The sequence below is a fragment of the Streptomyces lothianensis genome, assembly GCF_047779955.1.
Lineage (GTDB): Bacteria > Actinomycetota > Actinomycetes > Streptomycetales > Streptomycetaceae > Streptomyces.
Window position 1 is genome coordinate 57672 of record NZ_JBLMKT010000049.1, and the last position, 115343, is coordinate 173014.

General features: G+C 70.8%; 98 protein-coding genes and 2 pseudogenes (2 of these 100 cut by a window edge). 21 read left to right on the plus strand and 79 right to left on the minus strand.

The genetic code is table 11. The features are described 5' to 3' along the window. Window positions 1-871: the 3' portion of an aminoglycoside phosphotransferase family protein gene (locus tag ACLF6P_RS17710; RefSeq protein ID WP_415951386.1), read on the plus strand. It extends 32 nt beyond the left edge of the window; the window shows 871 of its 903 coding nt (coding positions 33-903); its start codon lies off the left edge, out of view; its stop codon occupies window positions 869-871. 66 nt (window positions 872-937) lie between these two features. Here the strand turns inward: ACLF6P_RS17710 and ACLF6P_RS17715 are convergent, their stop codons facing one another. The 11 genes from ACLF6P_RS17715 to gabT all read right to left on the minus strand — a co-directional run bounded on the left by ACLF6P_RS17715 (window position 938) and on the right by gabT (window position 17511). Beyond that, the gene (locus tag ACLF6P_RS17715; RefSeq protein ID WP_415951387.1) at window positions 938-2632 is read right to left on the minus strand and encodes a proline--tRNA ligase; all 1695 of its coding nucleotides are present in this window, start codon (window positions 2630-2632) and stop codon (window positions 938-940) included. Between the two features lie 80 nt (window positions 2633-2712). Next, on the minus strand, window positions 2713-3258 hold the full coding sequence (locus ACLF6P_RS17720) for a GNAT family N-acetyltransferase (RefSeq protein ID WP_415951388.1): 546 nt from the start codon (window positions 3256-3258) through the stop codon (window positions 2713-2715). Window positions 3259-3303: 45 nt separating this feature from the next. Further along, window positions 3304-4146 (minus strand): GNAT family N-acetyltransferase, encoded by an 843-nt coding sequence (locus tag ACLF6P_RS17725; RefSeq protein WP_415951549.1) that lies wholly within the window; start codon window positions 4144-4146, stop codon window positions 3304-3306. A gap of 162 nt (window positions 4147-4308) precedes the next feature. Then, on the minus strand, window positions 4309-5466 hold the full coding sequence (ispG, locus tag ACLF6P_RS17730; protein ID WP_415951390.1) for a flavodoxin-dependent (E)-4-hydroxy-3-methylbut-2-enyl-diphosphate synthase: 1158 nt from the start codon (window positions 5464-5466) through the stop codon (window positions 4309-4311). A 222-nt stretch (window positions 5467-5688) separates the two neighbouring features. Continuing rightward, entirely contained in the window at window positions 5689-6990 is a 1302-nt protein-coding gene (locus ACLF6P_RS17735; RefSeq protein ID WP_415951391.1) for a M50 family metallopeptidase, read from the minus strand. After that, a complete protein-coding gene (dxr, locus tag ACLF6P_RS17740; RefSeq protein WP_415951393.1) occupies window positions 6987-8288 on the minus strand; it encodes a 1-deoxy-D-xylulose-5-phosphate reductoisomerase in 1302 nt (433 codons plus the stop codon). The genes ACLF6P_RS17735 and dxr overlap by 4 nt, the downstream gene beginning before the upstream one ends. Before the next feature lie 53 nt (window positions 8289-8341). Continuing rightward, window positions 8342-10279 carry an acyl-CoA dehydrogenase family protein gene (locus ACLF6P_RS17745; protein ID WP_415951394.1) on the minus strand — a complete coding sequence of 646 codons (1938 nt, stop codon included), beginning with the start codon at window positions 10277-10279 and terminating at the stop codon, window positions 8342-8344. A gap of 278 nt (window positions 10280-10557) precedes the next feature. Beyond that, window positions 10558-12003 carry an aldehyde dehydrogenase family protein gene (locus ACLF6P_RS17750; RefSeq protein WP_415951395.1) on the minus strand — a complete coding sequence of 482 codons (1446 nt, stop codon included), beginning with the start codon at window positions 12001-12003 and terminating at the stop codon, window positions 10558-10560. A gap of 176 nt (window positions 12004-12179) precedes the next feature. Then, window positions 12180-13916: a PucR family transcriptional regulator gene (locus ACLF6P_RS17755; RefSeq protein ID WP_415951396.1), complete on the minus strand. Its 1737-nt coding sequence runs from the start codon at window positions 13914-13916 to the stop codon at window positions 12180-12182. Between the two features lie 126 nt (window positions 13917-14042). Further along, window positions 14043-15335: a PucR family transcriptional regulator gene (locus tag ACLF6P_RS17760; RefSeq protein WP_415951397.1), complete on the minus strand. Its 1293-nt coding sequence runs from the start codon at window positions 15333-15335 to the stop codon at window positions 14043-14045. 841 nt (window positions 15336-16176) lie between these two features. Further along, a complete protein-coding gene (gene gabT / locus ACLF6P_RS17765) occupies window positions 16177-17511 on the minus strand; it encodes a 4-aminobutyrate--2-oxoglutarate transaminase (RefSeq protein ID WP_415951398.1) in 1335 nt (444 codons plus the stop codon). A gap of 405 nt (window positions 17512-17916) precedes the next feature. On the opposite strand from gabT, the gene ACLF6P_RS17770 reads away from it, so the two are divergent. After that, window positions 17917-20031, plus strand: coding sequence for a type IV secretory system conjugative DNA transfer family protein (locus ACLF6P_RS17770; RefSeq protein ID WP_415951399.1), 2115 nt, complete (start codon window positions 17917-17919; stop codon window positions 20029-20031). 121 nt (window positions 20032-20152) lie between these two features. Here ACLF6P_RS17770 and ACLF6P_RS17775 read toward each other — a convergent pair whose 3' ends face one another. From ACLF6P_RS17775 to ACLF6P_RS17840, 14 genes are all read right to left on the minus strand, one after another. Beyond that, window positions 20153-21541, minus strand: coding sequence for a lytic transglycosylase domain-containing protein (locus ACLF6P_RS17775; RefSeq protein WP_415951401.1), 1389 nt, complete (start codon window positions 21539-21541; stop codon window positions 20153-20155). Window positions 21542-21671: 130 nt separating this feature from the next. Further along, on the minus strand, window positions 21672-22490 hold the full coding sequence (locus tag ACLF6P_RS17780) for a hypothetical protein (RefSeq protein WP_415951402.1): 819 nt from the start codon (window positions 22488-22490) through the stop codon (window positions 21672-21674). A gap of 73 nt (window positions 22491-22563) precedes the next feature. After that, window positions 22564-23091, minus strand: coding sequence for a hypothetical protein (locus ACLF6P_RS17785; RefSeq protein WP_415951404.1), 528 nt, complete (start codon window positions 23089-23091; stop codon window positions 22564-22566). Between the two features lie 53 nt (window positions 23092-23144). After that, a complete protein-coding gene (locus ACLF6P_RS17790; protein WP_415951406.1) occupies window positions 23145-23894 on the minus strand; it encodes a hypothetical protein in 750 nt (249 codons plus the stop codon). Next, the gene (locus ACLF6P_RS17795; RefSeq protein WP_415951408.1) at window positions 23891-24391 is read right to left on the minus strand and encodes a hypothetical protein; all 501 of its coding nucleotides are present in this window, start codon (window positions 24389-24391) and stop codon (window positions 23891-23893) included. The genes ACLF6P_RS17790 and ACLF6P_RS17795 overlap by 4 nt, the downstream gene beginning before the upstream one ends. Next, window positions 24388-25623 (minus strand): MCE family protein, encoded by a 1236-nt coding sequence (locus ACLF6P_RS17800; RefSeq protein ID WP_415951409.1) that lies wholly within the window; start codon window positions 25621-25623, stop codon window positions 24388-24390. Before ACLF6P_RS17800 ends, ACLF6P_RS17795 begins: the two co-directional genes overlap by 4 nt. Then, entirely contained in the window at window positions 25620-26807 is a 1188-nt protein-coding gene (locus tag ACLF6P_RS17805; RefSeq protein WP_415951411.1) for an MCE family protein, read from the minus strand. The genes ACLF6P_RS17800 and ACLF6P_RS17805 overlap by 4 nt, the downstream gene beginning before the upstream one ends. Then, window positions 26804-27832, minus strand: coding sequence for an MCE family protein (locus ACLF6P_RS17810; RefSeq protein WP_415951550.1), 1029 nt, complete (start codon window positions 27830-27832; stop codon window positions 26804-26806). Before ACLF6P_RS17810 ends, ACLF6P_RS17805 begins: the two co-directional genes overlap by 4 nt. A 20-nt stretch (window positions 27833-27852) precedes the next feature. Beyond that, window positions 27853-28857: an MCE family protein gene (locus ACLF6P_RS17815; RefSeq protein WP_415951552.1), complete on the minus strand. Its 1005-nt coding sequence runs from the start codon at window positions 28855-28857 to the stop codon at window positions 27853-27855. Between the two features lie 122 nt (window positions 28858-28979). Continuing rightward, window positions 28980-30011, minus strand: a complete 1032-nt coding sequence (locus tag ACLF6P_RS17820; protein ID WP_415951554.1) for an MCE family protein — start codon at window positions 30009-30011, stop codon at window positions 28980-28982. Between the two features lie 26 nt (window positions 30012-30037). Continuing rightward, a complete protein-coding gene (locus ACLF6P_RS17825) occupies window positions 30038-31279 on the minus strand; it encodes an MCE family protein (protein WP_415951413.1) in 1242 nt (413 codons plus the stop codon). A 1-nt stretch (window position 31280) separates the two neighbouring features. Beyond that, on the minus strand, window positions 31281-32087 hold the full coding sequence (locus tag ACLF6P_RS17830) for an MlaE family ABC transporter permease (protein WP_415951415.1): 807 nt from the start codon (window positions 32085-32087) through the stop codon (window positions 31281-31283). Window positions 32088-32094: 7 nt separating this feature from the next. Further along, window positions 32095-32994 (minus strand): MlaE family ABC transporter permease, encoded by a 900-nt coding sequence (locus ACLF6P_RS17835; protein ID WP_415951416.1) that lies wholly within the window; start codon window positions 32992-32994, stop codon window positions 32095-32097. After that, window positions 32991-34016 carry an ABC transporter ATP-binding protein gene (locus ACLF6P_RS17840; protein WP_415951417.1) on the minus strand — a complete coding sequence of 342 codons (1026 nt, stop codon included), beginning with the start codon at window positions 34014-34016 and terminating at the stop codon, window positions 32991-32993. The genes ACLF6P_RS17835 and ACLF6P_RS17840 overlap by 4 nt, the downstream gene beginning before the upstream one ends. Before the next feature lie 735 nt (window positions 34017-34751). On the opposite strand from ACLF6P_RS17840, the gene ACLF6P_RS17845 reads away from it, so the two are divergent. The 4 genes from ACLF6P_RS17845 to ACLF6P_RS17860 all read left to right on the plus strand — a co-directional run bounded on the left by ACLF6P_RS17845 (window position 34752) and on the right by ACLF6P_RS17860 (window position 39045). After that, window positions 34752-35387, plus strand: a complete 636-nt coding sequence (locus ACLF6P_RS17845) for a hypothetical protein (protein WP_415951418.1) — start codon at window positions 34752-34754, stop codon at window positions 35385-35387. Window positions 35388-35485: 98 nt separating this feature from the next. Next, window positions 35486-37012, plus strand: a complete 1527-nt coding sequence (locus ACLF6P_RS17850) for a DUF6801 domain-containing protein (RefSeq protein WP_415951419.1) — start codon at window positions 35486-35488, stop codon at window positions 37010-37012. 104 nt (window positions 37013-37116) lie between these two features. Beyond that, window positions 37117-38061, plus strand: coding sequence for a hypothetical protein (locus ACLF6P_RS17855; RefSeq protein WP_415951420.1), 945 nt, complete (start codon window positions 37117-37119; stop codon window positions 38059-38061). A gap of 369 nt (window positions 38062-38430) precedes the next feature. Then, a complete protein-coding gene (locus ACLF6P_RS17860; protein WP_415951421.1) occupies window positions 38431-39045 on the plus strand; it encodes a phosphatase PAP2 family protein in 615 nt (204 codons plus the stop codon). On the opposite strand, the gene ACLF6P_RS17865 is transcribed toward ACLF6P_RS17860, so the two are convergent. The 7 genes from ACLF6P_RS17865 to ACLF6P_RS17895 form a co-directional block, all read right to left on the minus strand. Next, the gene (locus tag ACLF6P_RS17865; protein WP_415951423.1) at window positions 39046-39507 is read right to left on the minus strand and encodes a hypothetical protein; all 462 of its coding nucleotides are present in this window, start codon (window positions 39505-39507) and stop codon (window positions 39046-39048) included. A 144-nt stretch (window positions 39508-39651) separates the two neighbouring features. Further along, window positions 39652-41076 (minus strand): NAD(P)/FAD-dependent oxidoreductase, encoded by a 1425-nt coding sequence (locus tag ACLF6P_RS17870; RefSeq protein WP_415951424.1) that lies wholly within the window; start codon window positions 41074-41076, stop codon window positions 39652-39654. An 87-nt stretch (window positions 41077-41163) separates the two neighbouring features. Continuing rightward, window positions 41164-41964: an ABC transporter permease gene (locus ACLF6P_RS17875; protein WP_415951425.1), complete on the minus strand. Its 801-nt coding sequence runs from the start codon at window positions 41962-41964 to the stop codon at window positions 41164-41166. Then, complete coding sequence (locus ACLF6P_RS17880) at window positions 41964-42893, minus strand: ABC transporter permease (protein WP_415951426.1); 930 nt, start codon at window positions 42891-42893, stop codon at window positions 41964-41966. Before ACLF6P_RS17880 ends, ACLF6P_RS17875 begins: the two co-directional genes overlap by 1 nt. Then, window positions 42890-44053 carry an ABC transporter ATP-binding protein gene (locus ACLF6P_RS17885; RefSeq protein ID WP_415951428.1) on the minus strand — a complete coding sequence of 388 codons (1164 nt, stop codon included), beginning with the start codon at window positions 44051-44053 and terminating at the stop codon, window positions 42890-42892. Before ACLF6P_RS17885 ends, ACLF6P_RS17880 begins: the two co-directional genes overlap by 4 nt. Before the next feature lie 149 nt (window positions 44054-44202). Then, window positions 44203-45453: an ABC transporter substrate-binding protein gene (locus ACLF6P_RS17890; protein ID WP_415951429.1), complete on the minus strand. Its 1251-nt coding sequence runs from the start codon at window positions 45451-45453 to the stop codon at window positions 44203-44205. 66 nt (window positions 45454-45519) lie between these two features. Further along, complete coding sequence (locus ACLF6P_RS17895) at window positions 45520-47019, minus strand: gamma-aminobutyraldehyde dehydrogenase (RefSeq protein WP_415951430.1); 1500 nt, start codon at window positions 47017-47019, stop codon at window positions 45520-45522. 186 nt (window positions 47020-47205) lie between these two features. On the opposite strand from ACLF6P_RS17895, the gene ACLF6P_RS17900 reads away from it, so the two are divergent. Further along, on the plus strand, window positions 47206-47769 hold the full coding sequence (locus tag ACLF6P_RS17900) for an NADAR family protein (protein WP_415951432.1): 564 nt from the start codon (window positions 47206-47208) through the stop codon (window positions 47767-47769). A 3-nt stretch (window positions 47770-47772) separates the two neighbouring features. Here ACLF6P_RS17900 and ACLF6P_RS17905 read toward each other — a convergent pair whose 3' ends face one another. Further along, window positions 47773-48972: a DUF4190 domain-containing protein gene (locus ACLF6P_RS17905; protein ID WP_415951433.1), complete on the minus strand. Its 1200-nt coding sequence runs from the start codon at window positions 48970-48972 to the stop codon at window positions 47773-47775. Between the two features lie 55 nt (window positions 48973-49027). On the opposite strand from ACLF6P_RS17905, the gene ACLF6P_RS17910 reads away from it, so the two are divergent. Continuing rightward, on the plus strand, window positions 49028-50176 hold the full coding sequence (locus ACLF6P_RS17910; protein WP_415951434.1) for an adenosine deaminase: 1149 nt from the start codon (window positions 49028-49030) through the stop codon (window positions 50174-50176). A gap of 251 nt (window positions 50177-50427) precedes the next feature. Further along, window positions 50428-51612, plus strand: coding sequence for a serine hydrolase domain-containing protein (locus tag ACLF6P_RS17915; RefSeq protein WP_415951436.1), 1185 nt, complete (start codon window positions 50428-50430; stop codon window positions 51610-51612). Here ACLF6P_RS17915 and ACLF6P_RS17920 read toward each other — a convergent pair. Continuing rightward, the gene (locus ACLF6P_RS17920; RefSeq protein ID WP_415951438.1) at window positions 51602-52126 is read right to left on the minus strand and encodes a hypothetical protein; all 525 of its coding nucleotides are present in this window, start codon (window positions 52124-52126) and stop codon (window positions 51602-51604) included. The genes ACLF6P_RS17915 and ACLF6P_RS17920 overlap by 11 nt on opposite strands. A 136-nt stretch (window positions 52127-52262) precedes the next feature. Here ACLF6P_RS17920 and ACLF6P_RS17925 point away from each other — a divergent pair, with 136 nt between their 5' ends. After that, on the plus strand, window positions 52263-52949 hold the full coding sequence (locus ACLF6P_RS17925) for an ArsR/SmtB family transcription factor (RefSeq protein ID WP_415951440.1): 687 nt from the start codon (window positions 52263-52265) through the stop codon (window positions 52947-52949). Beyond that, the gene (locus ACLF6P_RS17930; protein ID WP_415951441.1) at window positions 52946-54451 is read left to right on the plus strand and encodes an MFS transporter; all 1506 of its coding nucleotides are present in this window, start codon (window positions 52946-52948) and stop codon (window positions 54449-54451) included. The genes ACLF6P_RS17925 and ACLF6P_RS17930 overlap by 4 nt, the downstream gene beginning before the upstream one ends. Here ACLF6P_RS17930 and ACLF6P_RS17935 read toward each other — a convergent pair. After that, the gene (locus ACLF6P_RS17935; RefSeq protein ID WP_415951443.1) at window positions 54423-55859 is read right to left on the minus strand and encodes a gamma-aminobutyraldehyde dehydrogenase; all 1437 of its coding nucleotides are present in this window, start codon (window positions 55857-55859) and stop codon (window positions 54423-54425) included. The two genes, ACLF6P_RS17930 and ACLF6P_RS17935, sit on opposite strands and share 29 nt — an antisense overlap. Before the next feature lie 241 nt (window positions 55860-56100). Here ACLF6P_RS17935 and ACLF6P_RS17940 point away from each other — a divergent pair, with 241 nt between their 5' ends. From ACLF6P_RS17940 to pucD, 6 genes and pseudogenes are all read left to right on the plus strand, one after another. Next, window positions 56101-56601: an Lrp/AsnC family transcriptional regulator gene (locus ACLF6P_RS17940; RefSeq protein WP_415951555.1), complete on the plus strand. Its 501-nt coding sequence runs from the start codon at window positions 56101-56103 to the stop codon at window positions 56599-56601. After that, complete coding sequence (locus ACLF6P_RS17945) at window positions 56586-57965, plus strand: aspartate aminotransferase family protein (protein WP_415951444.1); 1380 nt, start codon at window positions 56586-56588, stop codon at window positions 57963-57965. The genes ACLF6P_RS17940 and ACLF6P_RS17945 overlap by 16 nt, the downstream gene beginning before the upstream one ends. 217 nt (window positions 57966-58182) lie before the next feature. After that, window positions 58183-58881, plus strand: a pseudogene (locus ACLF6P_RS17950) (ABC transporter ATP-binding protein); the annotation flags it as partial. A 386-nt stretch (window positions 58882-59267) separates the two neighbouring features. Beyond that, complete coding sequence (locus tag ACLF6P_RS17955) at window positions 59268-60428, plus strand: hypothetical protein (RefSeq protein WP_415951446.1); 1161 nt, start codon at window positions 59268-59270, stop codon at window positions 60426-60428. An 89-nt stretch (window positions 60429-60517) separates the two neighbouring features. Beyond that, complete coding sequence (locus ACLF6P_RS17960; RefSeq protein WP_415951448.1) at window positions 60518-60937, plus strand: VOC family protein; 420 nt, start codon at window positions 60518-60520, stop codon at window positions 60935-60937. Between the two features lie 82 nt (window positions 60938-61019). Then, on the plus strand, window positions 61020-63446 hold the full coding sequence (gene pucD, locus ACLF6P_RS17965; protein WP_415951450.1) for a xanthine dehydrogenase subunit D: 2427 nt from the start codon (window positions 61020-61022) through the stop codon (window positions 63444-63446). A gap of 131 nt (window positions 63447-63577) precedes the next feature. Here pucD and ACLF6P_RS17970 read toward each other — a convergent pair whose 3' ends face one another. The 12 genes from ACLF6P_RS17970 to rpsB form a co-directional block, all read right to left on the minus strand. Then, window positions 63578-64528, minus strand: coding sequence for a sigma-70 family RNA polymerase sigma factor (locus ACLF6P_RS17970; protein ID WP_415951452.1), 951 nt, complete (start codon window positions 64526-64528; stop codon window positions 63578-63580). A gap of 51 nt (window positions 64529-64579) precedes the next feature. After that, window positions 64580-65794, minus strand: coding sequence for an NAD(P)/FAD-dependent oxidoreductase (locus ACLF6P_RS17975; RefSeq protein ID WP_415951453.1), 1215 nt, complete (start codon window positions 65792-65794; stop codon window positions 64580-64582). Between the two features lie 278 nt (window positions 65795-66072). Then, window positions 66073-67128 (minus strand): ABC transporter ATP-binding protein, encoded by a 1056-nt coding sequence (locus ACLF6P_RS17980; protein WP_415951454.1) that lies wholly within the window; start codon window positions 67126-67128, stop codon window positions 66073-66075. A 25-nt stretch (window positions 67129-67153) separates the two neighbouring features. Continuing rightward, window positions 67154-68779, minus strand: a complete 1626-nt coding sequence (locus ACLF6P_RS17985) for an ABC transporter permease (protein ID WP_415951556.1) — start codon at window positions 68777-68779, stop codon at window positions 67154-67156. Window positions 68780-68871: 92 nt separating this feature from the next. Continuing rightward, the gene (locus ACLF6P_RS17990; RefSeq protein WP_415951456.1) at window positions 68872-69969 is read right to left on the minus strand and encodes a thiamine ABC transporter substrate-binding protein; all 1098 of its coding nucleotides are present in this window, start codon (window positions 69967-69969) and stop codon (window positions 68872-68874) included. A 305-nt stretch (window positions 69970-70274) separates the two neighbouring features. After that, complete coding sequence (gene rlmN, locus ACLF6P_RS17995) at window positions 70275-71381, minus strand: dual-specificity RNA methyltransferase RlmN (RefSeq protein ID WP_415951457.1); 1107 nt, start codon at window positions 71379-71381, stop codon at window positions 70275-70277. Window positions 71382-71455: 74 nt separating this feature from the next. Then, on the minus strand, window positions 71456-71911 hold the full coding sequence (locus ACLF6P_RS18000) for a hypothetical protein (protein ID WP_415951459.1): 456 nt from the start codon (window positions 71909-71911) through the stop codon (window positions 71456-71458). A gap of 150 nt (window positions 71912-72061) precedes the next feature. After that, on the minus strand, window positions 72062-73360 hold the full coding sequence (locus tag ACLF6P_RS18005) for a phosphatidate cytidylyltransferase (protein WP_415951460.1): 1299 nt from the start codon (window positions 73358-73360) through the stop codon (window positions 72062-72064). Then, complete coding sequence (gene frr / locus ACLF6P_RS18010; RefSeq protein WP_415951461.1) at window positions 73360-73917, minus strand: ribosome recycling factor; 558 nt, start codon at window positions 73915-73917, stop codon at window positions 73360-73362. The genes ACLF6P_RS18005 and frr overlap by 1 nt, the downstream gene beginning before the upstream one ends. Before the next feature lie 249 nt (window positions 73918-74166). After that, complete coding sequence (gene pyrH / locus ACLF6P_RS18015; protein ID WP_415951462.1) at window positions 74167-74922, minus strand: UMP kinase; 756 nt, start codon at window positions 74920-74922, stop codon at window positions 74167-74169. Between the two features lie 202 nt (window positions 74923-75124). Next, window positions 75125-75961, minus strand: coding sequence for a translation elongation factor Ts (tsf, locus tag ACLF6P_RS18020; RefSeq protein ID WP_415951464.1), 837 nt, complete (start codon window positions 75959-75961; stop codon window positions 75125-75127). 99 nt (window positions 75962-76060) lie between these two features. Further along, the gene (rpsB, locus tag ACLF6P_RS18025; RefSeq protein ID WP_415951465.1) at window positions 76061-76924 is read right to left on the minus strand and encodes a 30S ribosomal protein S2; all 864 of its coding nucleotides are present in this window, start codon (window positions 76922-76924) and stop codon (window positions 76061-76063) included. 520 nt (window positions 76925-77444) lie between these two features. On the opposite strand from rpsB, the pseudogene ACLF6P_RS18030 reads away from it, so the two are divergent. Further along, a pseudogene (locus ACLF6P_RS18030) lies at window positions 77445-77843 on the plus strand (peptidoglycan DD-metalloendopeptidase family protein); the annotation flags it as partial. Between the two features lie 453 nt (window positions 77844-78296). Here ACLF6P_RS18030 and ACLF6P_RS18035 read toward each other — a convergent pair. From ACLF6P_RS18035 to nsdA, 23 genes are all read right to left on the minus strand, one after another. Then, window positions 78297-78854: a TetR/AcrR family transcriptional regulator gene (locus tag ACLF6P_RS18035; RefSeq protein WP_415951557.1), complete on the minus strand. Its 558-nt coding sequence runs from the start codon at window positions 78852-78854 to the stop codon at window positions 78297-78299. 93 nt (window positions 78855-78947) lie between these two features. Next, window positions 78948-79781, minus strand: a complete 834-nt coding sequence (gene whiG / locus ACLF6P_RS18040) for an RNA polymerase sigma factor WhiG (RefSeq protein ID WP_415951467.1) — start codon at window positions 79779-79781, stop codon at window positions 78948-78950. A gap of 248 nt (window positions 79782-80029) precedes the next feature. Continuing rightward, window positions 80030-81178, minus strand: coding sequence for a DNA-processing protein DprA (gene dprA / locus ACLF6P_RS18045; protein WP_415951468.1), 1149 nt, complete (start codon window positions 81176-81178; stop codon window positions 80030-80032). A 182-nt stretch (window positions 81179-81360) separates the two neighbouring features. After that, entirely contained in the window at window positions 81361-82980 is a 1620-nt protein-coding gene (locus ACLF6P_RS18050; protein ID WP_415951470.1) for a YifB family Mg chelatase-like AAA ATPase, read from the minus strand. Next, window positions 82980-83360 (minus strand): YraN family protein, encoded by a 381-nt coding sequence (locus ACLF6P_RS18055; protein WP_415951471.1) that lies wholly within the window; start codon window positions 83358-83360, stop codon window positions 82980-82982. Before ACLF6P_RS18055 ends, ACLF6P_RS18050 begins: the two co-directional genes overlap by 1 nt. A gap of 105 nt (window positions 83361-83465) precedes the next feature. Then, window positions 83466-83774: a DUF2469 domain-containing protein gene (locus ACLF6P_RS18060; RefSeq protein ID WP_003993268.1), complete on the minus strand. Its 309-nt coding sequence runs from the start codon at window positions 83772-83774 to the stop codon at window positions 83466-83468. A 56-nt stretch (window positions 83775-83830) separates the two neighbouring features. After that, entirely contained in the window at window positions 83831-84361 is a 531-nt protein-coding gene (locus ACLF6P_RS18065) for an NUDIX hydrolase (protein ID WP_415951473.1), read from the minus strand. Beyond that, the gene (lepB, locus tag ACLF6P_RS18070) at window positions 84351-85103 is read right to left on the minus strand and encodes a signal peptidase I (RefSeq protein ID WP_415951474.1); all 753 of its coding nucleotides are present in this window, start codon (window positions 85101-85103) and stop codon (window positions 84351-84353) included. The genes ACLF6P_RS18065 and lepB (ACLF6P_RS18070) overlap by 11 nt, the downstream gene beginning before the upstream one ends. Window positions 85104-85361: 258 nt before the next feature. After that, window positions 85362-86411 (minus strand): signal peptidase I, encoded by a 1050-nt coding sequence (gene lepB / locus ACLF6P_RS18075; RefSeq protein WP_415951475.1) that lies wholly within the window; start codon window positions 86409-86411, stop codon window positions 85362-85364. Continuing rightward, window positions 86359-87420: a signal peptidase I gene (gene lepB / locus ACLF6P_RS18080; protein ID WP_415951476.1), complete on the minus strand. Its 1062-nt coding sequence runs from the start codon at window positions 87418-87420 to the stop codon at window positions 86359-86361. Before lepB (ACLF6P_RS18080) ends, lepB (ACLF6P_RS18075) begins: the two co-directional genes overlap by 53 nt. Then, window positions 87413-88105: a signal peptidase I gene (lepB, locus tag ACLF6P_RS18085; RefSeq protein ID WP_415951477.1), complete on the minus strand. Its 693-nt coding sequence runs from the start codon at window positions 88103-88105 to the stop codon at window positions 87413-87415. Before lepB (ACLF6P_RS18085) ends, lepB (ACLF6P_RS18080) begins: the two co-directional genes overlap by 8 nt. Before the next feature lie 99 nt (window positions 88106-88204). Continuing rightward, window positions 88205-88555, minus strand: a complete 351-nt coding sequence (gene rplS / locus ACLF6P_RS18090) for a 50S ribosomal protein L19 (RefSeq protein ID WP_415951478.1) — start codon at window positions 88553-88555, stop codon at window positions 88205-88207. Window positions 88556-88684: 129 nt separating this feature from the next. Beyond that, a complete protein-coding gene (gene trmD / locus ACLF6P_RS18095; RefSeq protein WP_415951479.1) occupies window positions 88685-89506 on the minus strand; it encodes a tRNA (guanosine(37)-N1)-methyltransferase TrmD in 822 nt (273 codons plus the stop codon). Then, the gene (rimM, locus tag ACLF6P_RS18100) at window positions 89506-90114 is read right to left on the minus strand and encodes a ribosome maturation factor RimM (protein WP_415951480.1); all 609 of its coding nucleotides are present in this window, start codon (window positions 90112-90114) and stop codon (window positions 89506-89508) included. Before rimM ends, trmD begins: the two co-directional genes overlap by 1 nt. Before the next feature lie 103 nt (window positions 90115-90217). Beyond that, window positions 90218-90457 (minus strand): RNA-binding protein, encoded by a 240-nt coding sequence (locus tag ACLF6P_RS18105; protein WP_415951481.1) that lies wholly within the window; start codon window positions 90455-90457, stop codon window positions 90218-90220. A gap of 2 nt (window positions 90458-90459) precedes the next feature. Then, the gene (rpsP, locus tag ACLF6P_RS18110; protein WP_415951482.1) at window positions 90460-90897 is read right to left on the minus strand and encodes a 30S ribosomal protein S16; all 438 of its coding nucleotides are present in this window, start codon (window positions 90895-90897) and stop codon (window positions 90460-90462) included. A 322-nt stretch (window positions 90898-91219) separates the two neighbouring features. Then, window positions 91220-91813, minus strand: coding sequence for a hypothetical protein (locus ACLF6P_RS18115; RefSeq protein ID WP_415951483.1), 594 nt, complete (start codon window positions 91811-91813; stop codon window positions 91220-91222). A gap of 357 nt (window positions 91814-92170) precedes the next feature. After that, the gene (ftsH, locus tag ACLF6P_RS18120) at window positions 92171-94099 is read right to left on the minus strand and encodes an ATP-dependent zinc metalloprotease FtsH (protein WP_415951484.1); all 1929 of its coding nucleotides are present in this window, start codon (window positions 94097-94099) and stop codon (window positions 92171-92173) included. 187 nt (window positions 94100-94286) lie between these two features. After that, window positions 94287-95846: a signal recognition particle protein gene (gene ffh, locus ACLF6P_RS18125; protein ID WP_415951486.1), complete on the minus strand. Its 1560-nt coding sequence runs from the start codon at window positions 95844-95846 to the stop codon at window positions 94287-94289. Window positions 95847-96101: 255 nt separating this feature from the next. Next, the gene (locus tag ACLF6P_RS18130; protein WP_415951487.1) at window positions 96102-98726 is read right to left on the minus strand and encodes a [protein-PII] uridylyltransferase; all 2625 of its coding nucleotides are present in this window, start codon (window positions 98724-98726) and stop codon (window positions 96102-96104) included. Further along, window positions 98723-99061 (minus strand): P-II family nitrogen regulator, encoded by a 339-nt coding sequence (locus ACLF6P_RS18135; protein WP_037625082.1) that lies wholly within the window; start codon window positions 99059-99061, stop codon window positions 98723-98725. Before ACLF6P_RS18135 ends, ACLF6P_RS18130 begins: the two co-directional genes overlap by 4 nt. Continuing rightward, window positions 99058-100440, minus strand: a complete 1383-nt coding sequence (locus tag ACLF6P_RS18140; RefSeq protein WP_415951488.1) for an ammonium transporter — start codon at window positions 100438-100440, stop codon at window positions 99058-99060. The genes ACLF6P_RS18135 and ACLF6P_RS18140 overlap by 4 nt, the downstream gene beginning before the upstream one ends. A 413-nt stretch (window positions 100441-100853) precedes the next feature. Further along, a complete protein-coding gene (nsdA, locus tag ACLF6P_RS18145; protein ID WP_415951489.1) occupies window positions 100854-102326 on the minus strand; it encodes a transcriptional repressor NsdA in 1473 nt (490 codons plus the stop codon). Between the two features lie 481 nt (window positions 102327-102807). On the opposite strand from nsdA, the gene ACLF6P_RS18150 reads away from it, so the two are divergent. Continuing rightward, window positions 102808-103470: a bifunctional DNA primase/polymerase gene (locus ACLF6P_RS18150; protein ID WP_415951490.1), complete on the plus strand. Its 663-nt coding sequence runs from the start codon at window positions 102808-102810 to the stop codon at window positions 103468-103470. A gap of 86 nt (window positions 103471-103556) precedes the next feature. Here ACLF6P_RS18150 and ftsY read toward each other — a convergent pair whose 3' ends face one another. Further along, window positions 103557-104774, minus strand: a complete 1218-nt coding sequence (gene ftsY, locus ACLF6P_RS18155) for a signal recognition particle-docking protein FtsY (RefSeq protein WP_415951492.1) — start codon at window positions 104772-104774, stop codon at window positions 103557-103559. A gap of 276 nt (window positions 104775-105050) precedes the next feature. Here ftsY and ACLF6P_RS18160 point away from each other — a divergent pair, with 276 nt between their 5' ends. Continuing rightward, window positions 105051-106031 carry an LLM class flavin-dependent oxidoreductase gene (locus ACLF6P_RS18160; RefSeq protein ID WP_415951494.1) on the plus strand — a complete coding sequence of 327 codons (981 nt, stop codon included), beginning with the start codon at window positions 105051-105053 and terminating at the stop codon, window positions 106029-106031. Window positions 106032-106112: 81 nt separating this feature from the next. Here the strand turns inward: ACLF6P_RS18160 and ACLF6P_RS18165 are convergent, their stop codons facing one another. The 4 genes from ACLF6P_RS18165 to ACLF6P_RS18180 form a co-directional block, all read right to left on the minus strand. After that, window positions 106113-107537, minus strand: a complete 1425-nt coding sequence (locus ACLF6P_RS18165) for a sugar porter family MFS transporter (RefSeq protein WP_415951495.1) — start codon at window positions 107535-107537, stop codon at window positions 106113-106115. Between the two features lie 62 nt (window positions 107538-107599). Further along, complete coding sequence (gene smc, locus ACLF6P_RS18170; protein ID WP_415951497.1) at window positions 107600-111154, minus strand: chromosome segregation protein SMC; 3555 nt, start codon at window positions 111152-111154, stop codon at window positions 107600-107602. 261 nt (window positions 111155-111415) lie between these two features. Beyond that, window positions 111416-111616: a hypothetical protein gene (locus tag ACLF6P_RS18175; RefSeq protein ID WP_415951498.1), complete on the minus strand. Its 201-nt coding sequence runs from the start codon at window positions 111614-111616 to the stop codon at window positions 111416-111418. A 379-nt stretch (window positions 111617-111995) separates the two neighbouring features. Next, the gene (locus ACLF6P_RS18180) at window positions 111996-112277 is read right to left on the minus strand and encodes an acylphosphatase (RefSeq protein WP_415951500.1); all 282 of its coding nucleotides are present in this window, start codon (window positions 112275-112277) and stop codon (window positions 111996-111998) included. Between the two features lie 141 nt (window positions 112278-112418). Between ACLF6P_RS18180 and ACLF6P_RS18185 the strand changes: the two genes are divergently transcribed. Next, complete coding sequence (locus ACLF6P_RS18185) at window positions 112419-113231, plus strand: CAP domain-containing protein (protein WP_415951502.1); 813 nt, start codon at window positions 112419-112421, stop codon at window positions 113229-113231. A 93-nt stretch (window positions 113232-113324) separates the two neighbouring features. On the opposite strand, the gene mutM is transcribed toward ACLF6P_RS18185, so the two are convergent. From mutM to ACLF6P_RS18205, 4 genes are all read right to left on the minus strand, one after another. Then, the gene (gene mutM, locus ACLF6P_RS18190; RefSeq protein ID WP_415951503.1) at window positions 113325-114191 is read right to left on the minus strand and encodes a bifunctional DNA-formamidopyrimidine glycosylase/DNA-(apurinic or apyrimidinic site) lyase; all 867 of its coding nucleotides are present in this window, start codon (window positions 114189-114191) and stop codon (window positions 113325-113327) included. A gap of 100 nt (window positions 114192-114291) precedes the next feature. Then, a complete protein-coding gene (rnc, locus tag ACLF6P_RS18195; RefSeq protein ID WP_415951505.1) occupies window positions 114292-115068 on the minus strand; it encodes a ribonuclease III in 777 nt (258 codons plus the stop codon). 19 nt (window positions 115069-115087) lie between these two features. After that, window positions 115088-115261, minus strand: coding sequence for a 50S ribosomal protein L32 (rpmF, locus tag ACLF6P_RS18200; RefSeq protein ID WP_026165248.1), 174 nt, complete (start codon window positions 115259-115261; stop codon window positions 115088-115090). Between the two features lie 2 nt (window positions 115262-115263). Further along, window positions 115264-115343, minus strand: partial view of a YceD family protein gene (locus tag ACLF6P_RS18205; RefSeq protein ID WP_415951558.1) — the 3' end only. 574 nt of this gene lie beyond the right edge of the window; the window shows 80 of its 654 coding nt (coding positions 575-654); its start codon lies off the right edge, out of view — the gene reads right to left on this strand; its stop codon occupies window positions 115264-115266.

Sequence of the window (115343 nt, forward strand, 5' to 3'; positions counted from 1 at the left end):
CGCGCTCGGCGAAGTGCGCGACGACGGGGCCTCCGCCTGGCTCGCCGAGGTCGGCGTGCTGCTCGACGAGGCGGCCGCACGGCGCGGGGTCTCGGTCGAGCGGGTGCACCAGCCCGGTGGGCGCAGCAGCCTGGTCGCCCAGGTCCGTACGGCGGACGGGGTGCCCGCAGTCCTGAAGCTGGCCCCCGAGCGGTTCCGGCCCGAGGCGGAGCGGGCCGCGCTGACGCACTGGGACGGCTTCGGTGCCGTACGGCTCATGGACCCCGGGATCAACGACGGTGCGATGCTGCTCGAACGGCTCAACCCCGAGGTCTCGGTGCGGACGCTGCCCGAGTCCAAGGCGCTGCTCGAAGCGGCCGGGACGCTGCGGCGGCTGTGGGTGGACCCTCCCGTCGGGCGCAACTGCGAGACGGTGCCCGAGCGGACGGGACGGCAGGCGGAGGCGATGCGGGCCTCGGCCGCGGCCTTCCCCGAGATCGCGCCGCTGATCGACGCGGCGCTCTCGGCGCGGGAGGAGCTGGTGGCCGCGCCGCCCGAGCTGCGGCTGCTGCACGGCACGTTCCGGCAGAGCAAGGTACTTGCCGGGGAGCGTGCGCCGTGGCTCGCGGTCGGGCCCGATCCGGTGGTCGGTGAGTGCGCCTTCGATCTGGCGCGGCTGGTCCGCGACCGGGTGGAGGACCTGATCGGCGCGCCGACCGGTCCGGCCACGACCCGCCGCCGCGTGAAGCGCCTCGCCGAGTCGCTCGACGTCGACGCCGAGCGGCTGCGGGGGTGGACGCTGTTCCGGGCGGTGGAGTCGGGGGCGCGGGCCCTGCGGGTGGGGCGCGCCAACGATGCGGAGAATCTTCTGGAGTTCGCGGGCTGGCTGTAGAGGGTGTCCGGCGGCCGCGGCTGCGGGGGCCGGACACCCCGCAGCCGCGGCCGGTCATGACCGGAGTCAGGCCGTCAGGCGGGCCACCGCGTCCTCGACCGAGACTTCCTCGCGCTCGCCCGTGCGGCGGTCCTTCAGTTCCAGGATGCGGTCGGCCGAGCGGCGGCCCGCGACCAGGATCTTCGGGACGCCGATCAGCTCGGAGTCGGTGAACTTCACGCCGGGCGAGATGCCCGGGCGGTCGTCCACCAGGACGCGGACGCCGGCGGCCGCCAGCTGCTCCGAGACCTCCAGGGCCAGCTCGGTCTGCAGGGCCTTGCCCGCGGCGACCACGTGCACGTCGGCGGGGGCGATCTCCTCGGGCCAGACCAGGCCCTGCTCGTCGGCGTGCTGCTCGGCCAGCGCGGCGACGGCGCGCGAGACGCCGATGCCGTACGAGCCCATCGTGACGCGGACCGGCTTGCCGTTCTGACCGAGGACGTCCAGCTGGAAGGCGTCGGCGTACTTGCGGCCGAGCTGGAAGATGTGGCCGATCTCGATGGCGCGGTCCAGCTTGAGGCCGGTGCCGCAGTTGGGGCAGGGGTCGCCCTCGACGACGACCACGACGTCGACGTAGGTGTCGACCTCGAAGTCACGGCCCGCGACGACGTTCTTCGCGTGCTTGCCCTCCTTGTTGGCACCCGTGATCCAGCCGGTGCCGGGCGCGACCCGCGGGTCGGCGAGGTAGGTCACCTTCTCCAGGCCCTGCGGGCCGACGTACCCGCGTACGAGGTCCTCGCGTCCCGCGAAGTCCTCGGCGGTCACCAGCTCGACCTCGGACGGGGCGAAGTGCGCCTCGACCTTGTCCATGTCGACCTCGCGGTCCCCGGGGACGCCGATCGCGAAGATCTCGCCGTCGACCTTCACCAGCAGGTTCTTGAGGGTCTCGGCGGCGTCCACGCCGAGGTGGGCGGCGAGGGTCTCGATGGTGGGGGTGTCCGGGGTGTCGAGCTCCTCGACGGGCCCGATGGCACTGCCGTCGACCGGCTTCAGGGCGTATGTGATCGCCTCGGTGTTGGCCGCGTAGTCGCAGTTCGGGCAGTCGGCGAAGGTGTCCTCGCCGGCCGGGGCCGGGGCGAGGAACTCCTCCGACTTGGAGCCGCCCATGGCGCCGGCGGTCGCGGCGCAGATGCGGTAGTCGAGGCCGAGGCGCTCGAAGATGCGCTGGTAGGCGGCGCGGTGCAGGGCGTAGGACGCGTCGAGGCCCCCGTCGGCGGTGTCGAAGGAGTACGAGTCCTTCATCAGGAACTCGCGGCCGCGCAGGATGCCGGCGCGGGGGCGGGCCTCGTCGCGGTACTTCGACTGGATCTGGTAGAGGATGACGGGCAGGTCCTTGTAGGACGAGCACTGGTCCTTGACCAGGAGTGTGAAGATCTCCTCGTGGGTCGGGCCGAGGAGGTAGTCGCCGCCCTTGCGGTCGTTCAGGCGGAAGAGTTCGGCGCCGTACTCCTCCCAGCGGCCGGTCGCCTCGTAGGGCTCCTTCGGCAGCAGGGCAGGCAGCGTGACCTCCTGGGCGCCGATGGCGTCCATCTCCTCACGGACCACACGCTCCACGTTGGCGAGGACCTTCTTGCCGAGCGGCAGCCAGGACCAGATACCGGCGGCGGTGCGGCGGACGTAGCCGGCGCGCACGAGCAGCTTGTGGCTGAGGACCTCGGCGTCCGCCGGGTCGTCGCGCAGTGTCTTGACCATCAATTTCGACATGCGCTGGACCTGGGCCATGGTTCTGCTCTCCTGCTGGCTGCTGTACGTGGATTGTGCGTTGGAGGTTATCGGGGTGGGGGGCGTCGGCGGTAATCCGTTTACCGACCTCGGCGGCGCAGCGGCAGTGGGGCGCCCATCACCGCGTACGGCCTTGGGGCGCTCGGGAAGACGACCTGGCGGGCCAGGTCCGTATAGCCGAGGGACCGGTACAGGCCGCGGGCCGGGCTGTCGTGGTCGATCGCGGAGAGGATCGAGCGGGGCTCGCTCGCGGCATCGGTGATCATCGTGATCAGGGCGCGGCCGATGCCGAGGTTCTGGTGGCTCGGGTCGACGTGCAGTTCCGTGATGACGAAGGAGTCGTCGAGCCAGAAGCCGAGGTCCCGGCCGCGCAGATACGGCTCGACGACCGTGGACCACCAGTGGGCGCGGTCGTTGGGCATGCCGTAGACGAAACCCACGAGGCGGCCCGCACGGGTGGTGGCGCCCAGGGCGCGGGCGCCGGGCTGGACGAGGTGGCGCAGCACGATCTGGCGGCGGATCGCGATCTCCTCGTCGCTCAGGCCGAAGGCCCTGGCCTGCACGGCGAGCGCCTCGTCGACCCGCTGGGCGAGGTCGAGGCCCCCGATCACGACATCGTCAGTCATGCGCGAACACTAACGCTCGCCAGGGGGTGTCCGGCGGGGGTGCTGTCAGAACAGGACGCTCATGAACGCGCCGACTTCCTCGAAGCCCACCGTGCGGTACGCGGCGCGGGCCGGGGTGTTGTAGTCGTTGACGTAGAGACTGACCACCGGGGCGACATCGGCGAGGGCGTAGCGCAGGACGGCCGCCATGCCGGTGATGGACAGTCCCTGGCCTCGGTGTTCGGGGTCGACCCAGACGCCCTGGATCTGGCAGGCGGTGGGGGTCGCGGCGCCGATCTCGGCCTTGAAGAGGACCTTGCCGTCCTCGATCCGGGCGAAGGAACGGCCCGCGCCGACGAGTTCGGCGACGCGCGCCTGGTAGAGCAGGCCGCCGTCACCGGCCATCGGCGAGACGCCGACCTCCTCGGTGAACATGGCCACGCACGCCGGCATGATCACGTCCATCTCGTCCTTGCGGATCCGGCGGACGTACGGATCGGGGGTGATGCCCTCGGGCATCCGGTCGGTGACCATCAGCGGCTGGTGGGAGCGGACCTCGCGGGCCGGGCCCCAGCCGGGTTCGAGCAGCTTCCACAGCAGGGCGGTGGGCTCGGCGGGGCCGACGATCGAGGAGCAGCGGCGGCCGGAGCGGCGGGCGCGTTCGGCGAAGGCGCGGATGGCCTCGGGGCCCGCGCAGATGGGGACGAGGTTGGCGCCCGCGTAGCAGAGCGAGGCGAGACTGCCGTGCTCGTACCAGCCCCACATCTCGCCGCCCAGACGCCAGGGGTCCAGGCCCGCGGCCTGGACCCGGCTGCTCACGAACGCGTTGTGCACGGGTTCGCGCGCCAGGACCTCGAGGGCGGCGTCGAGATCGCCGGGTTGGAGCACCCTGGTGGTCGGCTGGGTCAACACGGGTGGGGCCTTTGTGCGGATGGGGTACGGGCTTGCGGTTCTCCGCACTGTACCTGGAGGTGTCATGCGGTGGGTTTCGCTGGTGGGGGGTTGTTTTCTCTCCCCCACCTCCGCCCCTTCCCGAAACCGGGGGCTTGCGGCCCCGCGGGCGGGCTGGTGTCAGCCCGCGACCGAGACCGACGGCTCGCCCGAGGCGATTCCGTCCTTCTCCATCTGCTCGGCGATCTTCATCGCCTCGTCGATCAGCGTCTCGACGATCTTCGACTCGGGAACCGTCTTGATGACCTCGCCCTTGACGAAGATCTGGCCCTTGCCGTTGCCGGAGGCGACACCGAGGTCGGCCTCGCGGGCCTCTCCCGGGCCGTTGACGACGCAGCCCATGACGGCGACGCGCAGGGGCACCTCCATGCCCTCGAGCCCGGCGGTCACCTCGTCGGCGAGCTTGTAGACGTCGACCTGGGCGCGGCCGCAGGAGGGGCAGGAGACGATCTCCAGGCGGCGCTGGCGCAGGTTCAGGGACTCCAGGATGGAGATGCCGACCTTGACCTCTTCGGCCGGCGGCGCCGACAGCGAGACGCGGATCGTGTCGCCGATGCCTTCCGAGAGCAGCGCGCCGAAGGCGACGGCCGACTTGATGGTGCCCTGGAAGGCGGGGCCGGCCTCGGTGACGCCGAGGTGCAGCGGATAGTCGCAGGCGGCGGCGAGCTGCCGGTAGGCGTTGACCATCACCACCGGGTCGTTGTGCTTGACCGAGATCTTGATGTCGCGGAAGCCGTGCTCCTCGAAGAGGGAGGCCTCCCACAGCGCCGACTCGACCAGCGCCTCGGGGGTCGCCTTGCCGTACTTCTCCAGGAGCCTGCGGTCCAGGGAGCCCGCGTTGACCCCGATCCGGATCGGGGTGCCCGCGGCCGAGGCGGCCTGCGCGATCTCCTTGACCTTGTCGTCGAACTGCTTGATGTTCCCCGGGTTCACCCGTACCGCCGCGCAGCCCGCGTCGATCGCCGCGAAGACGTACTTCGGCTGGAAGTGGATGTCCGCGATCACCGGGATCTGCGACTTCCTCGCGATGGTCGCGAGCGCGTCCGCATCGTCCTGGGTGGGGCAGGCGACCCGCACGATCTGACAGCCGGACGCGGTGAGCTCCGCGATCTGCTGGAGCGTGGCGCCGATGTCGGAGGTGCGCGTGGTGGTCATGGACTGCACCGAGACGGGTGCGTCACCGCCGACCGCGACGGATCCGACCTGGATCTGCCGGGCGCGGCGCCGCTCGGCGAGCTTGACCGGTACGGACGGCATTCCCAGAGAAATCGCAGTCATCTGCTATGCAACCCCAAGGTGTGGATCATGGTTTCGGAGGTCCGCGGGCGAGCGGGCTCCGACGTTCGAGATTACGCCACGGCCGCGGCCGTGGGCACATCGCCGTGCTTCACGCCACCCGAAGGTGGGCCGGGCACGGACGGCCGGGAGGCTACGTGCCCGGCCGAGGTGCCCGGCCGAGGTGCACGGCCGACGTGCACGGCCGCCGTGCACGGCGGGTGTTCAGCTGATCCTGACCGGGTTCACCACATCCGCGATCAGTACGAGCAGGGTGAAGCAGACGAAGATGCCCGCCACCACGTACGCGACCGGCATCAGCTTCGCCACGTCGAACGGGCCCGGGTCCGGGCGCCGGAGCACCCAGGCCACCTTGCGCCGCACCGACTCCCACGCCGCACCCGCGATGTGACCGCCGTCCAGCGGCAGCAGCGGGAGCATGTTGAAGAGGAAGAGCGAGAGGTTGAAGCCCGCGACCAGGAACAGCATCATCGCGATCTGGTTCTCCGGCGGGATGTCGAGGGTGAAGACCTCGCCGCCGACCCGGGCCGCGCCGACCACGCCCATCGGGGAGTCCTGCTTGCGCTCGCCGTCGCCGAAGGCCGCGTCCCACAGGTCGGGGATCTTGGAGGGCAGGGCGATCAGCGCCTCGACGCCGTTCTCCATCATGTCGCCCATGCGGTCCACGGAGTCCGTGAAGGACTGCTCGACGATTCCGGAGGCCGGGGTGAAACCGATGAAGCCGGCGTCCACGTACTGGCCCTCGACATAGCCGCCGTCGCCGTCGGTCTTGGTGACCTGGTTCTTGATCAGGTTGGCGTGCAGCACCTTCTCGGCGCCTTCGCGCTCGACGGTGATCGTGGCCGGGCCCATGGTGTCGCGGATGCGGGCCTGGAGCGTGGTCCAGTCCTCGATCCGCTCGCCGTTGAAGGCGACGATGGTGTCGCCGGGCTTGAGGCCCGCGGCCTTGGCGGGGGCGGCCGGGTCGCCGTCCTTGCAGGTGTCGCGGTTCTCCTCGGCCGAGATGACACAGTCGGAGACGCTGCGGACGGTGGTCGTCGTCTCGTTCCAGCCGAAGGTCATCAGGACGCCGAGGAAAATCGCCACGGCCAGGATCAGGTTCATGAACGGCCCGGCGAACATCACGATCACGCGCTTCCACGGCGCGCGCGTGTAGAAGAGCCGTGTCTCGTCCCCCGGCTTGAGCTCCTCGAAGGCCGCCGAGCGGGCGTCCTCGATCATGCCACGCCACGGCGAGGTGGAGCGCGCTTCGAGCTTGCCGTCCTCTCCCGGCGGGAACATGCCGATCATCCGGATGTAACCGCCGAGCGGGATGGCCTTGATGCCGTACTCGGTCTCGCCCTTCCTGCGCGACCAGAGGGTCGGCCCGAAGCCGACCATGTACTGGGGGACGCGGATCCCGAAGAGCTTGGCCGTGGACAGATGCCCCAGCTCGTGCCAGGCGATCGAGAACAGCAGCCCGACCACGAAGACGACTATGCCGAGGATCATCATCAAGGTCGTCATGCACGAGCCTCCGCGGTCGTCCGGTCGTTGTCCGTACGCGATGTACGGGGTGCGTCTGGTGTACGAGGGGTCAGTCCCGCAAGTTCACGGGCCCGGGCGCGTGCCCAGGTCTCCGCATCGAGGACGTCCGCGACCGTCAGGGAAGTTCCCGCCGCGGGCGTGCCGTGTTCGGCGACGACCTCGGTGACGGTCTCCATGATCCCGTTGAACGGCAGTGAGCCCGCCAGGAAGGCCTCCACGCACTCCTCGTTGGCGGCATTGAACACCGCCGGGGCCGTACCCGCGAGCTCCCCCACGTGCCGGGCGAGCCCCACCGAGGGGAAGGCCTCGGTGTCGAGCGGGAAGAACTCCCAGGTGGAGGCCTTCGTCCAGTCGAAGGCGGGGGCCGCGTCGGGAATGCGTTCGGGCCAGCCGAGGCCGATCGCGATGGGGCCGCGCATGTCCGGCGGGGTGGCCTGGGCCAGGGTGGAGCCGTCGGTGAACTCGACCATGGAGTGCACGTACGACTGCGGGTGGACGACGACCTCGATGCGCTCGAAGGGGATGTCGTAGAGGAGGTGCGCCTCGATGACCTCCAGGCCCTTGTTGACGAGGGTCGCGCTGTTGACGGTGATCACCGGGCCCATGGCCCAGGTGGGGTGCGCGAGGGCGTCCTCGCGGGTGACGTCCGCGAGCTCCGCCTTCGTACGGCCGCGGAAGGGGCCGCCGGAGGCCGTGACGACCAGCTTGCGGACATCGGCGCGGGTGCCGGCGGCGAGCGCCTGGAACAGGGCCGCGTGCTCGGAGTCCACCGGGATGATCTGCCCGGGCTTGGCGAGCGCCTTGACCAGCGGGCCGCCGACGATCAGCGACTCCTTGTTGGCGAGCGCGAGGGTGCGGCCCGCTTCGAGGGCGGCGAGGGTGGGGGCGAGGCCGATGGAGCCGGTGATGCCGTTGAGGACGGTGTGGCAGGCGGAGGCGGCCACTTCGGTGGCGGCCTCCGGGCCGGCGAGGATCTCGGGGAGCGGGTCACTCCCGTACTGCGCATCGAGCGCCTCGCGCAGCGCGGGGACGGCCGACTCCTGGGCCACGGCGACCGTGCGCACCCGCAGGCGCCGGGCCTGCTCGGCGAGGAGGCCGGCCCGTCCGCCGTTCGCGGACAGGGCCGTGACCTTGAACCGGTCGGGGTTGCGCAGGACGAGGTCGACGGCCTGCGTGCCGATCGAGCCGGTGGAGCCGAGGATCGCGATCTCCCGTGCGCCTTCGACGGGGTCGAAGACGAGATGCGGATCGGCGAGAGGGGCTGGACTGTCGCTCATCCCCCCATTGTTGCCTCTTCGCCTGTGCTCCCAGGACCGGGTACCGCGATTTATCAGCGGATCGGGCGGTGGACGTTGTCCCGCTTGGCGGGGCCCGGGGTGGCGTCGGCGATCCAGGGGCCCTCGCCACTGGGGTCGACGATGCCCTGCTCCAGCCATTCGTACGTGCCGGCCATGACGCCCTTGACGAGCTTGCGGTCCACGTCGTCGGTGTTGGCCCACAGGCGGTTGAAGAGCTCGTCGACGCGCAGGCGGGCCTGGCGGCAGAAGACGTCGGCGAGGCGGTAGGCCTCGTGGCCGTGCTCGCCGGAGGTGCGGAGCAGTTCGGCGCGTACGCATGCGGCGCTCATCGCGAAGAGTTCGGCGCCGATGTCGACGATGCGGCCGAGGAAACCCTGTTTGGTCTCCATCCGGCCCTGCCAGCGGGACATGGCGTAGAAGGTGGAGCGGGCGAGTTTGCGCGAGGTGCGTTCGACGAAGCGGAGGTGGGCGGACAGGTCGGCGTGGCCGGCCGGGTGGAACTCCCCGTACGTGCGCGGGAGCTGGCCGGGGCCCGCGACGAGTTTCGGAAGCCAGCGGGCGTAGAAGCCGCCTGCCCTCGCGCCCGCCTTCGCCTTGTCGGAGAGGGATTTCTCCGGGTCGATGAGGTCGCCGGCGACCTTGAGATGCGCGTCGACGGCCTCGCGGGCGATGAGCAGGTGCATGATCTCCGTCGAGCCCTCGAAGATCCGGTTGATGCGCAGGTCGCGCAGCAGCTGCTCGGCCGGGACCGCCCGCTCCCCGCGGGCCGCGAGCGAGTCCGCGGTCTCGAAGCCGCGTCCGCCGCGGATCTGGACCAGTTCATCGGCCATCAGCCAGGCCATCTCGGAGCCGTAGAGCTTGGCGAGGGCGGCCTCGATGCGGATGTCGTTGCGGTCCTCGTCGGCCATCTGCGAGGAGAGGTCGAGGACGGCTTCGAGGGCGAAGGTGGTCGCGGCGATGAAGGAGATCTTCGAGCCGACAGCCTCGTGGTACGCGACGGGCTTGCCCCACTGTTCGCGCTCCGCCGACCACTCGCGCGCGATCTTCAGACACCACTTGCCCGCGCCGACGCACATCGCGGGCAGCGAGAGGCGGCCGGTGTTGAGGGTGGTGAGGGCGATCTTCAGGCCCGCGCCCTCGGATCCGATGCGGCTGCTCGCGGGGATCCTGACCCGGTGGAAGCGGGTGACGCCGTTCTCCAGGCCGCGCAGGCCCATGAAGGCGTTGCGGTGCTCGACGGTGACGCCTTCGGCCGCGGCCTCGACGATGAAGGCGGTGATGCCGCCCTTGTGGCCCTCGGACCTCGGCACCCGCGCCATGACGACGAGCAGGTCGGCGACCACGCCGTTGGTGGTCCACAGTTTCACGCCGTCGAGGACGTAGTCCTCGCCGTCGGGCGTGGCGGTGGTGGCGAGGCGGGCCGGGTCGGAGCCGACATCGGGTTCGGTGAGCAGGAAGGCGGAGATGTCGGTGCGGGCCAGGCGGGGCAGGAAGGTGTCCTTCTGCTCCTGGGTGCCGAAGATCTTGAGCGGCTGCGGGACGCCGATCGACTGGTGGGCGGAGAGCAGGGCGCCGATCGACGGGTTGGCGGAGCCGACGAGGGCAAGAGCCTTGTTGTAGTAGACCTGGGTGAGGCCGAGCCCGCCGTACTTCCTGTCGATCTTCATGCCGAGCGCACCGAGCTCCTTGAGCCCGGTGACCACCTCGTCGGGGATCCGGGCCTCGCGCTCGATCTGTGCGCCGTCGATCTTCGTCTCGCAGAATTCCCGCAGCTTCTCCAGGAACTCCTCGCCGCGCCGGACGTCCTCGTCCGCGGGGACCGGGTGCGGATGGACCAGGTCGAGGCGGAAGCGGCCGAGGAACAGTTCCTTGGCGAAGCTCGGCTTGCGCCAGTCCTGCTCCCGGGCCGCCTCGGCCACCTGCCGGGCCTCGCGCTCGCTCACGGACGGTTTCGGCTGTGCTGCGCTCATGTCTGCGCTCATCCAGGCTCACCTCGCCGCGAAGAGGGCTTCCGGGCCGGTTGGCCCGATCTTGCCCCGGTCGGTTACTGGCTGGTGCTACTGGATCGTTGGTACCCGATTCGTCCCTCGGCCACCAGTCCTCGTGCAGCGTTCGGCGGTGACGGTGCGGTGCGGGTGCGCGGGCAGGAACGCGCGTGGGTACGCAGGTGCGTACGCGCGTGGGCCGGGGAGCTCCGCTGCGGAAGCTCCCCGGCCCACCCGGTCTGCCCTGGCTACAGCTGCCCTGGCTACAGCTGGATGCCGGTGAAGACCATCACGCGCTCGTACGTGTAGTCCTCCATCGCGAACTTGACGCCCTCGCGCCCGACGCCGGACTGCTTGGCGCCGCCGTACGGCATCTGGTCGGCGCGGTACGAGGGGACGTCGCCGACGATCACGCCGCCGACCTCGAGGGCGCGGTGGGCGCGGAAGGCGGCCTGCACGTCGTGCGTGAACACGCCCGCCTGGAGGCCGTACTTCGAGTCGTTGACGGCGTCGAAGGCAGCCTGCTCGCCGCTGACCTTCTGCACGGTGAGGACCGGTCCGAAGACCTCCTCGCAGGAGATCGTCACGTCGGCGGGTACGTCGGTGAGGACCGTCGGCGCGTACGAGGCGCCCTCGCGGCGGCCGCCCGCCAGGAGCTTGGCGCCCGCCTTGACGGCCTCGTCGACCCAGGACTCGACGCGCTTGGCGGCGTCCTCGCTGACCAGCGGGCCGACATCGGTGGCGTCCTCGGTCGGGTCACCGGTGACCTGGGCCTCGACGGCCTTGACGATGCGGGGCAGCAGCCGGTCGTGGACCGATTCGTCGGCGATGACGCGCTGCACCGAGATGCAGGACTGGCCGCCCTGGTAGTTGGAGAAGGTCGCGATACGGCCCGCGGCCCAGTCGAGGTCTTCGTCGCTCGCGAAGTCCGGCAGGACGACGGCCGCGCCGTTGCCGCCGAGCTCCAGGGTGAGGTGCTTGCGCGGCACCGAGTCCATGATCGAGTAGCCGACCTTGTCGGAGCCCGTGAAGGAGATGACGGGCAGCCGCTCGTCCTGCACCAGCTGCGGCATGTGGTCGTTGGCGACCGGCAGCACCGACCAGGAGCCGGCCGGCAGGTCGGTCTCGGCAAGCAGTTCACCGATCAGGAGTCCGCTCAGCGGAGTGGCCGGGGCGGGCTTGAGGATGATCGGCGCGCCGACCGCGATGGCCGGGGCGATCTTGTGGGCGCACAGGTTCAGCGGGAAGTTGAAGGGCGCGATGCCGAGGACGACGCCCTTGGGGAAGCGGCGGGTCAGCGCGAGGCGGCCCTGGCCGCCGGCGTCGGTGTCGAGGCGCTGGGCCTCGCCGCCGTTGAAGCGGCGGGCCTCCTCGGCGGCGAAGCGGAACACCGAGACGGCGCGGCCGACCTCGCCGCGCGCCCACTTGATCGGCTTGCCGTTCTCCGCCGAGATCAGTCGCGCGATGTCCTCGGTGCGCTCCTTGAGGCGGCGGCTGACGTGGTCGAGTGCCTCGGCCCGTACGTGCGCGGGGGTGGCGGCGAACTCGTCCCGTACCGCGTACGCGGCGGCGACCGCCTCCTCGACCTGCGCGTCGCTCGGGACGCTCACGGTGCCGACCGTGCTGCCGTCCCAGGGGGAGGTGACGTCGAGGCTGGTCTCGCCGGTGGCCTGGCGGCCGGCGAGCCAGAAGGCATGGGTTTCGGTCATGGCCGGGCCCTTCCGCGGGTGAAGCTATGTGTGTGGGGTCGGTTCCACGGTAGGGGTGCGGAGGGTGGTTGGCGTTTGTCCGGGGTGGAGCAGTCGGGTGGTGGTTTTGGACTGGGTGGTGGACGCCGCCTCACCTGCAGTGGTGGACGCCGCCTCACCTGCGGCCGGACCGAGGGTCACTCCGAGGCCGCGGCCGTCGCCTTGAGCGCGAGCCAGAGCTCCATCCGCACGTCGGCGTCGTCCAGGGAGCGGCCGAGGATCTCCTCGACCCGCCGCATCCGGTAGCGGAGTGTGTGGCGGTGGACGCCGAGGTCCGCCGCCGCCGCGTCCCACTGGCCGTGGCGGGAGAGCCAGGCCCGCAGCGACTCGACCAGGTTTCCGCGGCCCGTCGCATCGTGCTCGTACAGCGCCCGCAGCAGTCCGTCGGCGAAGGCGCGTACCGCATCGTCGGCGAGCAGCGGGAGGACCGAGCCCGCCGCGAGGGAATCGTGCTCCACGAGGAAGCGGCCGCGGCGGCGCGCCACCGACAGCGCCTGTTCGGCCTGCTTGTACGCGGCCGCCGCGGCGACCGGCCCGGCGGGCGCGGAGAGTCCGGCGACCAGATCCTCCGGTTCGGCGGCCGGCTTGTCGTGTCCGGCGGCCCGGGTCGCCTCCAGCTGCCGTGCGTGCTCGACGCAGGCCGTGGCGGCCGCTCCCCCGTCGGCCATCAGGACGACGAGCCGGGCGCCCCCGTCGGGCACGGCGAGCACGGCCTCCCCGGCGTGCGCGGCGGCCGCCTCGACCACCTCGGTCAGTGCGACGACGGGGTCGGCCGCGGGGGTGGCGGGGTCCGCCCCATGCGTGGGGAGCCGGGATCCGGCGGAGGAGTCGTCGGGCGCTCGCTCGGCACCCGCCTCGGGTGCGCCGCCCGCTTCGGCAGGCGCGCGGTCGGCCTCGCCGCGCCGGGCCCCCTCCGCGCCTCCGCGGCCCGTGGCGGACACCGTCTCGGCGACCAACAGCCGGAACGGCGCGTCGAGGAGGCCGCCGTACAGGTCGCCGGCGACCGTGCGGGCGTGGGTGGGTTCGCCGGCGAGCAGCATGCGCAGGACGGCCGCGCCCAGGCGCTGTTCCGCAAAGTGCAGCGAGCGGGAGCGTTCGGTGGTGAGGGTGAGCAGCGCGATTGCCGAGTGCAGGGCGTAGCGTTCGGCGGTCCCGAGGCTGCCCGCCGTGCCCACGGCGAGCGCGGTGCGGGGGCGGCGTCCGGCACCGATGGAGTGCAGTTCCACGCGGTCGTCCGCGCCGGAGACGACGAGGCTCGCGGGCGCGGGCCGCGAGCGCAGCCGCTCCACGTCGGCGGTGAGTGCGGCGGCGCGGCGCGCGGCCCAGTCGGGTGCGGTGGCGAGGACGGCGCCGGAGGCGTCGTAGAGCGCGGCCCAGCCGTCGACCTGTGCGGCGAGTACGGCCAGGAGCCCTTCGGGGCCGCCGGCGAGGGCCTGCTTGGTCAGTTCGCGCTGTGCGGCGAAGCCGGCCGTCACGGACTTGTACTGGTCGGCGGCGATGGCCGCGGAGACGGCTTTGCTGATCGCCAGGAACGGTGTGCGCCGCGGGACCTCGAGGAGCGGGAGGCCTTCGTCGGCGGCGGCGGACACCAGGGCTTGGGGGATGTCCTCGTAGTGGACCCCGACGGCGAAGCCGAGCCCGCTCACTCCGGCGGCGGCGAGTCGTTTCACATAGCGCCGCATCGACTCCGGATCCTCGGCGTCCAGCTTGAGCGCCGTGATCAGGAGGAGCTCGCCGCCTTCCATGTACGGCACGGGGTCGGCGAGCTCGCTGGCGTGGACCCAGCGCACCGGGGTGTCCAGGCGGTCCGCACCGGCGCGCACGCGGAGCTTGAGCGCGGAGTGGTGGACGAGCGAGGCGAGCGTGGGCGGCATGGCGAGAGCATTCGTTCGGTGTTGGACGCTCCGTATGAACGGCCGGGGAGGATTCTGCCTCAGTGTAAGGAAGCAGCGGGGCAAGCGTGGTGATCCGGCGGGGGTGCTGTGGCTGCTCCTTCGGTGCTACGCCCGTGCTCCGTCGGCCCCTGCGCTGACATCGTTGCCCTCCCCGCCCTCCGCCCGGCCTCCGGCCTCTCCTCCCCCGTCCGTCTCCTCGGCCGACCGCGCGCCGAGCAGGTGCTGCGCTCGTAGGGCCGTCTCCAGGGCGAAGCGGTGGTCCGGGTCGGTGAGCTGCTCGCCGAAGTAGGAGTCGAGGTTGCGCAGCCGGTAGCGGACCGTCTGGGCGTGGACGCCGAGCGCCTCGCCGACCTGTTCGGCGGGAGCGCGGGTGGTGATGTGGACGCGCAGGGTCTCGACGAGGCGCTCGCGGCGATGGCCGGACACACTGTCGAGCGGCGCGAGTTCGGCCGCCGCGATATGCGCGGTGAGTTGCGGATCGGAGAGCAGCCACAGGGTGGTGAGGTGGTCCGCGCAGTCGATGAGCGGGCGCTCGGGGATGATCCCCTCGTCCACGAGCCGGAGTGCGTGCCGGGCCCAGCGGATGGAATCGCTCCCATGAGCCGTGGGCACGGTGAGGCCGATCACCGCAGGTGTATCGGCCAGTGCCTCCTGCAGCATCCGGCGGCGGGCCGGGGTGAACGGGCCGGGGACGAGGATGTGCGGCTGCGGTATCCCCAGATCTGCGAGGCAGTCGGCGGCGAGGGCACGGCGGGTGGTGTCGGGGGCCGGTGCGCGGACCGCCACGAGGGTCACCTCGTCGGGCATGTCCCAAGCGGTCTGTTCGCACAGTTCACGGATGCCGGCCTCCGGCAGCGGCGGGCCGACGAGGAGCATGTGCAGGAGCTGTCTTCGCAGCGCCGAACTCTCCGCGCCCGCGCCCGCGCTGACCTCGTCATGCCCTTCCCTGGACAGCGACTCCAGCTCGCCCACGTAGGCGAAGAGGGCGTCGGCGAAGCTCAGGAGCACGTTCGGGGAGAGCTTGTAGCGGCGTCCGACCGCTTTGGCGCGGCGCAGCGCGACGCGGGCGCCGAGTTTGTACGCGCCCTGGAGCGAGGCGAGCCCCCGCCCTTCGTAGGCCTCGATGCGGCCGAACTTGCGGAGCAGCTCGTCGCGTTGGGCCGTCGCGCAGGCAGGATCGGCCACCCGGTCGACGAAGGCCTGGAGGCTGGCCTCGACGCCGCGCCGGATCATGTCGCCGTCCGGGCCGCTCAGCAGGGTGTTGTACTCGGGATAGGTGCGGGTCACCTCACTGCGGATCTCCTTGATCAGCCCGGGCAGTTCGGGCCGCATGATCGCGGCGAACTCCCTGGGCAGCGGTCCGTCCGGGTCAAAGGACGGTGGTGCGGCTGGCTGCATGCGAGTTCCTGTCCCTGGACCTTGGGCGCCCGGTGGGGGGAAGCATGCGGAGCCCTCGGGTTCAGGCGTCCCGCGTGCCGTCAGGTGCTAACCGTTGAGGAGTCATGACGGTAGGGGAAAGCGGTTGCGCTGTACACCGTTGGGTGTCGATTGGCCGAAAGGACACGGGAGTTGGATCCCGTGACGGCTGAGGGCAGCGTACCGACGCGGCGGGGCGCCCTGAAGGAGCTCTGCGACACCGGCCTCGAACGCCCGTGTTCCTGTCACCGGGCAGACAAATCCCCGGGCCAGGCCCTGGGGGCGGGTGACAATTCCTGGAGGCGGGTGACGAACGGGCGGGCCCGGGAACGGGCGGGCCCGGAAACGGGCGGGCCCGGAAACAGGCGGGCCCGGGAACAGGCGGGCCCGGCACGGAGGAGCCGGCACGAAGAAGCCGGCCGTCCCGTAACAGGGGGGGGGTGGTTACGGGACGGCCGGCTGGACCGGGGTGCCGCGCGCCCCGGGGGGTGTGGGGCGGGCGGCGTCCGATCAGGGAGGTTCGCCAAAGCCTGGGACTCCGGCGGGGTGCGTGAGGGCACCTCCGGGGCGGAGCTGGGGAGGCTCCGCTCCGATCCCGCCCGCAGTCCCCTGGGGCGGGAGTTCCCTCATCAGGAATGAACCTACGCCCGGGGATGCCGTCACGACAGCCGGATCGGCATCCCGCCATCGTGCCCGCACACGGTCTTCACAGGCTCCGACAGTCACCGCAGGTCGGCCACCCGCGTCCGGAAACATCCACACAACTCGGGATGCATCCGGAGCGGGCGGTATGCCGGACCGGAGCGGGCCGGCGAACCCGCTCTCAGATGCGGGCGAAGGACTGCTCCAGGATGTCCAGGCCCTCGTTCAGCAGGTCCTCGCCGATGACCAGCGGCGGCAGGAAGCGCAGCACGTTGCCGTAGGTGCCGCAGGTGAGGACGAGCAGGCCCTCCGCGTGGCAGGCCTTGGCGAGGGCCGCGGTGACCTCCGGGTTCGGCGTCTTCGACTCCGGGTCCTTGACCAGCTCGATGGCGATCATGGCGCCGCGGCCGCGGATGTCGCCGATGATCTCGTACTTCTCCTGCATCGCCGCGAGGCGGGACTTCATGGTCTGCTCGATCTTCTTCGCCTTGGCGTTGAGGTCGAGCTCCTTCATGGTCTCGATCGCGCCGAGCGCACCGGCGCAGGCGACCGGGTTGCCGCCGTAGGTGCCGCCGAGGCCGCCCGCGTGCGGGGCGTCCATGATCTCGGCGCGGCCGGTCACGGCGGCGAGCGGCAGGCCGCCCGCGATGCCCTTGGCGGTGGTGATCAGGTCGGGCACGACACCCTCGTCCTCGCAAGCGAACCACTCGCCCGTACGGCAGAAGCCGGACTGGATCTCGTCGGCGACGAAGACGATCCCGTTGTCCTTGGCGAACTGCGCGATGGCCGGCAGGAAGCCCTTGGCGGGCTCGATGAAGCCGCCCTCGCCGAGCACCGGCTCGATGATGATCGCGGCCACGTTCTCGGCCCCGACCTGCTTGCTGATCATGTCGATGGCCTGGGCGGAGGCCTCGGCACCGGCGTTCTCGGCGCCGGTCGGCCAGCGGTAGCCGTAGGCGACCGGGACACGGTAGATCTCGGGGGCGAACGGGCCGAAGCCGTTCTTGTACGGCATGTTCTTGGCGGTCAGCGCCATCGTGAGGTTGGTACGGCCGTGGTAGCCGTGGTCGAAGACGACGACGGCCTGGCGCTTGGTGTGGGCGCGGGCGATCTTCACCGCGTTCTCGACGGCCTCGGCGCCGGAGTTGAACAGCGCGGTCTTCTTGGCGTGGTCGCCGGGGGTCAGCTCGGCCAGCGCCTCGGCGACGGCCACGTAGCCCTCGTACGGCGTGACCATGAAGCAGGTGTGGGTGAAGTCCTGCAGCTGGGCGCTCGCCTTGCGGACGACGGCCTCGGCGGAGGCGCCGACGCTGGTCACGGCGATGCCCGAGCCGAAGTCGATGAGGCGGTTGCCGTCGACGTCCTCGATGATGCCGCCGCCCGCGCGCGCCGTGAACACGGGCAGCACGGAGCCCACGCCGCCCGCGACGGCTGCGGTGCGCCGGGCCTGCAGCTCCTGCGACTTCGGACCGGGAATGGCGGTGACGACGCGGCGCTCCTGCGGGATCGCGCTCATGAGGGGCTCCTTGGGACGATGTGGGGGTTTCCGGGTGGATTCCGGGGTGGATGTTCTGCTCTCCTCTGCAGGCTAGGGGCGGGGAGCGGGTGTGGGCATGCTCCGTGCTGGAGAAGTGGGCGGGTGTCGTTTGTCCGCGGCGGAGTGGGCCGCCGAGTGGGGGATACGGAAGCGGGCCGCCGCCGGGGGGTATCGGGGGCGGAGCCCCCCTCGCAGCGGTGCGGAAGGGCGCGTACGGCGGTCTCGCTCTCCTCCCGGGACCCCCGCACCCGGACCGTGCGTGCATCCGGTCGGACGCCGCAGACGCCGAAAAGGCTGGCGCGGAGCCGTGAACTCCCCTTGGGGGCCGACTAAATTGGGGCACTGCACACGACCGACGGACCGCCAGGTCAGGGGGCAGGGGCCATGCACACCGAGGGACCTCAGGAGCCGCGCGCGACGCGCAAGGCACCCCTGCCGCCACCGCGTCCCACGCATTCCCCCGGCGCCGCGCCGCCCGGCACTCCCCAGGCGGCCCAAACGCGTGCGGCGGAGTTCCTGGCGTGGCTGCGCGCGCCACGGCCCGCCACGCTGCCAGGCGTCTGGCGGCTGGGCCACCGCCCGCGCCCGCCTCAGGAGCCGGACCGGATCCCGGGCCGCCAGTTGCTGAGCGGTGCGCTCATCGCCTTCCTGTGCGGCTGGCTCGTCTGGTCGCTGCTCTGGAACGGCTATCTGGGCGGCTGGTGGGTCATCCCGCTGGAGCTCGTGACACCCGATTCCTGGCGCTCGGGCGACGACAGGTTCACGGTCACCGTCGTCTGGTACGCGTACTACACCCTCATCGCCGTGGGCATCATGACGGCCGTGGGCCGCCTGGGCCGCTGGTCCGAGGTCTGGCGCCGCTACGGCGCACCCCGCTTCAAGCGCCCCGAACCCCTCCGCCCCCACGCCGCCCCGCCCCAGGAGGACCCGGCCGACTGGCCCCACCTCCGCGCGGCCGGCGCCGGCCAGGCCGCCGACAAGCTGGCGGAGGAGGCCGGCGCGGGCCGGATGCTGGACGTGGACCTCGCGCGGATCGAGCGTGCCTGGCAGTCCGTACGCTCCGGCCGCCACCGGCTCGACACCTTCACCCGCGCGGTGCTCGGCGAAGGCGCCGCCGCCTGCCTGCACCCCTCCGGCGCCCGCGACCTCCCGGCCCGCACGGCCCGCCACGACCTGCGCACCGGCCAGGTCCGCCTCGGCCGGGCGGCCGACGACGAGCGCAACCCGTACGCCTACCGCGGCACCGGACTCGCCCTCGGCCCCGAACTGCTCGGGACCGGCCTCCTCACGGTCGGGCCCTCCGGATCCGGCAAGACGGGCAGCGTGATCCGGCCGCTCGCCGAGGCCCTGTGCCTGCAGGCGCTCGCGGGCCGCGCCGCCGTCATCGTGGTGGGCGCGGCCGCCGCCGGGCTCGGTCCGGCGGAGAACTACGACGTGGTGATCCGGATCGGCCACCCCGACTCCGAGTACGACTTCGACCTCTACGGAGGTACGCAGGACCCGGACGAGGCCGCCGCCGTACTCGCCGAGGCCCTCGTCGGCGACCTCGCCGAGCAGCAGCCGGGCGGCGACAGCCGCCGCTCGGCCACGGTCCTGGCCCAGCTCCTCGGCCCCTTCCGCGCGGTCCACGGCCGCTTTCCCGCCGTACCGGAGCTGCGGGAACTCCTCGACGGCGCGCCCGGCCCGCTGGACGCCCTGCGCAAGGCCCTCGACGAGGCCGGTGACGAGCCGATGCTGCGTGAACTCGACGCCCGCGAGCGGCAGTCGCACGCCCCCGGTGATCCCGGCACCCTGCTCGCCGACCGGGTCGCCCTCCTCGACCGGCCCGCGTTCGCCGGCTTCTTCGCCACGAAGGACCGGATCCGCCCCTTCTCGCTGCGGGCCCTCGACCATCCGGTACGGGTACGGATCGACCTGCCCGAACGCGGCCACGCGGACGCCTCCCGGATCCTGGCCCGCCTGGTCCTCGCCCAGTTCACCGCGAGCGCCGCACACCGCGAGGACCGCTCGCTCTTCGCCTGTCTGATCCTCGACGACGCGGCCCGGACCATCACCCCCGAGTCGGTCCGCGGCATCCAGCGGCTCCGCTCGGCGCACGCGGGCACGGTCCTCACCCTCCGTACGCTCGACGAGGTCGCCGCACCCCTGCGCACCGCACTGCTCGGCGCGGTCGGCTGCCGGATGGCGCTCTCCGGGGTGACGCCCTGGGACGGGCAGCAGTTCGCGGAGGTCTGGGGCAAGGAGTGGATCGAGGCGCGGGACGTGACGGATCGGCAGATCGTGGCGGACGAGCCGCTGACGAAGGTCTCGCATTTCGTGCGGAAGGTCATCACCGGCAAGGCGCCCACCGCGCAGTCGGTCACGGTCCGCCAGGTGGAGCGGGAGCGCTGGTCGGCCTCGGAGCTCGCCCACGCCGTGCCGCCCGGGCATGCGGTGCTCTCGCTGACGACCGTACGCGGGGAGCTTGCGCCGCCGTTGCTGGTGGATCTCAGGGGCTGAGAGGCAAGCGGGCAGCGCGGATGCGGAGGGGTTGAGGCGCGGGGAACGGCGGACGTGGAGGGCCTGGCGCGCAGGGGGAAGTGGAGGGCCTGGGCTCGGACAGACATGGAGGGCTTGACGCTCAGGGGGACGTGGAGTCGGAGGGGCTGGGGCTCGTCGACGGGGCAGGGGGCTCGGTGACGTCGTCGGTCGGGTCGGGGTCGGTGGTGGCCGTGGCGGTGGGCTCCGGGTCGGTCGTGGCCGGATCGGACGGGTCGGGTTCCGGGCTGCCCGAATCGGTCGGGGTGGGGTCCGGGTCGGTCGGTTCCGGGTCCGTCGGGTCCGGGTCCGTCGGGTCCGGGTCCGTCGGGTCCGGGTCGGGGCTGCCGGAATCAGTGGGGTCCGGGGCGGGGCTTGCGGAGTCCGTCGGATCCGGCTCCGTGGGCCCCGGGTCCGTCGGGTCCGGGTCGGTCGGGGCCGGGTCGGTCGGTGGTGTCTCGCCGTCCGTAGGACCCGGGCTCGGATCCGGGCTGCCCGTCGGGTCCCCGGACTCGGACGGACCGGGCCGCTCCGGCGGCTTGGTGGGATCGGGCCCGATGATGATGCCGCCGTCCCCCTTGTCCCCGCCGACCGGCTTCGTCGCCTGCGTCTTCGAACCGGCGCCGGGACTGACGGGTACGACGCCGGTGCCGTCGGGCACGGTGTGCACGCCGCCGCGGTAGAACTCCAGCCAGTGCAGGACGAGCCGGACGTAGTCCCGCGAGTAGTTGTAGCTCAGGATGGCGCTGTTCAGGTCGCGCGCCTTACCGAGATCACGGTCGCCGGCGCACAGGTATCGGCCCGCGGCAAGGGCCGCGTCGAAGATGTTGTTGGGATCGGCGCGGCCGTCGCCGTTGCCGTCCGCTCCCCAGCGGTGCCAGGTGCCGGGCAGGAACTGCATCGGCCCGACGGCCCGGTCGTAGGCGGTGTCGCCGTCCCACTCGCCGTCGTCCGTGTCGTGGATCAGCGCGAACCCGTCGCCGTTGAGCGGCGGTCCGGTGATCCGGCTCAGGGTGGTGCCCCGGGCGTCCACCGCACCGCCGCGGGCCTGCCCCGACTCCACCTTGCCGATCGCGGCGAGCAGCTGCCAGGGCAGTCGGCAGCCCGGGTCCGTACGGCCCACCGACTTCTCGGCGCGCCGGTAGGCGGCGAGGACGGTGGCCGGGATGCCGGATTCACCGCGGGCCTTCGGGGCAGGTGGGGGCGGGGTGGGCGCGCCCGGCGGGTCCGGGATCTCCGAGGCCTCAAGGGGCGGCAGTTCGGTGTGGTACGCGTCGTCGCCCTGCGATGCCACACGCGGGAGCGGCTCGTCGAGGATGGCGAACGGATCGCCCCGCTCGGCCGCGTCCTCGCCCGCGCCGCGGATGAGGAGCGTGGCCTGCGAACCGGTGAGCAGGGCGGTGGCGGCGACGGCCACGGCGGTGCCACGCAGTCTCCGGCTCTGCCGGATCGCGCGGAGCGGGTGGCGGCCTCGGAAACGCGGGGTACGCAAGGGAGTTGCCCTTTCGGTCGTCGCGTGCGGGTCCAAGCGGGTCCGGCGGGGGCGGGTGGCCGAGCGGGAAGGATGCGGGAAGGACGGGCCGGTCTGGGTCCGTGTCGCCGGGGGGGCCTCGGCAGGGTGCTCAGTCGCTGAACGTGTCGATGCCGGTGACCTTCCAGCTCCCGTCCCGCTCCACGAGGTCGACGGCGAGCATGGCGCCCGCGTAACTGCCCGCCGTATCGGCGCCCGCGGCGGTGCCCGTGCTGCTCTGGTCGGCGAAGACGAGGACGCGGGCGCGGTCCCCGTCGATCCGCTGCACCGCACTCTCGGTGACAGTCGTGGTGACCACGGTCTTCTGCTTCTCGGCCTGCGCGAGCACCGGCGCGAGCAGCTCGCGGTGCTGCTCGACGGCCTTGCCGGTGAGCAGCTTCCCGGCGGCTTGCCGCGAGCTCTGCGGATCGGCCTGGTCGTACGAGAAGAGGGCGTTCACCGCCTTCTCCGCCTGGCCCTTGACCTCGCTGGTCCTGGCCGGGTCGAGCAGCGCGGTGTTCTGCAGCGCGGCGGCATCCCGCAGGCTCTGCGCCTGGCTGAACGCCCAGCCGGCGAAGGCGCCGAGGAGCAGCGTGAGCAGGCAGAGGACGGCGAGCGGCGGCGGGACACGGCGGGCGGCCACGGGGCGCGGCCCGCGCAGGCGGGAGATACGGACGGGGGTACGCCTCCCCGTCGCCTCCGCCGGGTCGCTCTTGCCCTTGGCCTTGCCCTTGGCCTTGCCGTTGCCCGCGCGCTTGGGCGCGGACGGCGGTTCGGGCTTCTGTGGACGTTCGCGCACCGGCGTGCGGACCGGCGCGCTCCCTGCGGCCAGGTCCCGGCGCTCCTCCGGTGCCGCCTCCGCCGTCCGCACGGCGGCGAGGCGGCGCTGTCGGTTGAGGTGGTGGCGGGTGGTGTGGCGTGTCGTGGACATGGGTTCCGCTCCGTCGGTTCGGGGTGTCGGCCGGTGGGCACGGCGCGCGGCGGCGGGTGGGGCGCGGCGTGGATCAGCCGGCCGGTGCGGTGCCGCCGACCTGGGCCTGGCCGAGACCGCTGAGCTTCCATCGGCCGCCGGTGCGGGTGAGTTCGCCGAGCATGCGGCTGTCCGTCTCCTTGGACTTGCCGTCCGCCGCGGTGACGGTGACGCGCAGGGCGACGAGGACGCGGGCCTTGCCCGCGCGCTCGTCGAGTTCGGTGAGCGCGCCGTCGAGCACCTTGGCGGTGCTGACGGTCTTCGCCTCGCGCACCCGCTTCTCGAAGGCCTCGCGCCCTTCGGTGAGTTGCTCGTGCAGCTTGCCCGTCGTGGACGACTCCCACAGGTCGAGGCCGTCGGCCATGTCCTCGTGGTCGAGGGTGTTGAGGTTCTGCACCGCCTGCTCTCCCGCCCGCAGCGCGTCGTCGCGCGCGGTGGCGTACGCGGCCCTGTCGTCGTGCGCGGCGCTGTACCAGGACCACCCCGCCCAGGTGGCGAAGCCGCCCGCGAAAAGGGTCAGCGCGAGCGCCGCGAGCAGCAGCGGCCGGCTCATACGGTCCATCCGGTGTCCTTTCAACGGGCTTTGATGTCGACTCACCGGGCTTCGGTGTCGTCTCAACGGGCCTTGATGTCGACGATCCGCCAGACGTCGTCCCGCAGTTCGGCGGTGACGGACAGCTGGGCGGCGGAGGTCGTGGGCTTCTCGTCCTCGCGCGTCGCGGTCTGGTCGAGGAAGACGAGCAGGTGCGCGCGGTCGCCGCGCAGGCTGACCGTGCCGACGCGCACGGTCTGCGTGGACAGGGTCACCTTCTGGTCCCGTACATCGGCCCTGACCCGCGCGAAGAGCTGCGCGTACTGGCTCGCGGCCCGCCCGTCGAGCGAGGCGCGGGCGGCCTGTTCGGTGGCCTCCGTGCCGTCGGGCGTATACGAGAACACCTTGGCGAGCGCGCTGCTCACATCCCCGTTGACCCGGGCGGTGGCGGCGGCGTCGGTGAGCGCCTGGTTCCGTGCGGCCTCGGTGGTGCGCAGGGCGTGGGCCTGCTGGAATCCGAGCCCGCCGCCGAGCACGAGCACCCCGGCGAGGGCACCGATGGCGAGCCGCCGCCACCGCTTGCCGCCCCGCTCACCGTCAGGTCGGTCCGGGTCATCGGATGCGGCCGCGTCACCGCTGTCCTCGGCGGCGCTCCCCCGCTTCCCGGCCTCTGCCTCCGTCCCCTCGACATCGGCGTCCGGGGCCTCGATGTCCGCCCCCTCCACCTCGACGTCGGCGTCCGGCGCCTCGACGTCCGCCCCCTCCACCTCGACGTCCGTCACCTCGACGGCACCCTTCCCGCCGCCCCCGTCCCGCACGCTCGTACGGCTCACTGCGCCGCCACCTCCCCCACCGGCACGGCTTTGAGTGCCCGTACCTTCCATGTGCCGTCCTCCGCCCGGTCCAGCGTCGCCTCCAGGCGTTTGCGGGCCGTGGTGGGGGACGTTGCGCCCTTCGCCATGGTGTCCACGCGCAGGGTCGCGATGAGGCGGGCCGTGCCGGCGTGGTCGTCGAGGGCCGTGAGCGCCGCGTCGGTGACGGAGGCCTTCGCGGAGGCGCCTGCGGCGGGCTTCAGGCCGGAGAGCTCCTTGCGGAGCGGTCCGGCCGTCACCGTCTTCCAGGTGCTGATGCCGTCCTCGGCCCGTTCCTTCGAGGAGGCGTCGAGCGTGGACAGCGCGGCCACGGCCGCCTTCCCGTCCGCGAGCGCCGCGTCCCGCGCCCGCGCGTAGGCGAGGTCGTCGTCCGTACGGGCCTGGACGTAGGACCACGAGCCCGCCCCGAAGACGGCGAGTGCGGCGGCGAGTCCCGCTCCCGCGAGCAGCCGGCTCATGCGCCGTCCCCCTTCCCGGTCAGACCGAGCAGCGAAGCCATGTCTCCGGAGGAGCCCGCCGCACCGCTCTCCCCCAGCGAGGGCAGGTCGAGCGCGCCGGGCCGCGCCGGATCGGGTACGTCGCCGCTGCCGGGCGCGTGCGCCGAGCCGCGTACGTTGACGCCCTCGGACGCGGGCGACGTACAGCGCGCCCCGGTGTTGAGCGTGGGCGCCGGGGAGGTGTCCGTACCGAGCCGGTAGCGCGTGTCGCCGTAGCCCTCCGTGCAGGGCAGGGGCTTGAAGAAGGTGACGCTCATACCGAAGTTGACCTTCTTTCCGTCCACCGCGGTGGCTCCGGCCGCGACGGCCCGCGGCAGCTGGACGAGCAGCTCCTCGGTGCCGCGCTGCCGCGTGACGGCGATCTCGGAGGTGGTGAGGAGGTTGGCGAGCAGCACGCTCAGATCGGGGTCCATATCCCGCAGCAGCCCGCTGACCTGGGTGGCCGCCTCGGGTGCCGCCATCACGAGCTCGCGCAGATCGGCATCGGAGCCCTTGAGCGTGACGGCGAGGTCCGAGGCACCGTCGGCGAAGCCGCGGATCGCCTCGCCCTCCTCGGCCTGGGTGCGCAGCACCACCGCGCCGTCCTCCATGAGCTTGATGGACGTGGGCAGCGCGCGGTCGGCGGCCTGCACGAAGTCGGTGCCGTTGTCCAGGAGGACCTGGAGGTCCTCGCCGCGGCCCTCGAAGGCCTTGCCGAACTCGTCGACGACGGTGCGCAGATCGTCGAGCGGGATGGAGGTGGTGAGGTCGTCGACGCTCTGCAGGACCTCGGTCACGGGCTTCGGCACGGAGGTCCGGCTCGCGTCGATCCGCGAGCCGTCCGCCAGGTAGGGCCCGTCGCCGCTGCGCGGCCGCAGGTCGATGTACTGCTCGCCGACCGCGGAGAGGCCGGCGACCACGGCCTGTACGTCGTCGGGGATCTCGGGCGCGGACTTCCTGATCCGCAGCTCGGCCTCCACCCCGTCCGAGGTGAGCCCGATCGGCCCGACCCGCCCCACGGAGACGCCGCGGTAGGTGACGTCGGAGTGCGTGAACAGTCCGCCCGTACGCGGCAGCTGGACCTTCACCGTGTAGTAGTCGGCGGCCCCGACGTACCGGCCGAGATCCGCGTACCGGATGCCGAGGAAGGCGAGGACGACGACGGCGATGACGAGGAAGGCGATGTTCTTGAGCCGGGTGGCGAGGGTGATCACTGGCCCGCACCCCCCGTGGCCGGCAGCGGCAGCGGCGAACTGTCCGCACCGGACTTCGGGACCGACTGCGCCTTCGCCCCGGCACCCGCATCCGCCCCCGATTCCGCCTCCGGGTCCGGGTCCGGGTCCGGCGTCGAGGGCACCAGCGGCGGAATCAGTTCCGTCCCCTCCGCCGCCGTGAGGTCCAGGTAGACGTTGAGATAGTCACCCTTGATGCCGCGCATCACCTCGTCCGTGAACGGATAGGTCAGCAGCACCTCCAGCGAGTTCGGCAGATCCTGCCCCGCGTCGGCGAGCGCCTTCAGCGTGGGTGCGATGGCCTGGAGGTCGGCCACCATGTCGGCCTTGCTGCGGTCGACGGTCTCGATCGCGACCGAGCTGAGCCGGTCGAGCGAGCGCAGCATCGTCATCAGCGAACCCCGCTGCTGTTCCAGGGTCTTCAGGCCCGGCGACAGGTCGGTGAGCACGGTGGCCACGTCCTCCTTGCGGTGCGAGAGCGTCGCGGAGAGCCGGTTGACGCCGTCGAGCGCGGCGGTGATGTCGCCGCGGTTGGTGTCGAGGTTCGTCACCAGGGTGTTGACGCGGCGCAGGGTCGAGCGGACCGTGTCCTCGCGTCCGCCGAGCGCCTTGTTGAGTTCCTGGCTGATGGTCTTCAGCTGGTTGACCCCACCGCCGTTGAGCAACAGGGACAGAGCTCCGAAGACTTCCTCGACCTCGGTGTTGCGTCCGGTGCGGGAGACCGGGATGACGTCCCCGGACCGCAGGGTGCCGGTGGCGTTCTCCTCGGGTGCCACGAGCTGGACGTACTTCTCGCCGAGCAGGCTCGACTGTTCGACGTGCGCGCGGGTGTTGGCGGGCAGCTTCACATCGCCGTTGACGCGCATGGTGACGCGGGCGCTCCAACTGTCCGTGCCGCTGAGGCTGATGTCGGTGACGCGTCCGACGGCGACGTCGTTGACCTTGACCGAGGACTGCGGGACGAGGCTGAGCACGTCCTTCATCTCCGCGGTGACGGTGTACGGATGGTCGCCGAGGTCCGCGCCGCCGGGCAGCGGCAGGTCCTCGATTCCTCCGAAGGAGGGCGTGGGCAGGATCACGGCACCGTAGGTGAGGGCGAAGGCGACGGTGACGGACAGGGCCGCGCCGATCCAAAGCGGGCGCCTCGTGCGCGGTAGCAGCTTCACAGCCCCCCACCTCCCACGGCGGGCAGCGGAAGCAGCGGCCCGCCCATGCTGATCTCGTTCAGATTCGCGCGGCCGTCCAGAGTGCGGGTCTTCGGGTTGTACGTGTTGATCATGTTCCCGGCCGCGAGCGGCACCACGTCCATCGCCTCGGCGAGGGAGGCCCGCTGGTCGACCAGGGCCTGGGTGATCGGCACGAGCTTGCGCACGTTCTCCTTGAGCTCGCCCCGGTTGTCCTTGATGAACTTCTTCACCTTCGCCAGCGCGCCGCCGAGCTCCTTGAGCGCGCCGGCCAGGGCGTCCCGGTTGTCGGCGAAGTAGCCGGTGACCTCGTCGAGGTCCTCCTGTGCGCTGCGCACCGAACCGTCCTTGTTCCTGAGCATCGTGGTGAACGACTGGAGCTGGGCGAGCGTGGTGAACAGGTCGTCGCTGCGGCCGTCCAGGGTCTTGGCAGCCTTGCCGAACTGCTCGATGGACTCCCCCATCGCGGTGCCGTTGCCTTCGAGGTTCTTCGCTCCGGTGTCGAGCAGGTCCGAGAGCGCGCCTTCGGCGTTCGCGCCGCCGGGGCCGAGTGCCTCGCTCAGTTCGGTGATGGAGTCGTAGAGCTGGTCGATCTCGACGGGGGTCCGGTTGCGCGAGGCGGGCAGTTCGGCGCCGTCCGCGAGCTGCGGGCCGCTCTCGTACGCGGGTGTCAGCTGTACGTAGCGGTCGGCGACGACGCTGGGCGCCACGGCGACGGCCCGCGCGTCCTTCGGCACCCGCACGCCCTCGTCGAGGACGAGGCTGACCTCGACCTGTTCTCCCTGTGGCTCCACGGCGGCCACCTCGCCGACGCGGACGCCGAGGATGCGCAGGTCTGATCCCTCGTAGATGCCGACGGCCCGCTCGAAGTAGGCGGTGATGCGCAGGCCTTCGGAGGTCAGGGCGCGCACCGAGACGATGCCGCCCGCGATGAGCAGGGCGAGCACGAGCGCCACGGACACGAGCCTGCTGCGCGAGCCCCGCAGGCCTTCGACCGAGTCCCGCATGGCGGTCCACACGGCGGGCATCACGCGCCACCCCCCTTCACGTCGTACTTCCCGTTCCTGGGCGGCATGCAGGAACTGGCCGGCAGCGAGGTCTCGGGCAGGTAGTCCCGTGGCACGATCCCGCACAGGTAGCTGTCGAACCAGCGGCCGCTGCCGAGGGTGTTGCCGATCAGCCGGTAGTAGGGCCCGACGAGCGAGAGGGTCTTGTCGAGCTTCTCCTTGTTCTTCTCCAGCACGGAGGTGACCCGGCCGAGCGCCTTCAGCGTGGGTCCGAGTTCCTTCTCGTTGTCGTCGACGAGCCCGCCGAGCTCGCGGCCGAGCGCCTGGCTGCCGGTGAGCAGCGCCTTGATCGCGGTGCGGCGCTGCTTCAGCTCCCTGAGCAGCGAACCGCCGTCGTCGATGAGCGTCTCGAAGCTGGACTTCTTGTTCTTGAGCGTCTTCGTCAGCTGTTTGCTGCCATCGAGCAGTGCGGCGAGCTGGGTGTCGCGCGAGGAGACCGTCTTCGACAGCGCGGAGAGCCCGTCCACGGCGGCCTTCACGTCGGGCGGCGAGTCCTCGAAGGTCTCGGAGATCGTCCGGAAGCTCCGGGCGAGCTGCGCGGTGTCGATCTCGTCGATGGTGCCGCTCAGGTCCTGGAAGGCCTGGGTCACGTCGTACGGCGATGTGGTGCGGCTGAGCGGGATCCGCGAGCCAGGGTCCTGCTCGGCGTCACCGAGCGGGTCGAGGGCCACGTACTTCTCGCCGAGCAGCGTCTTGACGGCGATCGAGGCGGTGGTGCGGTCGCCGATCCAGATGCCGTCCTCCTCGATCCGGAAGCCCACCTTGACCTTGGCCCCGTCGAGGCCGACCGAGGTGACCTCGCCGACCTTGACGCCGGCGATCCGTACCTCGTCGCCGTCGCCGAGGCCGGCGGCCTCGCTGAAGTCGGCCGTGTAGTCGGTGCCGCCGCCGATGAAGGGCAGACTGCTCGCGTTGAACGCGGCGAGGAGCAGCAGCGCCAGGGCGAGGAGTCCGGCGAGGGCGATTCCGACGGGGTTGCGTTCCTGGACCGGCTTGAACCGGGGCCTTCGCGGGCCGCGCGGGCGTCCGCCGGGTGAGCTGCGGTGCGGGCGTCCGCCGGGTGAGCTGCGGTGCGGGCCTGGCGCTTTCACTGGCACCTCGCTTCTTCGACGACGATGCCGGTGGGCGGCTTCGACCCGTCGGACATGGTGACGCCGTCGACCTCGGCCCGGCACAGATAGAGGTTGAGCCAGGAGCCGTAGGACGAGAGGCGGGACAGGGCGGTCAGCTTGGCGGGGGTCCTGTCGAGGAAGTTCTCGATCTGCGGGATGCCCTCGCCGAGCGAGTCGGACAGCCGGCCGAGCTGCTTGATGTCGTCCTTGAGCGGCTTTCGGGCATCCTGGAAGAAGCCGGCGGTGACGGTGGTGAGTTCGCCCATCGCCTCGACGGCCTTGCCGAGCGGCTCGCGGTCCTCGGCGAAGCCGGAGACCAGCCGGGTGAGGGTGGTGACGAGGTCGTCGAACTTGTCCTCTCGGCTGTTGATCGTGGTCAGCACCTCGTTGAGGTTGCCGATGACCTCGCCGATGACCTTGTCCTTGGCGGCCACGGTCGAGGTGAGCGAACCCACGTGCTTGATCAGGCTGTTGACGGTGCCGCCCTCGCCCTGGAGCACCCGGACGATGGACCCGGCGAGTTCGTTGACGTCACCGGGGGAGAGCCCTTCGAACAGCGGCTTGAACCCGTTGAAGAGCAGCGTCAGGTCCAGGGCGGGCGTGGTGCGCTCGACCGGGATGGTGGCGCCCGCCGCCAGGTCACCGGTCTCGGCGCCCGTGCCGCGTTCGAGGGACACGTAGCGCTGGCCGACCATGTTGAGGTACTTCACGGCGGCCGTCGTGGTGCGCGGCAGGCTGCGGCCCTTCTCCACGGTGAAGGTGACCTGTGCGGTGCGCCGGTCGACCACCCGTACGTCGGTGACCTCACCGACCTTGACGCCCGAGATCCGTACGCCGTCGCCTTCGATGAGCCCCGTGACGTCCGTGAACCTGGCGCGGTAGGTGACGGTCTCGGAGCCGACGCTGGTGTTGGCGATGGACAGCGCGAGCAGGGCGGTGGCGAGCGCGGTGACCACCAGGAAGATCAGCGACTTGATCAGCGGCCCGGCGATCGAGCGGCGCCGTATGTGCCGGAAGTCTCCGTCGTGGGCGCTCACTTCAGCTTCACCTCCGTGCCTCGGTAGACGGGCCCGGCGAGCAGGCTCGACCAGTCGGGCAGCTCGCCCGGTGAGGTCTGCGCGGCGGGTGCGATCAGCTCGTTCACCAGGTCGTTCTCCTGCGGCGAGTTGGCGGGCCCGAGGTCCTGCTCGGTGGCTGCGGTGGCGGTGACGGGGGCGCGGGCGGAGCCGGCGCCCAGGTACGGCACGGGGTAGCAGGCGGGTCCGCCGCCCGAGCCGTACGTCGGGGTGTCGCGCCCGGGCGCGTACGCGCCGCGCGAGGCGACGCTCGTGACGTTCACATGCATCCCGGGCTCGTCGGTGCCCTTGCCGAGTGCCTTGTCCATCCGCGGCACGAACTCGGCGAGGGTGCGCAGCGTGCAGGGGAACGACGAGGAGTGCCTGGCGAGGAGTTCGAGCGTCGGCCGCGATGCCGCGGAGAGCCGGATGATGTGGTCCTTGTTGGCCCGCAGGAAGGCGTCCAGGTCCTCGGCGGTACGGGTGGTGCTGCCGTAGGCCTTGGCGAGATCCTGCTCCTTCTCCGCGAGCGTGCCGGAGGTCGTGGTGAAGTCGGTGAGCGCGTCGAGGATGCCGGGTGCGGCGTCGGCGTACAGATGCGAGACCTTCACCAGCTGCTTGAGGTCCTCGTTCAGCTTCGGCAGATGCGGGTTGAACTTCCGCAGATGCGCGTCGAGCGTGGTCAGCGACTCGCCGAGGGTGTCGCCGCGCCCTTCGAGCGCCTGCGACACGGCGGACAGGGTGGCGGACAGCTTCTGCGGCTGTACGGCGGTCAGCATCGGCAGTACGTCGTCGAGCACCTGCTGCAGCTCGATGGCGTTGGCCGAGCGGTCCTGCGGGATGACGGACCCCGCCGGCAGCGTCCGCGTAACGGGACCGCCCGGCGGTACGAGGGCGACGTACCGTTCGCCGAACAGGGTGGTCGGCAGCATCTGGGCGCGTACGTCCTCGGGGATGTGGCCGAGCGCCCCGGGCTCCAGGGCGAGGGTGAGCCGGGCTCCGGTGTCGGTGGTGTCGATCTCCCGCACCTCGCCGAGCACCACACCGCGCAGCTTCACCTCGGCGCCGGGATGCATCTGGTTGCCGACGGCGCCGGTCTCGACCACGATCTCGTCGGACTCGGTGAACTCCTTCTGGTAGACGGCGACCGCCAGCCAGATGAGCAGCGCGGGCACCAGCAGGAAGGCGACTCCGGCGAGTCTGCGGCGCAAGGTCTCCATGTCAGCCCGCCACCTTCACGGTCGTGGTCGCGCCCCACAGCGCGAGGGACAGGAAGAAGTCGGTGACGGCGATCAGCACGATCGCGTTGCGCACGGACCGGCCGACCGCGATCCCGACGCCCGCGGGACCGCCGCTCGCCCGGAAGCCGTAGTAGCAGTGGGCGAGGATCACCAGCACGCTGAAGATCAGCACTTTGAGCACCGACAACAGCACGTCGGTCGGTGACAGGAAGAGGTTGAAGTAGTGGTCGTACGTGCCCTGCGACTGGCCGTTGAAGACGGTGGTCACGATGCGGGAGGCGAGGTACGAGGAGAGCAGGCCGATCGCGTACAGCGGGATGATCGCGACGACGCCGGCGATGATCCGGGTGGTGACGAGGTACGGCATGGACCGCACGCCCATGCCTTCGAGCGCGTCCACCTCCTCGTTGATCCGCATCGCGCCGAGCTGGGCGGTGAACCCCGCGCCGACGGTGGCGGACAGGGCGAGACCCGCGACGAGCGGGGCGATCTCGCGGGTGTTGAAGTACGCGGAGACGAAGCCGGTGAACGCGGCGGTGCCGATCTGGTCCAGGGCCGCGTAGCCCTGCAGTCCGACGACGGTGCCGGTCGCGGCGGTCATCGCGATCATCACGCCGATGGTGCCGCCGATGACGCCGAGCCCGCCGGAGCCGAAGGCGACCTCGGCGAGCAGTCGCTGCACTTCCTTGGTGTAGCGGCGCAGGGTCCTGGGGATCCAGACCAACGCCCGTAGGTAGAACAGGAGTTGGTCGCCACCGCGGTCGAGCCAGACGAGGGGGGAGGACACGACGGGCTCAGCCTCCCTTCGGCGGAACGATCTGGAGGTAGATGCCGGTCATCACGGTGTTGACGATGAAGAGCAGGATGAAGGTGATGACCACGGACTGGTTGACGGCGTCACCGACGCCCTTGGGGCCGCCGCGCGGGTTGAGCCCGCGGTAGGCGGCGACGATCCCGGCGATGAACCCGAAGACGAGCGCCTTGAGTTCGCTGATGTAGAGATCGGGCAGCTGGGCGAGCGCGGAGAAGCTCTGCAGATACGCGCCCGGGGTGCCGTCCTGCATGACGACGTTGAAGAAGTAGCCGCCGAGGGTGCCGACCACCGAGACCATGCCGTTGAGCAGCACGGCCACCGACATGGTGGCGAGCACCCGGGGCACCACGAGCCGCTGCACGGGCGAGACGCCCATGACGGTCATGGCGTCGAGCTCTTCGCGGATCTTCCGGGAGCCGAGGTCGGCGCAGATCGCGGAGCCGCCGGCGCCCGCGATGAGCAGGGCGACGATCAGCGGGCTGGCCTGCTGGATGACGGCGAGCACGCTCGCGCCGCCGGTGAAGGACTGGGCGCCGAGCTGCTGGGTCAGGGAGCCGACCTGGAGCGCGATCACCGCGCCGAAGGGGATGGAGACCAGCGCGGCCGGCAGGATCGTCACGCTGGCGATGAACCAGAACTGCTCGGTGAACTCCCGGAACTGGAACGGCCTGCGGAAGGTGTCCCGCCCGACCTGGATGCCCAGGGCGAACAGCCGGCCGGTCTCTCTCAGCGGACCCAGGAGCGGATTCGGCGTCGGCGCGGCCTCGCGGTCCTTCCCGACCGGTGGTGTGGGCGGTTGGGCGGGCGGCGGCGACGGTGGAGGCGGAACTGGCGGCCCGCCGGGCGCCGCGCCGCCGGGGGGATGCTCGTCCAGGCTCATATGGAGCCCCCGGCGCGCGGCATCACGACCGTCGGCTCGAGCGGCTCCTTGCCGTAGGTGGCCCTGATCGCCGACTGCGCCGACTGGGGCAGTCCCGGCAGCAGCTTGAGCACCCGCTCCCGCCGACGTGCGACGGCGGCGCGCGGGCCCAGGCCCTCGGAGGGTTCGAGCTGCGGTACGAGCTGACGCGGCGGAGCCGCGGTGGGCCGCGTGCCCCCGCCTGCGGCCTCGGCCGCCTCGGCGGCGAGCGTGGCGGCGTCCTTCTCCTCGGACATGCCGATGGGCCCGACCACATCCGCGGTCAGGAACTGCCGTACCGCCGGCTCCTCGCTGGTCAGCAGCACCTCGCGCGGCCCGAAGGTCACCAGGCCCTTGCGGTACAGCATCCCCATGTTGTCCGGCACGGTCGCCGCGATGTCGAGGTTGTGCGTGACGATCAGCATCGTCGCGTCGATCTGGGTGTTCAGATCGATGAGCAGCTGTGAGATGTACGCCGTGCGGACCGGGTCGAGCCCCGAGTCGGGCTCGTCGCAGAGGATGATCTGCGGATCGAGCACGAGCGCCCGCGCCAGCCCCGCCCGCTTGCGCATGCCGCCGCTGATCTCACCGGGAAGTTTGCCCTCCGAGCCGAGCAGCCCCACCATGTCGATCCGCTCCATGACGACGCGGCGGATCTCCGACTCCTTCTTCTTCGTGTGCTCGCGCAGCGGGAACGCGATGTTGTCGAAGAGGTTCATGGAGCCGAACAGGGCGCCGTCCTGGAACATCAGCCCGAACAGCTTCCGTGCCTCCATGACGTCCCGCTCCGGGCTGTGGGCCATGTCGACCCCGTTGACGAGGACCCGGCCCCGCTCCGGCTTCAGCAGCCCGATCAGGGACTTGAGGAAAACGGTCTTGCCGGTGCCGGAAGGCCCGAGCATCACGCTCACCTCGCCGGCGGGCAGGGTGAGGCTGACGTCCTGCCAGATCTGCTGCTTGCCGAAGGACTTCGCAAGGCCTTCGACCTGTACTTCGATTCCCATCTCACCTCCAGCAAGCATGTCGAGCAGGTACGGACGCGAGAGACGCGCACCGCTTTGTTACGACCGTGATAGATGAGCACCGCGGGGCGCACCGTAAAACACCGGGAACGCTCCGGACAAGCGTCCGGACAAGCCCCCGGAAAGAAATATCCTGCCCCTTACGGCGACTTGTCTCCGCGGAGATAAATCAGTCTCCGCAGTTTGTCACCGCGGAGCTGAATGACGTGTTGATGCGGGCGAGACCCGGCACCACCGGGGGTGGAAGCACAGGGCCTCGCCCTGGGAAATCCGGCCCGGAAGGAGGGTGCGGGGCACGGCGTTCCCGATGCCACTCCGAGCCGACAGGGGGCTGCCGGCCAGGAGTTGTGCGGCGGTTCGTGCGACGCTACGAGTGAGTAACCTGGCTCCGCAATACACCTGGACCACTTTTCGCGCCGGCATCTGGCGCACTGTCGACTTTCCTCACCGGGAAGCTAAGTTGACTCGGCTGACTTCTCACCCGGGAGATAGGTGCGAGAAGTCTCCACCTATTCTCTGTCAGAGCCGTTGCGCGCCTAGGTTACCTCCGCGTAACGTCCCTCCGCAGATGGATACCAGGTCGCTCGACCGGAAATCCACTGAACGTGTCTCCCCGTAGCCAGCGAACCCTTCGGCGGCGGGAGGTCAGGAATCGGCTGCGCCGGCGACTTGTTCCGGGCGAGCCGCAGAAAACGACCAAGAGGAAGGCACACTCTCATGCTCAAGAACCTCAGAAAGTCCGCCCTGGTGGCGGGAGCGACGGTGGGCGCGCTGGCGCTCGTGGCAGCGCCCGCGATGGCGGACCCGTCGAACGTCTGGACTGTCTCGCCCAGTCCGGCGAACTACGACGCGACGAACTCGACGAACATCGTGCTGTCGGTCAACGGCATTGCCATGACCTGCACGTACGCGGACGCTTCCGGGACCATGCAGAGCGCGACGGGCAACCCCGGCGTCGTGGGCAGCATCGACTCGACCAACTTCGGCACCGCCGCGGTGCCCTGCACCAGTCTCCTCGGTCAGGTGATCGCCGTACAGAACGCCCCGTGGACGGTGGAGGCGGTGGACTACGACTCGGCAACGGGCGTCACCACGGGCTACATCGGCAACGTGGACGCCACAGTCCAGGCCGGAGCCTGCACGTTCCGCGTCGAGGGTGAGGCATCCGGCACCTACAACAACTCCTCGGGCACCCTGTCCGTGAACAGCAACTCGACGGACGACCTGGTCATCACGGAGTCCACGAACTGCGGAGGCATCGCCCCGGTCGGTGCACGGCCGACCTTCACCGGCGACTACCACGTGGTGGTGGACGGCACCACCGCGTCGCCTTCCATCGTCGGCTCGAACTAGCAGGCCGAGGAACGAGCTGTCCAGGTGTCCTCGTCCACCCGGGGAGATCCATGGGTGGACGAGGACACAGGCTACGAAATGGCGGGAGCGGAAATCCTATGAGTGGCCGGCGCACTGCTCATCGGCGGTCCACGCGGATCAGCGCACGCACCGCGGCGACCGCCGCCTTCGTCGTTCTGTCCGCGATGGTCCCCGGCACGGGGACGGCGGCAGACGCCCAGCAAGGAGTCGAAGCCGACCTGGTCTATCGCTGTGCCTTCCCCTCCGGACAGCGGCCCGTGACCGTGTCGGTGGCGGCGCGGCTGCCGTCCCGGGCGGACGTCGGCGAGGCCGTTGAGGCCGCCGATGTGATGACGACGATCGAGCTCCCCGAGGAGGAAGTGACTGCGTGGGCCGCGGAGGGAGCGGCGAGCGCAAGGGCCGACACCCGCCTCACGGTGAACTACGCGCAGGCGGCGGAGTCCGCACAGGCGCAGTGGAGGGGAACGGCCGAGGAGACAGCCCTGCCCGGGTCCGGAGCCATGGAGATCGTGGCGACAGGGAACGTCCCGACCGTAACCGCCGGAAGCACTGGTGAGCTGAGCCTGAGCGCCGGTGAGCTCGGCTTCGACCTGGTGATGAAGACAGCCGAGGGCGAAGCCACGGCACAGGAGACAGTCTCGGTGTCCTGCACCCCCGCCCCGGACGGGGACGGTCGGTTCGCGGCCATCCCCATCGGTAAGGACGTCGACGATCCTGGTGAAGCGTCAGCTTCGCCGACGGCATCGGAAGATGAGTCCCCTCAGCCTGAAGAGCGACCTCGGTCACGGGCCCCGGAAGTGAGGGAGCCCGCCCAGGGAACTGCGGCGGACCCCGAGGCGCCGCCGTGCCATTACGAGGACGCACCCAGCGTAGGGTTGGTCACCTACATCACCGGCTACTCGAACGTCCGCAAGCTTGGCAACGCGTCGCTACTACCGCTGTCCTGCGTGAACGTCGACCAGGACCCCATCCCGGATATCGAATTCAGAGACGGTGTGCTGCACATCATTCAGAACTCGACCGGAGTTCTGGACGAAGCCAACCGGCCGAGGACGACTCCTGGCCCCGCCACCTTGCTGACCTTCGGGTTCATGCCCACATCGGCGAAAATGGTCCTTGAGCAGACCGGCCCGATGACCATCGACTCGGACCTCGCGAACACCTTCCCCAGGACCAAGGGGACGACCTACATCAGGGTCGGTCTGACTCTGCGCCTCTATGACGTGAAGGTAAACGGAGTCCCCTTGCCCGTGGGTGACGACTGCCGGACGGATGGCTCGCTGTATTCCGAAGAGCCATCGCCGGAGCAGTTCCCAGATCCGCACCTCGTGCTGGTGGGAACCGGCACGACGAATATATCCGGCGGGGAGGCCGAAGGATACTTCCTGCTGGACGGCGGTCAACTGACCGGCACGTTCACCATCCCCCGCTTCACCAACTGCGGAATCGACGAAGACTTGGACAGCCTTCTCACAGCTTCCCTTTCCGGCCCTGGCAACTATGTCAAGCAGGTGCAGGGGCCTCCGTGCGGCGTCGCCGTGGGGACGGACCGGTTCTGCACGGACGACCTGCAACCAAAGGTAATTCCCGTTCCCGAACGCTGACCCACTCCCTCGGGAATCGGTACGACCGAGTGGAAGCCGTACCGACTCCCGAGAGCCTCTCGATCGCGACGTTCCATCACCCGCCCCTCATCCCTGGAGTCGACATGAGACGTCCGAACCTGCGCAAAAGACTGGCTGCCCTCGGCGCCGGAACCGCTTTGGCAACCCTTGCCTCCATGGGCACTGCCACCGCGGCCGAACCGCAACTGAACGGCGCCTGGGAGCCGTTCACCCGCTGCCCGGTCGACGCACCGGCGATGCTGGCCACGGACGGGCTCGCCCAGGTACCCCAGTGCGTCGTCTCGCACTCCGCCGGCGGCTCGATCAAGCTCGGCAATACGACCGTCACGACCGGAGCGACCAACCTCCAGTTCGGCGTCGTCCAGAATTCCGACGGCACGAACACCGTCGTCGCCCCGCCCGCAGGCTCGATCATCGCCGACTCCGCGTATGTCCCCGGCGGGATGCTCGGGCTGATGTGCCCCAGTGACATCCCCGTCATCTCCTATATCTGCGGGCAGATCGAGAACGGCGCGGTCAACGGGATCGAGGCGACCGTCGAATCCGTCGGTACGCCGAGCGACTACAACCAGGTTGCGGCGATCCTGACCGGCCAGACCATTGTCTCCATCCCCGTCCGGGTGAAGCTGGAGAACCCGTTCCTGGGAGACAACTGCTATATCGGTTCGGCCTCCGAGCCGATCATTCTGCAACCGCAGAACACCGTCGCACCTTCCGTCGGCGTCGAACGCTTCAACGGCGACGGCTCGGCCAACCCGGCGGGCGAGATGAGCCGCCTCAACCTCGCGGGCGCCACCCAGGCCGACACCACCTTCTCCGTCCCGGGCGCCACCGGTTGCGGCCTCGACTGGGGACTCATCAACTCGGTCGTCAACCTGAAGACCGGCCTACCGTCCCCCTCGGGCAACAACAGCCTCGTCCTCAACAACGCCCAGACGCACCTCGGCGGCTTCTTCGCCGCCGGCACGCACGCCCCGAACGCCGGCCGACTCCTCTCGGACAACTGGCACTCGGCCGTCCAGCAGTAGACGGATCCAGCTTGGCAGCGCGAGACTCCCGGCGCAGCGTGTGCGTCCGGAAGCCTCGTGGCCCCTGTCTGCCGGGCGAACACCGCCCGGCAGACGGGGGCTTGCCCGAGGTGTTGAGCCCCGTCGTCGGGTCCGAGAGAGGGCAGCACGATCCCTGGCGCCCGCAAGGCTCCACGCAGCGTCTCTGCCGCCGTGACCGGATCGGGCGTGGGCGGCTCTCGGTTCGTTGCCATGAACGGACGTCAGAGAGTACCTGTCCTCCCTGACAGACTGTCCGCCGTGTCGTCCTCCCCTGATCCTCGCCCCGGTGAGGCTGCGCGCGCCGGGCAAGCCGGCCGACCCGCTGTTCCCGGTCGGCCGGCTTCTCGCGTGGTGGCCGTGCGGGTCGCGCTGCTCGCCGGCCTGTTCGCGGTGTCGACCTGGCAGGTCGTGAGTGAGGGGCCGCTGCGGCGCTTCGGGGAGCGGGCCGGGGATGCCGTCAGGACCGGGGGATTTCCCGGTGGGCTCGCGGAGTTGTCGGCCGATCTCGGCAATGTCGTCGTGGCCGTGCCGGTGCTGGTCGGCGCGGCCTGCTACGTGTACGGGCGGTCCCGGCGGTGGCGGGCTCCGGTGGCTGCTCTCCTCGTGCTCGCCCTCGTGCCCGCAGTGGTCGCCCCGCTCAAGGCGCTGATCGACCGGCCGGGGCCGCCCGGCACGGATGGCAGTGGTGGGTTCTATCCGTCGGGGCATGCGGCGACCGCGCTCGTGGCGTTCGGGGCGGCTGTGCTGCTGCTCCTGCCGTACGCACGCCGGCATGGGCGCCTGCTCGTGGGCGCCGGGGTGCTCCTTGTCGCCGCGAACGGGTTCGGGCTCGTCCGCAGGGGCTATCACTGGCCGTTGGATGTGGTGGCGAGCTGGTGTCTGGGTGGGCTGTTGCTGATCGTGCTGAGTCTCCTCGTACGGCGGAGTCTCCTCGTACTGCCGCACGGGCGGCCGCCGACGTGATCAGTCGCCCGGCGTGCGCGCCAGGCCCGCTGCCGCCTCGTGCATCGCGAGTTCGAGGAGGCTCGGGTCGATCAGCGTGCCGGAGCCGTCCGGCGGGATGAGCCAGCGGACTCCGCCGCTGGTGGCGCGGCCCGGGTACGGGATGACGATCCAGGTGCCGCGGCCCGCGCCGCGGACCCCGGTGCCGACCCAGCGCTCTGCCGTGCCCGACGGGACGAAGAAGCCCAGGCGGGATTCGCCGAAGTCGGCGAGGACCGGGCCCGGCCGGTCCAGGCAGCGGGTGAGGATGTCGAGGGTGGGACAGCCGAGTTCGCCCGGCAGGATGAGCACGTCCCAGAGCCTGCCCGCCGGGAGCAGCGCGACCCCATGGGGGTTGCGCTCCCACTCCCAGCGGCAGGCTTCCGGGTCCGGTGCCACCGAGACAAGCCATTCGACTGCCGCCTTGGTCCCCGTGCTGCTCATGGAGGGGCCTCCTTCTTCGTGTACGTGGCTGGGCCTGACACGAAGGAGAGGGGCCTGGGGCGGTTTGCTTACGCGGGTTTCTCCACTTGTTTTCGCAGCTTGTCTTGTCGAGTTGTCCGCTCGGCTTGCCGGTGGCGAGGCGGATCAGCTGTCGAAGCCGAAGCCCAGGCGGTCCATGACCTTGAGCCACGCGTTGCGGCGGCCTTCGTTGCGGTCCGCGCGGACCAGCGAGCGCCGCGTCAGCTCGATGCCCGTCCAGGCGAACGGCTCGGGCGGGAACGGCAGCGGTTTCGTGCGGACCATCTCCAGCTCCGTGCGTTCGGTCCGCTCCCCCGCGAGCAGGTCGAGCATGACGTCGGCGCCGAAGCGGGTGGCGCCGACCCCCAGGCCCGTGAAGCCGGCAGCGTAGGCGACGCGGCCGCGGTGGGCGGTGCCGTAGAAGGCCGAGAAGCGGGTGCAGGTGTCGATCGCACCGCCCCAGGCATGGCTGAAGCGCAGGCCGGCCAGCTGCGGGAAGCAGGTGAAGAACTGTTCGGCGAGCTTCGCGAAGGTCTCGGGGCGCTGGTCGTATTCGGCACGGACCTTTCCGCCGTACCGGTAGACCGCGTCGTAGCCGCCCCACAGGATGCGGTGGTCCGCGGAGAGGCGGAAGTAGTGGAACTGGTTGGCGGTGTCGCTGAGGCCCTGGCGGCCGCGCCAGCCGATGGACGCGAGCTGCTCCTCACTGAGCGGTTCGGTCATCAGCGCGTAGTCGTACACCGGGACGGTGTACGGGCGCAGGCGCTTGACCAGCGAGGGGAACACGTTGGTGCCGAGCGCGACGCGGCGGGCGCGGATCCGGCCGTACGGGGTGCGCACGGCCATGCCCGAACCGGACGGGGCGAGGTCGGTGGCCGGGGTGCTCTCGTAGATGCGGACGCCGAGTTCGCGGCAGGCGCGGGCCAGGCCCCAGGCGAGCTTCGCGGGGTGCAGCATCGCAACGCCGCGGGTGTCGTGGAGGCCGCCGAGGAAGGTCGGTGAGTCGATCTCGGCGCGCACCTCGTCGGCGTCCATGAGCCGTACGCCCTCGTCCAGGCCGTTGGCCCGCAGGTCCTCGTACGCCTCCCGGAGCTCGGCCAGCTGGTAGGGCTCGGTGGCCACGTCGATCTCGCCCGTGCGCTCGAAATCGCAGTCGATGCCGTAGCGGCCCACGGCCTCCTCGATGGCGTCGAGGTTGCGGGCGCCGAGCTCCTCCAGCTTCGCGATCTCGGCGGGCCAGCGGGCGAGGCCGTTGGCGGTGCCGTGGGTGAGCGAGGCGGCGCAGAAGCCGCCGTTGCGCCCGGAGGCGGCCCAGCCGATGGAGCGGGACTCGACGAGGACGACGTCGCGGCCGGGATCGCGTTCCTTGGCGATGAGCGCGGTCCACAGGCCGCTGTAGCCGCCGCCGACGACGAGCAGATCGCACTGCTCGTCTCCGGTGAGGGCGGGCTGCGGGTCCGGGCGGCCGGGGTCGTCGAGCCAGTACGGGACGGGCTTGGCGCCCGCCAGCGATGCCAGGACTTCCTTGCTACTCATGGCACTTGGGGCCATGATTTCCACTCCCTTACGAGGCCCGCGGGCGCACACGGCCCGCGGGCAAGAGCCGCCGCGGGCCCACGAAGGCCCGCGGCGGGCCTGTTATGCGTGTTTCTTTCGCCTGTTGCCGGCCAGGATGCCGACCAGGACACAGAGCACGGCGACGGCGAACATCGCCGTGCCGATGACATTGATCTGTACGGGGGTGCCGCGCTGTGCCGATCCCCAGACGAACATCGGGAAAGTCACGGTGGCGCCGGAGTTGAAGTTGGTGATGATGAAGTCGTCGAAGGACAGCGCGAACGAGAGCATCGCGCCCGCCGCGATACCGGGTGCCGCGATCGGCAGCGTGACCCGCAGGAAGGTCTGCACGGGGCCCGCGTAGAGGTCCTGCGCGGCCTGTTCGAGCCGCGGGTCCATCGACATCACACGCGCCTTGACCGCGACGACGACGAAGCTCAGGCAGAACATGATGTGCGCGATGAGGATGGTCCAGAAGCCCAGCTTGACGCCCATGTTCAGGAAGAGCGTGAGCAGCGAGGCGGCCATCACGACCTCGGGCATCGCCATCGGCAGGAAGATCAGCGAGTTGACGGCGGAGCGGGCGCGGAAGCGGTAGCGGGCCAGGGCGAAGGCGATCGCGGTGCCGAGCGCGGTCGCGGCGAGCGTCGACCAGAGGGCGATCTGCAGGCTGAGCGAGAGCGAGCCGCACATGTCGGCGACTCCGCAGGGGTCCGTCCAGGCGTCCGTGGAGAACTCGCGCCAGGTGTAGTTGAACTTGCCCGCGGGGTTGTTGAAGGAGAAGACGAGCACGACGACGTTCGGCAGGATCAGGAAGCCGAGCGTGAGCAGGCCCGCGAGGACCACGAGATTGCGGCGTATCCACCGCGTGACAGCGGACATCAGACGAGGTCCTCCGTTCCGGCCCGGCGGATGTAGAACGTGACGATCAGCAGGATCGCGGCCATCAGGATGAAGGAGAGGGCGGCGGCCGTCGGATAGTCGAGAACGGTGAGGAACTGCGACTGGATCACGTTGCCGACCATCTTCTCGCTGGTGGAGCCCAGGAGATGGGCGTTGACGTAGTCGCCGCTCGCGGGGATGAAGGTGAGCAGGGTGCCGGAGACGACGCCGGGCAGCGAGAGCGGGAAGGTCACCTTGCGGAAGGTGGTGAAGGGCCGCGCGTACAGGTCGCCCGCGGCTTCGTGCAGCCGGCCGTCGATCCGTTCCAGGGAGGTGTAGAGCGGAAGGATCATGAACGGCAGGAAGTTGTACGTGAGTCCGCAGACCACTGCGAGCGGGGTGGCCAGCACCCGGTCGCCCTCGGTGAGGCCGAGCAGGTTGGTGATGTCGATGATGTGCAGGGTGTTGAGGACGTCCACGACGATGCCGTTGTCCGCGAGGATCGTCTTCCAGGCGAGCGTACGGATCAGGAAGCTGGTGAAGAACGGGGCGATCACCAGGATCAGGACCAGGTTGCGCCAGCGCCCCGCCTTGAAGGCGATGAGATACGCGAGCGGGTAGCCGAGCAGCAGACACAGTCCGGTGGCGATGCCCGCGTACAGGACCGAGCGCAGGAACTGCGGCCAGTAGTCGCCGAGCGCGTCCAGATACGTCTGGAAGTGCCAGGTGACCTTGTAGCCCTCCTCCAGCGAGCCGGTCTGCACGGAGGTCGAGGCCTGGTAGAGCATCGGCAGCGCGAAGAAGAGCAGCAGCCACAGCAGACCAGGGAGCAGCAGCCAGTACGGGGTGAAACGGCCGCGCTTCCTGGCCGGTTTCCCGGCTGTCTTCTCGGCGGGCGCCTCGGGTGGCGCCTCGGCGAGCGTCGTCATGCGGCCACCTCTTCTTCCGTGGCGGCGGCCTCGGCGGTCCCGGCGAGCCGGGACTGGACGGCGTCCAGGCCGAAGCCGTGCTCCGGGTTCCAGTGCAGGACGACCTCGGCGCCGGGGCGCAGCCTGCCGTCGTGCTCGACGTTCTGCGCGTACACCTCGAAGGACCCGCAGACGGGCGAGTCGATGACGTACTGCGTGGAGACGCCGATGAAGCTGCTCTGGGCGATGGTGCCGGTGATGCGGTTGCGGCCCTCGGGGATCGAGCCCGCCTCGTCGGCGTGGGTCAGCGCGACCTTCTCCGGGCGGATGCCGAGCAGCACCTTCTCACCGGTGCGGGTCTCGGCGCTGGTGCGGGCCGCGGGCAGGGACAGCTTGGCGTCACCGGCCTTGACCACGAGGTTCGCGCCGCTCGCGTCGGCGACCTCGGCGGTGATGAGGTTGGAGCTGCCGAGGAAGTTGGCCACGAACGTCGTCCGCGGGTTCTCGTAGAGATCGGCGGGCGAGCCGAGCTGTTCGACGCGGCCCGCGTTCATCACGGCGACCTGGTCGGCCATCGTCATGGCCTCCTCCTGGTCGTGCGTGACGTGCACGAAGGTGATGCCCACCTCGGTCTGGATGCGCTTGAGTTCGAGCTGCATCCGGCGGCGCAGCTTGAGGTCGAGAGCGCCGAGCGGCTCGTCGAGGAGCAGCACCTTGGGGTGGTTGATCAGCGCGCGGGCCACGGCGACGCGCTGCTGCTGGCCGCCGGAGAGCTGGTGCGGCCGCTTCTTGGCGTGATCGCCGAGCTGCACCAGGTCGAGCATCTCGCCGACCTGCTTCTTCACCGATTTGATGCCGCGGCGGCGCAGACCGAAGGCCACGTTCTCGTGGATGTCGAGATGCGGGAACAGGGCGTACGACTGGAAGACAGTGTTGACCGGCCGCTTGTACGGCGGCAGGGCCGTGACGTCCTGGTCGCCGAGGTGGACGGTGCCGGTGGTGGGGTCCTCCAGGCCGGCGATCATGCGCAGCGTGGTGGTCTTGCCGCAGCCGGAGGCGCCGAGCAGGGCGAAGAACGAGCCCTCGGGGACGGTCAGATCGAGCGGGTGGACGGCCGTGAAGGAGCCGTAGGTCTTGCTGATCCCGGAGAGGCGGACATCGCCGCGGGTGGTGTCAGTCATGGGGTACCTACAAGGGGAATCAAGGGGACGGGCGGGGACGAGGACGACCTGCGTACGGGCAGGGACGAGAACGGCCTGCGTACGGCTCAAACGCCGGTGAGCTTGGCTCAGACGCCGGTGAGCACGGCTCAGACGCCGGTGAGCACGGCTCAGGCGCCGGTGAGCTTGGCGAACTTCGCCTCGTACTTCGACTCCTCGTCGTTGCCGAGCGCGCGGAAGGAGTGCGAGAGCTCGGCCATCCGCGCGTCCGGGACGATGAGCGGGTCGTTGGCCAGCTCCTCGTCGATCTCGGCGAGTTCCGGCTTCACCCCGTCGACCGGGCAGACGTAGCTGATCCACGCGGCCAGCTGCGCGGCGACCGGCGGCTGGTAGTAGTGGTCGATCAGGAGTTCCGCATTGGTCTTGTGCCGGGCCTTGTTCGGGATGAGCAGATTGTCCGAGGACGTGTGGTACCCGCTGTCCGGGATGTGGAACTTGATGTTCGGATTGTCGGCCTGCAGCTGCACCACATCGCCCGCCCAGGCGAGACAGGCCGCGAGGTCGCCCTTGACGAGGTCGCCGGTGTAGTCGTTGCCGGTGAAACGGCGGACCTGGCCCTTGTCGACGCCCTTCTGCAGCCGGGCGATCGCCGCGTCGTAGTCGTCGTCCGAGAAGGACTCGATCTCCTTGCCCATGTCGAGCAGCGTCATGCCGACGGTGTCGCGCATCTCCGTGAGCAGACCGACCTTGCCCTTGAGCTTGGGATCGTCGAGCAGCTGCGAGACGGAGGTGACCTCGCGTCCGTCGGTGGCGTCCGTGTTGTACGCGATGACCGTGGCGATGCCCGTCCAGGGGAACGAGTACGCGCGACCCGGGTCCCAGTCCGGGCTGCGGAACTGCTTCGCCAGATTGGCGATCGCGTGCGGGGTGTTGGCGTGGTCGATCTTCTGCACCCAGCCGAAGCGGATGAGCCGGGCGGCCAGCCAGTCGGTGACGTTGATCAGGTCGCGGCCGGTGTCCTGACCGGCCGCGAGCTGCGGCTTGATCTTGCCGAAGAACTCGGTGTTGTCGTTGATGTCCTCGGTGTACTTCACCGAGATCCCGGTGCGCTTCGTGAACGCCTCCAGGGAGGGACGCCGGTTCTCGTCCTCGTCGTCGACGTCCATGTACTCGGTCCAGTTGGAGAAGTTGACGCGCTTCTCCTTCTCCGAATGGTCGTCGGCGGCGACTCCGCCTTCCTGCTGGCCGGCCGCGGGGATGCCGCAGGCGCTGAGCGCCCCGAGACCGCCGACGGTGAGCGCACCCGCGCTCGACGCGCGCAGCAGCGCGCGGCGGGACATCGCGCCCCGGCCGCTGGTCATACTGCGCCGCCAGGCGGCGAGCTGGACGGCGGAGGGGCGGTCGGGCTCGTACTGCTCCATGCGCGTGGTGCCCTTTCGGGAGGATCAATGACGGTGAATGCGGCCGCTGGTCAGGCGGCCCGGTTTCTATCGGTCCCCGAAGATCGTGCGGTGCCAGTCCTTCGCGGCGACCGCGGTGTTGTCGTACATGACGTGCTTGACCTGCGTGTACTCCTCGAAGGAGTAGGCAGACATGTCCTTGCCGAAGCCGGAGGCCTTGTAGCCGCCGTGCGGCATCTCACTGATGATCGGAATGTGGTCGTTGACCCAGACACAGCCCGCCTTGATCTCGCGGGTGGCCCGGTTCGCGCGGAAGACGTCGCGGGTCCAGGCGGAGGCCGCGAGGCCGTACGGGGTGTCGTTGGCGAGCGCGAGGCCCTCGTCGTCGGTGTCGAAGGGCAGCACGACGAGCACCGGGCCGAAGATCTCGGACTGGACGACCTCGCTGTCCTGCGCGGCGTCCGCGATCAGGGTCGGCAGGTAGTACGCGCCGTCGTTCTTGGGCGCCTCGCCGCCGGTGACGATCCGCGCGTAGCCGCGGGCCCGGTCCACGAAGGCGGCCACGCGGTCGCGCTGGGCGTGGCTGATCAGCGGGCCGAGGTCGGTGTCCGCGGCGAAGGGGTCACCGAGGCGCACGGACTCCATGAGCTGCTTCGTGCGCTCCACGAAGGCCTCGTAGAGCGGCCGCTGCACGTACGCGCGGGTCGCGGCGGTGCAGTCCTGGCCGGTGTTGATCAGCGAACCGGCGACCGCGCCGTGGGCGGCGGCCTCCACGTCCGCGTCGTCGAAGACCACGAAGGGGGCCTTGCCGCCGAGCTCCAGGTGGATCCGCTTGACGGTGGCCGTGGCAACCTCGGCGACCCGCTTGCCGACCGCGGTGGAACCGGTGAACGAGGTCATCGCCACGTCGGGGTGGGCGACGAGGTGCTCGCCGGCCTCCCGGCCCGTACCGGTCACGATGTTGATCACGCCGTCCGGGATGCCGGCCGCGGTGGCCGCCTCCGCGAACAGGAGCGAGGTTAGCGGGGTGAGCTCGGCGGGCTTCAGGACGATCGTGTTGCCCGCGGCGACGGCCGGAAGGATCTTCCAGGCCGCCATCTGCAGCGGGTAGTTCCAGGGCGCGATGGAGCCGACGACACCGATGGGCTCCCTGCGGACGTACGAGGTGTGGTCCCCGCTGTACTCGCCGGCGCTCTGGCCCTGGAGGTGACGGGCGGCGCCCGCGAAGAAGGCGGCGTTGTCGACCGAACCCGGCACGTCGAACTCGCGGCTCAGCTTGATCGGCTTGCCGCACTGCAGGGACTCGGCCTGCGCGAACTCCTCGGCGCGCTCGCCGAGCACGGCGGCGAAGGCGTGCAGCGCGTCGGAGCGCTCGCCGGGCGTCAGGCCCGACCAGACGGGGAAGGCCGCCTTGGCCGCGGCAACCGCGGCGTCCACGTCCTCGGGGCCGGCCAGCTCGTACGTATAGACCTCGTCACCGGTGGCGGGGTCGATGACGCTGTGGGTGCGGCCCGAAGTGCCGGGACACAGACGGCCGTTGATGTACTGCGCGCCGGCCGCGAGGCGCTGCTGCGCGGGGAAGTGCATCTCTGTAGCTCCAGCTTTCCGTAGCTCCAGCTCGATTTGAGTGCCGATCCTGACAGAGGAAGGACCTCTCGCCAAGGGATTCCGTTGTTTCCATTTGATTACTCGACGGAATCTGTGGACCAGGGTGTCGAGTGCCTGGGGAAATAGGGGGACGGAGTGTCAGTGGCGGCTGACAGACTCGCGTGCATGGGGATCGAGACGGCGGAATCCAGGATCGACACGCTGGCCAGGGAGGTTGCCCGCGGCGTCAACCTGAAGTTCCTGCACTTCTGGGGGCATACACCACCGGGGGACGGCGCGGTGGGCAAGCACGTGCTCAGCCAGTGGTGGCCGGCGCCGTTCGTGGTCGACGGGGTGCGGTATGCGACGGCGGAGCACTGGATGATGGCGGCGAAGGCCCGGCTGTTCGGGGACGCGGAGGCGGAGCGGAAGGCGCTGGCCGCCGCCTCCCCCGCGGCCGCGAAGAAGGCCGGGCGGCTCGTCCGCGGGTTCGACGAGGCCGTGTGGGAGCGCGAGCGCTTCCGGATCGTCGTCGAGGGAAGCGTGCACAAGTTCGCGGGGGACCCGGACCTGCGCACATACCTGCTGCGGACGGGCGAGCGGGTCCTGGTCGAGGCCAGCCCGATGGACCGGATATGGGGCATCGGGCTGGCGGCGACCGACCAGCGGGCGGGCGATCCCGGCCGGTGGCGCGGACTGAACCTGCTGGGGTTCGCGCTGATGGAAGCGAGGGAGCGGCTGCGGGGGTGAGGCTCAGCGGGTGAGCGACGCCGCGGGGTCGAGAGGCGCCGCGGCGTGGGTTCCCGCGGACCTGAAGCTGTACTCGTACGGGTAGGGATCGTCGTCGTACGACTCTTCGGCCACGATCACGATCAGGAACAGCACCGCCGCCGCCGCACCGACGATGCCGCAGATGAGACCGGCGAGCGCCTGGCCGCCGTTGTTCGCCTCGCCCTTCTTCGCCTTGCCGCGGCCGATCGCGCCGAAGATGATCGCGAGCACGCCCAGGATGATCGCCACGGGCCACAGACAGAACAGCACCGCGGAGATGATCCCGAGCACCAGGGCGGCCGTGCCCATGCCGTTGCTTGGGGGCAGCGGCATATGGGGCCAGCCGTAACCGGACTGCATTCCGTACGCGTACGGGGCGCCGGGCTGGGACCCGTATCCGGGGTAGCCGAAGCCGGGGCCGGGCCCTTCGGGACCGATGGGCGGAGGCGGTACGGCACCGTGGGACGCCTGAGCACCAGACACCGGGGCAGCGGGCGCCGGGCCCCCGGGCACCGGAGCGCCGGGCGCCGGGTACGGGGCGAAGGGGTTCGGGCCACCCGGCTGCTGCCAAGGGCCCGCGCCGTGGACCGGCAACTGGGGCGCGGCGGCATCCGGGGCCGAGGCGGCGGCACCCTCGGCCGGCGGGGCCCAGATGTCGGGTTCGAGACGGAACCGGGGGTCCGGGGCGGCCGGTGTGTCCTTGTCCAGGGAGACCGCCGGGTCCTTGGCCAGGGAGACTTCGGTGTCCTTGCCCTGCGGCACCGCGGACTCGTGCGCCGGACCGGAATCGGCACCGTCACTCGCCCCCGCACCGGAATCGGCACCGGCACTCGTGCCCACACCGGGATCGGCACCGACAGCCGCACCCGCATCAGCACCGGCGCCCACGCCGACACCCGCACCGGCGGTCTCCGCGGTCGCGTCGACCAGCGTCGCCCCGTCGTGACTCCCGGGCGGCAGCGCACCGGCCCCGATGGTCTCGTCCTCGGAGCCCGGCGCGGCACCGGCATCCACCGGCGGCACAGGCGTTCCCGCCTCTGGGCCGCCGGACTGCGCGGGCGCCGCGTCCGCGGGTTCCGGCACGGCGCGGGCCGGGTCCGGGACCGTCGGCTCGGCAGGCGGCGGCGCCCACGGATCCCGCTGCTCCCGCCCACCAGGCCTCTGGTCTGCATGCTCCGGCATCGCCGCTCCCCCGCTCCCCTACAAGTTCCACGCGTCCCGATCCACGCGTCCCGACATGCTACGGGCAGCTCCCGGCGCGGTTTCCGCGGCCTGCGCGCGGGGACGTACACACCCCGTGCATACGATGCTCGGCAGGCACCGTATCCGCACCGCATCCGGAGGACCCGTGACCATGACGGACCTGCACCCCTTCATCGCCGGTCTGCCCAAGGCCGAACTGCATGTGCACCATGTGGGTTCCGCCTCGCCCCGGATCGTCGCGGACCTCGCCGCCCGCCACCCCGACTCGAAGGTCCCCACGGACCCCGAGGCGCTCGCGGACTTCTTCACCTTCACGGACTTCGCCCACTTCATCGAGGTCTACCTCGCGGTCGTCGACCTGGTCCGCACCCCCGAGGACGTCCGCGACCTCACCTTCGAGGTGGCCCGCGACATGGCCCGTCAGCACATCCGCTACGCGGAGCTGACCATCACCCCGTACAGCTCGGTGAAGCGCGGCATCGACGCGCGGGCCTTCATGGAAGCGATCGAGGACGCCCGCAAGGCGGCCGAATCGGAGTTCGGCACAGTGCTCCGCTGGTGCTTCGACATCCCCGGCGAGGCGGGGCTGGAGGCCGCCGAGGTGACCGCTCAGCTGGCGACCGACGACATGCTGCGCCCCGAGGGCCTCGTATCCTTCGGCCTCGGCGGGCCCGAGATCGGGGTGCCGCGCCCGCAGTTCAAGCCGTACTTCGACCGGGCGATCGCAGCGGGCCTGCACTCCGTCCCGCACGCGGGCGAGACCACAGGACCGCAGACGGTCTGGGACGCCCTCAACGATCTGGGTGCCGAGCGCATCGGCCACGGCACGAGCTCCGCCCAGGACCCGGCGCTGCTCACGCACCTGGCCGAACACGGCATTCCGCTGGAGGTCTGCCCGACCTCGAACATCGCCACGCGCGCGGTGGCCACGCTCGACGAACACCCCCTCAAGCAGATGGTGGCGGCCGGTGTGACCGTCACGATCAACTCGGACGACCCGCCGATGTTCGGCACGGACCTCAACTCGGAGTACGCGGTGGCGGCACGGCTCCTCGGCCTCGACGAGCAGGGGCTCGCGGACCTGGCGAAGGCCGCGGTGCATGCCTCGTTCCTGGACGCGGCGGGCAAGGAGCGGATCACCGGGGAGATCGACGCCTACGCGCGGCAGTGGCTCGCACGTTGACCACGCCCCGAGGGAGTGTGGGCCGGGCTCCGACGGCCGCCCCGTAGGGGGTCAACCCTCAGAACTCCCGTGCGTGGAGCCGGTGTCGCCCCAGGGACGGCCCAGGGGCGGCACCCTCCGCAGCGATGATCCACAACGGCCGCGTGCTCAGCAGGATGGGACTCGTCCACCACGGACGTGCACGGAACCGGATGTGTGCGACCGGGCGGGCACCAACTCGTCCCAGCCAACGGCCTCTTGGAGTTCCCAGCATGCGTGCTGCCCTGCGTACGACCCTCGCCGCCGCCCTCGTCCTCGGCCTCGCCGGCGGTACGGCGGTCGCCGCACCCGCTTTCGCCGACGACCGCCCCTCGACCTCCACCTCCTCTTCCGCCTCCTCTTCCGCCTCCACGGAGCACCGTGCCACGCCGGATGTCGAGGCGCTGGAGAAGGCCATCGCGGGTCTGCCCGACGCGCAGGCGACCGCGGCCGTCGTCCGCGTGGGCGGCAAGGGCCACTGGCGGGGCCTCGCGGGCGTCAGCGATCTGGAGACCGGCGCGCCCGCCCGTGACGACGTCCGCTTCCGCGCAGGTTCCACCACGAAGATCGTGACGGCGGCGCTCACGCTGCGGCTCGTCGCGGACGGCGAACTCGACCTGGACGGCACGGTCCAGGAGTATCTGCCGGGCCTTCTCCCCGCCGACCGCTTCGAGCCCATCACCGTACGACAGCTGCTCAACTACACCAGCGGCCTCAAGCCGGGCGCCTCCCTCGGCAGCACCGGCGAGGAACTCTTCGAGAACCGCTTCAAAACGCTGACGCCCCAGGAGGTCGTCGCGGCATCCGTCGCGGCGGGACCGCTGCACGCACCGGGCGCGGCCCAGCGCTATTCCAACATCCACTACACCGTGCTCGGCCTGATCATCGAGCAGGTCACGGGTGACAGTTACGCCCACCAGGCGTCGCAGCGGATCTTCGAACCGCTCGGCATGCGCGACACGTACTTCCCGGGCTCCGACCCGCGGATCCTCGGCCCGCACCACCGCGGCTACCAGGAGATGAACGGCGAACTCGTCGACGTCACCGAGTGGAACGTGACCGACCGCTTCGCGGCCGGTGACATGATCTCCTCCACCCGGGACCTCGAGCGCTTCCTGAACGCCCTGTTCCGCGGCCGGGTGGTACCGCAGCCGCAGCTGCGGGAGATGTTCACCGTGCCCGAGGTGGACGACATCGAGACCGGCGCCCCGGCGACCAGGGCGGCCGGCCTCGAACGCTTCGAGGTGAACGGCGAGGTGATCTGGGGCAAGACCGGCGCCCGCCCCGGCTTCCACACGGTGATGGCCGCGACCCGCGACCTCTCCCGCACCCTCGTCTACTCGGTCAACGCCACCGACGCCCACCACGACGGCGGCCCGCTGGCGATGCGTTTCGCGTTCCCGGCGTTCAACCGGTAGGTGCGGGTACGACAGCGGCCTCCGCCAACGCTTCGAGCCGCTTGATCTTCCGCCACACCACGTACAGCGGAATCGCCCCGAACACCCCGAAGGCCATGTCGATCACCGACCACCAGAAGGGGATGCCGCGGATCGGCCCGCAGATCAGGGCGAGCGGAATGATCCCGGCACAGGCGATCATGCCGAACTCGATCACCCAGATATTGCGCACCGGATCACGGTAGGGCCCGTAGAACGCCACGGCGATGACGAGGTGTGCGAAGGCCAGCCAGTCGGTGCCGTAGAGCAGGAAGGGGTAGTCCGCATCGGCCGCGTCGAGTCCGGTGCGGACGCGTTCGACCCACTCCACGAGCTGCGGCAGGTGGTCACCGGCGTTCAGCCAGTGCAACAGATCCTCGGCCCACCGCAGTTCGTGGACGAGCGGGAAGGCCGTGACCCCGCTGAGCACCAGACAGACGACGAACAGCACCAACCACGCGCGAATGCCCTTGAGCAGGGCGGCTCTGTCGCTCATGCCAGGAGACTACTCGCCTCTTTGAACGCGTTCAAAAGCCGGGGGTCCTCCACAAGCTCCGCACGAACGGCCATTCCCGAAGAGTTCTTCGCGAAGATGTCTTTGCGAAGAACTCTTTGCGGTCTACGCTGACCGCATGGCTGACGACACAGCGCCCAGCGCGCACCCTGAGCACACGGACCGCCTCCCCGCCTCCGCCCCCACCCCCACCCCCACCCCCGCTTCCGATGACACGGCGTTCCTCGACGCCAAGGGCCTGCGGGCCCTTGCCCATCCCGTACGGGTGCAACTGGTAGGGCTGCTGCGGAAGTTCGGGCCGTCCACGGCGACCCGGCTCGCCGAGCGCCTCGGAGTGAACTCCGGGTCGGCCAGCTACCACCTGCGCCAGCTCGACGCGGCCGGCTTCGTCGAGGAGGACACCGGGCGCGGAAACGCACGCGAACGCTGGTGGCGTGCGGTGCACCGGATGACCGACCTCAGCGACCGCGAGGTGATCGACCAGAACCCCGAGGCAGCGCTCGCGTATCTGCAGTCCGTGGCCTCCACGTACGCCATGCGCACCCAGCAGGCCCTCAGCGAGTTGCAAACCCTGCCCGAGGCCTGGCGGGGCACCTTCGACATGAGCGACCGGGCGCTGCGGCTCACCCCCGCCGAGGCCCGCAGGCTGCGCCAGGAGATGGCGGACCTCCTGGACCGCTACCGGTGGGACACCCCGGAAGCGGCGGCGAGCGCCCCCGAAGGCGCCGAACGGATCGGTGTCATCACCCAGATGCTGCCCGAGCTGGACACTTCGGACAGCGACTCCGGGACGGACCAGTCATGAGGCGGGACATCCCGGCCGCTGTTGACGTCGGGGGCACAGGAAGCCGCGCGGAAGCCGCCGGAGGGGGCGGCACGGAGGGCTTAACCGGGCGGCCGTTCGGGCAGCGGAGCCTGCGGCCGCTGGTCGGCGTCCTCGCCGCGATGGCCATGGCGCTGACCGGGACGCGTATCTCGGTCGTGGCCCTGCCCTGGTTCGTGCTCGTCACGACCGGCAGCGCGACACAGACCGGCCTCGTCGTCTTCTGCGAGATGACGCCGTACGTGGTGGTGAAGGCACTCACCGGTCCCCTCGTGGACCGGATCGGGCCACGAACCGTCTCCTGGGCCGCCGACGTGGCGAGCGCCACGGCCGCGGCCGTGGTGCCGCTGCTTCACCTGCTCGGCCTGCTGTCCTTCCCGGTGCTCCTCGCCCTGGTCGCGGTGATCGGTGCGGCGCGCGGCCCGGGGGATCTGGCCAAGGAGGTCATGGTGCCCGAGGCCGCCGAACGCGGCGCAGTCCGGCTCGAACGGGCCACCGGGGTGTCCGGGGTGATCGAAAGGCTGGCCGCCACGGCCGGTCCGGCGGTCGGCGGTTCGCTCGTGGCGCTACTCGGGCCGATGGCGGGGCTGAGCGTCAACGCGGCCTGTTTCGCGCTCGGTTCAGTGATCATCGGGCTTGCACTGCCGCGCGGGATGGGGCTCGCGGTGCCGCCGGAGAGAGAGCCGACGGGCGCCGGGGCGGCGGCGAGCGGCGCGGGAGCGGGGGGAGCACCGGGAGCACGGGGAGCACGGGGAGCGTGTGCATCGCGGGAAGTGGGTGAATCGAGCGATGGCCCCGGCTACTGGCAGCGGTTCGGCGAGGGCTTTGCCTTTCTGCGCCGCGAGCCGCTGCTCCTCTCCCTCACCGTCATGGTGGGCATCACCAATCTGCTCGACGCGGCGGTCTCCATGGTGCTCATCCCCGTATGGGCGAACGCATCCGGCGGAGGGCCCGAGGCCATCGGTCTGCTCGGCAGTGCGATGGGTGCGGGGGCGGTGGCCGGGAGTCTGATCGCCACGGCCGTCGCGCACCGGCTGCGGCGCAGGGCGACGGTGCTGACCGGGTTCCTGCTGTGCGGGGCGCCGCGCTTCCTGGTCCTCGGCGTCGATCTGCCGCTCGGTGCGGTGATCGCCGTGTTCGTGCTCAGCGGGTTCGGGGCCGGGTTCGTCAATCCGGTCCTCGCCGCGATCCTCTTCGAGCGCGTACCACGCCGCCTGCTCGGCCGCGTCAACGCGCTCGGCGATGCACTCGCCTGGTCCGGCATCCCCCTCGGCGCCCTCCTCGCCGGCGCGGCGGTCGCGGGGGCGGGGCTCACCCCGGTCCTGCTCACCGGCGCAGTCGCCTACTTCCTCACGACGAACCTGGCCGGACTGGCCCACCCCGCCCGCGTATGGGCCCGGCAACGCCAGAGGCGGCCCCGCACATCAGCGGGGCCGCCTCGCGACAACGGGGCACTCAGCCCAGCGAGGTCATCACGTGCTTGATCCGCGTGTAGTCGTCGAATCCGTACGACGAGAGGTCCTTGCCGTAGCCGGACTTCTTGAAGCCGCCGTGGGGCATCTCGGCGACCAGCGGGATGTGGGTGTTGATCCACACACAGCCGAAGTCGAGCACCTTGGACATGCGCATCGCCCGCGCGTGGTCCTTGGTCCACACCGAGGAGGCCAGCGCGTACTCCACGCCGTTGGCGTACTCGACGGCCTGCTCCTCGGAGGAGAAGGACTGGACGGTGATGACAGGACCGAACACCTCGTGCTGGACGATCTCGTCGTCCTGCTTGAGGCCGGAGACGACGGTCGGCGCGTAGAAGTAGCCCTTCTCGCCGACCTGGTGGCCACCGGCCTCGACGCGCGCGTGCGCCGGGAGCCGGTCGATGAAGCCGGAGACCTGGGCAAGCTGGTTGGGGTTGTTCAGCGGCCCGTAGAGGACGTCCTCGTCGTCCGGCATTCCGGTCTTCGTGTCGGCCGCCGCCTTGGCGAGGGCGGTCACGAACTCGTCGTGGATGGACTCGTGCACGAGCACGCGGGTCGCGGCGGTGCAGTCCTGGCCCGCGTTGAAGAAGCCGGCGACGGAGATCTCCTCGACGGCCTTCGCGATGTCGGTGTCCTCGAAGACGACGACGGGCGCCTTGCCGCCGAGCTCCAGGTGGACGCGCTTGAGGTCCTTGGCGGCGGTCTCGGCGACCTGCATACCGGCGCGCACCGAGCCGGTGATGGAGGCCATGGCGGGCGTCTTGTGCTCGACCATCATGCGGCCGGTGTCACGGTCGCCGGTGACGACGTTGAAGACCCCCTTGGGCACGATCGAGCCGATGATCTCGGCCATCAGGACGGTCGAGGCGGGGGTGGTGTCCGAGGGCTTGAGGACGACGGTGTTGCCCGCGGCGAGCGCCGGGGCGAACTTCCAGACGCCCATCATCATCGGGTAGTTCCACGGCGCGACCTGCGCGCAGACACCGATCGGCTCACGGCGCACCATCGAGGTCAGTCCGTCCATGTACTCGCCGGACGCGCGGCCTTCCAGCATCCGGGCCGCGCCCGCGAAGAAGCGGATCTGGTCGACCATCGGCGGGATTTCCTCTTCGCGGGTGAGCCCGATGGGCTTGCCCGTGTTCTCCACCTCGGCCGCGATGAGGTCCTCGGCCCGCTCCTCGAAGGCGTCCGCGATCTTGAGCAGGTACTTCTGGCGCTCGCCGGGTACGAGGTCGCGCCAGGCGGGGAACGCGGCGGCAGCCGCCTCCATCGCGGCGTCGACGTCGGCCTGGCCCGAGAGCGGCGCGGTCGCGTACGCCTCGCCCGTCGCCGGGTTCACCACCTCGGTGGTGCGGCCGTCGGCCGCCTCCCGGAATTCGCCGTTGATGTAGTTCCGCAGACGACGCAGTTCGGTGCTCACTGCCCGGCCTCCTGTTGTGGTGCTTCCCTTGGGCGTACGTACGTCCGTACGTGGTCAGTGGCCGTGGCCGCCCGGTCCGCTCGCGTCCGGTGCCCGGCCTGTCCAGTACGTGAGACCCCACACTAGTCCGAGCGCCGACGCTTTCGACATACCGCTCAGGTCACAACTACGGAATCCGCGCTTCAAGAAGTCCTGGACAACGAATTTCATCGCTCTGGGCTTGCGAGAGTGACGACCTCTCCTGCACAGTGGGCTCGTGGCCAGTCGCAGCGCAGACAACAGTGGCAAGACTCCCGGCAGCGTCGACGCCGTCTCCTTGGCGATCATCGAGCAGCTCCAGGAGGACGGCAGGCGTCCGTACGCCGCCATCGGCAAGGCCGTGGGCCTGTCCGAGGCGGCCGTGCGCCAACGGGTGCAGAAACTGCTCGACCAGGGCGTGATGCAGATCGTCGCCGTCACCGACCCGCTCACCGTGGGCTTCCGGCGGCAGGCGATGCTCGGCATCAACGTCGACGGAGAGCTCGACCCGGTCGCCGACGCGCTGACGGCCATGGACGAAGTCGAGTACGTGGTGCTCACCGCGGGGTCCTTCGACCTGCTCGCGGAGGTCGTCTGCGAGGACGACGACCATCTGCTCGACGTCATCAGCAAGAGGATCCGCACCCTGCCCGGCGTGCGGTCCACCGAGAGCTTCGTCTACCTGAAGCTCAAGAAGCAGACCTATCAATGGGGATCCCGATAACCATGGGCAAGGACCTCTCCCAGACCGCCTACGACCACCTGTGGATGCACTTCACCAGGATGTCGTCGTACGAGAACGCCCCCGTGCCGACCATCGTCCGCGGTGAAGGCACCTACATCTACGACGACAAGGGCAAGCGCTACCTCGACGGCCTCGCCGGCCTGTTCGTGGTCAACGCGGGCCACGGCCGCGTCGAGCTCGCCGAGACCGCCTACAAGCAGGCGCAGGAGCTCGCCTTCTTCCCGGTCTGGTCGTACGCCCACCCCAAGGCCGTCGAGCTCGCGGAGCGCCTCGCGCACCACGCGCCCGGCGACCTGAACAAGGTCTTCTTCACCACCGGCGGCGGCGAGGCCGTCGAGACCGCGTGGAAGCTCGCCAAGCAGTACTGGAAGCTGCGCGGACAGCACACCAAGTACAAGGTCATCTCGCGTGCGGTCGCCTACCACGGCACCCCGCAGGGCGCCCTGTCCATCACCGGACTCCCCGCCCTGAAGGCCCCGTTCGAGCCGCTGGTGCCCGGCGCGCACAAGGTGCCGAACACCAACATCTACCGCGCCCCGATCCACGGCGACGACCCCGAGGCCTTCGGCCGCTGGGCCGCCGACCAGATCGAGCAGCAGATCCTCTTCGAGGGCCCCGAGACCGTCGCGGCCGTCTTCCTGGAGCCGGTGCAGAACGCCGGCGGCTGCTTCCCGCCGCCGCCCGGCTACTTCCAGCGCGTGCGCGAGATCTGCGACCAGTACGACGTGCTGCTCGTCTCGGACGAGGTCATCTGCGCCTTCGGCCGCCTGGGCACGATGTTCGCCTGCGACAAGTTCGGCTACGTACCGGACATGATCACCTGCGCGAAGGGCATGACCTCGGGCTACTCCCCGATCGGCGCCTGCATCATCTCCGACCGCATCGCCGAGCCGTTCTACCAGGGCGACAACACTTTCCTGCACGGCTACACCTTCGGTGGCCACCCGGTCTCCGCGGCCGTCGGCCTCGCCAACCTCGACATCTTCGAGAAGGAGAAGCTGAACCAGCACGTCCTCGACAACGAGGGCGCCTTCCGGGCCACCCTGGAGAAGCTGCACGACCTGCCGATCGTCGGCGACGTCCGCGGCAACGGCTTCTTCTACGGCATCGAGCTGGTCAAGGACAAGGCCACCAAGGAGACCTTCACGGAGGAGGAGACGGAGCGCGTCCTGTACGGCTTCCTCTCCAAGGCCCTCTACGACAACGGCCTCTACTGCCGCGCCGACGACCGCGGCGACCCGGTCGTCCAGCTCGCGCCGCCGCTGGTCGCCGACCAGTCGACCTTCGACGAGATCGAGCAGATCCTGCGCACCGTACTGACGGAGGCGTGGACCAAGCTGTAGTCCCCCTGCCGCAAGTCTGCCGCACACCGGCCCGGGTGCCCCGTTCGAGTGAGAACGCGGCTGCCCGGGCCACGTGTTGTCCGCACTGCCCCGGTTCGTCCCTACGGTGCGTGTGACCTGTCGGCCGCAGTCCTCGTTCGCCCTTACGCGGTACGGGACTTGCCCCACGGTCGCCGTCAGCTCACCGCCGTACCCGACAGAACCGAGGTGTTACGTCATGGTGGCCCCGCCGGACAACAACGTGCTCTGGGCGCATGCCCTGCACGTCTCGCACAATGGCTCACCCGCCCTCACGGGTGTCTCCGTCGAGGCGCGCGAGAGCGAGATCCTCGCCGTCAGCGGACCGCGCGGCAGCGGCAAGACGAGTCTGCTGCACTGCCTGTCCGGCCAACTCCTGCCGCAGCGGGGCGAGGTGTGGTTCAACTCCACGCCCGTGCACACCATGAGCCCCCTCGTACGGGAGCGGCTGCGGCGTGAGCGTTTCGGGTGGATCGGGCCCGAGCCCGACCTCGTGGCCGAACTCACCGCGTGGGAAAACGTTGCGCTGCCGCTGCTGCTGCGCGGCGAACCGCACCGGGCGGCGCGCCGGGCCGCGGCGGATTGGATGGAACGGCTCGACATCGGGGCCTGCGCGGGTGCGCGGCCGCATGCGCTGCTGCAGTCCGAGCGGCAGCGAGTCGCGATCGCCCGCGCCCTGGTCACCGGGCCGACGGTGCTCTTCGCGGACGAGCCGACCGCGCCGCTGCACCGCGCCGAGAGCGCGCACGTCCTGCGCACGCTGACGACGGCGGCGCGCTCGCACGGGTTCACGGTGGTTCTCGCCACCTTCGACCCCGAGGTGGCGGCGATCGCGGACCGTACGGTACGGCTGCTGGACGGCCGCCGGGTCAACTCGGCGCGGGTGCCCGGGCCTTCGGCCGCCGCGGAACCGCTGACTGCGCCGGTGCCGGTGCCGGTGCCGCAGCCCGCGAAGGCCGCTGCCGCCGCACCGGCCGCGCACTCCGCTGCCTCACCGGCCACCCCTCCCCCGGCCGCGCACCCCGCCGCGGTACCGGCCGCCGATGCCCCTGCTTCTGCCACCGCCGCCGTACCGGCCGCCACTGCCCCCGCTTCCGCCACCGCCCCCGTACCGGCCGCCACTGCCCCCGCTTCCGCCACCGCCGCCGTACCGGCCACCTCGCGCACCGCCGCGCACCCCGCCGCGCCCCCGGCCACGCACCCGGCCACGCACCCCGCCGCCCCGCCCGACGAGCCCGCGGGCGCCTCCCCCGGCGTCCCGGCCCCCGCCCCGGAAGGCTCCGCGTGCTCGCTCTCCGTCTGACCCGCGGCACCCATCCCGTCGTCCTGCTCCGTCGGCTCGCGGTCTCGGCCGCCGCGGCAGGCACCGGCTTCCTGCTGCTGAGCACGATGGGCCACGCCCTCGGTCACCCCGGCGCGGGCCGCGCCGGAATGCTCCGGCTCCTGTGGTGTCTGCCGCCGCTCGCCGCGACCGTGCAGCTCGCGGTGGCCGTCGCCCGCACCGACCCGGGCACCCGCGTCCAACGGGGCCTGTCGGCCGTCGGTTTCGGCCCGCACCGCATGATGCTGCTCGCCGCGGTCAACACCCTGATGTCCTGCGCGCTCGGCTCGATGCTCGCACTCGCCTTCTTCCTCCATCTGCGCGGAGACCTCACCGGACTGCCGATGGACGGCGAGGCCGCCGCGCTCCTGGGCGCGGGCCGGAGCCTGCCGTTCGCCGCCGCCCTGACCCTGCTCGCCCTCACCCCGCTCACCGCCGCCGCGGCCTGCGCCCTCGCGCTGCGCCCGCGCCGCCCGCACCCCGGCGAGCTGCTCGCCCCCGCGCGGCCCGAACCACCCGCCCCCGCCCCGACCGGACTGCCGTGGGGCATGGCGCTGATCGCGGCGGGCCTGACCGTGGAGCTGATCGCGGCCGGGCGCGACGGCATGGGGATGCCGCTTCCCGGACATCTGGCGGCGACCCCGGCCGGGGTCCTGGCCGGCTGGGCCGTCACGGCCCTCGGACTCGCGCTCGCGGGCCCCGGCCTCACCCACCTCTGCGGCCGCCTGCTGCAGTCCCGCAGCCCCGATGCCGTGCGGCTGCTCGCGGGCCGGGTGCTGCAGGAAGAGGCCGCACGGATCGGGCGGCCGCTCGGCGTGGTGTGCGCGGTCGTCTCCGCCGCGGTCGCCGCGCTGTTCCTGTACACGGGCCCGGCAAGGTCCTTCGGCCCGCTCACCGCACTCGGCGGCTCCCTGGTGGCGGCCTGCACCCTGCTCGCGCTGCTCACGGCGGCCGTCGAGGCCCGCCAGGCCCGGGCGCACACGAGGACCGTACTGCTGCGGCTCGGGGCTCCCCGGACCGTGCTCAGGTCCGCCGTGGCGCTCAGGACGGCCGTGCTGCTCGCCCTGTTCACGCCGCTGACCTGCGTCATCGCGCTCCTCGCTGCGGCCCCCTTGAGAAACTGAAAAACTTCTCGCCGAGGGCCGATGAGTTCTCCCCCGGCCCGCCGTCTAACCCTGCGTAGCGAACGACATCGACACAGGAGCGGATGACAATGGCGGACAACGCGTACCAGCAGATGGTCTTCATCAACCTCGCGACGAAGGACCTCGACGCGGCGAAGAAGTTCTACACGGAACTGGGTTACACCATCAACCCCCAGTTCAGCGACGAGAACACCGCCTCGGTGGTGATCAGCGACAGCATCGTGATCATGCTGCTCACGGAGGCGAAGTTCGGCGAGTTCGCCTCGAAGCCGCTCGCCGACTCCAAGGCGGCCAACGAGACGCTGATCGCTCTGAGCGCCGAGAGCCGCACCGCGGTGGACGAGCTGTGCGACCGCGCGCTCGCCGCCGGCGGCTCCCCCGCGAAGGACCCCCAGGACTACGGCCAGATGTACGGCCGCTCCTTCCAGGACCCGGACGGCCACCACTTCGAGGTCATGTGGATGGACCCGGCCATGGTCGAGGGCTGATCCTGGAAGCAGTGCTGATCCTGGAAGCAGGCCCGATCCTGGAAGCAGCAAGGCGTCCCCGGCGAGCAAGCGGAGGCCCGAGATGGCCGGAGTCACGAACACCCCGACGCGCCTCACGCAGGGCACCCGCACCCCGGGCGGGATCGGGGAGTCCACGCTCCGGCCCGACGGGACGCTCAAGACGACGGGCGAGTTCGCCTATGCCTCGGACCTCTGGCACGAGGACATGCTGTGGGGCCACACCCTGCGCGCCCCGCACGCGCACGCCCGTATCACCCGCCTGGACACCGGTCCGGCCCTGAGCCTTGCCGGTGTCCGGGCGGTTCTCAGCCACGAGGACCTCCCGCACGCGAAGAAGTACGGCCTGGAGATCACCGACCAGCCCGTCCTGTGCGACGGCCGGGTCCGCTTCCACGGCGAACCCGTCGCCCTGGTCGCGGCCGATCATCCGGAGACCGCGCGGCGGGCCGCGGAACGGATCATCGTCGAGTACGAGGTGCTGCCCGCCCTCACCGACGAGGCCACCGCGACCGCCCCGGACGCCCCCGTACTGCATCCGGACCGCGAGGACGCGCACGCCCGTCACGTACCGCACCCCAACATCCTGCACCGCCAGCCGGTCACCCGCGGCGATCTGGCGGCGGCCCGGGCCCGCGCCGATGTGATCGTGTCCGGGGACTACGAGGTCGGCATGCAGGACCAGGCCTTCCTCGGCCCCGAATCGGGCCTCGCGGTACCGGCCGAGGACGGCGGGATCGACCTGTACGTGTCCACGCAGTGGCTGCATGCGGACCGCAGGCAGATCGCCCCGGTGCTCGGACTGCCCGAATCGAAGGTGCGGCTCACGCTCTCAGGCGTCGGCGGCGCCTTCGGCGGCCGCGAGGACCTGTCGATGCAGGCGCACGCCTCACTGCTCGCACTGCACACGGGCCGCCCGGTGAAGATGGTCTACAACCGGTACGAATCCTTCTTCGGTCATGTCCACCGCCACCCCGCGAAGCTGCACTACGAGCACGGAGCCACCCGCGACGGCAAACTGACGCATGTGGCCGCGCGGATCGTGCTCGACGGCGGCGCCTACGCCTCCTCGACCCCGGCGGTGGTCGGCAACGCGGCCTCGCTCGGCCTCGGCCCGTACGACTGCCCGGTGGCCGCCATCGAGGTGCTCGGCCTGTACACCAACAACCCGCCCTGCGGGGCGATGCGCGGCTTCGGCGCGGTGCAGGCCTGCTTCGCCTACGAGTCCCAGATGGACCGGGTGGCAGCCGAACTCGGCCTGGACCCGGTGGACTTCCGGCAACGCAACGCCATGCGGCAGGGCTCGGTCATGCCGACCGGGCAGCGCGTGGACTCCCCCGCCCCGGTCGCCGAACTCCTGCGCCGCGTCAAGGAACTGCCCCTGCCGCCCGAGGCCCCCTGGGAGGCTGCGGGCGGCCCGGCGGACCTGCGGGAACTGCCCGGCGGCCTGTCCAACACGACGCACGGCGAAGGCGTCGTACGGGGTGTGGGCTATGCGGTCGGCATCAAGAACGTCGGCTTCTCCGAAGGCTTCGACGACTACTCCACCGCCCGCGTCCGCCTCGAAGTCCTCGCCGGGCAGCCCGTGGCGACCGTGCACACGGCGATGGCCGAGGTGGGGCAGGGCGGGGTGACGGTGCACGCCCAGATCGTCCGCAGCGAACTGGGCGTCTCGCAGGTGACACTGCGGCCCGCGGACACCTCGGCGGGCAACGCGGGCTCGACCTCCGCGTCCCGGCAGACGTACGTCACCGGTGGTGCGATCAAGCACACCTGCGAGGAGGTCCGGGCGGCCGTACTGGCCCTCGGGCAACGGAAGTTCGGCTGGCCCTCCGTGACGGGCCTGCGGCTCGCGGGCGGCAAGGTGACGGGGGCGGACGGCGAGATCCTCGCCGAACTCGCGGACGTCCTCGGCACCGAGGCCGTCGACGTGGAACGGGAATGGCGCCACCGGCCCACCAAGGCCTTCGATCCGGTGACCGGACAGGGCGACGGGCATGTGCAGTACGCCTTCGCGGCACACCGCGCGGTGGTCGAGGTGGACGTGGAACTCGGCCTGGTGAAGGTGGTGGAGCTGGCCTGCGCCCAGGACGTCGGCAAGGCGCTGAACCCGCTCTCGGTCCTCGGCCAGGTCCACGGCGGCTCGACGCAGGGCCTCGGGCTCGCGGTCATGGAGGAGATCGTCCTCGATGCCTCGGCTTCCCTGGTCCGCAACCCGTCCTTCACGGACTACCTGATCCCGACGATCCTCGACACCCCGCCGATGCCCGTCGACCTCCTGGAACTCGCCGACCCGCACGCCCCCTACGGCCTGCGCGGCGCGGGCGAGGCCCCGACGCTGTCCTCGACCCCGGCGATCGTCGCGGCCATCCGCCGGGCGACGGGCCGCGACCTGCGGAGGGTGCCGGTGCGTCCGGAGCACATCGTCGACCTTTCCAGCCCCGCCGGCAATCCCGGCCCCGCAGGCAACCCCAGCCCCGCCGGCGTTTGAGGCGATCCGAACGAAGTTCGGATGCGGGGGTCCGGGGGCAGAGCCCCCGGTTTCGGGAAGGGGCGGGGCGGGGCGGGGAGAAAGCGCCGCAGGCCCCCCCCGCTCACCCACCGACAGCGGCCCCGGGGTGATCACCACTCACTGATAAGCGGCTCACCCGGCTCCCGGCGGTGCCAGGACTCCGTGAGACGGTCCAGCCGCGCGGGGGCAGCGATACCACGCACCACGGCGATCCGACCGTCCGCGAGATCGAAGGTCACGGCGCCGACCACCCGCCCCTCAGGGATGAACAGGATGGCGGGCCCGCCGTTGACCCACGCGAAGTGAACGGCGGACACCCCACCCGCCAAGCGCTGCTTCGCAGGCGTGGAGCGGAACCCGGCCCGTGCGATGGCCGCGATGCGCTCCGGGGTGTCGTAGCGCATCAGCTTCGCACTCAGGCCCGCGCCGTCCGATACGGCGGTCGCGTCATCGGTGAGCAGCGCCACCAGACGCTCGGTGCGCCCCGAGGTCGCGGCGATCATGAACTCCTCGACGAGCCTGCGCGCGGAGGCGGGATCGACCTCGCCGCGGCGGCGCGCGGCGGTGACGCGGCCGCGCGCCCGGTGCAGGTGCTGCTGGCTCGCCGACTCGCTGATGTCGAGGATCTCCGCGATCTCGGCATGGCTGTGCGAGAACGCCTCCCGCAGGAGATAGACCGCCCGCTCCACCGGGGAGAGCCGCTCCATCAGCGTCAGCACGGCGAGGGAGACCGATTCGCGCTGCTCGAAGGTCTCGGCGGGCCCGAGCATCGGATCGCCTTCGAGGAGCGGCTCGGGCAGCCAGGCGCCGAAAGTGCGTTCATGGCGGGCCTGGGCCGAGCGGAGCCGGTCCAGGCACAGGTTGGTGACCACCTTGGTCAGCCAGGCCTCGGGCACCCTGATCCGCTGCCGGTCCGCGGCCTGCCACTGCAGGAACGCGTCCTGGACGATGTCCTCGGCATCCCCGGCCGAGCCGAGCATGCGGTAGGCCAGCGAGGCGAGCCGGCGGCGGCTCGCTTCGAAGAGGCCGGTGTCGAAGCGGTCGACGGCTGCACTGTCCACGGGCATCACCTCAGAGTCCGTCCGGCCGGTCACGGGAGTCCGTCCGGCCGCTCACGCCCGGGATACGGCGGCCTTCTCGTGCGCCGCCGCCGTGGTGGAGCCGTCGGACGACGCGACCAGGCGGTGCCTGCGCTTGGGAAGTCCGAACGTCGGGTGCGCGGTGGCCCACAGCGAGCCTTTGATGATGACCGCCTTGATCCGCGCAGCCTTCCGGCCGCCCACGTACTTCGGCTTGCCCTGCGCCTGCGCGTCGATCGGCTGCAGGATCCCGTCCCGTCGCCCGAGGCTGATGTGGTTGAGGGTGTACACGAGCTTGGTGTGCGGGACCTCGCGTCCGGTGAGCCGGGCGAGGAGCGCCTCGATCGCCTGCATGGCGGTGTAGCCGGCCGAGCCGCAGGACATGGGCAGCGGCAGCCCGTTGTCGCCGACGGCGTGCACGGCGTCGCCGATCGCGTACACCTCGGGGTGTGAGACCGAGCGCATGGTGCGGTCGACGACGATCCGCCCGCTCCCGGTCACCTCCAGGCCGCTGACGGCCGCGAGCGGGCCGACCGCGAAACCGGCCGTCCACACGGTCGCGTCGGAGGTCACCTCGGTGCCGTCGGAGCAGCGCACCCGTGCGGCTTCCACGGATGCGACGGTGGTGTGCTCCAGGACCGTGATGCCGAGGCGTTCGCAGGCTCGGCGCAGGTGGCCGCGGGCCCCGGTGCCGAGCCTTTCACCGAGCTCGCCGCGGGCGATCAGGGTCACGGAGAGCCCGGGCCGGTTCTCGGCGAACTCGGTGGCGGTCTCGATGCCGGTCAGTCCGTCGCCGACGACCACGACGCGGCCTCCTTCGCCCAGCCCGTCCAGGCGGGAGCGCAGCCGCAGCGCCGCGGGCCGGGCGGCCACGTCGAAGGCGTGCTCGGCGACCCCGGGGACGCCGTGGTCTGCGGCGCGGCTGCCGAGCGCGTAGAAGAGCGTGTCGTAGCCGAGCTCGGCGCCGCCCTCGTCATCCGCCACGGTGACGGTCCGGCGCTCCGGGTCGAGTGCGGTGACCCGTCCCAGGCGCAGGCGGATGCCCGTACCGGCGAAGATGTCGGCGAGCCTGCGGGGCTCGACCTCGTGGCCGGCCGCGAGCTGGTGCAGACGCATCCGCTCGACGAAGTGCTCCGCCGCGTTGACCACGGTGATCTCGGCGTCCTCGGCGGAAAGCCGGCGCGCCAGGACCCCGGCCGCGTAGGCCCCTGCGTAGCCGGCGCCGAGGACGAGGATGCGGTGCTTCATGGGGTGCTCCGATCGGGTCGGTGGGTCGCGTGTCCGTGTCGCTGTCGATCTCTGTGCCTGTGTCGCTGGCTGCGTCGCTGTCCGTGTTGCTGTCTGTGTCGCTGTCTCTGTCCGTCTCGCTGCTTGAACGGGACAGCCTGCCGATCCCTGACAGACAGCACGTGTGAGGTGAGCCACAGGGCCTCGCCTCCTCCTGCGAGCGACGCCGGAGGCGGCGATGGCGCCGCGGATCGCACCGGTGGACGCGGTGGAGGAGACCGCCGAGACGCTGCGGCGGCTCAGACCCCCAGAGCCACGACCTCCGCCGCATCGAACGCCACCCCGACCGCGCTCCCCTGCTCGGGCGCGTCCCGCAGCGCGCAGGCCGCCTCGATGCGGGGCGCGTTCGAGGGCTGCAGCTGCAGCGTGACATGCGTCCCGCGGAAGGTGCGGGCGGCGACCATGCAGGTCAGCTGGGCTTCGGCGGTCGGCACCAGACGTACGCCCGCGGGCCGTACCAGGAGCGGGCAGGGACCGGAAGGCGTGTCCGGCGGGACGGGGATCTTGCCCCAGACGGTGTCGGCCGCCTCCCCCGTCACCATCGCCTCGACCACGTTGTCGAAGCCGAGGAAACGGGCCACGAAGGCGTCCGCGGGCCGCTGCCACACCTCCAGCGGCGCCCCGGACTGGGCGATCCGCCCCTCGCGCATGACGACGACCCGGTCCGCGAGGGCGAAGGCCTCGCCCTGGTCGTGGGTGACGGCGAGGACGGTGGTGCCCAGTTCACCGAAGAGCTCCCGCAGTTCGACCACGAGGCGTTCGCGGAGCGAGCGGTCGAGCTGGCCGAGCGGTTCGTCGAGCATCAGGAGCCGCGGCCGCGGCGCGAGGGCGCGGGCCAGCGCCACCCGCTGCTGCTCGCCGCCGGAGAGCGAGCCGATGGCCCGGCGCCCTGCGCCCGGCAGCCCGACCAGGTCCAGCAACTCGGCCACCCGCTTGGCCTGTTCGGCCTTCGAGGCGCCGTGCATACGCAGCCCGAAGGCCACGTTCCCGCCCACATCACGCTGCGGGAACAGCTGATGGTCCTGGAACATCAGACCCACGCCCCGTCGGTGCGCGGGCGTACCCCGCTGGTCGCGCCCGCCGAGCAGCACCCGCCCAGAGTCGATGCCCTGCAGCCCCGCGACCACCCGAAGCAGCGTCGACTTGCCGCTCCCGCTCGGGCCGAGCACACAGACGATCTCGTGCTCGGCGACCTCCAGGTCCACGGCGTCCAGCGCCGTATGCCCGCCGAATCGGACCCGTACGTCCGACAGGCCGAGCAGGGTCGGCGAGCCTGTCTCACCACGGACGGTCATCGGAACTCCCCCGGCTTGACGGTCATCAGAACTCCCCGGTCCGGTCCGTGCGCATCCGCTCCAGGAGCAAGAGCGACACCGCGCACACCAGCATCAGGAGGGTGGAAAGGGCCATCGCCTGCCCGTAGTTCAGCTCCCCGGCCCGCCCGAGCAGCGTGGCCACGGCGACTGGCAGGGTCGGATTATCCGGCCGGGCGATGAACACGGTCGCCCCGAACTCGCCGAGCGAAACGGCGAAGGCGAAACCGGCCGCGATGAGCAGCGCCCGCCGTACGAGCGGCAGATCGACCTCGCGCCACACCCGCCACGGCGAGGCCCCGAGCACGGCCGCCGCCTCCCGCAGCCGCTCGTCGACGGCCCGCAGCACGGGCAGCATCGTGCGTACGACGAAGGGGACGCCGACCAGTGCCTGGGCCAGCGGCACCAGGATCCAGGAGGCACGCAGGTCGAGCGGCGGCTCGTCGAGCGTGATCAGGAACCCGAAGCCGACGGTCACCGCCGAGACCCCGAGCGGCAGCATGAGCAGCGCGTCGAAGCCGCGTACGAGACGGCCCGCGCGGCGGGTGAGCGCCATCGCCGCGAGCCCGCCGATCAGCACGGCGATGGCGGTGGCGACCACCGCGTACTCCAGTGAGTTGCCCACGGCGTCGATCGGCGGGACGAGGAAGGCCCCGCCTTCCGCAGAGGTCAGCGCCCGGAAGTAGCCGAGCCCGAGGCCGCCTGCGGTGGCGAAGGAGCGCTGCACGAGCACCCCGAGCGGCAACACGATCAGCAGCGCGACGGTCAGCAGCACCCCGGCGAGCAGCGCCCACTGCCCAGCACCGCGGGGTTTGCGTGCCGTCTGCGCCGGATCGACAAGTCTCAGTGTCGACTCACGGCGCCGTACGGTCCAGGCGTGCAGGGCGAGGATCGAGAGCACCGCCACGAACTGCACCATCGTCAGCACGGCGGCCGTGTCGAGGGCGAGCAGCTGAGCAGTCTGCCGGTAGATCTCCACTTCGAGCGTGGCGAACGAGGGCCCGCCGAGGATCATGACGACGCCGAAGGAGCTGAAGGTGAACAGGAACACCATCAGCGCGGCCGCCGCGACCGCAGGACCGAGCGCGGGCAGGGTCACCTTGCGCCAGGCCGCGAAGCGCGAGGCACCGAGCATCCGCGCGGCCTCCTCCTGCCGCGGGTCGAGCTGCGACCAGAGCCCGCCGACGGTGCGGACGACCACCGCGTAGTTGAAGAAAACATGCGCAAGGAGAATCGCCCAGACCGTGGTGTCCAGACGCATCCCCCATGCCTCGTCGAGCAGCCCGCCGCGCCCGAGCAGCGCCAGAAAGGCGGAGCCGACGACGACGGTGGGCAGCACGAACGGGACGGTGACCACGGCACGCAGGAGCTGCTTGCCGGGGAAGTCGAAGCGCGCGAAGACATACGCGCCGGGGAGCGCGATCAGGAGCGTGAGCGCGGTCGAGGCGAGCGCCTGCCAGGTGGTGAACCACAGGACGTCGAGGATCACCGGATCGGCGAGCACCTCGCCGAACCGGCCGAAGCGCCAGCTCCCGTCAGCCTCCTTCAGACCACGGCCGACGATCGACGAAACCGGATAGGCGAAGAACAGCGCGAAGAACACGACCGGCACGACCAACAGGCCGAACCGGATCGCGCCACCCTTCACATCCCGCACAGACACCGCCCGTACAGGCACCTTCCGCACAGGCCCCTTCCCTGCAGGCCCCTCCCTTACAGGCAGGTCTACTTCACGACGACCGACTGCCACGACTTGATCCAGTCCTCACGGTTGTCCGCGATCTTCTTCGGATCCATGGTCTGCGGGTCGACGGCCTGCTCGCCGAACTCCGTGAACAGGCTCGGCAGCTCGGCGCCTTCGATCACCGGGTTGACGAACATCTGCAGCGGCATGTCCTCCTGGAACTGCTTCGAGATCAGGAAGTCGATCAGCGCCTTGCCGCCCGCCTCGTTCTTCGCACCCTTCAACAGCCCCGCGAACTCGGTCTGCCGGAAGCAGGTGCCGGTGGCGACGCCGGTCGGCGCCTCCTTGGGCTTGTCCTCGGCGTAGAGAACCTCGACGGGCGGGCTGGAGGCATACGAGACGACGAGCGGCCGGTCGGCCTTCGCCTTCTTGCCGCCGGCCGAGCCGGAGAACTCCTCGTTGTACGCCTGCTCCCAGCCGTCGACGACCTTGACGCCGTTGTCCTTCAGCTTGGACCAGTAGTCCTGCCAGCCGTCGTCGCCGTACTTCGCGGCCGTGCCGAGCAGGAAACCGAGGCCGGGCGAGGAGGTCGCCGCGTTCTCGGTGACGAGCAGGTCCTTGTACTCGGGCTTGACCAGATCGTCGAACGTCTGCGGCGGGTCGAGCTTCTTCTCCTCGAAGTACGCCTTGTCGTAGTTGACGCAGATGTCGCCGGTGTCGATGGGCGTGACACGGTGCTTGCCCTGATCGAGCTGCAGACCGGCCGGAACCTTGTCCAGCCCCTCCGCCTCGTACGCCTCGAAGATCTCGTTGTCGAGGGCGCGCGAGAGCAGCGTGTTGTCGACGCCGAAGAAGACATCGCCCTGCGGGTTGCCCTTGGAGAGCACGGCCTTGTTGACGGCCTCGCCCGCATCACCGCTCTTGAGGACCTGGACCTTGTAGCCGGACTGCTTCTCGAACGCCGCGAGCACTTCCTTCGAGGCATTGAAGGAGTCGTGGCTGACGAGGGTGACGGTCTTGGAGCCTGAATCCTCGCCGGACCCGGTGCCCGACGACTCGCCACTGCCGCAGGCGGCTAGAGCGAGCAGACCGAGGCCGGTGGCCACGGCGGTGACGGTGACGCTTCTGGTGTTGCTCACTGATTCCTCCTGGAAGTGACCAGGAAGAGACGCGGCCCCGCCCGGAGACCGCCGAGGGTTTCCGGGCAGGGCGCAACAGCATGGAGTGGTGACCGAACTTCCTACCCAGAATGACCTGGGCAAGGTTCAGAGGGTCTGCGGCGGCCGGATCGTGCTGATCTTGGCGTCCGCACTCTCAGCGCTGTGGCGCTCCCCTGTCGGAATATGCAGATGTTTCCAGCCAGGCTACCTGGTGGCCGCCGGACACCCGTACGGGTCTCAGCGCTCGGACGCCGTACGCGTACCGGAGCACCCTCTCACGCAGCTCAGCGCTCGGAAGCCGCAAGCTGACCGCAGGCCCCGTCGATCTCCTGCCCCCGGGTGTCCCGGATCGTCACCGGAACCCCATGCGCGGCGATCGCCTCGACAAAAGCCTTCTCGTCCTCGGGCCGCGAGGCCGTCCACTTGGAGCCGGGCGTCGGATTCAGCGGAATCAGGTTGACGTGCACCCGCTTCCCCTTGAGCAGCCGCCCGAGCAGGTCCCCACGCCAGGCCTGGTCGTTGATGTCCCGGATCAGCGCGTACTCGATGGAAATCCGGCGCCCCGACTTCTCCGCGTACTCCCACGCGGCATCGAGCACCTCCCGCACCTTCCACCGCGTATTGACCGGTACGAGGGTGTCGCGCAGCTCGTCGTCCGGAGCATGCAGCGAAACGGCGAGCCGGCACTTGAAGCCCTCGTCGGCGAAGCGCAGCATCGCCGGAACCAGCCCGACGGTGGAGACAGTGATCCCCCGCTGACTCAGACCCAGCCCATCGGGCTCCGGGTCGGTCAGCCGCCGAATGGCCCCCACCACCCTGTTGTAGTTGGCGAGCGGCTCACCCATCCCCATGAACACGATGTTGGACAGCCGCGCCGGCCCGCCCGGCACCTCCCCGTCCCGCAGCGCCCGCATACCGTCCACGATCTGGTGCACGATCTCGGCGGTCGACAGGTTCCGGTCAAGGCCGGCCTGCCCTGTCGCACAGAACGGACAGTTCATCCCGCACCCGGCCTGCGACGAGATACACATCGTCACGCGGTCGGGATACCGCATGAGCACGGACTCGACGAGCGTCCCGTCATGCAGCTTCCACAGGGTCTTGCGGGTGGTGTCGTCATCACAGGAGATATGCCGCATGACGGACATCAGCTCCGGCAACAACGCCTCCTGCAGCTTCCCGCGCGAGGCGGCCGGAATATCCGTCCACTCGGCAGGATCATGGGCATACCGCGCGAAGTAGTGCGCGGACAGCTGCTTCGCACGAAACGGCTTCTCCCCGACAGCGGCGACAGCGTCCTTGCGCTCAGCAGGCGAAAGATCGGCAAGATGCCGCGGCGGCTTCTTGGCTCCGCGGGGGGCGACGAATGTAAGTTCTCCGGGCTTAGGCATGGCTGTACCAGTGTCGCAGACAAATGGACATGCCCTGCGGTCGCCACTGTGGAGGGTTCGGAGGGCAGCCGCCGCTACCTGCGCACGCTGCGGGCCAGCCAGGGGGTCAGGAGGGTGCTGGGGATCAGTTCCCTGTAGGTCTCGTCGCCCGGGAGCGGGACGATCAGCCACTGGCCCGGTGGGAAGAACTTGCCCTTCACGTACGCCAGGCCGCCGTAGACGGAGCGGAGGAAGGCCGGTACCGCGTCTCGCGGGACATCGTGGAAGTCCACTCCGTCGACGGTGATCGTGGCGTCGTCCTCGGGGAAGAGGCGCACGCTGACCACGGGGGCTCCGCCCAGTTCGACGAACGCCTCGTGCGGCAGCGAGCCGTCCGGGTCGAGGACGGTGAAGGCACCTGCCGAGGTCCGTCGTGAGGTCTGGTCCGCGCCGATGGAGTCTTCGACGGTCATCTCGCGGTTCTGTTCCTCCGCGATCGTGTGGAGAGCGGTGACGGCGGATTCGGTGGTCGGCAGGTGCGGGTGATCCATATGGATGATCATGTCGTACCCGCACGGCGGTCTCGCATCCGGATGCGCCTGCATGCCCCGTATGCGCCCGTACGCGGTCGCATACGGCACGGAGCCCGTCCCCGGAAGGACGAGCCCCGTGCCGTACGAACCGGACAAGACGAGCCGTCGTCAGCCGGTGCCGACGAAGACCACGAACAGGAGCCACACCACCGGTGCCGTCGGCAGGAGGGAGTCGAGGCGGTCCATGATGCCGCCGTGGCCCGGCAGGAGCGTGCCCATGTCCTTGATGCCGAGGTCGCGCTTGATCATCGACTCGCCGAGGTCACCGAGCGTGGCGCTCGCCGCGACCGCGAGGCCGAGCAGCAGGCCCTGCCACCACGCGCCGTCGTCGATGAGGAACTGCATGCACAGTGCGCCCGCGACCATCGCGAAGGAGACCGCGCCGAGCAGTCCTTCGCGTGTCTTGCCGGGGCTGATGCGCGGCGCCAGCTTGTGCTTGCCGAAGCGCCAGCCGACCGCGTACGCGCCCGTGTCGCTGACCACCGTCAGGAGCAGGAAGGTCAGGACCCGCTGCGGACCGTCGTCCGCCGTGAGCATCAGGGCGACGAAGGTGGCGAGGAACGGCACGTAGAAGGCGGCGAAGACGCCGGCTGTGACGTCCTTGAGGTAGCCCTCGGGGGGTTCCGTCATCCGCCAGACCAGGACCGCGAGCGCGGTCAGGGCCATCGCCACCCAGGCGCCCTCGGCGCCGCGGATGTATCCCGCGACGACCATGGCCGCGCCGCCGACGGCGAGCGGCACAAGCGGCGCCTTGATCTGCTTGCGCTCCTGCAGGCGTGTGGTGAGTTCCCACAGGCCGACCACGACGGCGAGCGCTATGACGCCGACGAAGACCGCCTTGACGATGAAGAGCGAGGCGATGATCACCGCACCGAGGCCGACACCGACGCCTATGGCCGCGCGCAGGTCGCGGCCTGCCCGCTTCTTCTGCCTGGAGGCAGGAGCGGCGGGAGCGGCAGGAGTGTCGGGGGTGGCCGAGGCGTCGGGGGTGGCAGGGGTGGCCGACGCGGGGTGTGTGTGCGGCGGGGTGCCCGGCACCGACGGAGCCCCGGCCTGCGCACTGTGGTCCCCGGCCTGGGGCGCCGCGTGGCGCGGCGGCTCGGGCTGTTCACCCGAAGGTGCGGGGGCTGCGCTGGGCATGGGCTCCTGTGGCATCTCGTCGCGGAACAGGGGGCCGCTCAGCCGAGAGGCCCCCGTTCCGTACTGGTCCTGGTCCATGCCCGGTCCGCCCGCTGCCGTCCGCATGGGTGCGACGTCGGCATCCGGCAGGACGGGCATGGGCCGGGTCTGCTGAACTTCCGGCTCATCGTAGGCAGGACCCGCCTCGGGGCGCCCCTGGACAGGGCCCATCTCGGGCGGCCCCCAATAGCCGGCCTGCGGCGGAGCCCCCCAGGAAGAGTCGTTCATCAGACCTCGAGCAGCTCGGCTTCCTTGTGCTTGAGCAGCTCGTCCACCTGTGCGACGTACTTCGAGGTGGTGTCGTCGAGCTCCTTCTCGGCGCGCCGGCCCTCGTCCTCGCCGACCTCGCCATCCTTGATCGCCTTGTCGATCGTCTCCTTGGCCTTGCGGCGCACGGAGCGGATCGAGATCTTGGAGTCCTCGGCCTTGCCCTTGGCGACCTTGATGAACTCGCGGCGGCGCTCCTCGGTCAGCTCCGGGAAGACCACCCGGATGATGTGACCGTCGTTGCTCGGGTTGACGCCCAGGTCGGAATCGCGGATCGCCTGCTCGATGTTGCGCAGGGCGCTCTTGTCGAACGGGGTCACCACGGCCATCCGCGGCTCGGGCACGGAGAACGAGGCCAGCTGGTTGATCGGCGTCAGGGCGCCGTAGTAGTCGGCCACGATCTTGTTGAACATCGCCGGGTGCGCACGCCCGGTGCGGATCGCGGCGAAGTCGTCCTTGGCGACCAGGACGGCCTTCTCCATCTTCTCCTCGGCCTCGAGGAGGGTCTCTTCGATCACCACTTGCTCCTGCGTGTCTTGAGTGGCCCGGCATGCACGGGGCGGCCGGCTAGGTCCGTCTCTTTCCTGCACGGTGTCCGACCGGCAGGGGCTTTGTCCATCCCCGTACCGACGCCGCCGAAGCCGCGGGCCCGGCGGCGGACGGTACGGGATGTCCCCCGGAGCGACCATGTCCTCCGGATTGCTCCGGACTGCTCCGGATTGCTCCGGATTGCTCCGGAAGGAACAGTCAGCTCCCGGAAGGAACCGTCAGCTCCGGGTGCCCCGGTCGCTCACGAGCGTGCCGATCTTCTCACCCTTGACGGCGCGGGCGATATTGCCCTCCGCCAGAAGTTCGAAGACGAGGATCGGCAGCGCGTTGTCCCGGCACAGGGTGATCGCGGTCATGTCGGCGACCTTGAGGTCACGCGTGATGACCTCGCCGTATTCGAGGGCGTCGAACTTGACCGCGTCGGGGTTCTTGTTCGGGTCGGAGTCGTAGACCCCGTCGACACCGTTCTTGCCCATGAGCATCACCGAGGCGTCGATCTCCAGGGCGCGCTGCGCGGCGGTGGTGTCGGTGGAGAAGTACGGCATGCCCATACCGGCGCCGAAGATGACGACGCGGCCCTTCTCCAGGTGCCGTACGGCGCGCAGCGGGATGTACGGCTCCGCGACCTGGCCCATGGTGATGGCGGTCTGGACGCGGGAGTCGATGCCTTCCTTCTCCAGGAAGTCCTGCAGGGCGAGGCAGTTCATGACCGTGCCGAGCATGCCCATGTAGTCGGAGCGGGCCCGGTCCATGCCGCGCTGCTGCAGCTCGGCGCCGCGGAAGAAGTTGCCGCCGCCGATGACCACGGCGATCTGCGCGCCGTCGCGGACGACCGCGGCGATCTCGCGGGCGATGGCGTGCACCACGTCGGGGTCGACGCCGAGACCGCCGCCGCCGGCGAAGGCCTCACCGGAGAGCTTCAGCAGGAAGCGGCCGGACTTCTTGCCGTCGGTGCTGTGGCCGGCATGGGACATGGGGTTCTCCCTTGTGGTGCTGTGGTGCACGTCCGTCACGCGCATCGGTGATGCACATACGAGAAGGCCATTGCCGGGGCTGGGATCTCCCTGCGCGGCAATGGCCTCCTCGTCAGTTCTGCGGTCGTCCGCCCGTCCGCGAGGCGTGGGCGGGCGACTGCCATCGACCCTATCGGGGTCTACCGTCGGTCGCGGTACGGACTCAGATGCCGACCTTGATGCGCGAGAAGCGCTTCAGGGTGACACCGGCCTCGGCCAGGACCTTCTCGACGGTCTTCTTGTTGTCCAGCGCGTAGGGCTGACCCAGGAGGGTGGCCTCCTTGAAGAAGCCGTTGACGCGACCCTCGACGATCTTCGGGAGCGCGGCCTCCGGCTTGCCCTCGGCGCGGGTGGTCTCCTCGGCGACGCGGCGCTCCGACTCGACGACCTCGGCCGGAACGTCCTCACGGGAGAGGTACTTCGGCGCGAAGGCGGCGATGTGCTGCGCGATGCCCTTGGCGGTCTCGGCGTCGGCCTTGTCGAACTCGACGAGAACACCGATCTGCGGGGGCAGGTCGGGCATCGTGCGGTGCATGTAGGCGTAGACGAAGCCGTCACCGAACTGCGCGAAGCGGTCCAGGACGATCTTCTCGCCGAGGTTGGCGTTCGCCTCGTCGACGAAGGCCTGCACGGTCTTGCCGGCCTCGATCTCGGAGGCGAGCAGCGCCTCGAGGTCGGCCGGGGAGGTCTTCGCGACGTGCTCGGCGATCTGGTTGGCGACGGCCTGGAACTTGTCACCCTTGGCGACGAAGTCGGTCTCGCACTTCAGCTCGACGATGACACCGGAGGTGTTGTCGTCGGCGATGAGGGAGACGACGGCGCCGTTCTCGGCGGAGCGGCCCTCGCGCTTGGCGACGCCCTTCTGGCCCTTGATTCGGAGCGCCTCGACGGCCTTGTCGACGTTGCCCTCGGCCTCGTCGAGCGCCTTCTTGCAGTCCATCATGCCTGCGCCGGTGAGCTCACGGAGCTTCTTGACGTCGGCGGCGGTGTAGTTCGCCATGATTCAGTGAATCTTTCTCGAAGTCTGTGTACGGGGGGACGGCGGGGGCTTGGTCGGCCCCCGCCGTCACTTACCGAAACTGGAACCCAGGGGTGAGATTCAGGCCTGCTCGGCCGGCTTCTCGGCCTCGGCGGGCTTCTCGGCCTCAGCCGGCTTCTCGGCGGCCGGGGCCTCCTGGGCGTCAGCCTTCTTCTCGCCCTCGAGGAGGTCGCGCTCCCACTCGGCGAGCGGCTCGCCGGCCTGCTTCTCGCCCTTGCCCTCGCCGGCACCACCGGAACGGGCGATGAGGCCCTCGGCGACGGCGTCGGCGATGACGCGGGTGAGCAGCGTGACGGAGCGGATCGCGTCGTCGTTGCCGGGGATCTTGTAGTCGACCTCGTCGGGGTCGCAGTTGGTGTCGAGGATCGCGACGACCGGGATGTTCAGCTTGCGAGCCTCGCCGACGGCGATGTGCTCCTTCTTGGTGTCCACGATCCAGACGGCGCTGGGCACCTTCTGCATCTCGCGGATACCACCGAGGGTCTTCTCCAGCTTGGCCTTCTCACGCGAGAGGACCAGGAGCTCCTTCTTGGTCAGACCCGAGGCGGCGACGTCGTCGAAGTCGATCTGCTCGAGCTCCTTGAGGCGCTGCAGACGCTTGTAGACGGTCGAGAAGTTGGTGAGCATGCCGCCCAGCCAGCGCTGGTTCACGTAGGGCATGCCGACGCGGGTGGCCTGCTCGGCGATGGCCTCCTGCGCCTGCTTCTTCGTGCCGACGAACATGACCGTGCCGCCGTGGGCGACGGTCTCCTTGACGAACTCGTAGGCGCGGTCGATGTACGACAGCGACTGGAGCAGGTCGATGATGTAGATGCCGTTGCGCTCGGTGAAGATGAAGCGCTTCATCTTCGGGTTCCAACGGCGGGTCTGGTGACCGAAGTGGACGCCGCTTTCCAGCAGCTCCCGCATCGTGACGACGGCCATGGCCGTACTCCTTGTGTGTTCTCGGTTGTGTACCTGACGCCCACGCGCGCCCAGCCGCGTACGTGTGGATGTACGGGGACCGATTGGGCACTGACTCCGACGGCTCGAAAGCGCGGCGTCGGGGCGTGCGAAGTCGACCCGGTGACCCGGATCGCCACCAGAAGTGTACGGGACCGTGGGGGCACCGGGTGACGCCACTGTCCACAAGCGGCTGGTTGTCCACAGCCCGCGGCGCGAATCCCTCTCTTCTGGGACTGTCGCGGGCATGTACGAAACGGTGTTCTGCAGGGCGGCCGGCGGGCTGCGGGGGCCTCGGGGGCGGCGGCCCCGTCCGGGGCGCGGACGTGGGCGGTGGTGGGGGTTACGGGTCCGGCTGCCCCACCACGGCGGGGTGCCGGCTGTCGTGGGGGCGGTGATCGCCTTGGCTGGGGCGGTGGCGGTGATCGCGGCCACGGCCACGGCGGGAGCTCATGGTGGTTCGGGGCCTGGACGGGCGAGCGTGGGCCTGGGGCCGGGGGTGATGACCGCGGGCTCCCGCCCGGTCACGAGCGCGGAGGCCGTGGCGGACCCGGGCGCCGAGGAGCCGGGCGGCGAGGAGCCGGGCGGCGGGCGCGCGTGGCCCGTCGGGGAGCGACCGCCGGTGGTACGCGGGTGGGATCCGCCCGCCTCTCCGTACGGCGCCGGTCATCGGGGCGTGGACCTGGCGGCCGCGCCGGGTACACCGGTGCGTGCGGCCGCCGCGGGCAGGGTCTCCTTCTCCGGGCAGGTGGCGGGCCGCGGCGTGCTCTCCCTCGAGGTTGCGGGCACGGGCGAGCCGCCGCTGCGGACGACCTACGAGCCGGTGCGGGCGCTGGTCGACGAGGGCGAGGAGGTGAGCGCGGGCCAGGTGGTCGCCGTCCTGGCGAACGGCCCGTTCCACTGCCCCGGCACCGGCTGCCTCCACTGGGGCCTGCTCCGTGGGGACACCTACCTCGACCCGCTCGGCCTGCTCCCGGGGTGGATGCTCCACCGGGGCCCGTCCCGCCTGCTCCCGGTCTTCAACGTGCCGGAACCACCCTCGGCCCCGGAACCAACCTCGGCCCCGGAACCAACCTTGATCCCGGAACCAACCTTGGTCCCGGATCCACCCTCGATCCGCACGACCCGGGCGCCGGCTCCTGCCGTGCCGCCTTTCGCGGCCGGGCCCACGGACTTCCTCCAAGCGGCAGTCCTGACCCTGACGGCGGGACTGGCTCACCGCTGCCTCACCCGCCGACACCCCAGCACCCCGCGCCCTCGGCCCGGTCCGGGGCCGGGTCCGGACCCGGTTTCCGAGGCCGAACAGGTCCGGCGCGATCGGGGCCTACGGGACCAAGCCCCCTGGGGCACACCGTCAGCCGCAAACGCCGCGCAAGGCCATTGCGACCGCCGCGTCCGTGATGCTCGACGCGTCCTCCACCCCGCCCAGCTCGATCCGCCGCACCGCGGCGTCGACGACACCCTGCAACAGCATGGCGGCGAGCCGAGGCTGATCATGGCCCAACGCCTCCAGCGCCTCGACGATCATCGCCACCAGGCCGCCGTGCGCGGCCCGGATCTTCTCCCGGGCGCCCGCGTCCAGTTCGCTGGAGGAGATCGCGACCACGGCGCGGTGCCGCTGGTCACCGACGAGCGCCAGCTGCGCCCGCACATACGCCTCGACCTTGTCCGTGGGCGTGGGCGCCGCCTCCATCGCGGCCTCGACCTCCGCCGCCCACACGGGGAAGTCGACCTCGCACAGCTCCTCGACAACAGCCGCGCGGGAGCGGAAGTACTCGTAGACGGAGGATCTGGCCAGGCCGGTCCGCTCGGCGAGTGCGGGGAAGGTCAGCGCCTCCGTCCCGCCCTCGGACAGCAGGGAACGCGCGGCGTCGAGAAGGGCGCCACGCTGCATCGACCGGTGCTCGGCCACTGAGGCCGCTCGAATCCTGGGCACGGTGTCCACTCTACGGAGCCTCCCCGTGGCGGAGCCACAGCGCCGCACACCCGGCCCGGCAGGACCGATTCAGCGACCGAAGCCGGCCAGCTTCGCCCGCAGCTGCAGCACCGACTTGGTGTGGATCTGGCTGACCCGACTCTCCGTCACACCGAGCACATTGCCGATCTCGGCCAGTGTCAGGCCTTCGTAGTAGTAGAGCGTCACGACGGTCTTCTCGCGGTCGGGCAGGGTGTTGATCGCCCGGGCGAGCAGCCGCCGCAACTCGCGGTCCTCGGCCACCTCGACGGGGTTGTCCGCCGTGGTGTCCTCCAGCGTCTCCATGAGGCTCAGCCGGTCGCCCTCGGCGCCGACATGCAGCAGCTCCTCCAGCGCCACGACGTTCGCAAGCGACAACTGGCTGAAGACCGCATGCAGTTCCTCGACCGCGATCCCCATCTCGGACGCCACCTCGGCCTCCGAGGGCGTACGCCGCAGCTGCGCCTCCAGTGTGGCGTAGGCGCGCTCCACATTGCGCGCCTTCTGCCGCACGGAACGGGGGATCCAGTCCAGTGCGCGCAGTTCGTCGATCATCGCACCCCGGATGCGCGTGATCGCGTAGGTCTCGAACTTGATCTCGCGCTCGATGTCGAACTTCTCGATCGCGTCAATCAGGCCGAACACACCGGAGGACACGAAGTCCGCCTGCTCCACATTGGACGGCAGTCCCACACTCACCCGGCCCGCCACGTACTTGACCAGGGGCGAGTAGTGCAGGATCAGCTGCTCGCGCAGCCGTTCGTCGCCCGATGTCTTGTACGACCGCCACAGTTCGTCGAGCGACGAGGGTGCGGGCGGCCGCTCACCGCCGCGGGCGGCTGAGGGAAGTGCCGCGCGGTCAGACCCGGAGGTGTGCTGGGGCATTCGTGGCCTTGTGCCGTTCTGTGGAACCGAGAGCTGAAACCGAGTTGAGCCGTTTCGGAGTCGGGAACCTTGTGAGCGTAGCGTGACTGGAGTGTCGCAGTGCGCGAAGGGCAGGGGATCACCCTTGCTCGTATGGGCGCGATTGGACTTCGCCCGCTGACGCCTGGTTCGCGCCCAATGGGTCTTCGAGGGCCTCGGATCCCGGGAACCGCCCGGGTCACGGCCGGTCCGCCGGACGGCTCAACCGGTCATACCGCCCCCCTCTCGCCCCGTGCGGACGGACCGGGCGCCTGGCGTGTCAACTTCCAGCCGTCGCCGTGTCGTTCGACGAACCCCAGTGACTGCAGTTCGTACAGCCTGCCGACCGCCTCGTCCACGTCCGTCTGCGCGGCGCGCGCGATGCCCTCGGCCGCGACGGCGCCGCGCGCCGGCACTGCTTCGAGCACGCGCGCGGCCCGCGGGTCGAGGAGGTCCCTGGGCAGGATGGGGCCACGGCGCTCGGGAGCGAGTTCACCCATGCCGCCGACCTGTTCGATGACCTCGGCGGCTTCGGTGACCAGGGTGCCCTCGCCGCGCAGCAGTTGGTGCACTCCGGCGGAAAGTCCGCTGGTGGCGGGGCCCGGGACGCCCATGGTGTGCCGTCCGAGCGCCTGGGCGCGCCGCACGGTGATCAGGGCGCCGCTGCGCAGCGCGGCCTCCACGGCGACGGTGCCCCTGGTCAACGCCGCGATGACGCGGTTGCGCTGGATGAAGCGGAAGCGGGTCGGATGCGATCCGGGCGGTAACTCCCCCACCAGCAGTCCTTGTTCACCGATCCGGGCGAACAGTTGTCTGTGCCCCGAGGGGTACACATGGTCCACGCCGCACGCGAGGACGGCGATGGTCGCCCCGCCTTCGCACAGCGCGCCGCGGTGCGCGGCCGCGTCGATGCCGTACGCGCCGCCGGACACGACGATCCAGCCGCGCGCTGCGAGGTCCGCGGCAAGTGTCTGGGCCATGTGTGCCCCGTAGGCCGTGCAGGCACGCGAGCCGACCACGGAGACGGATCTCAGGGCCCAGATCCGCAACGAAGGCCGCCCTCTGACCCACAGGCCGACCGGCCTCGCATCGCCCAAGTCGTCCAGCTGCAGTGGCCATTCGGCATCCCCGGGGATCACGAACCGCGCGCCGGCCGCCGTGGAGGCTTCCAGGTCATGCTCGGGCCGCGCGGCCCGCAGGCGTGCGTCGAGTCCGATGAGGCGTGCGGGTTTCACCCCGTTCAGCGACTCGTCCTGCGCGGTGATCCGCTCGATGGTCCCCCTCACGCCGTACGACCGCAGCCAGCGCCCTGCGTGCTCGTCCCCCGGCTCGAACGCCCGCGCCAGCGCAAGGCGCCCCAGTCGCTCCTCTTCGTGCACGGCATCCGCGCACCCCGACCCGTCCGACACCGCACGCGCACCCGCACCCGCACCCGCACCCGCACATCCGGAGGTGTCCGCCGCCGCGTCCGTCCACCCGGTCCCGTCCGCCGCGGCATCCACGCCCCCGGACCCACCCGGCTCAGCCGGCCCCACCGACTGCTCCTGCCCCTGCGCCCCGCTCATCCGCCCGCCCCGATCACCATCGGCGCGCCGCGCGAGATCCCCGTGCGCAGTTGCAGTGCCAGACCGACGTCCGAGGCGTCGGGCCGTGGGTGGCCGACCAGGTCGGCGATCGTCCAGGCCACGCGCAGGACCCGGTCGAGGCCGCGGGCGGTGAGCAGGCCGTGTTCCAGGTCCCGCTCGGCGCAGGCCATCGCCCCGGGTGCCGCTCGCCAGCGGGTGCGCAGCTCGTGGCCGGGCACTTCGGCGTTGGTCCGCCATGGCGCTCCGTCGAGGCGGGCCAGGGTCCGCTCGCGGGCGGCGCGCACCCGGTCCGCCACGCAGGACGTGGGCTCCCCGCCGCCGAGCTCGCCCACGAGCTCGGTGCGGGTGACGCGCTCCACCTCGACCTTGAGGTCGACGCGGTCGAGCAGGGGTCCGGAGAGGCGCGCCTGATAGCGCCGCACCATCGCGGGCAGGCATTCGCAGCCGTCGCCCATGACCGTGTACTGCCCACAAGGACAGGGGTTCGCGGCCAGGACCATCTGGAACCGGGCAGGCAGCCGCACCACCCCCGCCGCCCTGGCCACGATCACATGCCCGGACTCCAGCGGCTGCCGCAGCGAGTCCAGCGCCTTCGGGCTGAATTCCGGCGCCTCGTCCATGAAGAGCACCCCACGGTGGGCCAAGGACACCGCCCCCGGCCTGGGCAGTCCGTTCCCGCCTCCGATCAGGGACTGCATGGTCGCCGAGTGGTGGGGTGCGCAGTAGGGCGGCATGTCGACCAGCGGCCGTCCCGGTGGCAGCATGCCCGCCACCGAGTGGACGGCCGTGACCTCCAGGGCCTCCGGGCGGGTCAGCGGCGGCATGATCGCGGGCAGCCGTTCGGCGAGCATGGTCTTGCCCGCCCCTGGCGGTCCGGACAGGAACAGGTGGTGTCCGCCCGCCGCCGCGACTTCGAGTGCCGTGCGCGCCGAGGTCTGGCCGACCACATCGGCGAGATCGAGCGGCCGCTCCTGCTCCCCCACTCCCGAGAGCCCGGTGCCGACCCCCGCGCCCGGCACGAGCAGACCCGCGAGCGAGGCATCGGGGCACCCGGTGTCGTCGGACTCCTCGTCCGGCACCGGTTCGTCCCCGAGCACGGCGATGAGCTGACGCAGTGTGCGCACGCCGAGCACGGAGACTCCGGGCACCAGCTTCGCCTCCGCGGCCGTGGCCTCCGGCACCACCACCTTCCTGAAGCCGGCGTCGGCGGCCGCGAGCACGGCAGGCAGTACGCCCGGCACCGGCCTGACCCGCCCGTCGAGCCCCAGCTCGCCGATCATCACGACGTCGGCGAGCTCGCGGGGGTGGATCCGCTCTGCCGCACCGAGCACGCTGCATGCCACGGCGAGATCGAATCCGGAGCCCGCCTTGGGCACGGCAGCCGGGCTGAGCCCGACCGTGAGCTTCTTCTGCGGCCAGTCGGCTCCGGAGTTGACCACGGCCGAGCGCACCCGGTCCCGGCTCTCGGTGAGGCTCTTGTCGGGCATGCCGACGAGCGTGAAGGCCGCGACGCCGGGCTCCAGATCGGCCTGCACCTCCACGACGACGCCTTCGACACCGACGAGAGTCACCGCACACGTACGGGCGAAGGCCATCAGGCCACCCCCTGTACATGCTCGACCACCGGGGCGCCGCGCGACGGCAGCGTGACGCCGACGAGATCGATCCGCACGCCGCCGGGCGGCGGTCCGCCGTGGCCGCGCACCCAGCTCTCCGCGAGGGTGCGCAGCCGTTGCGCCTTGGCCGGTGTGATGGCCTCCATGGGGTGCTGGAAGGGCGCGGGTGCGCCCGGTGGTCCCGCTCTTCGGGTCTTGACCTCGCAGATGACCAGCGCGTCGCGGTCCATCGCGACGATGTCGATCTCTCCGCCGCGGCCCGCGCGCCAGTTGCGCGCCAGGATGTTCAGTCCGGCCTCGGTCAGCCGGCGTGCCGCCAGGTTCTCTCCGTATGTGCCCAGTGCACTGCGTGCGCTCATGGGGCATCACCTCCGGATTCGAAGGTGACGCAGAACCGCGAAAGTTGTTGATCTTGGTGGATTACCGACGGGTTGTGGACAACCCGCTCACCCGAAAGGGGGAACTCAGCCGCTCGGCAGCTCGAGATCGCTCTTGTTGAGCTCCTCGATGTTCACATCCTTGAACGTGAGCACCCGCACCTGCTTGACGAAGCGGGCCGGCCGGTACATGTCCCAGACCCAGGCATCGGCCATGGACACCTCGAAGAAGACCTCGCCCTGGACCGAGTGCACCTGCATCTCGTAGTCATTGGTGAGGTAGAAGCGCCGCTCGGTCTCGATCACGTATTTGAACAGACCGACGACATCGCGGTACTCCCGGTAGAGCTTCAGCTCCATCTCGGTCTCGTACTTCTCGAGGTCCTCGGCGCTCATGGCATGTTCCCCTTCAGCCGTGCGTCCCCCTATTGTGCGCCAGCCCCGCGGCCCCTCTAGACGATTTCCGTATCGAGGACCACGGGAGCACTGGGAGGACCCTCGTCGAGCAATGCGCTCAGCAGCCCGGCGAGCTTGGTCGGATACACCGTCTCATGTGCAGAGATGAGTTCCCCACAGGTCCACCACCGCAACCCCGCGACACTCCGCCGCTCAAGTTCGGTCAGCCCGGGAGCGGTGACCGCGGACGCCACCTCTGCGGCGGCTCTCCGACTCGTACGCGCCAGGAAGTACCACTCGTCCTGATCCCAGCGGCGCCCGGCGAAGGGGAAGGAGCAGACGCGTTTCCACAGCACGGGCCCCAGTTCCACGTCCGTGACGCCGGTCTCCTCGGCGAGTTCCCGCAGCGCGGCCTGTTCGCGGGTCTCGGCGCCTTCGAGTCCGCCGCCCGGGGTGAACCACCAGTCGTCCGCCGGATCCCCCGGCTCGTGCCCGTGCAGCAGCAGGATGCGGTCGTCTGGGTCCAGGAGTACGACACGGGCCACGCGCCGGAGCCCGGGCGCCGCGCCTTCGCCCTCACCGGGCACCGGCGGCCGCCCCTCGTCCGGCTGACCGCCGCCCGCCCTTGCCGACGAGGCGCGCGATCGGCCCGTACGCCGCCCCGCCCAGGACGAGTACGGCACCGCCGATCACCGAGGCCATGATCATCCGCAGCGGTCCGTGCTCGGAGATCCCGCCGGGCAGCGCCTTGAAGCCGCTGGCCTCGGGCAGCATGCCCTCCATCGGCCAGGCGATCGCCTCGACGCGGGCGTCGACCCCGTCGAGCGGCACCGTGCCGTTGGCCGCGTCCTCGAGGTGGGTGCTGGAGTCCAGGGAGATGCTGCGGTCGTCGCCGAGCAGGAAGATCCGGCCCTCGGGCACGGTCGTCGGCGGGAAGTCGGTGCCGGTGTCCCGGGCACTGGCCGGGAGATACGGTTCTTCCACGGGCTTGCCGTTGACGGTCATCCGGCCCTGGGCATCGCAGCAGGCGATCTCGTCGCCGCCGACCGCGACGACCCGCTTGACCATCGGCAGATCGCCCCAGTCCTTCTCCCGGAAGACCACGACGTCGCCGCGCCTGACCTCGTCGGCGTCGATCCGCTGGGCGAGTACCCGCTGGCCGGCCTCGATGGTGGGCGCCATCGAATTGGTGGGCACGGTGTACGGCTGGTAGAGCAGCGCGCCCCAGACGAAGCCGCCGAGGAACAGTACGCAGCCGATGGCCACGGCAATGCCCGAAAGGCACCCCGACCGGCTGCCGCCCTGATCCGTACGGCGTTCTGTGCTCATTCCAGCCCGTCCCCACCTCGGTGAATCCGCTTCCGGCCGCACGCACGCACCGCCGTGTGCCGGAAGGAACGCCGCGAAGACCGGCGATTCTGGGACGGCACCCTACCCGGCGGTACCGTCCCCCAGAAACCCTTGCCCGGCCGCCGGGACGAACCCCACCACCGGACTCCCGGCCGAGCCTCCACGGGTGTCCGGGACCTGCTCAGGCGCGCAGCCGATCCGCGACCGCCTCAGGCGCGCAGCCGATCTCCAGCCTGTTCAGGCGCTCAGCCTCCGCCGCCGCCAGACTACGAGCGGCACCGCACCGGCCAGCCCCAGCGCGCCTGGCGCCACCGACATCGTGGCGGCGAGGCCCGGCTGGTCGTAGGTGTCCGGCACCGGCAGCGTGGACCAGCGGGTGGGCGGCCAGGCGATCACGATGGCACGGCCCACGACCTTCTTGACGGGGACGAAGCCGCCGCCCGGTTCGTTCTGGTGGTAGCGGGAGTCCATCGAGTTCTGCCGGTGGTCGCCCATCACCCAGATCTTGCCCTCGGGGACCGTGACCTTGAACTGGCCGCCGTCCTTGTCATCACTGCAGGCGGTGTTGCCCGGGAAGACATACGGCTCGTTGAGCGCCTGCCCGTTGACGAGCAGCGGGCCCGTGCCCTTGCACTCCACGGTGTCGCCGCCGACCCCGACGACCCGCTTGATCAGGTCCTTCTCCTCGGCCGACGGCATCAGACCGATGAAGCTGAGCGCCTTCTGGAAGATGTTGGGGGTGGGGGTGGGCTCGCCCGCCAGCCAGTCCCCCGGGTCCCCGAAGACGACGACCTCGCCGCGCTCGGGCTCGGAGCCGAACCAGGGCGTGAGCTTGTCGACCAGGACGCGGTCACCGCGCTGCAGGGTGTTCTGCATCGAGTCCGAGGGAATCGAGAACGCCTGCAACAGGAAGGTCTTGATCAGCAGTGCGAGCACCAGGGCGATGCCGATGAGCAGCGGCAGCTCCTTCCAGAAGGAGCGCTGCTTCTTCGGCCCGGAACCTGCCGAGTCCGCGTCCGTGGAATCCGCGTCCGGGGAATCTGCACTTGGGGAATCCGCACCCGGGGAGTCCGGGCCCGATGCGGCCGACCCGGCGTCGGAGCCCTCCGGGCCGCCGGCCGATCCGTCCGCCTTCCGGGCGGACCGCTCGGCGCCCTCATCGTCCCCGCCCCGGGATCCGGGGTCGTGCGGGTCATCGGAACCGGCCGGACCGCCACCGCTGATCACTTCGCGCTCATCCTCGGGTTCGCCGTGTCCGGATCGTGCGCCGACGGCCACATCCCCCACATCCACTCCTCGTTTCGCGTCGCTGCCCGCGCCATGCGAGGCGGAGGCCTACCACTCCCATAACGAGCGGGAGTTCCGCAGGGGTCGGTGGAAGCGCCGCCACACTGAAATTGCCTCGGGACACCTTATGCGACGTGCCGGCGGCCCCGGTCGCCCCGCCACGCACGCTCTCGCCCTCGGGCACGGCGGCATACGTGCTCCGCTCCTCAAGGCCGCGCCAGTTTCCGATCGGCCAGGCGATCACGACCGCTTCGCCCACGACGCTGTCCGCGGCGATCGTGCCGCCCTGGCCCTCGTCGATATGCGCCCGGGAGTCCGCCGAGTTCGAGCGGTGGTCGCCGAGGACGAACAAGCGCCCCTCCGGGACCCGTACATCGAATTCCTGTTTGGAGGGGGCATCGCCGGGATGCAGGTACGGCTCGTCGATCGCCACCCCGTTGACGGTCACGCGGCCGTCCTCGTCGCAGCATCTGACGCGGTCGCCGCCGATGCCGACGACGCGCTTGATCAGGTCCTGTTCGTCGTCCGAGGGCAGCAGTCCGATGAAGGTCAGGCCCTGCTTGATCTGCTTGAGCACCACCGGATCCTCCTCCGGTGTGCCCTGCTCCTGCTGCAGCCAGCCGCCGGGGTCCTCGAAGACCACGACGTCCCCGCGCTGGGGTTCGGAGCCGAACCAGGGAGTGAGCTTGTCGACGAGGACCCGGTCGCCGACCTTGATCGTCTGCTCCATGGAGCCGGAGGGGATGACGAAGGCCTGCACCAGGAAGGTCTTGAGGACGAGTGCGATCAGGACGGCCACTCCGATCAGGAGCGGCACCTCCTTGATCGCCGAGCGCCTGCGCTTGCGCCTGACCTTCCGCGCGAGCTTGCGCCGCGCGGCCCGCCCGGGCAGGGCCGGGCCGCCGTCCGCACGGAAGCCAGTGTCACGGGAGCCGGTGTCACGGGAGCCGGTGGGCAGCGGGGAGTGGGCGGCGCGGCGGCCGGTGCGGGGCCGCCTGCGGCTACCCATGAGGAGCCGCCCGCTCGGGAACGCGGTCGAACACATCCCCCGTATCCACGTCCGCCCAGCGGCGGGCGGGCCAGCCGACCCATTCCACCTGCCCGATGACCTGCTCTACGGGCAGGAAGCCACCACCGGGCGAACCGAGCCGGTCCCGTGAGTCGCTCGAGGCGCTGCGGTGGTCGCCGAGCAGGAAGAGCGTGCCCTCGGGCACCTCCACGTCGAAGGGGACGGTCGAGGGGACGTCTCCCTCGGACACATAGGGTTCGTCGACCGGCACGCCGTTCACCTCGATCCTCCCGTCCTCGTCGCAGCAGGCGATGCGGTCACCGCCCACTCCGATTACGCGTTTGACGTAGTCGGAGTTCCCGAAATAGCCGCTGCCGTCGAAAACCACGACATCCCCGCGGGCCGGCTGGGTGCCGAAGCGGTACGCGAGCTTGTTGACGAGGACGCGGTCACCGGTGCGGAGCGTGGGCTCCATCGAGCCGCTCGGTATCAGGAACGGCTGCATCACGAAGTGGCTGACCAGCAGCAGTACCACGACGATCGCCACACAACCGGCGAGCAGCCTGCGCGGGGCGGATCCGAGGAGGCCCGCCGCCCGCAAACGCGCGGAGCGCGACCGCTCCTCCCGGCCCGCTTCGGGGTCGGAGGAGCGGTCGCGCTCCGTGCTGTCTGCTTCGGTGTCCATCGAGGCCAGAGCCTATCCGGCCGCCTCGACGGGCCCTGAGTCCGGTTGCCGGTCCGCACGCCTCGCGGGGGCGCGGGCCGGGCGGACCCGGGTGCGCGATCAGTTGTCGCGCTTCTCCTTGATCTTGGCGGCCTTGCCGCGCAGCTCACGCAGGTAGTAGAGCTTGGCGCGACGGACGTCACCGCGGGTGACGAGCTCGATCTTCTCGAAGATCGGCGAGTGCACGGGGAAGGTGCGCTCGACGCCGACGGAGAAGGAGACCTTGCGGACCGTGAAGGACTCGGAGACGCCCGAACCCTGGCGGCGGATGACGATGCCCTTGAACTGCTGGATACGGGAGCGGCTGCCCTCGATCACTCGCACGTGGACGTTGACGGTGTCACCGGGGCGGAAGTCCGGGACGTCGCTGCGCAGGGAAGCGGCGTTCACGGAGTCGAGCAGGTTCGACATGTTGTCTGCTTTCTTCGCCGATGCCACAGGTCATCGACGGGCAAGGTAGATGGTGTTCCTGAGCTGCCTCGCCGGGCGGGCGTCATGTCCCCCTGTGGCAGGGGCGCACGCTGGACGTACAGCAGCGGCCTATTCTTCCACGTCCTCGTGCCTGCGCCAAAATCGGCCGCCGGGCTCCGGGGCCCAGCCTAGGATCGACAGCATTTCGCGGTCCTTCTTGTCGAACTCGGCGGGATCGCAGCGCTCGATGAGATCGGGCCGGTTGGCGGTCGTACGGCGCAGCGCCTCGTCGCGGCGCCAGCGGGCGATCTTGCCGTGGTGGCCGCTGAGCAGCACATCCGGGATGCCGCGGCCGCGCCACTCGGGCGGCTTGGTGTACACGGGGCCTTCGAGCAGGTTGGCCATGGCGCCGGGGGCGAAGGAGTCGTCACGGTGGGACTCCGCGTTGCCGAGCACGCCCGGCAGGAGGCGGGCCACGGCCTCGGTGATCACCAGGACGGCGGCCTCCCCGCCGGCCAGGACGTAATCGCCGATCGACACCTCGTACACGGGCATCCGGCTCGCGTACTCGTCCATCACACGGCGGTCGATGCCCTCGTAGCGCGCCGGCGTGAACACCAGCCAGGGCCGCTCGGAGAGTTCGACCGCGAGCTCCTGGGTGAAGGGGCGGCCGCTGGGCGTGGGCACGATGAGGGCGGGGGCGCCCGCGCCCGCCTCGTAGCCGTCGGCGAGCAGGTGGTCAAGGGCATCGCCCCACGGCTCGGTCTTCATGACCATGCCGGGGCCGCCGCCGTACGGGGTGTCGTCGACCGTGTTGTGCCGGTCGTACGTCCAGTCGCGCAGGTCGTGGATGTGCACGTCGAGCCGGCCGCGGGTGCGGGCCTTGCCGACGAGGGAAACATTCAGGGGTTCGAGGTACTCGGGGAAGATCGTGACAACGTCGAGCCGCATTACTCCGCGGCCTCCTCGCGGGACGAGGCAGTCTCCTCGCGCGACGCAGTCTCCTCGCCGGACGAGGTGGCCTCCTCGCGGGACGAGGCGATCTCGGCGCGGTCGTCGATCAGGCCGGGCGGCGGGTCGATGACGGCGCGCTGTTCGTCCAGGTCGATCTCGGTGACGATCTCCTCGACGAACGGGATCATCACCTCGCTGCCGTCGGGCCGCTCCACGATGAACAGGTCCTGCGAGGCCAGATGTGAGATCTCGGTGATCCGGCCGACGTCGGTGCCGTCGGTGAGCACCACGTCCAGGTCGACCAGCTGATGGTCGTAGTACTCGTCCTCGCCCTCGGGGAGTTCCTCGGGGTCGACCTCGGCGATGAGCAGGGTGTTGCGCAGCGCCTCGGCCGCGTTGCGGTCGCCGACGCCCTCGAAGCGGAGCAGCAGCCGACCGCTGTGCACCCGTCCCGCCGCGATGGTCAGCGGGCCCGCGGAGGCCGGGTCGGTGGCCAGTACGGCGCCGGGGCCGAGCCTGAGTTCCGGCTCGTCCGTGCGCACCTCCACGGTGACCTCGCCCTTGATGCCGTGGGCGCGGCCGATCCGGCCGACTACGAGCTGCACTGCTGTCTCCTGGGGTTGCTTGCCTTGCGTACGACCCTTGCGTACGACTACGGGCCGGGGTGGGCCCTAAGCCCTCCCCGGCCCGTGCCGGTACTGCTGTGGTTCAGCGAACCTGGTCCACGTCGACGAGGTCGACGCGGACACCGCGGCCGCCGATGGCGCCCACGACGGTCCGCAGGGCGCGTGCGGTGCGGCCGTTGCGGCCGATCACCTTGCCGAGGTCTTCGGGGTGCACCCGGACCTCGAGGACGCGTCCGCGGCGCAGGTTCTTGGAAGCGACCTGCACGTCGTCGGGGTTGTCGACGATGCCCTTCACGAGGTGCTCGAGAGCCTCCTCGAGCATGCTCAGGCCTCGGTCGACTCGGCGGCGGAGGCCTCGGCCTCGTCCGCCTTCTTGTCGGCCTTCTTCGCCTTCTGCGTGATGGCCTCGCCCTTGGTGTCGTCACCCTCGAGAGCCTTGGTGAAGGCCTCGAACGCGGCGCGCTTGTCCTTCGGCTCCGCGACGAGCAGCGGGGCCGGGGCGGGCTCGCCCTTGAACTTCTGCCAGTCGCCGGTCTTCTTCAGGATGGCGAGAACCGGCTCGGTCGGCTGGGCGCCGACGGACAGCCAGTAGGCAACACGCTCGGCGTTGACCTCCATGCGGGAGGGGTTCTGCACCGGGTGGTACAGACCGATCTCCTCGATGGCCCGGCCGTCACGGCGGGTGCGCGAGTCGGCGACAATGATGCGGTAGTGGGGCTGGCGAATCTTGCCGAGACGCTTCAGCTTGATCTTGACTGCCACGGGAGTGGTGTCTCCTGGTCTTGACGTGGGTGGGCACAACGAGATGCCACGTGGGGTTGCGGTACTCGGGTGCCCGATGGACGCGTCAGCCGGAGGATGAGAGGGTTCCTGTGCGGCTGTCGAGTACAGCTAGCCATTGTGCCATACGGCTCGGGGGTGCCGTTGTCGTGCCCCTTACGGGTGGGCGGGCTACGCCGCTCCGCGACGCGGAGGTTTTGTGGGGGCTGACGCCCCCACACCCCCTCGGGGCTGTGCCCCTGCCCCAGCTGACGCTGCGCCGCTCCGTGACGCCAGGGGGCACGGGCGCAGGGGACCCGGCGCGTCAGCGGGTCGTCGCCAGCGGTTCCGGGATGCGGAAGGGTTTGCCGCAGCCGCCGCAGACGATGGGGGCCTGGGCCAGGACCGAGGGAACCACTCGGACGTTGCGGCCGCAGTCGCAGACCGCCTTGACGCGAACGCCGCCGCCCGAGGAACCGTGGCGGGCCGCCGGGCCGCGGAACGCGCGGGGCGTGTCCGTGGAGGTCGCGGCGGTGTGCGCCTTCAGCGCGCGCTGCAGGCGTTCGATCGTCGGCCGGTAGCGCCTTCTCGCCTCCGGATTGAGCGTGACCAGCGAGAAGCCGCTGCTCGCATGCGGCTCCTCCGGATGGTCGAGCCCCAGCTCCTCGGCGACGGCGAGGAAGCGGCGGTTGTGGTAGCGCCCCGCGCGGGAGGTGTCACGGATACCGCGTGCCGCGGCGATCCCGTGCACAGCCTCGTGCAGCAGGCGTTCGAAGGAGAGCTCGGCTCCGCAGGCGGACGAGGACTCTCCGATCAGGGATTCGGGCGCGGCAAGATCCGGCAGCTCGGGGTGGTACCGCTGAATGTCGGCCCACGCCTGCGCCAGCTCTGCGGCGAGAACAGGTGGTGTCGTGCTCACGTCGTGATAACGAGCCAAGGCCCCTCGGTGTTCCTATTCCGGGGCATCCCAAATAATTTGCCCGTACCCGTCAGTTGCCGCTCCTGCGCAGGGACGAGGGCGGGTGCGCTGATCTGCGGATTAGCCGTATACCTGGCGCCATGGCGGTACGTAGCGCCCGCTACGCCCGGGCCCGGAGGGATCGGTACACGCACCGCAGCGACGGTTGTCACGCGTTGCGCAAGAGGCTTTTCCGCCCCTTCGGGGCCACGGGATCACGCCGGTCAGCGCTCACCCGACCCGCCACGGACACCCCGGCCCCTGCCCCACGCCCCCTCACCTCTCCCTCACTCCTCCCTCGCTCCTCTCTCCCCTTCGTCATTCCTCACTCCCCTTCGTCAGCCGCGTGATCCCCGCCGCCCGATACGCCTCCGGTTCGTCCAGGGTCTCGTTGGCAAGGAGGGCCTCCGACAGGGCGTCAAGCCTGTCGCGGTTCTCGCTCAGCAGGCGGCAGGCCGACTCGTAGCACTCGTCGACGATGCGGCGCATCTCGGCGTCGATCGTGTCGAGGGTGGCGGGGGCCGCGCTGAGGCCGTAGGGGCTCTGGGCGTCGTTGGGGACGGCCGAGAGACGGCCGACGCGTTCGCTCATGCCCCAGCGGGCGACCATGCCGCGGGCGATGTTGGTGACCTGTTCGAGGTCGCTCTCGGCACCGGTCGTGATCACACCGAAGACGACCTGTTCGGCCGCCATGCCGCCGAGCGCCCCGATGATCCGGCCGCGCAGATACTCCTCCGTGTACGCGTACTTGTCGGCATCGGGAGTCGACAAGGTGACACCGAGCGCGCGGCCGCGCGGCACGATGGTGATCTTGCGGACGGGGTCGGCACCCGGCTGCAGCATGCCGAGCAGCGCGTGCCCGCTCTCATGGAACGCGGTGCGCCGACGCTCCTCGTCGGGCATCACGAGCGGGCGTTCGGCGCCGAGCTGCACCTTCTCGAGTGCGTCGGAGAGGTCCGACTGGGTGACCTGGGACTGCCGGCGCTTGACGGCGAGGAGGGCCGCCTCGTTGGCAAGGTTGGCGAGATCCGCGCCGGTCATGCCCGGGGTCGCACGGGCCACCTGGGCCAGGTCCACACCGTCCGCGAGCGGGATCTCGCGCGTGTGGATCCGGAGGATCGCCTCACGGCCCTTGCGGTCCGGCGGGCTCACGGTGACCGTACGGTCGAAGCGCCCCGGGCGGGTGAGCGCGGGGTCGAGGATGTCGGCGCGGTTGGTGGCCGCGATGACCACCACGCCCTCGGAGCCGGAGAAGCCGTCCATCTCGGTGAGGATCTGGTTGAGCGTCTGCTCGCGCTCGTCGTGTCCGCCCATGCCGCTGCCGCCGCCGCGCGCCCGTCCGATCGTGTCGATCTCGTCGATGAAGATGATGGCCGGGGCCACCTTCCGCGCCTCGGCGAAGAGCTCCCGCACCCGCGAGGCCCCGACACCGACGATCATCTCGATGAACTCGGAGGCGGAGGCCGAGAAGAACGGCACCCCCGCCTCCCCCGCGACCGCCCGCGCGAGCAGCGTCTTGCCGGTGCCGGGCGGTCCCGCGAGCAGTACGCCGCCGGGCATCCTGGCGCCCAGCTTCCGGTACGCCTCGGGGTGCTTGAGAAAGTCGACGACATCGTCGAGCTCGCCCTGGACCTCGTCGATGCCGGCGACATCGGAGAACGTGGTGCGCTTGCCCTCCTCGAGCGCAATGGGTTTGGGCGGCTGTTTGCGTCCCAGCATGCCGCCCGCGCCGCCCATCCCGGCCGCCATCCGCCGGGCCATGAACATCCACAGGCCGACCAGGAGCAGGATGGGGAGCAGCGAGAGGAGCACGTTGGTCAGGAGGCTCGGTTCCTCGTAGACGGGCTCCGCGGTGACGGTGACCTTCTGCTTGGTCAGCTCGTCCCAGATGTTGTCATCGGCCCAGCTCGGGCGCTGGGTGATGAACTTCTCGTAGGTCCCCTTGCCGCCGTCGGGCACGTCCGCGGACTTCTTCAGATCACCCTGGATCTGGTCGCCCTTGGCGTAGATCTTCTCGACGTTGCCGGAGCTGAGCTGGCTGCTGAACTCGGTGTACGAGACGGTCCGCGGCTTGTCGTCACCGAAGAGAGCGAGCAGGAGGTTGGTCAGCAGGAAGACGAGCAGCGCCGTCCACAGCAGGCTTCGCCAGGACAGTTTCCGCCTGGGCGGGGGCGGCGGCGGTGCGCCCTCGGAGCGCCACGGCTGATCGGTGCGGTCGCGTGGGGGCACGGGGCTGGGGGCTGTCACGCCGGTCATTATTCGAGATCCGCTCACATCCGGCATGTCGGGTGCTTCCCGTATGCCGGTACATGAGGGGTCCGCGGCCGCCGCCGACACGGCGGGCCCGGGCCACCGCAACGGTGACCCGGGCCCGTGGAGCCGGAGAACTCAGCCCGAGGCTCGGCCCATGGACTTGCTCAGCCCATGGACTTGCTCAGCCCATGAACTTCTTGAACTCCTCCGGGAGCTCGAAGTCCTTGCCCTGCTGGCCGCCCGCCGGAAGGCCGAGCGCGCCGCCGCCCTGCGCCGCCTGCTCGCGGCGGGCCCTGGCGGCCTGCTCCTCGGCCTTGCGCTTCATCGGGTTGCCGGACTTGCGCTTGCCCTTGGCCTGCTTCTGCTGCTTCTTCTGCTTCCCGGGGCCGCCACCCATACCCGGCATCCCGGGCATTCCCGGCATGCCGCCGCCCTGGGCCATGCGCGACATCATCTTGCGCGCCTCGAAGAACCGCTCCACGAGGTTCTTGACGGCGCTGACCTCGACGCCGGAACCCTTGGCGATACGGGCGCGGCGCGAGCCGTTGATGATCGTGGCGTCCGCGCGCTCGGCGGGCGTCATCGACTTGATGATGGCCGCCGTACGGTCGACATCGCGCTCGTCGATGTTGTTGATCTGGTCCTTCATCTGCGCCATGCCGGGCAGCATCCCGAGCAGCTTGGAGATGGAGCCCATCTTCCTGACCTGCTCCATCTGGGCCAGGAAGTCGTCGAGCGTGAAGTCCTTGCCGCCCTTGGCGCTCTGCAGCTTGGCGGCCATCTTCTCGGCCTCGGCCTGCGAGAAGGTCTGCTCGGCCTTCTCGATGAGCGAGAGCACATCGCCCATGCCGAGGATGCGGGACGCCATGCGGTCCGGGTGGAACGCGTCGAAGTCGTCGAGCTTCTCGCCGTTGGAGGCGAACATGATCTGGCGGCCGGTGACATGCGCGATGGAGAGCGCCGCACCACCGCGGGCGTCACCGTCGAGCTTGGAGAGCACCACGCCGTCGAAGCCGACGCCGTCACGGAAGGCCTCGGCGGTGTTGACCGCGTCCTGACCGATCATGGCGTCGACGACGAAGAGGACCTCGTCGGGCTTGACCGCGTCGCGGATGTCCGCGGCCTGCTCCATCAGCTCCTGGTCGATGCCGAGGCGGCCGGCGGTGTCGACGATGACCACGTCGTACTGCTTGGTCTTCGCGTACTCGACGGAGTCCTGCGCGACCTTGACCGGGTCGCCCACGCCGTTGCCCGGCTCGGGTGCGTAGATGCCGACGCCCGCGCGCTCGGCGACGACGCTGAGCTGGTTGACGGCATTGGGGCGCTGCAGGTCACAGGCGACGAGCAGCGGGGCGTGGCCCTGGCCCTTCAGCCAGCGGCCGAGCTTTCCGGCGAGCGTCGTCTTCCCGGCACCCTGCAGACCCGCGAGCATGATCACGGTGGGGCCGGTCTTGGCGAAGCGCAGGCGGCGGGTCTCGCCGCCGAGGATGCCGATGAGCTCCTCGTTGACGATCTTGATGACCTGCTGGGCCGGGTTCAGCGCCTGGGAGACCTCGGCACCGAGGGCGCGCTCCTTGATCTGCTTGATGAAGGCGCGGACCACGGGCAGGGCCACGTCGGCTTCGAGCAGCGCGATACGGATTTCGCGGGCCGTGGCGTCGATGTCCGCCTCGGACAGGCGACCCTTGCCCCGCAGGGTCTTGAAGGTGTTCGCCAAGCGGTCGGAGAGAGTATCGAACACGGCGCTCGTCGGTCCTCAGGGTCGGGGTCAGGTACGGACTGCCCTCCAGGGTATCGGGCGCCGTGAGTGTCTTGGCCTCGCGGCCGGGGATCGGTCCGGTGCGGTGCAGTTCGGCGTCCCCGCCGGGGTGGGTGGGGCCCCATGTGTGCGGGGCCCCCACCCCGGGGTGAGGCCGGTTGTGCGCAGCACCCACCGGGCGGGTGGGCCGCCTGGGGCTCCGCCCCTTGCCCCCGGTCGCGCTGAACGCGCTCGTCCTCAACCGCCGGACGGGCTGGGTTGGCCGAGGCTCGCCTCCACCGAGTGTGCGAGCTTCGTCGCGTCCTCCGGTGGCAGCGGGGTGCCCTCCGGGTCTGTGACGTAGAACGCGTCCACCGCGTTCGCGCCCAGCGTCGACACGTGGGCCGAGCGCACCGTCACGCCGGCCGCCTCGAGCGCCCGGCCGATCCGGTGCAGCAGACCCGGGGCGTCCTGGGCCCGTACCTCGATCACCGTCGCGAGGCGGGAGCCGGCCGGTGCCACCGCGACCCGGGGCGGTGGTGCGACCGCTCCGCGCCGCCGCGGATAGGCGGCGTCCCGTTCGGCGAGGCGGGCCGCTATGTCGAGGCTGCCGTCGAGGGCCCGTACGAGGTCGGCGCGCAGCCGGGATACCTCCGGCAGCGAACCGTACTCGGCGGCCACGCGCCACTGCAGGAGCAGCACCGGTCCGGATCCCGGGCCTCCCGGGCCTCCTCGGGCTCCCGGGGCTCCCCCGGCTCCACGGCCCGCAGCCCCTCCCGGGTTCACGCCGCCCGGCACCGCTGCTTCCCGCACCTCATCCGGCAGCGCCACCGCCCGCAGGTCCGCCGTCCGGACCGTGAGCCGGTGCAGGGCAAGGACGCCCGCGACCGTCGCCAGCACGCCCGGCTGGTCGGGGACGGCGACGAGGAGTTCCACACCGAGCGGCTCGTCCGACCGGGACCCGCCGGAAAGGGGACCGTCCGATGCCGGCCCGCCGGAAGCGAGCCCACCCGCAGGGGACCTGCCCGATGAAGGCCCGCCCGCCGAGGCCCCCTCCCCCACGGACTCCTCCGCGTGCGCCCGCAGCGCGAGCACCGGACCCGCCGTGCGGAACGCCTCCAGCGCGAGGCGCTCCTGTTCCGCCGTGTTCGGCAGCTCGGAGGGGTCCGGCAGCGGGTCCCCGGCGAGCAGGGCGCCCACCCGCTTCACCAGATCGGTCACGAGCGAGCCGCGCCAGGCCGACCACGCGGCCGGTCCTGTCGCCAGCGCGTCCGCCTCGGTCAGTGCGTGCAGGAGTTCCAGCGTGGAGGCCGAGCCCACCGCCCGGGCCACCGAACGGATCGTCGCCGGGTCGTCCAGATCGCGCCGGGTCGCCGTGTCCACGAGGAGCAGGTGGTGCCGTACGAGGGTGGCGAGTACCTCGGCGTCCGCGCAGTCGAAGCCGATCCGCGCGGCCACGTCCCGCGCGATCGTCTCGCCCGCCTCGCTGTGGTCGCCGGGCCAGCCCTTGCCGATGTCGTGCAGCAGCGCCGCCACGAGCAGCAGGTCGGGCCGGTGCACCCGGCGGGTCAGCTCCGCGGCCCGGACGGCGGTCTCGACGAGGTGGCGGTCCACGGTCCAGGTGTGCACGGCATTGCGCTGCGGCCGGCAGCGTACGCGGTCCCAGTCGGGCAGCAGCCGGGTGATCAGGCCTTCGGCCTCGAGCGCCTCCCATACGGCGACGGTCGGCCGCCCGGCCCCGAGCAGGGTGACGAACTGTTCGCGCGCCTCGGCCGGCCACGGCGTGGGCAAGGGCCGGGCGGCGGCCGCGAGCGCTCGTACGGCGTGCAACGAGAGCGGCAGTCCGGCCTGTGCGGCGGCCGCGGCGGCGCGCAGCGGCAACACCGGGTCGCGGTCGGGCCGTGCCACCCGCGCGAGCACGACCTCGCCGTCCTGCTCGACGACCCCTTCGGCCAGCGGGCTCCGCTCGGGCGCCGGGGAGCGGGAACCCCACCTGGGACGCAGCCGGGGGCGGACCTTGCGCGCCCGCAGCACCCGGCCGACCTCGCGCCAGGTCACGTCGCTCGCATACGAGATGGTCCGGGCCGCTTCGTACACCTCTCGCAGGAGTACGTCGGCGTCGAGGAGCCCGAGCGCGGCCGCCACCTGGTCCTGCTCCTGGAGGGCGAGCCGGTCGGTGGCCCGGCCCGTGGTCAGGTGCAGGGCGTCGCGTACGTCGAGCAGGCGCCGTCGGGCCTCGTCGAGTCCGGCGCGGGGCGCGTCAGCGAGCCAGGAGGCGGCGACGGCGCGCAGCGCGGTGGCATCGCGCAGGCCGCCGCGGGCCTCCTTGAGGTCGGGTTCGAGGAGGTACTGCAACTCGCCGTGGCGGTCGGCCCGTTCGGCGCACAGTTCGCGCAGTTCGCCGAGCCGGCGCGGGGCGAGGTTGCGCCAGTCCGCGAGCACCGTGGTGCGCAGTCCTGCGGTCAGGCCAAGGTCGCCCGCGACATGCCGGGCGTCGAGCAGTCCGAGCTGCACCTTCAGGTCCTCGGCGGCCGTCCTGCGGGCCTCGCCCGGGGTGCGGACCGAGTGGTCGAGGGCGAGGCCGAGGTCCCATACGGGGTACCAGACGCGGTCGGCGAGGGCGGCGATCTCGCCCGGCGCCGCGCTGCCGTCGTACAGGAGCAGCAGGTCGAGGTCGCTGCGCGGTGACAGTTCGCCGCGCCCGTAGCCGCCGACCGCGACCAGCGCCGCCCCCTTCACGGGCCGCTCGCCGAACAGGCCGGCGAGCCACTGGTCGGTCAGGGCGGCGAGGGCGCAACGGCGCGGCGGCCCGGACTGCTCCTCCCCCTGGAGGAGGCGCAGTCGGGCCGCCGCATAGCCGCCGGGCTCCGAATCCGGTTTCACAGCGCGTCGGGGCCGCGTTCGCCGGTGCGGACCCGTACCGCCGTGTCGACGGGCACCGACCAGACCTTGCCGTCGCCGATCTTGCCGGTGCGTGCGGCCTTCACCACGACGTCGACCAGCTGCTCGGCATCGTCGTCCTCGACGAGGACCTCGATACGGATCTTCGGCACCAGGTCCACGGTGTACTCGGCGCCCCGGTAGACCTCGGTGTGCCCGCGCTGGCGGCCGTAGCCGCTGGCCTCGGTGACGGTCAGGCCGTGGACCCCGAAGGCCTGCAGGGCCTCCTTGATCTCGTCGAGCCGGTGCGGCTTCACGACCGCGGTGATCAGCTTCATGCGTCAACCTTCTTTGCGGGTGCGTCGGCGTCCTGGGCTGCGGACGCGGTGGCCGAGGCGGCTGCGGACGGTGCGGGAAGCGAGGCGGTGCGAGCCGCCGTGCCGCCGCCGGCTCCGCTGAAGTCGTAGGCGGACTCGGCGTGTTCGACCGTGTCGATGCCCGCGACCTCGTCGTCCTCGGAGACCCGCATCCCCATCGCCTTGTCGATGACGAAAGCGAGGATGGCAGAGACGACCAGGGAGTACGCGAGGACCCCGAAGACACCCGCGGCCTGCTTGCCGAGCTGGCCGAGCCCGCCGCCGTAGAAGAGTCCGGCGACGTCCGACTGCACTCCGCCGGTGGCGAAGAAGCCGACGAGCAGGGAGCCGACGATGCCGCCGACGAGGTGGACGCCGATCACGTCGAGCGAGTCGTCGTAGCCGAACTTGAACTTGAGGCCGACGGCCATGGCGCACAGAACACCCGAGATGGCACCGACGGCGATCGCGCCGAGCGGCGAGACCGAGCCGCCTGCCGGGGTGATGGCGACGAGGCCGGCCACGGCGCCGGAGGCGGCGCCGAGCGTGGTGAACGCGCCGTGGCGGATCTTCTCGTAGGCGAGCCAGGCGAGCATCGCGGCGGCGGTGGCGATCTGCGTGTTGATGAACATGACGGCGCCCACGCCGTCGTCGTTGCCGAGCCAGGAGCCGGCGTTGAAGCCGAACCAGCCGAACCACAGCAGACCGGCACCGAGCATCACGAGCGGCAGCGAGTGCGGGCGCATCGGGTCCTTCTTGAAGCCGACGCGCTTGCCGATCACGAGGATCACACCGAGGGCCGCGGCACCCGCGTTGATGTGTACGGCGGTGCCGCCGGCGAAGTCGATGACGCCGAGCTCGAAGGCCCAGCCGCCCGACCCCCACACCCAGTGCGCGACCGGGAAGTAGACGATCGTCACCCACAGGGCGATGAACAGCGCCCAGGCCGTGAACTTCACGCGGTCCGCGAGCGCGCCGCTGATCAGGGCGGGCGTGATGATCGCGAACATCAGCTGGAAGACGGCGAAGACGTAGACCGGGATGGAGGTGCCGTCCCAGAGTTCATTGAGCCCGATGCCGCTGAGGCCGAGGAAGTCGCCCTCCCAGCCGAAGAGGCTGCCGGTGTCGGTGCCGAAGGCGATGCTGAAGCCGTAGAGGACCCACAGGACGGTGACGATCCCGAGGCTGATGAAGCTCATCATCAGCATGTTGAGGGTCGACTTGACCCGGACCATGCCTCCGTAGAAGAAGGCGAGTCCCGGGGTCATCAGCATGACCATGGCGGAACAGATGAGCATGAACCCGGTGTTCGCGGAGGAGAGCGTGGGCTCCTCCGCGGCGAGCAGGATGCCTGGGGGCATCGGCGTCTCCTCGTCGTCGTGTACGGCCCGTGCGGATGCGGCCTCGTGCGGGCGCGGCGCGGTGCCTGGAGGGCGGTGGATGAGCGGTGCTGCATGAGGGGTGGGCTGTTATGCGCCAGAGATTCCCGCGCCGCGGTTTCGGCGGATGCCGCTCGATGTTTCGCGGCAGTGACGAAGACGGCCCGCGTGTTACGCCTCGATGAACTGTCCGGGCCGCGGGGATCGCCCGTTCATGTCTCCTGCGGCAGACGAAGAACCGGCCGCGGGGCCATCCGGATCGACCTGGCGGCGGGGGAGCCGAGTCGGGTGGTCCGGGATGGCCGGCCGCGGCCGGAGATCAGGGGTTGGGGCTGTTCAGGTGCTCAGTCGTCGTGTACGTGCTCTACGTCGTGTACGGCCTGCACGCCCTCCGCCTAGACGGCCTCCGCCTCTTCGGGCAGCTGCCGCACGAGCCGGTCGGTCAGGTCGGTGATCCCGTCGTCCTGGCCGAAATCGCGCTCCACGGTGTCGAGGGTCTTGCGCAGCCGGTTGTTGACCCGCTCGGAGCGCACCTTCTTCGCCACGGCCAGGGCCCTCTCCGCGAGGACGACGCCCTGCTCGGGCTGCTTCTGCAGGATGTGCACGGTCGCCATCCCGATCAGGCTGAGCGCGTACGAGCGCAGGTGCTCGGCGTCCTTGGCGAACAGCTCGACCGCGCGCTCCATGAGGGGTTCGGCGAGCGAGGCGTACGTGGGGCTGCGGCCCGCCACATAGGCGAGGTCGCGGTACGAGTGCGCGTTCTCCGCGTTGAGTTCCGCCTCGGAGAAGAAGCGGATCCAGTCGGGCTCGGGCTCCGGGGATTCCAGCGCGTCCTCGAAGGTGCCCTCGGCCATCCGCACGGCCCGCTTGGTCTTGCTGGGCTGGCCCATGTTCGCGTAGGCGCGGGCCTCCATCGCATACAGCATCGCCTGGGTGCGGCCGGTGGCGCAGTCCCGGCTGCCGTACTGCGCGAGGTGGATGAGTTCCAGGGCGTCGTCCGGACGGCCGAGGTGGATCATCTGGCGGCTCATCCCGGAGAGGACGTACGCGCCGAGGGACTTGTCGCCGGCCTCCTTGGCGGCGTGCAGCGCGAGCACGAAGTACTTCTGCGCGGTGGGCTGCAGGCCCACGTCGTAGCTCATCCACCCGGCCAGCTCGGAGAGCTCGGCGGCGATCTTGAAGAGGCGGTGCCGGGTCCGCTCGGGCTGCGGCTCCTGGAGCAGGTCGGTGACCTCGTGCAGCTGGCCGACGACCGCCTTGCGTCTGAGACCGCCGCCGCACTGCGCGTCCCACTGCCGGAACATCACCGTGGTGGACTCGAGGAGGTCGAGCTCGGGGTCGGAGAGCCGGGTGCCGCGCCGGATCGGGGTGGGCGGCTCGGGTGCGGTGGATCCGGCCGGTGCCGGGACCAGCCAGCGCTGCATCGGCTCGATCAGGGCGGGGCCCGCGGCGAGGGCGAGGGAGCTGCCGAGGAAGCCGCGGCGGGCGAGCATCAGATCGCTGCGGGAGAACTCGCTGAGCATCTCGACGGTCTGCTCGCCGGTCCACGGCAGGTCGACGCCCGAGACGGAGGGCGCCTGGTGCGCGGTGCGCAGGCCCAGGTCCTCGATGGCGACGACGGCGCCGAAGCGCTCGGAGAACAGCTCCGACATGATCCGCGGGATCGGCTCGCGCGGCTGCTCGCCGTCCAGCCAGCGGCGTACGCGTGAGGTGTCGGTGGAGATGTGGCCGGCGCCCATCTGGCGGGCGCGGCGGTTGACCTGGCGGGCGAGCTCGCCCTTGGACCAGCCGCTGCGGACGAACCAGGAGGTCAACTGCTCGTTGGGGCGCTTCTCGGCATGCGCGGTGCTGCCTTGTGTGCCGCCCACTGGAAGGCCCCCATCCCTGAAGTCAACGCTGCCGCCGACTGCGGACCCGGCCGCTTCCCGGCCGGACTCCGTACCGCCTGGCTCAACTCCGTACAGCATGCCGCTGGTTCGGTCTCCCCGTCCGGCACTTGCTCACCCGTCGAACAGGGAACCGGCTTGCCCCCGGCATACCCACGACCGCGAGCAACTCCCGGTCCGTGCACCGAAAGTAATCCTACGATCACCCCTCCGGCGAGGGCATTCCAGGAAACGCCACCTTTCGCCACCCCTTCGAATGAACTCAAGTGCGGCTCCACGCGATTCACTTGACACATGCCGGACGGAAGCGGGCGGAGCGATGCGCACCGGGGCGCGCGCCCGTCGGCGCACCACCCATGGCCGCGCCGGGCGCCGCGACCGACCTTTGGGGCGCCGTTGAACGGAGCGTCACGGGGGCGCTCCGGTTCGTAACCATGGACTGGTTGGACCCGTTGGAGGGGGCATGGGCTTCACGATCGGCGGCAGCCGCGGTATCCGTGAGAACCGCACCGGTGCGCGGCGTCGCGGCCGCATGTCCGAGTGCACGGCCGTGGCCGAGTTCACCGGCCTGTGGGGCTGGTCCGTCGCCCCCGGCGCCCGTGCCGTGTCCGGGCGCTGCTCCTGCGGTGATACGCGCTGTGCGGCGCCCGGGGCGCATCCGCTGTCGTTCGCGGGCGAGCTGGCCGCGGGCGCGACGCTCGACGAGGTGAGCCGGGCGTGGGGCGAGTTCCCCGGGGCCGCGGTGATGCTTCCGGCCGGGCGCAGCTTCGACGTCCTCGAGGTCTCCGAGTCGGCGGGGCGGCGCGCCCTGATCCGGCTGGAACGGATGGGGCTTCCGCTCGGGCCGGTCACCACCACGCCGGACCGGCGCGCGCAGTTCTTCGTCGCTCCCGGGGCGGCGGCGGAGCTGCCCGCGCTGCTGTATCGCATGGGGTGGGACGGCGCCGCACTCGATCTTCGCGCCCTCGGGGCGGGCGCGTACATCACGGCCCCGCCGTCGGACCGTGGCGGGCTCGGCCCGGTCCGCTGGCTGCGCGCCCCGGGCCTCGACGCGGCCCGGAACCCGCCGCAGGCGCGACTGGTTCTCGGTGCGCTGGCCTATGCGTCGCACCGGGTGGGGCGCTGAACGCGCTCGCCCGCAGACGCCGGCCGGGCCGAATGCTCAGCCCGGCCGGCGCCTGAGGTGATCGGGACGGCTCGGTCCCCGATGAGTCAGTCCCCGATGAGCGCGTCGACGAAGGCCTCCGGCTCGAACGGAGCCAGGTCGTCCGCGCCCTCGCCCAGACCCACGAGCTTGACGGGGACGCCGAGCTCGCGCTGCACGGCGACCACGATGCCGCCCTTCGCCGTGCCGTCGAGCTTCGTCAGCACGATGCCCGTGATGTCCACGACCTCGGCGAAGACCCGGGCCTGGACCAGGCCGTTCTGACCGGTGGTCGCGTCGAGCACGAGCAGCACCTCGTCGAGCGGGGCGTGCTTCTCGACGACGCGCTTGACCTTGCCGAGCTCGTCCATGAGCCCCGTCTTGGTGTGCAGTCGGCCGGCCGTGTCGATGAGCACGACCTCGACGCCCATCTCCTTGCCCTCCTTCACCGCGTCGAACGCGACGGAGGCCGGGTCACCGCCCTCGGGCCCGCGCACGGTGTAGGCACCGACGCGCTCGCCCCAGGTCTGCAGCTGATCGGCGGCCGCCGCACGGAAGGTGTCCGCGGCGCCGAGCACGACGCTGTTGCCGTCCGCCACAAGCACCCGGGCGAGCTTGCCGGTCGTGGTGGTCTTGCCGGTGCCGTTGACCCCGACGACCATGACGATGCCGGGGCCCTCGCCCTCCTTCTCGGTCTTGACCACCCGGTCGAGGTCCGGGTCGACGAGCGTGAGCAGCTCCTCGCGCAGCAGCGCCCGCAGCTCCTCGGGCGTGCGGGTGCCGAGCACCTTCACACGCTCGCGCAGCCGCTCGACCAGCTCCTGGGTGGGGGCGACTCCGACGTCGGCGGTGAGGAGGGTGTCCTCGATCTCCTCCCAGGTGTCCTCGTCGAGGTGCTCGCGCGAGAGCAGCGAGAGCAGCCCCTTGCCGAGCGAGTTCTGGGAGCGGGCGAGCCGGGCGCGCAGCCGCACGAGGCGGCCGGCCGTCGGCTCGGGCACCTCGATCTCGGGCGTGGGCGGGAGCTCCTCCTCGACGACCGCGGGCGCCTCCTCGACGGGGGCCGCGGCCTTGGGAAGGTCCACCTCCTCGATCGTGCGGCGGGGCTCTTCGCGCGGCTCCTCGGCCTCGTCGCCGACGTGCGGCTCGGCGGGGGGCGTGATGGTCGGCGTGCTCGACGGGGACGAGGGCGGCAGCTGCTTCTTCTTGCGGCCGCTGACCACGAGCCCGGCGACGGTCGCACCGACCGCGACCAGGGCGATGACTACAGCAAGGATGAGGAATTCCATAACAGGCCCAGTATGCGTGACCCGGCGGTCTGCCCGCCCGAGGTAGCCGGTCATCCCGGTCACCGGGGGCGGCGCCCGGGGAAGGGCGTGTCCCGACCCTGTCCATCTGACGCCACGTCAGCTAACGTCCCGGGGCACGGCGCGAAGGGGGACGTCGGCGCGGCGGCCCCCCGCCGTCGTCACCGCCTGACCACCGTCGTCACCGCCTGACCACCGCCGTCACCGCCCGGCCACCCTCGTCGCCGCCGGCCACCGTCGTCAAAGGGGACGCCCGCCATGCCCGTCTCGGTCGCACGCTTCAACCTCATCGACCCGGAAGGCTCACCCGCACAGCTAGCCGACCGCTACGGCGCCGCCCTGGAGATGGCGCGCTTCGCCGACAGCGCGGGCATGACCATGATCCAGACCGAGGAGCACCACGGTGTGGAGAACAACTGGCTGCCCTCGCCCTTCACCTTTGCTGCCGGCGTCTTCGGCGCGACCCGCAACATCGCCGTCACGATCTCCGCGATCCTCGGCCCGCTGCACGATCCGCTGCGGATCGCCGAGGAGATCGCGGTCCTCGACCTGATGGGCAAGGGCCGCCTGATGACGGTCGCGGGCATCGGCTACCGGCCCGAGGAGTACGAGATGTTCGGCGTCGAGTGGGCCCGGCGCGGCAAGCTCCAGGACCGTCTGCTCGAAACGCTCCTCAAGGCATGGACGGGCGAGCCGTTCACCTACGAGGGCCGTACCGTGCGCGTCACCCCGCGCCCGTACACCGATCCGCATCCGATGCTGGTCGTCGGCGGCTCCTCGAAGCCGGCCGCCCGGCGCGCGGCCCGCCTCGGGCTGCCGTTCTTCCCGAGCGCGCACCTGCCCGACCTCGAGACGTACTACACCGAGAAGCTCGCCGAGTACGGCACCGAGGGCTGGATCCTGATGCCGGGCGAGGAGACGCCGCTGCTGCACATCTCCGAGGACCCGGACCGGACCTGGGCCGAGTTCGGACAGCACTTCCTGCACGAGGCGTGGATGTACAGGTCCTGGCAGAACAAGGACATCAAGTCCGCGGTCAGCTCGGGCGCGGGCACGGTGGAGGAGCTGCGCGCGGAGGGCGTCTACCGCATCCTCACGCCCGAGCAGTGCGTGGCGGCCGCCGACAGCACGCTCGGCAACCTGGTCCTGCACCCGCTGTGCGGCGGTATGCCGATCGACGAGGGCTGGCGCAGCCTGCAGCTGTTCACGGAACAGGTCCTCCCCCACTGCAAGAACTGAGTCTCGTACGGGAGCGGCCGCCCGGTCCCGTAGCGGACCGCACCGGACCGCTCCGGACCGCTCCGAACCACCCCGATCCGCTCAGCCCATCTCCTCCAGCGCCTTGCCCTTGGTCTCCGGCACGAATCTCAGGATGAACGGGATCGAGAGCAGCGCGAAGGCCGTGTAGATCATGTACGCGCCCGAGAGGTTCCAGTCGGACAGCGTCGGGAAGCTCACCGTGATCACCCAGTTGGCGATCCACTGGGCCGAGGCGGCCACACCGAGCGCGGCGGCGCGGATCCGGTTGGGGAACATCTCGCCGAGCAGCACCCAGACGACCACGCCCCAGGACAGGGCGAAGAAGAGCACGAAGCAGTTGGCGGCGACGATCGCGATCGTGCCCTGGGCGTCCGGCAGCGAGATGTCGTCGCCGGTGCCCGATTTATACGAGAAGGCCCAGGCGGCCACAGCGAGCGAGACGGCCATGCCTGCCGAGCCGATCAGGGCGAGCGGTTTGCGCCCGAGACGGTCGACGAGCGTCATGGCGATCACCGTGCCGATGATGTTCACGATCGAGGTCTCGAACGAGTAGAAGAACGAGCTCTCCGGGTCGATGCCGACCGACTGCCACAGCGCGTTGCTGTAGTAGAAGATCACGTTGATGCCGACGAGCTGCTGGAAGACCGAGAGGCCGATGCCGATCCAGACGATCGGCAGCAGTCCGGCCCGGCCGCCCATGAGGTCGCGGAAGGTCGACTTGTGTTCCCGGTGCATGGCCTCGGTGATCTCGCCGACGCGCAGGTCGAGGTCGATCCTGGTGCCCTCGACCTCGCGCAGCACGCCTTTGGCCTGTTCGGTCCTGCCCACGGAGATGAGGTAGCGCGGCGACTCGGGGATGACGAAGGAGAGCATCCCGTAGACGACGGCCGGGATGACCATCACGCCGAGCATGACCTGCCAGGCCTCCAGTCCCGCGATGTTGCCGCGCTGATCGCCGCCCGCGGCGTTGAGGATGCCCCAGTTGACCAGCTGCGAGACGGCGATCCCGATGACGATGGCGGCTTGCTGGAAGGAGGCGAGCCGACCGCGGTAGGCGGGCGGTGAGACCTCGGCGATGTACGCCGGGCCGATCACCGAGGCCATCCCGATGGCCACACCGCCGAGCACCCGCCACATCGCCAGGTCCCACAGGGCGAAGGGCAGCGCCGAACCGACGGCGCTCACGGTGAACAGGACGGCGGCGATCCGCATCGTCGGGATACGGCCGATCCGGTCGGCGAGGCGGCCCGCGGTGGCGGCACCGATCGCGCAGCCGATCAGCGCGGCGGCGATCACCTGGGCGAGCGCCTCGGAGCCGACGTCGAAGCGGCCCCGGATGGCCTCGACCGCGCCGTTGATCACGGAGCTGTCGTAGCCGAAGAGGAATCCGCCCATCGCGGCGGCCGCCGCGATGAAGATGACGTGTCCGAGATGGTCCGGAGCTGCTTCTCGCGCTGCGGGACGCGGTTCCTGTGTACTGGTCACCCGTTCAGTGGGGCACAGGTGACGGGCGGCCACCACCGGAGCGTGTCCGAAGGAGCCACAGGTCAGCGCAGCCGCTGGCTGATCACCTTCGAGACACCGTCGCCCTGCATGGAGACGCCGTAGAGCGCGTCCGCGACCTCCATGGTGCGCTTCTGGTGGGTGATCACGATGAGCTGCGAGGCCTCCTGCAGCTCCTGCATGATCCGGATGAGCCGCTGCAGGTTGGTGTCGTCGAGGGCCGCCTCGACCTCGTCCATGACGTAGAACGGGCTCGGCCTGGCCTTGAAGATCGAGACCAGCATGGCCACGGCGGTCAGCGAGCGTTCGCCGCCGGAGAGCAGCGAGAGCCGCTTGACCTTCTTGCCGGGCGGCCGGGCCTCCACGTCGACGCCGGTGGTCAGCATGTTGTCCGGGTCGGTCAGGATCAGCCGTCCCTCGCCGCCGGGGAACAGCCGGCTGAAGACGCCCTCGAACTCGCGGGCGGTGTCCCGGTAGGCCTCGGTGAAGACCTGTTCGACCCGCTCGTCGACCTCCTTGACGACCTGGAGCAGGTCGGCGCGGGTCTTCTTGAGGTCTTCGAGCTGCTCGCTGAGGAATTTGTGCCGCTCCTCCAGGGCGGCGAACTCCTCCAGGGCCAGCGGGTTCACCTTGCCGAGCTGCTGATACGCGCGCTCGGCCGCCTTGAGGCGCTTCTCCTGTTCGGCCCGTACGAACGGGCGCGGCGTGTTCCGCGGGTGCTCCGGGTCCTCGGGCAGTTCCTCGCCCTCGGCGGGCGGCGAGGGCGGTACGAGCTGCTCCGGCCCGTACTCGCCGACGAGCCCGGCGGGTTCCACGCCCAGCTCTTCGAGCGCCTTCGCCTCCAGCTGCTCGATCCGCATCCGCTTCTCGGCCCCGAGCACTTCGCCGCGGTGCACCGAGTCCGTGAGCCTGTCGAGCTCCGCCTTGAGCTCGCGGCCCTGCCCGCGGGCGGCGTTCAGCTCCTGTTCCCGCGCGGCCTTGGCCCGCTCGGCCGCGTCCCGCTCCTCCTCTGCCCGTACGAGGGAGACCTCCACGTGCGCGAGCAGCTGGCGCGCCCCGGAGGCCACGGCCTCGGCGACGGAGGCCTCGTAGCGAAGCCGGTCGCGGCGCCGCTCGGCCCTGGCCCGGGTCTCGCGCTCGGCGCGCGCGGCCCGGTCGAGCCCGTCGGCCCGCCCGGCGAGGCCCTTGACGCGCTCCTCGTGGGTACGGACCTGGAGCCTGGCCTCCATCTCGGTCTGCCGCGCGTTGGCACCGTCGGCCGCGAGCCGGTCCCGTACGGAGGTGTCGGGCTCCTCCTCGACCGGAGCTTCCTCCGCCACCGCGAGCCGTTCGGCCAGCTCCTCGGCCTCCATGAGTGCCTTGTCGAGGGCGTCCTGGGCGCGGGCGGCGGCGGCAGTGGAGCGCTCGGCCTCGCCCGCGGCGCCACGGGCCTGGCCCGCGAGCCGCCCGAGCTGCTGCGATACGGCCGACTTCTCGCGGTCGGCGGCCCGGCGCTGCTCGGCCAGCTCCTCCACCAGGGCCGCGGCGGCACGGCGCTGTTCGGCGGCCGCGTGCTGTGCCGCGGCCAGCTCCTCGCAGCGGACGCCGAGTTCCTCCAGCTCGGCCGCGGCCTCGTCCACGGAGGCCTGCACTTCGAGGAGGCTCGGCGCACCCGCCGAACCGCCCTGCGCGAAGTGCGCGCCGAGCAGATCGCCGTCCGCGGTCACGGCCGTGAGCCCGGGCCGCGCATGGACCAGGTCCTCGGCGTCCTCCAGGGTGCCGACCACCACGATCCCGCGAAGGAGTCTGCGCACGGCCGGCATCAGCTCTTCGGGCCCGCGCACGAGATCGGCCGCATACGGCGGTCCGTCCGGCCGCTGCCCGGGCGGTACGTCGTCGGGGGCGCCGCTCAGCAGTATCGCGGCGCGGCCCGCGTCCTGTTTGCGCAGCAGGCGGATCGCCTCGGCGGCGGTGGCGGGCGTGGACACGGCGATCGCATCGGCCGCGGCGCCGAGGGCGGCGGCGAGCGGGATCTCGTATCCGGTGTCGACGGTGAGCAGTTCGGAGGCGGGGCCGAGCAGCCCGGTCAGGCTTTCCTTGGCGGCGAGCAGCGTGCCGGTGCCGTCCTTGCGCCGCAGGCCGAGCGCGAGCGCATCGCGCCGGGCGGCCACGGCGGCGCGCCTGCGCTCGGCGGTGGTGGCGGCCTCGCGGGCGGCGCCCAAGGCGGCTTCGGCCTCGGCGAGGGCCTGCCTGGCCGCTTCGTGCTGCTCGCCGAGGTCGGTGTCGTCCGCGTCGAGGCCGTCCACCTCGGCCTTGAGCTGCTCGTACTCCTCCTGTGCGGCGACGGCCCGCTCGTTCGCCTCGTCGCGTGCGGCGGCGAGCCGGTCGATCTCGGCCTGTGCCGATGCGGCCCGGCTGCGGGCCGCGTTGACCTGCCCGGACAGCCGCGCGAGCCCTTCGCGCCGGTCGGCGATGGCGCGGGCCACGTCCTTGAGTCTGCGCTCCTCCGTGGCCAGCTCGCGCTCCAGCTCGGCCCGGTGCGCCACGGTGTCGTCGAGGGCGCGCTGCGCCGCCTCCAGGGCGGCCTCCAGTTCGGCCTCCTGTTCGCGGATGCGGGCGGCCTCGCGCTCCATGTCCTCGGGATCGCGGCCGCGCCGCTCCTCCTCGGGCGCCGAGCGGGCGCTCTTCACGCGGGCGTCGGCGAGGGAGACGGTGCCGCGGACCCGTTCGGCCAGCTGGGAGAGCTGGTACCAGGTCTCCTGCGCCCGCTGCAGCCGCGGGGTGAGCCGCCGTACCTCGTCCTCCAGATCGGCCTCGCGGCTCAGCGCCGCCTTGAGGTCGGCCTCGGCGCTCTCCTTGCGGCGCTTCAGCTCGGCCTCGTCGGCGATCTCGGTCCTGAGCGCTTCCTGCATCCGTACGAGATCATCCGCGAGCAGCCGCAGCCGTGCATCGCGCAGATCGGCCTGGATGACGGCGGCGCGGCGGGCGACGGCGGCCTGCCGGCCGAGCGGTTTGAGCTGTCGGCGCAGCTCGTCGGTGAGGTCCTGGACGCGCGCGAGGTTCGCCTGCATCGCGTCGAGCTTCCGCAGCGCCTTCTCCTTGCGCTTGCGGTGCTTGAGGACGCCGGCAGCCTCCTCGATGAAGGCGCGGCGCCCCATCGGATCGGCGTGCAGCACGGAGTCGAGCTGGCCCTGTCCGACGATGACGTGCATCTCGCGGCCGATACCGGAGTCGGAGAGGAGTTCCTGGATATCGAGCAGCCGGCAGGTGTCGCCATTGATCTGGTATTCGCTACCGCCATTGCGGAACATGATCCGCGTGATGGTGACCTCGGCGTACTCGATGGGCAGCGCGCCGTCGGAATTGTCGATGGTCAGCGAGACCTCGGCACGGCCGAGCGGCGGGCGGCCCGTGGTGCCGGCGAAGATGACGTCCTCCATCTTGCCGCCGCGCAGGGATTTGGCGCCCTGTTCGCCCATGACCCAGCTGAGCGCGTCCACGACATTGGACTTGCCGGAGCCGTTCGGTCCCACGACACACGTGATTCCCGGCTCGAACTTAAGCGTCGTAGCCGAGGCGAAGGATTTGAACCCGCGCAGGGTCAGGGCCTTGAGGTGCACGCCGACGGACTTTACCGGGCGACGCCTCCGCGACAGCGGGCATACCGGTGCACGAGCACGGGAAGTCCGCGCCCGATCCCGCGATCTCCGCATGAACATGCAGTTTCGCCCGGGTAGCTGCAGGGCACATCAGACGTGAGAGTCACGACCGGTGCGGAGGAGGAAAAGAAAAAGGGACGCCGAGGCGCCCCTTGGAGTTCTTCGAGCTGCGGTTCTTCAAGCGGCTGACAGGGAGCAGCCTGATCCGGATCTCAGACGTGATCAGGTGAGCGCAGGCTCCGCCTGGGGTACGTCGATGAGCTCGCTGTGCGAAGCGACAGCCGTAGCAGACAGCGCGTCGTTCTCCGCCTGGATCCGTACGAGTTCGGATTCCAGATCCTGGACGCGCTGCTGGAGCCGTCGCATCTCGGCGAGAAGTCGCGGGTCGGTGCCGCCGACGTAACCGAGAAGCGCCTTTGCCATGATGGATGGTCCTCCACACTGAGTGACCGACCGAAGCGGTGTGGGTCGTGAGGGATGGCACCCGCGGCTGACTGGCACTGCTTGTCGTGCTGCCGTTCTCACATGCCAAACAGCTAGGGTGCGCGGGGGCTTCCAGCGTCTCACCAAAAAGTTTGACGGTCAACACGATCACGCCCCGTACTCACGGGCAGACCCGGGGCACAGCGCCTTCCGACCGGTCGACGGTGCTCTCCTGCGGGGCCCTGGGGGCGTGGAGATCTTCGTTATCGGGCAGCCTTGCACGAGCCGCCGATAATGGCAACCACCTGGTGATTTCTGCCCCGGACCGTTGCCGCGGGCATCTTCCGGGGCCCAGCCGCAGGTCACCGCGGCCGGCGGCTCAGCGGATCGCGAAGGTCTCGTAGCCGCCGCGGGGTGTGTCCCAGATCTCGGTCACCCCGTCCACCCGGCCGGGTGTGTCGCCCTGCTGCAGCCAGTCGAGCAGTTGCTCGCAGCCCTCGCGGCTGCCTTCGGCGACGACCTGCACCCGCCCGTCTCCCAGATTGGAGGCGAATCCCACCAGGTCACCGAGTTCCAGCGCCTTGGCCCGGGTGAACCAGCGAAAGCCGACTCCCTGCACCCGTCCGCGGACCCAGGCGATCATGCGCACTTCCTCGTTCATGTGGGAAAGCTAACCGGCCAATTCCTCTCGGAGCACATCGCCCCCATCTGTCATCGCGTACAGTCGCGAAAGATGAGACTCACCCGAACAGGTGAGTCAAGTCGTCCGTAAGACCGATTCCTCTCGAAGTAAGGCCGCAAGATGGGACGCCACCGACGCAATAAAGGCGCCGCGAAGCCCGTACGCACGGGTCTGCTCGGCGTCTCCGCGGCCGTGGCCCTCGGGGCCGCGCTGATGGCCTCGGGCGTGCTGCCCGGTACCGAGAACTACCGGTTCGACAGTGACAGCGCTCCGCAGGACGTGCAGGCCGCCGATACCACCGGTGATGTCCGCTCGCAGGGCGACAGCTCCAAGGCACCCGAGCGCGAGACGAGCGGGGCCGACCGGGACCAGGCACGCGAGACGCCCTCGGCGAGCCCCTCGCAGTCCGCCAAGAAGCCCTCCCCGACCCCCTCGCGCACGGCCGAGTCCGAGGCCGCCGCCGAGAAGGAGTCCGCGGACAGGAGCGAGGAGCCCGCGAAGCAGCCACGGACGAAGACCCCCGAGAAGACCGCGACCCCGGACACGGCGGACGCGGGCTCCGGCGCCGAGGCCCAGGTGCTCGCCCTGGTCAACCAGGAGCGCGCGCAGGCCGGCTGCCGGCCCGTCACCGCGGACGGCGAGCTGGCCGCACTCGCCGAGGACTTCAGCGCCGACATGGCGGCGCGCGGCTTCTTCGACCACACCGACCCCGATGGCGACACCCCCTGGGACCGGGCGGACGCGGCCGGGATAACGAACCTCGGCGGTGAGAACATCGCCCGCGGGCAGGCCGATGCCAAGGCGGTCATGGACTCCTGGATGAAGAGCCCGGGCCACCGCGCCAACATCCTCAACTGCGACTACAAGACGCTCGGCGTCGGCGCGCACTTCGGTGCGGGCGGTCCGTGGTGGACGCAGGACTTCGGCTTCTAGAAGCTCCCGGTTCCGGCAGGTTCCGGTTCCGTGCGCCCGTCTTCCGGTTCCGTGCGCCCGTCTTCCGGTTCCGTGCGCCCGTCTTCCGGTTCCTCAGACCCGCGGCGGGCGCTGGCACCTCGGGCAGAAGTAGCTGGAGCGGTTCATCCACGGGCGGCGGCGCATCGCCGTGCCGCAGCGGCGGCAGGGCTCGTCCTCCCTCCCGTACGCGTCGAGGGAGCGCTCGAAGTATCCGGACTCGCCGTTCACGTTGACGTAGAGGCTGTCGAAGCTGGTGCCGCCGACGGCGAGCGCGGCGTTCATGACATCCCGCACATGCCCGAGCAGTTCGGCGGTACGGGGACGGGTGAACGTGGCGGTGGCCCGCTCGTAGTGCAGCCGGGACCGCCAGAGCGCCTCGTCGGCATAGATGTTGCCGACCCCGCTGATCAGTGACTGGTCGAGCAGGGCGCGCTTGATCGTCGTACGCTTCCGCCGCAGCGCCTCGTGGAAGGCCGCGTCGTCGAAGGCGGGGTCGAGTGGATCGCGCGCGATGTGGGCGATGACGTCGGGGAGCCCGTCCGCACCCTCGCCTGCGGCGGTCTCGTGCACGGAGAGGCCGCCGAAGGTCCGCTGGTCGACGAACCGCAGCTCGCTGCCCTGCCCGTCATCGAAGCCGATGCGGATCCGCAGGTGCTTCTCGTCCGGCGCGTCCGCCGGCTGTACGAGCAGCTGGCCGCTCATCCCGAGGTGGGCGAGCACGGAGTACGAGCCGTCGCCGAGCGGCAGCCACAGATACTTGCCGCGGCGCTGCGGCCGGGCGATGCGCCGGCCCTTGAGGCGGGCCGCGAAATCCACCCCGCCGGCAGGGTGCCGGCGCACGGCACGCGGATGCAGGACGTCGACGTCGGCCACGGTTCGACCGGCTACCCAGCGGTCGAGCCCGCGCCGCACCACTTCTACCTCGGGAAGCTCAGGCACGCCACCAGTCTCCCACCGGCGTGTGGGCGCCTTGCACCCGCCCCGGCCAAGGCCGACGGCCCGTCCCCCGCAGGGGGACGGGCCGTCGTACGAACAGAGCTCAGGCCGTGGCCGCGTCGGCCTCCGGGGAGGCCGGGGCCTGTTCGGCCCGCGCGTCCGCCGCGGCGCGAATCTCGCGCCAGGCGGACTCCGCAGCCTGCTGCTCCGCTTCCTTCTTGCTGCGCCCAGTACCGGTGCCGTACGAGACACCACCGACGCGAGCCGCAGCGGTGAAGGTCTTCTCATGGTCGGGCCCGGTCTCCGAGACCAGATACTCGGGCACCCCGAGCCCCTCCGTCGCGGTGAGCTCCTGGAGACTGGTCTTCCAGTCCAGGCCTGCCCCGAGCGAGGAGGACTTCTCGATCAGCGGGTCGAAGAGCCGGTGGACCAGCTCGGAGGCCGAGTCCAGACCCTGGTCGAGATAGACCGCACCGATCACCGCTTCGAGGGTGTCGGCGAGGATGGATGCCTTGTCCCGCCCGCCCGTGCCCTCTTCACCGCGGCCGAGCCGGATGAAGGAGCCGAGGTCGAGCCCACGGCCCACCTCCGCCAGCGCACGCGAATTGACCACCGCGGCCCGCAGCTTGGCCAGCTGGCCTTCGGGCAGGTCGGGGTGGGTGCGGTACAGCGTGTCCGTGACGACGAGGCCGAGCACGGAGTCCCCGAGGAACTCCAGACGCTCGTTCGTCGGCAGACCGCCGTTCTCGTATGCGTAGGAACGGTGGGTCAGTGCACGCACCAGAAGGGCGGACTCGAGCTTGTACCCGAGCCGCCCTTCCAGAAGCGTGTGGGACGAGGCCGTGTTCTCCGTCTGCTTTTTGTTCGACGGCTGCGACATCGTGCCTCTCACCAGCCGCTCAGACCTCGAGGACCTGGCGCTTGTTGTAGGTGCCGCAAGACGGGCACGCAATGTGCTGCTGCTTGGGCTCCTGGCAGCGCTCGCACGACACCAGGGTGGGGACCGCAGCCTTCCACTGCGACCGGCGGTGGCGCGTGTTGCTGCGCGACATCTTCCGCTTCGGAACAGCCACGGCTACTTCTCCTGCTTCTCGTCGACGCCCGCTTCAGCTTCGGCGCCGCTCATCTCGTCCTTCTCACCGCTCTGGAGTGAAC

Coding starts and splice junctions, on each gene's coding strand:
- ACLF6P_RS17715 (WP_415951387.1), bottom strand. CDS start 2,632: ATGGCCCAGGTCCAGCGCATGTCGAAATTGATGGTCAAGACACTGCGC.
- ACLF6P_RS17720 (WP_415951388.1), bottom strand. CDS start 3,258: ATGACTGACGATGTCGTGATCGGGGGCCTCGACCTCGCCCAGCGGGTC.
- ispG (WP_415951390.1), bottom strand. CDS start 5,466: ATGACTGCGATTTCTCTGGGAATGCCGTCCGTACCGGTCAAGCTCGCC.
- ACLF6P_RS17735 (WP_415951391.1), bottom strand. CDS start 6,990: ATGACGACCTTGATGATGATCCTCGGCATAGTCGTCTTCGTGGTCGGG.
- dxr (WP_415951393.1), bottom strand. CDS start 8,288: ATGAGCGACAGTCCAGCCCCTCTCGCCGATCCGCATCTCGTCTTCGAC.
- ACLF6P_RS17745 (WP_415951394.1), bottom strand. CDS start 10,279: ATGAGCGCAGCACAGCCGAAACCGTCCGTGAGCGAGCGCGAGGCCCGG.
- ACLF6P_RS17750 (WP_415951395.1), bottom strand. CDS start 12,003: ATGACCGAAACCCATGCCTTCTGGCTCGCCGGCCGCCAGGCCACCGGC.
- ACLF6P_RS17755 (WP_415951396.1), bottom strand. CDS start 13,916: ATGCCGCCCACGCTCGCCTCGCTCGTCCACCACTCCGCGCTCAAGCTC.
- ACLF6P_RS17760 (WP_415951397.1), bottom strand. CDS start 15,335: ATGCAGCCAGCCGCACCACCGTCCTTTGACCCGGACGGACCGCTGCCC.
- gabT (WP_415951398.1), bottom strand. CDS start 17,511: ATGAGCGCGATCCCGCAGGAGCGCCGCGTCGTCACCGCCATTCCCGGT.
- ACLF6P_RS17770 (WP_415951399.1), top strand. CDS start 17,917: ATGCACACCGAGGGACCTCAGGAGCCGCGCGCGACGCGCAAGGCACCC.
- ACLF6P_RS17780 (WP_415951402.1), bottom strand. CDS start 22,490: ATGTCCACGACACGCCACACCACCCGCCACCACCTCAACCGACAGCGC.
- ACLF6P_RS17785 (WP_415951404.1), bottom strand. CDS start 23,091: ATGGACCGTATGAGCCGGCCGCTGCTGCTCGCGGCGCTCGCGCTGACC.
- ACLF6P_RS17795 (WP_415951408.1), bottom strand. CDS start 24,391: ATGAGCCGGCTGCTCGCGGGAGCGGGACTCGCCGCCGCACTCGCCGTC.
- ACLF6P_RS17810 (WP_415951550.1), bottom strand. CDS start 27,832: ATGCGGGACTCGGTCGAAGGCCTGCGGGGCTCGCGCAGCAGGCTCGTG.
- ACLF6P_RS17825 (WP_415951413.1), bottom strand. CDS start 31,279: ATGGAGACCTTGCGCCGCAGACTCGCCGGAGTCGCCTTCCTGCTGGTG.
- ACLF6P_RS17835 (WP_415951416.1), bottom strand. CDS start 32,994: ATGAGCCTGGACGAGCATCCCCCCGGCGGCGCGGCGCCCGGCGGGCCG.
- ACLF6P_RS17840 (WP_415951417.1), bottom strand. CDS start 34,016: ATGGGAATCGAAGTACAGGTCGAAGGCCTTGCGAAGTCCTTCGGCAAG.
- ACLF6P_RS17845 (WP_415951418.1), top strand. CDS start 34,752: ATGCTCAAGAACCTCAGAAAGTCCGCCCTGGTGGCGGGAGCGACGGTG.
- ACLF6P_RS17850 (WP_415951419.1), top strand. CDS start 35,486: ATGAGTGGCCGGCGCACTGCTCATCGGCGGTCCACGCGGATCAGCGCA.
- ACLF6P_RS17855 (WP_415951420.1), top strand. CDS start 37,117: ATGAGACGTCCGAACCTGCGCAAAAGACTGGCTGCCCTCGGCGCCGGA.
- ACLF6P_RS17865 (WP_415951423.1), bottom strand. CDS start 39,507: ATGAGCAGCACGGGGACCAAGGCGGCAGTCGAATGGCTTGTCTCGGTG.
- ACLF6P_RS17870 (WP_415951424.1), bottom strand. CDS start 41,076: ATGGCCCCAAGTGCCATGAGTAGCAAGGAAGTCCTGGCATCGCTGGCG.
- ACLF6P_RS17875 (WP_415951425.1), bottom strand. CDS start 41,964: ATGTCCGCTGTCACGCGGTGGATACGCCGCAATCTCGTGGTCCTCGCG.
- ACLF6P_RS17880 (WP_415951426.1), bottom strand. CDS start 42,893: ATGACGACGCTCGCCGAGGCGCCACCCGAGGCGCCCGCCGAGAAGACA.
- ACLF6P_RS17885 (WP_415951428.1), bottom strand. CDS start 44,053: ATGACTGACACCACCCGCGGCGATGTCCGCCTCTCCGGGATCAGCAAG.
- ACLF6P_RS17890 (WP_415951429.1), bottom strand. CDS start 45,453: ATGGAGCAGTACGAGCCCGACCGCCCCTCCGCCGTCCAGCTCGCCGCC.
- ACLF6P_RS17895 (WP_415951430.1), bottom strand. CDS start 47,019: ATGCACTTCCCCGCGCAGCAGCGCCTCGCGGCCGGCGCGCAGTACATC.
- ACLF6P_RS17900 (WP_415951432.1), top strand. CDS start 47,206: ATGGGGATCGAGACGGCGGAATCCAGGATCGACACGCTGGCCAGGGAG.
- ACLF6P_RS17905 (WP_415951433.1), bottom strand. CDS start 48,972: ATGCCGGAGCATGCAGACCAGAGGCCTGGTGGGCGGGAGCAGCGGGAT.
- ACLF6P_RS17910 (WP_415951434.1), top strand. CDS start 49,028: ATGCTACGGGCAGCTCCCGGCGCGGTTTCCGCGGCCTGCGCGCGGGGA.
- ACLF6P_RS17915 (WP_415951436.1), top strand. CDS start 50,428: ATGCGTGCTGCCCTGCGTACGACCCTCGCCGCCGCCCTCGTCCTCGGC.
- ACLF6P_RS17920 (WP_415951438.1), bottom strand. CDS start 52,126: ATGAGCGACAGAGCCGCCCTGCTCAAGGGCATTCGCGCGTGGTTGGTG.
- ACLF6P_RS17925 (WP_415951440.1), top strand. CDS start 52,263: ATGGCTGACGACACAGCGCCCAGCGCGCACCCTGAGCACACGGACCGC.
- ACLF6P_RS17930 (WP_415951441.1), top strand. CDS start 52,946: ATGAGGCGGGACATCCCGGCCGCTGTTGACGTCGGGGGCACAGGAAGC.
- ACLF6P_RS17945 (WP_415951444.1), top strand. CDS start 56,586: ATGGGGATCCCGATAACCATGGGCAAGGACCTCTCCCAGACCGCCTAC.
- ACLF6P_RS17960 (WP_415951448.1), top strand. CDS start 60,518: ATGGCGGACAACGCGTACCAGCAGATGGTCTTCATCAACCTCGCGACG.
- pucD (WP_415951450.1), top strand. CDS start 61,020: ATGGCCGGAGTCACGAACACCCCGACGCGCCTCACGCAGGGCACCCGC.
- ACLF6P_RS17975 (WP_415951453.1), bottom strand. CDS start 65,794: ATGAAGCACCGCATCCTCGTCCTCGGCGCCGGCTACGCAGGGGCCTAC.
- ACLF6P_RS17980 (WP_415951454.1), bottom strand. CDS start 67,128: ATGACCGTCCGTGGTGAGACAGGCTCGCCGACCCTGCTCGGCCTGTCG.
- rlmN (WP_415951457.1), bottom strand. CDS start 71,381: ATGCCTAAGCCCGGAGAACTTACATTCGTCGCCCCCCGCGGAGCCAAG.
- ACLF6P_RS18000 (WP_415951459.1), bottom strand. CDS start 71,911: ATGGATCACCCGCACCTGCCGACCACCGAATCCGCCGTCACCGCTCTC.
- ACLF6P_RS18005 (WP_415951460.1), bottom strand. CDS start 73,360: ATGAACGACTCTTCCTGGGGGGCTCCGCCGCAGGCCGGCTATTGGGGG.
- pyrH (WP_415951462.1), bottom strand. CDS start 74,922: ATGTCCCATGCCGGCCACAGCACCGACGGCAAGAAGTCCGGCCGCTTC.
- tsf (WP_415951464.1), bottom strand. CDS start 75,961: ATGGCGAACTACACCGCCGCCGACGTCAAGAAGCTCCGTGAGCTCACC.
- rpsB (WP_415951465.1), bottom strand. CDS start 76,924: ATGGCCGTCGTCACGATGCGGGAGCTGCTGGAAAGCGGCGTCCACTTC.
- whiG (WP_415951467.1), bottom strand. CDS start 79,781: ATGCCCCAGCACACCTCCGGGTCTGACCGCGCGGCACTTCCCTCAGCC.
- ACLF6P_RS18050 (WP_415951470.1), bottom strand. CDS start 82,980: ATGGCCTTCGCCCGTACGTGTGCGGTGACTCTCGTCGGTGTCGAAGGC.
- ACLF6P_RS18055 (WP_415951471.1), bottom strand. CDS start 83,360: ATGAGCGCACGCAGTGCACTGGGCACATACGGAGAGAACCTGGCGGCA.
- ACLF6P_RS18060 (WP_003993268.1), bottom strand. CDS start 83,774: ATGAGCGCCGAGGACCTCGAGAAGTACGAGACCGAGATGGAGCTGAAG.
- lepB (WP_415951474.1), bottom strand. CDS start 85,103: ATGAGCACAGAACGCCGTACGGATCAGGGCGGCAGCCGGTCGGGGTGC.
- lepB (WP_415951476.1), bottom strand. CDS start 87,420: ATGGGTAGCCGCAGGCGGCCCCGCACCGGCCGCCGCGCCGCCCACTCC.
- lepB (WP_415951477.1), bottom strand. CDS start 88,105: ATGGACACCGAAGCAGACAGCACGGAGCGCGACCGCTCCTCCGACCCC.
- rplS (WP_415951478.1), bottom strand. CDS start 88,555: ATGTCGAACCTGCTCGACTCCGTGAACGCCGCTTCCCTGCGCAGCGAC.
- trmD (WP_415951479.1), bottom strand. CDS start 89,506: ATGCGGCTCGACGTTGTCACGATCTTCCCCGAGTACCTCGAACCCCTG.
- ACLF6P_RS18105 (WP_415951481.1), bottom strand. CDS start 90,457: ATGCTCGAGGAGGCTCTCGAGCACCTCGTGAAGGGCATCGTCGACAAC.
- ACLF6P_RS18135 (WP_037625082.1), bottom strand. CDS start 99,061: ATGAAGCTGATCACCGCGGTCGTGAAGCCGCACCGGCTCGACGAGATC.
- ACLF6P_RS18140 (WP_415951488.1), bottom strand. CDS start 100,440: ATGCCCCCAGGCATCCTGCTCGCCGCGGAGGAGCCCACGCTCTCCTCC.
- ACLF6P_RS18150 (WP_415951490.1), top strand. CDS start 102,808: ATGGGCTTCACGATCGGCGGCAGCCGCGGTATCCGTGAGAACCGCACC.
- ftsY (WP_415951492.1), bottom strand. CDS start 104,774: ATGGAATTCCTCATCCTTGCTGTAGTCATCGCCCTGGTCGCGGTCGGT.
- ACLF6P_RS18160 (WP_415951494.1), top strand. CDS start 105,051: ATGCCCGTCTCGGTCGCACGCTTCAACCTCATCGACCCGGAAGGCTCA.
- ACLF6P_RS18175 (WP_415951498.1), bottom strand. CDS start 111,616: ATGGCAAAGGCGCTTCTCGGTTACGTCGGCGGCACCGACCCGCGACTT.
- ACLF6P_RS18180 (WP_415951500.1), bottom strand. CDS start 112,277: ATGAACGAGGAAGTGCGCATGATCGCCTGGGTCCGCGGACGGGTGCAG.
- ACLF6P_RS18185 (WP_415951502.1), top strand. CDS start 112,419: ATGGGACGCCACCGACGCAATAAAGGCGCCGCGAAGCCCGTACGCACG.
- rnc (WP_415951505.1), bottom strand. CDS start 115,068: ATGTCGCAGCCGTCGAACAAAAAGCAGACGGAGAACACGGCCTCGTCC.